Annotated in this window: 101 protein-coding genes and 1 pseudogene (1 of these 102 running past the window's edge); 43 read left to right on the forward strand and 59 right to left on the reverse strand. The window is 67.7% G+C overall.

The genetic code is table 11. The features are described from left to right. Positions 1-65: 65 nt before the first annotated feature. From ABD243_RS18040 to ABD243_RS18065, 6 genes are all read right to left on the reverse strand, one after another. Positions 66-398 (reverse strand): metal-sulfur cluster assembly factor, encoded by a 333-nt coding sequence (locus ABD243_RS18040; RefSeq protein WP_018772973.1) that lies wholly within the window; start codon positions 396-398, stop codon positions 66-68. A gap of 13 nt (positions 399-411) precedes the next feature. After that, positions 412-1,209: a Fe-S cluster assembly ATPase SufC gene (gene sufC / locus ABD243_RS18045; protein WP_091254077.1), complete on the reverse strand. Its 798-nt coding sequence runs from the start codon at positions 1,207-1,209 to the stop codon at positions 412-414. 82 nt (positions 1,210-1,291) lie between these two features. Beyond that, the gene (locus tag ABD243_RS18050) at positions 1,292-1,651 is read right to left on the reverse strand and encodes a non-heme iron oxygenase ferredoxin subunit (protein ID WP_091254076.1); all 360 of its coding nucleotides are present in this window, start codon (positions 1,649-1,651) and stop codon (positions 1,292-1,294) included. Between the two features lie 26 nt (positions 1,652-1,677). Continuing rightward, on the reverse strand, positions 1,678-2,964 hold the full coding sequence (gene sufD / locus ABD243_RS18055) for a Fe-S cluster assembly protein SufD (RefSeq protein ID WP_116765730.1): 1,287 nt from the start codon (positions 2,962-2,964) through the stop codon (positions 1,678-1,680). Further along, positions 2,964-4,427 carry a Fe-S cluster assembly protein SufB gene (gene sufB / locus ABD243_RS18060; protein WP_116765731.1) on the reverse strand — a complete coding sequence of 488 codons (1,464 nt, stop codon included), beginning with the start codon at positions 4,425-4,427 and terminating at the stop codon, positions 2,964-2,966. Before sufB ends, sufD begins: the two co-directional genes overlap by 1 nt. Continuing rightward, a complete protein-coding gene (locus ABD243_RS18065; protein WP_344367741.1) occupies positions 4,427-5,338 on the reverse strand; it encodes a helix-turn-helix transcriptional regulator in 912 nt (303 codons plus the stop codon). Before ABD243_RS18065 ends, sufB begins: the two co-directional genes overlap by 1 nt. 107 nt (positions 5,339-5,445) lie before the next feature. Here ABD243_RS18065 and ABD243_RS18070 point away from each other — a divergent pair, with 107 nt between their 5' ends. The 5 genes from ABD243_RS18070 to ABD243_RS18090 all read left to right on the forward strand — a co-directional run bounded on the left by ABD243_RS18070 (position 5,446) and on the right by ABD243_RS18090 (position 10,322). Then, the gene (locus ABD243_RS18070) at positions 5,446-6,414 is read left to right on the forward strand and encodes an ABC transporter ATP-binding protein (RefSeq protein WP_344367742.1); all 969 of its coding nucleotides are present in this window, start codon (positions 5,446-5,448) and stop codon (positions 6,412-6,414) included. Positions 6,415-6,512: 98 nt separating this feature from the next. Continuing rightward, complete coding sequence (locus ABD243_RS18075) at positions 6,513-7,223, forward strand: ABC transporter permease (protein WP_344368082.1); 711 nt, start codon at positions 6,513-6,515, stop codon at positions 7,221-7,223. A 7-nt stretch (positions 7,224-7,230) separates the two neighbouring features. Then, positions 7,231-8,175, forward strand: coding sequence for a COX15/CtaA family protein (locus ABD243_RS18080; protein ID WP_116765735.1), 945 nt, complete (start codon positions 7,231-7,233; stop codon positions 8,173-8,175). Positions 8,176-8,397: 222 nt separating this feature from the next. Continuing rightward, a complete protein-coding gene (locus ABD243_RS18085; RefSeq protein WP_237563291.1) occupies positions 8,398-8,922 on the forward strand; it encodes a hypothetical protein in 525 nt (174 codons plus the stop codon). Between the two features lie 281 nt (positions 8,923-9,203). Further along, positions 9,204-10,322, forward strand: a complete 1,119-nt coding sequence (locus ABD243_RS18090; protein WP_344367744.1) for an acyltransferase family protein — start codon at positions 9,204-9,206, stop codon at positions 10,320-10,322. A gap of 102 nt (positions 10,323-10,424) precedes the next feature. Here ABD243_RS18090 and ABD243_RS18095 read toward each other — a convergent pair whose 3' ends face one another. Beyond that, positions 10,425-11,387 carry a heme o synthase gene (locus ABD243_RS18095; protein ID WP_091254060.1) on the reverse strand — a complete coding sequence of 321 codons (963 nt, stop codon included), beginning with the start codon at positions 11,385-11,387 and terminating at the stop codon, positions 10,425-10,427. 512 nt (positions 11,388-11,899) lie between these two features. Between ABD243_RS18095 and tkt the strand changes: the two genes are divergently transcribed. From tkt to pgl, 6 genes are all read left to right on the forward strand, one after another. Continuing rightward, the gene (tkt, locus tag ABD243_RS18100; protein WP_344367745.1) at positions 11,900-14,017 is read left to right on the forward strand and encodes a transketolase; all 2,118 of its coding nucleotides are present in this window, start codon (positions 11,900-11,902) and stop codon (positions 14,015-14,017) included. A gap of 63 nt (positions 14,018-14,080) precedes the next feature. Then, the gene (tal, locus tag ABD243_RS18105) at positions 14,081-15,196 is read left to right on the forward strand and encodes a transaldolase (RefSeq protein ID WP_344367746.1); all 1,116 of its coding nucleotides are present in this window, start codon (positions 14,081-14,083) and stop codon (positions 15,194-15,196) included. A 6-nt stretch (positions 15,197-15,202) separates the two neighbouring features. Beyond that, entirely contained in the window at positions 15,203-16,840 is a 1,638-nt protein-coding gene (locus ABD243_RS18110; protein WP_344367747.1) for a glucose-6-phosphate isomerase, read from the forward strand. A gap of 15 nt (positions 16,841-16,855) precedes the next feature. Continuing rightward, on the forward strand, positions 16,856-18,418 hold the full coding sequence (gene zwf / locus ABD243_RS18115) for a glucose-6-phosphate dehydrogenase (protein ID WP_344367748.1): 1,563 nt from the start codon (positions 16,856-16,858) through the stop codon (positions 18,416-18,418). After that, complete coding sequence (locus tag ABD243_RS18120) at positions 18,415-19,356, forward strand: glucose-6-phosphate dehydrogenase assembly protein OpcA (RefSeq protein ID WP_344367749.1); 942 nt, start codon at positions 18,415-18,417, stop codon at positions 19,354-19,356. The genes zwf and ABD243_RS18120 overlap by 4 nt, the downstream gene beginning before the upstream one ends. After that, complete coding sequence (pgl, locus tag ABD243_RS18125; RefSeq protein ID WP_344367750.1) at positions 19,346-20,164, forward strand: 6-phosphogluconolactonase; 819 nt, start codon at positions 19,346-19,348, stop codon at positions 20,162-20,164. Before ABD243_RS18120 ends, pgl begins: the two co-directional genes overlap by 11 nt. Here the strand turns inward: pgl and ABD243_RS18130 are convergent. The 17 genes from ABD243_RS18130 to ABD243_RS18210 all read right to left on the reverse strand — a co-directional run bounded on the left by ABD243_RS18130 (position 20,117) and on the right by ABD243_RS18210 (position 39,951). Continuing rightward, a complete protein-coding gene (locus ABD243_RS18130; protein ID WP_091247868.1) occupies positions 20,117-20,512 on the reverse strand; it encodes an RNA polymerase-binding protein RbpA in 396 nt (131 codons plus the stop codon). The two genes, pgl and ABD243_RS18130, sit on opposite strands and share 48 nt — an antisense overlap. Before the next feature lie 114 nt (positions 20,513-20,626). After that, positions 20,627-20,884 (reverse strand): preprotein translocase subunit SecG, encoded by a 258-nt coding sequence (secG, locus tag ABD243_RS18135; protein ID WP_116765741.1) that lies wholly within the window; start codon positions 20,882-20,884, stop codon positions 20,627-20,629. A gap of 49 nt (positions 20,885-20,933) precedes the next feature. Then, positions 20,934-21,749 (reverse strand): triose-phosphate isomerase, encoded by an 816-nt coding sequence (tpiA, locus tag ABD243_RS18140; RefSeq protein WP_344367752.1) that lies wholly within the window; start codon positions 21,747-21,749, stop codon positions 20,934-20,936. Between the two features lie 130 nt (positions 21,750-21,879). After that, a complete protein-coding gene (locus ABD243_RS18145) occupies positions 21,880-23,106 on the reverse strand; it encodes a phosphoglycerate kinase (protein ID WP_344367754.1) in 1,227 nt (408 codons plus the stop codon). Positions 23,107-23,116: 10 nt separating this feature from the next. Further along, positions 23,117-24,127 (reverse strand): type I glyceraldehyde-3-phosphate dehydrogenase, encoded by a 1,011-nt coding sequence (gap, locus tag ABD243_RS18150; RefSeq protein ID WP_091247878.1) that lies wholly within the window; start codon positions 24,125-24,127, stop codon positions 23,117-23,119. A 265-nt stretch (positions 24,128-24,392) separates the two neighbouring features. Then, positions 24,393-25,016: a superoxide dismutase gene (locus ABD243_RS18155; protein WP_018772998.1), complete on the reverse strand. Its 624-nt coding sequence runs from the start codon at positions 25,014-25,016 to the stop codon at positions 24,393-24,395. Positions 25,017-25,119: 103 nt separating this feature from the next. Next, on the reverse strand, positions 25,120-26,100 hold the full coding sequence (gene whiA, locus ABD243_RS18160; RefSeq protein ID WP_091247880.1) for a DNA-binding protein WhiA: 981 nt from the start codon (positions 26,098-26,100) through the stop codon (positions 25,120-25,122). Between the two features lie 10 nt (positions 26,101-26,110). Continuing rightward, positions 26,111-27,130: a gluconeogenesis factor YvcK family protein gene (locus ABD243_RS18165; RefSeq protein WP_344367755.1), complete on the reverse strand. Its 1,020-nt coding sequence runs from the start codon at positions 27,128-27,130 to the stop codon at positions 26,111-26,113. Then, entirely contained in the window at positions 27,130-28,053 is a 924-nt protein-coding gene (rapZ, locus tag ABD243_RS18170) for an RNase adapter RapZ (protein ID WP_344367757.1), read from the reverse strand. Before rapZ ends, ABD243_RS18165 begins: the two co-directional genes overlap by 1 nt. A gap of 121 nt (positions 28,054-28,174) precedes the next feature. Next, positions 28,175-30,181 carry an excinuclease ABC subunit UvrC gene (gene uvrC, locus ABD243_RS18175; RefSeq protein WP_091247886.1) on the reverse strand — a complete coding sequence of 669 codons (2,007 nt, stop codon included), beginning with the start codon at positions 30,179-30,181 and terminating at the stop codon, positions 28,175-28,177. Positions 30,182-30,249: 68 nt separating this feature from the next. Beyond that, complete coding sequence (locus ABD243_RS18180) at positions 30,250-30,918, reverse strand: lysophospholipid acyltransferase family protein (protein WP_344367758.1); 669 nt, start codon at positions 30,916-30,918, stop codon at positions 30,250-30,252. Beyond that, positions 30,905-31,648, reverse strand: a complete 744-nt coding sequence (locus ABD243_RS18185) for an HAD hydrolase-like protein (protein ID WP_344367759.1) — start codon at positions 31,646-31,648, stop codon at positions 30,905-30,907. Before ABD243_RS18185 ends, ABD243_RS18180 begins: the two co-directional genes overlap by 14 nt. A gap of 170 nt (positions 31,649-31,818) precedes the next feature. Beyond that, a complete protein-coding gene (uvrA, locus tag ABD243_RS18190; RefSeq protein ID WP_116765749.1) occupies positions 31,819-34,767 on the reverse strand; it encodes an excinuclease ABC subunit UvrA in 2,949 nt (982 codons plus the stop codon). Between the two features lie 68 nt (positions 34,768-34,835). Then, a complete protein-coding gene (locus ABD243_RS18195) occupies positions 34,836-35,228 on the reverse strand; it encodes a GntR family transcriptional regulator (protein WP_344367760.1) in 393 nt (130 codons plus the stop codon). Next, positions 35,225-37,102 (reverse strand): ABC transporter ATP-binding protein, encoded by a 1,878-nt coding sequence (locus tag ABD243_RS18200; RefSeq protein ID WP_344368083.1) that lies wholly within the window; start codon positions 37,100-37,102, stop codon positions 35,225-35,227. Before ABD243_RS18200 ends, ABD243_RS18195 begins: the two co-directional genes overlap by 4 nt. Before the next feature lie 113 nt (positions 37,103-37,215). Continuing rightward, positions 37,216-39,036: an ABC transporter ATP-binding protein gene (locus ABD243_RS18205; RefSeq protein ID WP_344367761.1), complete on the reverse strand. Its 1,821-nt coding sequence runs from the start codon at positions 39,034-39,036 to the stop codon at positions 37,216-37,218. A gap of 135 nt (positions 39,037-39,171) precedes the next feature. Beyond that, positions 39,172-39,951 (reverse strand): trans-aconitate 2-methyltransferase, encoded by a 780-nt coding sequence (locus ABD243_RS18210; RefSeq protein ID WP_344367762.1) that lies wholly within the window; start codon positions 39,949-39,951, stop codon positions 39,172-39,174. Between the two features lie 145 nt (positions 39,952-40,096). Here ABD243_RS18210 and ABD243_RS18215 point away from each other — a divergent pair, with 145 nt between their 5' ends. The 3 genes from ABD243_RS18215 to ABD243_RS18225 all read left to right on the forward strand — a co-directional run bounded on the left by ABD243_RS18215 (position 40,097) and on the right by ABD243_RS18225 (position 44,630). Next, complete coding sequence (locus ABD243_RS18215) at positions 40,097-42,643, forward strand: DEAD/DEAH box helicase (protein ID WP_344367763.1); 2,547 nt, start codon at positions 40,097-40,099, stop codon at positions 42,641-42,643. Positions 42,644-42,730: 87 nt separating this feature from the next. After that, positions 42,731-43,264, forward strand: a complete 534-nt coding sequence (locus tag ABD243_RS18220) for a GNAT family N-acetyltransferase (RefSeq protein WP_344367764.1) — start codon at positions 42,731-42,733, stop codon at positions 43,262-43,264. Between the two features lie 19 nt (positions 43,265-43,283). Beyond that, positions 43,284-44,630: an alpha/beta fold hydrolase gene (locus ABD243_RS18225; protein WP_344368085.1), complete on the forward strand. Its 1,347-nt coding sequence runs from the start codon at positions 43,284-43,286 to the stop codon at positions 44,628-44,630. A gap of 95 nt (positions 44,631-44,725) precedes the next feature. Here ABD243_RS18225 and ABD243_RS18230 read toward each other — a convergent pair whose 3' ends face one another. From ABD243_RS18230 to coaE, 4 genes are all read right to left on the reverse strand, one after another. Further along, on the reverse strand, positions 44,726-46,081 hold the full coding sequence (locus ABD243_RS18230; RefSeq protein ID WP_344367765.1) for an MFS transporter: 1,356 nt from the start codon (positions 46,079-46,081) through the stop codon (positions 44,726-44,728). An 87-nt stretch (positions 46,082-46,168) separates the two neighbouring features. Continuing rightward, entirely contained in the window at positions 46,169-47,197 is a 1,029-nt protein-coding gene (locus ABD243_RS18235) for a TerC family protein (RefSeq protein ID WP_116765757.1), read from the reverse strand. A 162-nt stretch (positions 47,198-47,359) separates the two neighbouring features. Next, complete coding sequence (gene uvrB, locus ABD243_RS18240) at positions 47,360-49,441, reverse strand: excinuclease ABC subunit UvrB (protein ID WP_116765758.1); 2,082 nt, start codon at positions 49,439-49,441, stop codon at positions 47,360-47,362. A gap of 40 nt (positions 49,442-49,481) precedes the next feature. Further along, positions 49,482-50,735 (reverse strand): dephospho-CoA kinase, encoded by a 1,254-nt coding sequence (coaE, locus tag ABD243_RS18245; RefSeq protein WP_344367766.1) that lies wholly within the window; start codon positions 50,733-50,735, stop codon positions 49,482-49,484. A gap of 22 nt (positions 50,736-50,757) precedes the next feature. On the opposite strand from coaE, the gene ABD243_RS18250 reads away from it, so the two are divergent. Next, positions 50,758-51,459, forward strand: coding sequence for an IMPACT family protein (locus ABD243_RS18250; protein ID WP_344367768.1), 702 nt, complete (start codon positions 50,758-50,760; stop codon positions 51,457-51,459). Continuing rightward, positions 51,443-52,198 carry a GNAT family N-acetyltransferase gene (locus ABD243_RS18255; RefSeq protein ID WP_344367769.1) on the forward strand — a complete coding sequence of 252 codons (756 nt, stop codon included), beginning with the start codon at positions 51,443-51,445 and terminating at the stop codon, positions 52,196-52,198. Before ABD243_RS18250 ends, ABD243_RS18255 begins: the two co-directional genes overlap by 17 nt. A 470-nt stretch (positions 52,199-52,668) precedes the next feature. Here the strand turns inward: ABD243_RS18255 and ABD243_RS18260 are convergent, their stop codons facing one another. From ABD243_RS18260 to polA, 4 genes are all read right to left on the reverse strand, one after another. Beyond that, the gene (locus tag ABD243_RS18260) at positions 52,669-53,100 is read right to left on the reverse strand and encodes a VOC family protein (protein ID WP_344367770.1); all 432 of its coding nucleotides are present in this window, start codon (positions 53,098-53,100) and stop codon (positions 52,669-52,671) included. Between the two features lie 604 nt (positions 53,101-53,704). Further along, positions 53,705-55,180, reverse strand: coding sequence for a 30S ribosomal protein S1 (gene rpsA / locus ABD243_RS18265; RefSeq protein ID WP_091247946.1), 1,476 nt, complete (start codon positions 55,178-55,180; stop codon positions 53,705-53,707). Positions 55,181-55,439: 259 nt separating this feature from the next. Continuing rightward, the gene (locus ABD243_RS18270; protein ID WP_344367771.1) at positions 55,440-56,726 is read right to left on the reverse strand and encodes a GNAT family N-acetyltransferase; all 1,287 of its coding nucleotides are present in this window, start codon (positions 56,724-56,726) and stop codon (positions 55,440-55,442) included. A 106-nt stretch (positions 56,727-56,832) separates the two neighbouring features. Further along, the gene (gene polA, locus ABD243_RS18275) at positions 56,833-59,739 is read right to left on the reverse strand and encodes a DNA polymerase I (protein ID WP_344367772.1); all 2,907 of its coding nucleotides are present in this window, start codon (positions 59,737-59,739) and stop codon (positions 56,833-56,835) included. Between polA and ABD243_RS18280 the strand changes: the two genes are divergently transcribed. Then, positions 59,738-60,202: a hotdog fold thioesterase gene (locus ABD243_RS18280; protein WP_344367773.1), complete on the forward strand. Its 465-nt coding sequence runs from the start codon at positions 59,738-59,740 to the stop codon at positions 60,200-60,202. The genes polA and ABD243_RS18280 overlap by 2 nt on opposite strands. Before the next feature lie 63 nt (positions 60,203-60,265). Here the strand turns inward: ABD243_RS18280 and ABD243_RS18285 are convergent, their stop codons facing one another. The 7 genes from ABD243_RS18285 to ABD243_RS18315 all read right to left on the reverse strand — a co-directional run bounded on the left by ABD243_RS18285 (position 60,266) and on the right by ABD243_RS18315 (position 67,248). Then, positions 60,266-60,814, reverse strand: a complete 549-nt coding sequence (locus ABD243_RS18285; protein ID WP_344367774.1) for a dihydrofolate reductase family protein — start codon at positions 60,812-60,814, stop codon at positions 60,266-60,268. A 92-nt stretch (positions 60,815-60,906) separates the two neighbouring features. Next, a complete protein-coding gene (locus tag ABD243_RS18290; RefSeq protein ID WP_344367775.1) occupies positions 60,907-61,128 on the reverse strand; it encodes a hypothetical protein in 222 nt (73 codons plus the stop codon). Then, positions 61,125-62,330 carry an inorganic phosphate transporter gene (locus tag ABD243_RS18295; protein WP_344367776.1) on the reverse strand — a complete coding sequence of 402 codons (1,206 nt, stop codon included), beginning with the start codon at positions 62,328-62,330 and terminating at the stop codon, positions 61,125-61,127. Before ABD243_RS18295 ends, ABD243_RS18290 begins: the two co-directional genes overlap by 4 nt. Before the next feature lie 274 nt (positions 62,331-62,604). Then, positions 62,605-63,291 (reverse strand): hypothetical protein, encoded by a 687-nt coding sequence (locus tag ABD243_RS18300; RefSeq protein ID WP_344367777.1) that lies wholly within the window; start codon positions 63,289-63,291, stop codon positions 62,605-62,607. 97 nt (positions 63,292-63,388) lie between these two features. Continuing rightward, complete coding sequence (locus ABD243_RS18305) at positions 63,389-64,258, reverse strand: universal stress protein (RefSeq protein ID WP_344367778.1); 870 nt, start codon at positions 64,256-64,258, stop codon at positions 63,389-63,391. A 294-nt stretch (positions 64,259-64,552) separates the two neighbouring features. Then, positions 64,553-65,869, reverse strand: coding sequence for an erythromycin esterase family protein (locus ABD243_RS18310; RefSeq protein WP_344367780.1), 1,317 nt, complete (start codon positions 65,867-65,869; stop codon positions 64,553-64,555). Then, positions 65,866-67,248 (reverse strand): MBL fold metallo-hydrolase RNA specificity domain-containing protein, encoded by a 1,383-nt coding sequence (locus ABD243_RS18315; protein WP_344367782.1) that lies wholly within the window; start codon positions 67,246-67,248, stop codon positions 65,866-65,868. Before ABD243_RS18315 ends, ABD243_RS18310 begins: the two co-directional genes overlap by 4 nt. A gap of 345 nt (positions 67,249-67,593) precedes the next feature. Between ABD243_RS18315 and ABD243_RS18320 the strand changes: the two are divergent. Next, a pseudogene (locus ABD243_RS18320) lies at positions 67,594-69,337 on the forward strand (long-chain-fatty-acid--CoA ligase). A gap of 9 nt (positions 69,338-69,346) precedes the next feature. Here ABD243_RS18320 and ABD243_RS18325 read toward each other — a convergent pair. Continuing rightward, the gene (locus ABD243_RS18325; protein WP_344368087.1) at positions 69,347-69,853 is read right to left on the reverse strand and encodes a TspO/MBR family protein; all 507 of its coding nucleotides are present in this window, start codon (positions 69,851-69,853) and stop codon (positions 69,347-69,349) included. A gap of 194 nt (positions 69,854-70,047) precedes the next feature. Between ABD243_RS18325 and ABD243_RS18330 the strand changes: the two genes are divergently transcribed. Next, the gene (locus ABD243_RS18330) at positions 70,048-72,396 is read left to right on the forward strand and encodes an FdhF/YdeP family oxidoreductase (RefSeq protein WP_344367783.1); all 2,349 of its coding nucleotides are present in this window, start codon (positions 70,048-70,050) and stop codon (positions 72,394-72,396) included. Between the two features lie 381 nt (positions 72,397-72,777). On the opposite strand, the gene ABD243_RS18335 is transcribed toward ABD243_RS18330, so the two are convergent. Then, positions 72,778-73,095 carry a DUF6457 domain-containing protein gene (locus ABD243_RS18335; protein WP_116765776.1) on the reverse strand — a complete coding sequence of 106 codons (318 nt, stop codon included), beginning with the start codon at positions 73,093-73,095 and terminating at the stop codon, positions 72,778-72,780. 118 nt (positions 73,096-73,213) lie between these two features. Beyond that, positions 73,214-74,218 carry a LysR family transcriptional regulator gene (locus ABD243_RS18340; RefSeq protein WP_344368088.1) on the reverse strand — a complete coding sequence of 335 codons (1,005 nt, stop codon included), beginning with the start codon at positions 74,216-74,218 and terminating at the stop codon, positions 73,214-73,216. A gap of 131 nt (positions 74,219-74,349) precedes the next feature. Between ABD243_RS18340 and ABD243_RS18345 the strand changes: the two genes are divergently transcribed. Genes ABD243_RS18345 through ABD243_RS18390 form a run of 10 tightly spaced genes read left to right on the forward strand, consistent with a single transcriptional unit; the run spans position 74,350 to position 84,796 of the window. After that, positions 74,350-75,228 (forward strand): FAD binding domain-containing protein, encoded by an 879-nt coding sequence (locus ABD243_RS18345; RefSeq protein WP_344367786.1) that lies wholly within the window; start codon positions 74,350-74,352, stop codon positions 75,226-75,228. A 5-nt stretch (positions 75,229-75,233) separates the two neighbouring features. Then, positions 75,234-75,806: a (2Fe-2S)-binding protein gene (locus ABD243_RS18350; RefSeq protein WP_344367787.1), complete on the forward strand. Its 573-nt coding sequence runs from the start codon at positions 75,234-75,236 to the stop codon at positions 75,804-75,806. Beyond that, positions 75,803-78,196, forward strand: coding sequence for an aerobic carbon-monoxide dehydrogenase large subunit (locus tag ABD243_RS18355; protein WP_344367788.1), 2,394 nt, complete (start codon positions 75,803-75,805; stop codon positions 78,194-78,196). Before ABD243_RS18350 ends, ABD243_RS18355 begins: the two co-directional genes overlap by 4 nt. Further along, the gene (locus tag ABD243_RS18360; protein ID WP_344367789.1) at positions 78,196-79,161 is read left to right on the forward strand and encodes an XdhC family protein; all 966 of its coding nucleotides are present in this window, start codon (positions 78,196-78,198) and stop codon (positions 79,159-79,161) included. The genes ABD243_RS18355 and ABD243_RS18360 overlap by 1 nt, the downstream gene beginning before the upstream one ends. Before the next feature lies 1 nt (position 79,162). Continuing rightward, the gene (locus tag ABD243_RS18365; protein WP_344367791.1) at positions 79,163-79,900 is read left to right on the forward strand and encodes a nucleotidyltransferase family protein; all 738 of its coding nucleotides are present in this window, start codon (positions 79,163-79,165) and stop codon (positions 79,898-79,900) included. Further along, entirely contained in the window at positions 79,897-80,820 is a 924-nt protein-coding gene (locus tag ABD243_RS18370; protein WP_202615770.1) for an AAA family ATPase, read from the forward strand. The genes ABD243_RS18365 and ABD243_RS18370 overlap by 4 nt, the downstream gene beginning before the upstream one ends. Before the next feature lie 29 nt (positions 80,821-80,849). Continuing rightward, positions 80,850-82,103 (forward strand): vWA domain-containing protein, encoded by a 1,254-nt coding sequence (locus ABD243_RS18375; RefSeq protein ID WP_344367792.1) that lies wholly within the window; start codon positions 80,850-80,852, stop codon positions 82,101-82,103. Beyond that, entirely contained in the window at positions 82,094-82,882 is a 789-nt protein-coding gene (locus ABD243_RS18380; RefSeq protein WP_344367793.1) for an SRPBCC family protein, read from the forward strand. The genes ABD243_RS18375 and ABD243_RS18380 overlap by 10 nt, the downstream gene beginning before the upstream one ends. A gap of 9 nt (positions 82,883-82,891) precedes the next feature. Continuing rightward, on the forward strand, positions 82,892-84,019 hold the full coding sequence (locus ABD243_RS18385) for an XdhC family protein (protein ID WP_344367794.1): 1,128 nt from the start codon (positions 82,892-82,894) through the stop codon (positions 84,017-84,019). Between the two features lie 24 nt (positions 84,020-84,043). Further along, positions 84,044-84,796, forward strand: a complete 753-nt coding sequence (locus ABD243_RS18390) for a DUF5134 domain-containing protein (protein ID WP_344367795.1) — start codon at positions 84,044-84,046, stop codon at positions 84,794-84,796. A gap of 46 nt (positions 84,797-84,842) precedes the next feature. Here ABD243_RS18390 and ABD243_RS18395 read toward each other — a convergent pair whose 3' ends face one another. Continuing rightward, positions 84,843-85,391: an NAD(P)H-dependent oxidoreductase gene (locus ABD243_RS18395; protein WP_344367796.1), complete on the reverse strand. Its 549-nt coding sequence runs from the start codon at positions 85,389-85,391 to the stop codon at positions 84,843-84,845. Positions 85,392-85,778: 387 nt separating this feature from the next. On the opposite strand from ABD243_RS18395, the gene ABD243_RS18400 reads away from it, so the two are divergent. Continuing rightward, positions 85,779-86,399 carry an L-threonylcarbamoyladenylate synthase gene (locus ABD243_RS18400; RefSeq protein ID WP_116765787.1) on the forward strand — a complete coding sequence of 207 codons (621 nt, stop codon included), beginning with the start codon at positions 85,779-85,781 and terminating at the stop codon, positions 86,397-86,399. A 60-nt stretch (positions 86,400-86,459) separates the two neighbouring features. Here ABD243_RS18400 and ABD243_RS18405 read toward each other — a convergent pair whose 3' ends face one another. The 3 genes from ABD243_RS18405 to ABD243_RS18415 form a co-directional block, all read right to left on the reverse strand. Further along, positions 86,460-86,723 carry a hypothetical protein gene (locus ABD243_RS18405; RefSeq protein ID WP_091248003.1) on the reverse strand — a complete coding sequence of 88 codons (264 nt, stop codon included), beginning with the start codon at positions 86,721-86,723 and terminating at the stop codon, positions 86,460-86,462. A gap of 186 nt (positions 86,724-86,909) precedes the next feature. Then, positions 86,910-87,752 (reverse strand): AfsR/SARP family transcriptional regulator, encoded by an 843-nt coding sequence (locus ABD243_RS18410; protein ID WP_116765917.1) that lies wholly within the window; start codon positions 87,750-87,752, stop codon positions 86,910-86,912. 465 nt (positions 87,753-88,217) lie between these two features. Beyond that, complete coding sequence (locus ABD243_RS18415) at positions 88,218-89,165, reverse strand: S1C family serine protease (RefSeq protein ID WP_344368089.1); 948 nt, start codon at positions 89,163-89,165, stop codon at positions 88,218-88,220. A gap of 253 nt (positions 89,166-89,418) precedes the next feature. Between ABD243_RS18415 and ABD243_RS18420 the strand changes: the two genes are divergently transcribed. Next, positions 89,419-89,922: an HtaA domain-containing protein gene (locus ABD243_RS18420; RefSeq protein ID WP_344367797.1), complete on the forward strand. Its 504-nt coding sequence runs from the start codon at positions 89,419-89,421 to the stop codon at positions 89,920-89,922. Between the two features lie 37 nt (positions 89,923-89,959). On the opposite strand, the gene ABD243_RS18425 is transcribed toward ABD243_RS18420, so the two are convergent. After that, positions 89,960-90,709, reverse strand: a complete 750-nt coding sequence (locus tag ABD243_RS18425; protein WP_344367798.1) for an ABC transporter permease — start codon at positions 90,707-90,709, stop codon at positions 89,960-89,962. 161 nt (positions 90,710-90,870) lie between these two features. Between ABD243_RS18425 and ABD243_RS18430 the strand changes: the two genes are divergently transcribed. Together ABD243_RS18430 and ABD243_RS18435 are read left to right on the forward strand one after the other, a co-directional pair. Then, complete coding sequence (locus ABD243_RS18430; RefSeq protein ID WP_344367799.1) at positions 90,871-92,784, forward strand: amylosucrase; 1,914 nt, start codon at positions 90,871-90,873, stop codon at positions 92,782-92,784. 271 nt (positions 92,785-93,055) lie between these two features. Further along, the gene (locus tag ABD243_RS18435; protein ID WP_344367800.1) at positions 93,056-94,549 is read left to right on the forward strand and encodes a sensor histidine kinase; all 1,494 of its coding nucleotides are present in this window, start codon (positions 93,056-93,058) and stop codon (positions 94,547-94,549) included. Here the strand turns inward: ABD243_RS18435 and ABD243_RS18440 are convergent. Both ABD243_RS18440 and ABD243_RS18445 read right to left on the reverse strand, forming a co-directional pair. Next, entirely contained in the window at positions 94,494-95,207 is a 714-nt protein-coding gene (locus ABD243_RS18440; protein ID WP_116765792.1) for a response regulator transcription factor, read from the reverse strand. The two genes, ABD243_RS18435 and ABD243_RS18440, sit on opposite strands and share 56 nt — an antisense overlap. A 113-nt stretch (positions 95,208-95,320) precedes the next feature. After that, the gene (locus tag ABD243_RS18445; protein ID WP_116765793.1) at positions 95,321-95,566 is read right to left on the reverse strand and encodes a hypothetical protein; all 246 of its coding nucleotides are present in this window, start codon (positions 95,564-95,566) and stop codon (positions 95,321-95,323) included. Between the two features lie 284 nt (positions 95,567-95,850). Between ABD243_RS18445 and ABD243_RS18450 the strand changes: the two genes are divergently transcribed. Both ABD243_RS18450 and ABD243_RS18455 read left to right on the forward strand, forming a co-directional pair. Further along, on the forward strand, positions 95,851-96,153 hold the full coding sequence (locus ABD243_RS18450; RefSeq protein ID WP_091248015.1) for a DUF4193 domain-containing protein: 303 nt from the start codon (positions 95,851-95,853) through the stop codon (positions 96,151-96,153). Positions 96,154-96,322: 169 nt separating this feature from the next. Beyond that, positions 96,323-98,641, forward strand: a complete 2,319-nt coding sequence (locus tag ABD243_RS18455) for a putative bifunctional diguanylate cyclase/phosphodiesterase (RefSeq protein WP_344367802.1) — start codon at positions 96,323-96,325, stop codon at positions 98,639-98,641. 13 nt (positions 98,642-98,654) lie between these two features. On the opposite strand, the gene ABD243_RS18460 is transcribed toward ABD243_RS18455, so the two are convergent. Beyond that, on the reverse strand, positions 98,655-99,602 hold the full coding sequence (locus ABD243_RS18460; RefSeq protein WP_344367803.1) for a cation diffusion facilitator family transporter: 948 nt from the start codon (positions 99,600-99,602) through the stop codon (positions 98,655-98,657). Positions 99,603-99,841: 239 nt separating this feature from the next. On the opposite strand from ABD243_RS18460, the gene ABD243_RS18465 reads away from it, so the two are divergent. From ABD243_RS18465 to ABD243_RS18475, 3 genes are all read left to right on the forward strand, one after another. Next, the gene (locus ABD243_RS18465; protein ID WP_344367804.1) at positions 99,842-100,240 is read left to right on the forward strand and encodes a cupredoxin domain-containing protein; all 399 of its coding nucleotides are present in this window, start codon (positions 99,842-99,844) and stop codon (positions 100,238-100,240) included. A gap of 47 nt (positions 100,241-100,287) precedes the next feature. Next, on the forward strand, positions 100,288-100,698 hold the full coding sequence (locus ABD243_RS18470; RefSeq protein ID WP_344367805.1) for a hypothetical protein: 411 nt from the start codon (positions 100,288-100,290) through the stop codon (positions 100,696-100,698). A gap of 260 nt (positions 100,699-100,958) precedes the next feature. Then, a complete protein-coding gene (locus tag ABD243_RS18475; protein ID WP_344367806.1) occupies positions 100,959-101,738 on the forward strand; it encodes a CDP-alcohol phosphatidyltransferase family protein in 780 nt (259 codons plus the stop codon). Here the strand turns inward: ABD243_RS18475 and ABD243_RS18480 are convergent. Next, positions 101,703-103,250, reverse strand: a complete 1,548-nt coding sequence (locus tag ABD243_RS18480; RefSeq protein WP_344367807.1) for an FAD-dependent oxidoreductase — start codon at positions 103,248-103,250, stop codon at positions 101,703-101,705. The two genes, ABD243_RS18475 and ABD243_RS18480, sit on opposite strands and share 36 nt — an antisense overlap. 61 nt (positions 103,251-103,311) lie before the next feature. Continuing rightward, complete coding sequence (locus ABD243_RS18485; RefSeq protein ID WP_344367808.1) at positions 103,312-104,742, reverse strand: DUF2252 domain-containing protein; 1,431 nt, start codon at positions 104,740-104,742, stop codon at positions 103,312-103,314. A gap of 323 nt (positions 104,743-105,065) precedes the next feature. Between ABD243_RS18485 and ABD243_RS18490 the strand changes: the two genes are divergently transcribed. Then, positions 105,066-105,407, forward strand: coding sequence for a carboxymuconolactone decarboxylase family protein (locus ABD243_RS18490; RefSeq protein WP_091248033.1), 342 nt, complete (start codon positions 105,066-105,068; stop codon positions 105,405-105,407). Positions 105,408-105,596: 189 nt separating this feature from the next. Further along, complete coding sequence (locus tag ABD243_RS18495; protein WP_344367809.1) at positions 105,597-106,175, forward strand: TMEM175 family protein; 579 nt, start codon at positions 105,597-105,599, stop codon at positions 106,173-106,175. A 28-nt stretch (positions 106,176-106,203) separates the two neighbouring features. On the opposite strand, the gene ABD243_RS18500 is transcribed toward ABD243_RS18495, so the two are convergent. The 3 genes from ABD243_RS18500 to ABD243_RS18510 form a co-directional block, all read right to left on the reverse strand. Beyond that, on the reverse strand, positions 106,204-106,551 hold the full coding sequence (locus ABD243_RS18500; RefSeq protein WP_116765801.1) for a GNAT family N-acetyltransferase: 348 nt from the start codon (positions 106,549-106,551) through the stop codon (positions 106,204-106,206). Positions 106,552-106,602: 51 nt separating this feature from the next. Further along, positions 106,603-107,628 carry a pirin family protein gene (locus ABD243_RS18505; RefSeq protein WP_344367810.1) on the reverse strand — a complete coding sequence of 342 codons (1,026 nt, stop codon included), beginning with the start codon at positions 107,626-107,628 and terminating at the stop codon, positions 106,603-106,605. 124 nt (positions 107,629-107,752) lie between these two features. Beyond that, complete coding sequence (locus ABD243_RS18510) at positions 107,753-109,036, reverse strand: class I SAM-dependent methyltransferase (protein WP_344367812.1); 1,284 nt, start codon at positions 109,034-109,036, stop codon at positions 107,753-107,755. A gap of 192 nt (positions 109,037-109,228) precedes the next feature. On the opposite strand from ABD243_RS18510, the gene ABD243_RS18515 reads away from it, so the two are divergent. Then, positions 109,229-109,576, forward strand: coding sequence for a hypothetical protein (locus ABD243_RS18515; RefSeq protein WP_116765804.1), 348 nt, complete (start codon positions 109,229-109,231; stop codon positions 109,574-109,576). Between the two features lie 146 nt (positions 109,577-109,722). After that, on the forward strand, positions 109,723-110,088 hold the full coding sequence (locus tag ABD243_RS18520; RefSeq protein WP_344367814.1) for a hypothetical protein: 366 nt from the start codon (positions 109,723-109,725) through the stop codon (positions 110,086-110,088). On the opposite strand, the gene ABD243_RS18525 is transcribed toward ABD243_RS18520, so the two are convergent. Both ABD243_RS18525 and ligD read right to left on the reverse strand, forming a co-directional pair. Next, the gene (locus ABD243_RS18525; RefSeq protein WP_344367815.1) at positions 110,078-110,215 is read right to left on the reverse strand and encodes a hypothetical protein; all 138 of its coding nucleotides are present in this window, start codon (positions 110,213-110,215) and stop codon (positions 110,078-110,080) included. The two genes, ABD243_RS18520 and ABD243_RS18525, sit on opposite strands and share 11 nt — an antisense overlap. Before the next feature lie 113 nt (positions 110,216-110,328). Beyond that, the gene (gene ligD / locus ABD243_RS18530) at positions 110,329-111,351 is read right to left on the reverse strand and encodes a non-homologous end-joining DNA ligase (RefSeq protein ID WP_344367816.1); all 1,023 of its coding nucleotides are present in this window, start codon (positions 111,349-111,351) and stop codon (positions 110,329-110,331) included. Between the two features lie 59 nt (positions 111,352-111,410). Here ligD and ABD243_RS18535 point away from each other — a divergent pair, with 59 nt between their 5' ends. After that, positions 111,411-112,112 carry an alpha/beta hydrolase family protein gene (locus ABD243_RS18535; RefSeq protein ID WP_344367817.1) on the forward strand — a complete coding sequence of 234 codons (702 nt, stop codon included), beginning with the start codon at positions 111,411-111,413 and terminating at the stop codon, positions 112,110-112,112. On the opposite strand, the gene ABD243_RS18540 is transcribed toward ABD243_RS18535, so the two are convergent. Further along, positions 112,109-113,332, reverse strand: coding sequence for a macrolide family glycosyltransferase (locus ABD243_RS18540; RefSeq protein ID WP_344367819.1), 1,224 nt, complete (start codon positions 113,330-113,332; stop codon positions 112,109-112,111). The genes ABD243_RS18535 and ABD243_RS18540 overlap by 4 nt on opposite strands. Before the next feature lie 200 nt (positions 113,333-113,532). Then, positions 113,533-115,343: the 3' portion of an ATP-dependent helicase HrpB gene (hrpB, locus tag ABD243_RS18545; RefSeq protein ID WP_425547246.1), read on the reverse strand. 865 nt of this gene lie beyond the right edge of the window; 1,811 of the gene's 2,676 nt are visible here — the last part of the coding sequence; its start codon lies beyond the right edge, outside the window; the stop codon is at positions 113,533-113,535.

A 115,343-nucleotide genomic window follows, 5' to 3' on the forward strand; every position in this document is an offset into this window, starting at 1 on the left:
TTAGGGGCCTCCGCCGCCGGGGGTTCCCTGGCCGAGCGAAGCGAGGCTAGGGAAGCGGTGGTGTCCTAGATGTTGAAGCCCAGGGCGCGCATCTGGTCCCGTCCGTCTTCGGTGATCCGTTCCGGGCCCCACGGCGGCATCCAAACCCAGTTGAGGCGCCAGTCGTCGACGATCCCGTCCAGGGCCTTGCCGACCTGCTCTTCGATGACATCGGTGAGAGGGCAGGCGGCCGTGGTGAGAGTCATGTCGATCAGGAGGGCGCCGTCGTCGTCTGAGTACTTCAGGCCGTAGAGCAGGCCCAGATCAACGATGTTGACCCCGAGCTCCGGGTCAATCACATCCTTGAGTGCCTCTTCGACGTCCTCGAGGCCCGTGCGGGCCACATTGAGTTCAGTCATGGTGAAGTCCTAACTAGGCCTGTGCTGCAGCGTCTGCGGCAGCGATCGTGGCTGCTCCGGCGCCCGTGGCGTAGCGGTCGTAGCCTTCTTCTTCAAGGCGGTCGGCGAGCTCCGGGCCGCCCTCTTCGACAACCTGGCCGTCAACGAACACGTGCACGAAGTCCGGCTTGATGTAGCGCAGGATGCGGGTGTAGTGCGTGATGAGCAGGGTGCCCATGTTGCCTTCCGCGTGGGCGCGGTTGACGCCCTCGGAGACAACCTTCAGTGCGTCGACGTCGAGGCCGGAGTCGGTCTCGTCGAGGATCGCGAACTTCGGCTTGAACAGTTCGAGCTGCAGGATCTCGACGCGCTTCTTCTCGCCGCCGGAGAAGCCCTCGTTGACGTTGCGCTGGGTGAAGTCGGCGTCGATGCGCAGCTGCGCCATGGCAGCCTTGACGTCCTTCGTCCAGGTGCGGAGCTTCGGGGCCTCGCCGTCGATGGCGGTCTTGGCAGTGCGCAGGAAGTTCGTCATGCTCACGCCGGGAACCTCGACGGGGTACTGCATGGCCAGGAACAGGCCGGCCCGGGCGCGCTCGTCAACGCTCATCGCGAGGACGTCTTCGCCGTCGAGCGTGATGGTACCCGAGGTGACGTTGTAGCGCGGGTGGCCGGCGATGGTGGACGCCAGGGTGGACTTGCCGGAACCGTTCGGACCCATGATGGCGTGCGTTTCGCCGGTCCGGATGGTCAGGCTGACGCCCTTCAGGATTTCCTTGGTGCCCTGCTCGGTGTCAATGCTGACGTGCAGGTCCTTGATCTCAAGAGTAGACATGTGCCTTGTTCTCCTCTGCACGGTGCCCTCCGGCACCGTGCGTTTTCTTGTCGATAAGTTGTGGTGCGCTAGCTGCCGGAAGCTAGCTGAAGTTCGGGGCCTCGGCACCGTTCAGGACGTTGGTGAAGTCCACATAGACCTCGTCATCCAGGACGGTCACGGCAAAGACGGGGACAGGATCGTAGGCCGGCAGCTGGAGCGGCTCACCGCTGCGCAGGTCGAACTGGGAACCGTGGCCCCAGCACTCGATCTTGCAGCCTTCCACCTCACCTTCGGAAAGGGAGATGTCCGCGTGCGAGCAGGTGTCGCCGATGGCGTGGATCTCGCCCATCGAGTCCTTCACGATGGCAACGGGGTAGTCGTCGATCAGGATCCGCAGTGCCTGCTTGACCTGGATCTCGCTGGCGTTGCAGACAAGCTCGCCCTTTGGCTGTTCAGTCATTGATCTTCCCTGTGCTGCTGTGCTGGCTAATGATTCGTTGCCGCGAGTTCGCGCTCGACAGCGTCCGTGAGGCGCTCTTCGATGGCAGGAACCTTGATCTGCTGGATGATCTCGTTCAGGAAGCCGCGGACCACCAGACGGCGGGCCACCTCTTCCGGAATGCCGCGGGCCATCAGGTAGAACAGGTGCTGGTCGTCGAACCGTCCGGTGGCGCTGGCGTGGCCGGCGCCGGCGATCAGTCCGGTCTCGATCTCAAGGTTGGGCACGGAGTCCGCGCGGGCGCCGTCGGTCAGGACCAGGTTGCGGTTGGCCTCGTAGGTGTCGGTGCCTTCTGCCTCCTTGCGGATCAGAACGTCACCAACCCACACGGTGTGCGCATTGCGGCCCTGCAGGGCACCCTTGTACAGGACGTTGGACTTGCAGTTGGGCACGGAGTGGTCCACGAACAGGCGCTGCTCGAGGTGCTGGCCGGCGTCGGCGAAGTACAGGCCGAACAGTTCCACTTCTGCGCCCGGAGCGGTGAAGCGTGCCGACGGCGTGACGCGCACGAGGTCGCCGCCGAGGCTGACGACGATGTGCTTGAACTTGGCGTCCCGGCCGAGCTTGGCCTGCTGGGAGGAGGCATGCACGGCGTCGTCGTTCCATTCCTGGAGCGAGATGACGGTGAGCTGCGCGCCGTCCCCGACGACGATCTCGATGTTTTCCGAGACGACGGCGGTGCCCTGGTGGTCCAGGACTACGACGGCTTTGGAGAACTTTTCGGCGACGATCACGACGTGCTGCGCGGAGGCCTCGGTGCCCTGGCCGGTCAGCAGGACGCTGACCTCGCCGTCGACCTGGACCTCGGCGGGAACCGTGATGACGGTGGCCTCGGTGAAGTTCTCCCAGGCGTTCGCGGACACACGGTCCTCGGGGATGGCGGCAGAGCCGATCCGGCGGTCGTCGCGGCCGACGGTTTCCACGGTGACGCTGTCCGGGGCGGTCACGCTCACGGACGGGGCGGCGCCGTTGAGGACCTCGGTGTGCAGGCCGCGGAGGCGCTTGAGCGGGGTGAACCGCCAGTCCTCTTCCATGCCGGTCAGCGGCTTGAAGTCAGCCAGCTTGTAGGAGGTCAGCCGGCCGGCGCGTGAGCTGTCCGGAATGCCGACGCCGCCACCGTGGGAGTGGCGCTTGACGGCCTCGCCGGCCAGCGGCGCCTTGGACTCCGCGGCATTCAACGGTGAGAGGCTCTCGCCTTCCTCGGTGAAACCGTTGATGAACGGCTGGGCTGACGGCGCGCCGATGCGGGCCTTTTCAGTAGTGATGTCAGTCATTAACCGACCGATCCTTCCATCTGCAGTTCAATCAGGCGGTTCAGCTCAAGGGCGTATTCCATCGGCAGCTCACGGGCAATCGGCTCGATGAAGCCGCGGACGATCATCGCCATGGCCTCGTCTTCGCGCATGCCGCGGGACATCAGGTAGAACAGCTGCTCTTCGCTGACGCGCGAGACCGTGGCCTCGTGGCCCATGGTGACGTCGTCCTCGCGGATGTCGATGTACGGGTAGGTGTCCGAGCGGCTGATGGTGTCCACCAGCAGGGCGTCACAGCGGACCGTGTTGGCCGAGTGCTTGGCGCCTTCGCGGACCTGGACCAGGCCGCGGTAGGCGGCACGGCCGCCGCCACGGGCCACGGACTTGGAGATGATCGAACTCTTGGTGTTCGGCGCGATGTGGACCATCTTGGAGCCGGTGTCCTGGTGCTGGCCTTCGCCGGCGAACGCGATGGACAGGGTCTCGCCCTTGGCGCCCTCGCCCACGAGGTAGACGGCCGGGTACTTCATGGTGACCTTGGAGCCGATGTTGCCATCGATCCACTCCATGGTGGCGCCCTCTTCGCAGATGGCGCGCTTGGTGACCAGGTTGTACACGTTGGTGGACCAGTTCTGGATGGTCGTGTAGCGGACGCGGGCGCCCTTCTTCACGATGATCTCCACGACGGCGGAGTGCAGCGAGTCCGAGGTGTAGATCGGCGCGGTGCAGCCTTCGATGTAGTGGACGTAGGAGTCCTCGTCGGCGATGATCAGGGTGCGCTCGAACTGGCCCATGTTTTCGGTGTTGATCCGGAAGTAGGCCTGCAGCGGAATGTCCACGTGGACGCCCTTGGGCACGTACACGAAGGACCCGCCGGACCAGACGGCCGTGTTGAGCGAGGCGAACTTGTTGTCGCCCACCGGGATGATCGTGCCGAAGTATTCCTGGAAGATCTCCGGGTGCTCGCGCAGGGCGGTGTCGGTGTCCAGGAAGATGACGCCCTGGGCTTCGAGGTCCTCACGGATCTGGTGGTACACCACCTCGGATTCGTACTGGGCCGCAACACCGGAGACCAGGCGGCTGCGCTCGGCTTCGGGGATGCCGAGCTTCTCGTACGTGTTCCGGATGTCCTCGGGAAGGTCTTCCCAGGTGGCGGCCTGCTTCTCAGTGGACCGCACGAAGTACTTGATGTTGTCGAAGTCGATGCCGGAGAGGTCCGCGCCCCAGGTGGGCATGGGCTTGCGGTCGAAGTACTTCAGGCCCTTGAGGCGCAGGTCCAGCATCCATTCCGGCTCGCTCTTCTTAGCCGAGATGTCGCGGACAACGTCTTCGTCGATGCCGCGGCGGGCGTTGGCTCCGACGTCGTTCTTGTCGGCCCAGCCGTACTCGTAGGTGCCGATTCCGTGGAGCTCGGGATTCTTTTCCAGAATCTCCGAAATCACAGTAGAGTCAGCAACCTTCTTCTCTGATAGTTGGTCCGTCATCACGGCCTTTCTTGCAGATGGTTGGATACTTCATCCGGGGTACCCGGGGCTGCGGGACTGGAAGCCCCGACGGCGGCCGGACGGCCCGTAGGTATGTGGGTGGTGCAGACGTGCCCGCCGCGCGCGAGGGTCGACAGCCGGCGCACATCGACGCCGACCAGCCGGGAGAACACTTCGGTCTCCACATCGCAGAACACGGGGAACTGGGCCGCCAGGTGCTGGATGGGGCAGTGCCCCTGGCAGAGCTGGACGCTGGACAGGGCGGCCGGAAGCGGCGCCTTGGCTTCAATCGACTGCGCCGAGGCGACGAAACCGTCGCGGCTCAGCGCCTCGGAGAGGGCCCGGGCCCGGGCCGTGATGTCCGGTCCGGCCTGCTCGATCCCGGGCGCGTAGCGGCGTTCCATGTCGGCGAACCGTTCGACGGCAAACTGCCGGACCGCCTCGGGGCCGGCGGCCTCGCCCAGGCGGCGCAACGCCACGGTGGCGATGTCGAGGTAGTCGTTGCCAAGCGTCGACTGGCCCTGGGAGCTCAGGACATAGCGCCGGGCGGGACGTCCCGCGCCGGCACCGGCACGGGCAGCCCGCTTGACCTCAATCACGCCGCTGCGCGAGAGGTGGTCGAGGTGGCGGCGGACGGCGGCAGGGGTGAAGCCCAGGAGGTCGCCGAGTTCGGCGGCGCTGATGGGTCCATGCTCCAGCACGGCGTTGAGGACGCGGTCACGCGTGCGCTCTTCGGCGTCGTGGGTCTGGCTGGCGGCGCCCGCGGGAACGGCGTCGGGAACCTCATCCGGGACGACGGCCACGTGCGCCCGGTCGGACCCGAGGCGAGCAGCGCCGCGGCCGGACCGGGCACGGGGCGCAGCGGCTCCCGACACAGCGGCTCCAGACACAGAGGGACTCATGGAATACACAACACAATCATGTCGTAATTTACTCCGGCGATCCAGTAAGGCATGGCTTGCCTGCAGTTGGCGCCCGTTCCGGGGGAACGCCGTACTACATCGCGTAGAATGCTGTGGTGCGATCTCCCGAATCCCCCGTTCTGACCATCAGCGGGCTCGTCAAGGATGTTGGTCCACTGCCCACCCTCGACGGCAAGATGCTGCGCGTGGTCAGCGGCCTTTCCCTCGTTGCCGAACGCGGTCAGGTAACAGCCCTGCTCGGCGCCAACGGCGCCGGCAAGACCACCACCATCGAATGCGCCCAGGGGCTGCAGAAGCGGACCTCCGGCACCATCAGCCTGCTCGGCCAGGATCCGGACACTGCCGGCGCCGGCCTCCGTGCGCGCGTCGGTGTCATGCTGCAGGACGGCGGTCTCCCGCCGTCGGCCCGTCCCATCCCGCTGCTGAAGCACATTGCCGGCATGTACCAGGATCCGTGGCCGGTGGATGAGCTCATTGCCCGCCTGGGGATCGAGTCGTTCAGCCGCACCTCAGTGCGGCGCCTGTCCGGCGGCCAGAAGCAGCGCCTTGCCCTTGCGGCGGCGCTGGTCGGCAACCCGGAGGTTCTCTTCCTCGACGAGCCGAGCGCCGGCCTGGATCCGCAGTCCCGCCAGATGGTCTTCGATCTCATCGCCGAGCTGCGTAACAGCGGGATGGGAATCATCCTCACCACCCACCTGATGGACGACGCCCAGCGCCTGGCCGACTACGTCTACATCATCGACGCCGGACGGAACGTCGCTGAAGGCACCGTCGCTCAGCTCCTGCAGCATCAGCTGCCCGCCGGCGACGACGGGCAGCACATCCGCACCCTGCTGTTTGAGACCGAACCGGGCCTGGACTTCACCGGCGTGCTGACCGACGGCGTCGAGGTCACCGAGGCCCGGGCCGGCAGCTACGCCGTGACCGGCGCACTGACCCCGGCGGACCTCGCGGCGATCACCGCGTGGTGGGCCGCGCGCGGGATCATGCCCAGCTCCCTGAGCCTTGAGGCACGCAGCCTTGAGGACGTCTTCCTGGACATCTCCGGAAGGGAGATCCGATGACCCGCGTTTCCGGCGGCGCGCCTCTGGGCAGTGCCCCCCTGGGCAGTGCGCCGCTCACAGCACACGGCAGCGCACCCGCTCCGCTGCTGCGCAGGATCATGCTGCAGGGGCGGTACGAAACCATCACCATGCTCCGGAACGGCGAGCAGCTGATCCTCGCGATCATCCTGCCGCTGCTGGCCATGGTCGGCCTGACCGTGACGCCGCTGCTGGACGGGCTGGGTTCGAGCCGCATCAACGTTGCCGTCCCCGGCATCCTGGCCCTGTGCGCCATGTCCACCGCCTTCACGGGCCAGGGCATCGCCACCGGCTTCGACCGCCGCTACGGCGTGCTGCGCTTTCTTTCCACCACTCCCCTGGGCCGCACCGGACTGATCGCCGGCAAGATCCTGGCCGTCCTGGCCGTCTTGTTCCTGCAGGTGCTCATCGTCTCGGCCGTGGCCCTGGTGTTGGGCTGGCAGCCCAACCCCGCAGGCTGGCTGCCCGGCATGCTCATCCTGGTCCTCGGGGCCGCATGCTTCACCGCGCTGGGGCTGCTGGTCGCCGGGACGGTCCGGCCGGAGGCGACCCTGGCCATCACCAACCTGCTCTGGATTCTGCTCGGCGCCCTGGGCGGGATCGTGATCCCGTCCGAACGGCTCCCTGCGCTCTCGCAGGCTGTGGTGCACTTCCTCCCCTCCGGCTCGCTGGGCCAGGCGCTGAGGGATGCTTTCCTGTACGGCAGCGTCAACGTTGCTGCCGTCTTTGTCCTGCTGCTCTGGACGGCGATCGCCGGCGGCGCGGCAATCCGTTGGTTCAAGTGGAATTGAGAAAACTGTGAGCACGGCGTCACGCACACCCCGGATCGTTTCCGGGTTCACCTCCCGACTGCCCGTCACGGTCGACAACAGGATCAGGCGGCTGGCCGTGTTGTCCCTCATCGGCCAGATCGTCCTGGTGGTGACAGGCGGCGCCGTCCGGCTTACCGCCTCGGGCCTTGGCTGCCCCACCTGGCCGCGCTGTACGGAAGGATCCCTGGCCACCACGCCGGAAATGGGGTTCCACGGAATCATCGAATTCGGCAACCGGCTCCTGACGTTCGCGCTGGCCGCCGTCGCGGTGATGATGCTCGTGTACCTGTGGAACCTCCGCAAGGAACGCCGCGACCTCTTCCTGCTGGCCCTCGGCCTGCTCGCCAGCATCCCGGCCCAGGCCGTCATCGGCGGCATCACCGTCCTCACCCAGCTGAACCCGTGGGTCGTGGGCCTGCACTTCCTGGTATCCATGGCCCTCGTGGTTCTGGCAACCCTTCTGGTGAACCGCGCCTACGGCCGCACGGGCAAGGCCCGGACCGTGCAGCTTCCGGCCCTGCCGGGCGCCGCGCGCCCGGTGATGACCGCCGTCGCGTTCTTCTCCGCCGTGGCCGTTTGCCTGGGCGTGGTGGTGACCGGGGCCGGCCCGCATGCCGGCGACGCCAACGCCCCGCGCAATGACCTCGACTGGGACCTGTTCGCGCACATCCATGCCATGCCGGCGTACCTGGTGACCGCCGGAGCGCTGTTCGGAGTGTTCCTGGTGCTGCGCGGGCGTATCCCGGGGCCGTTCCGTTCCGCGGTGTTCATGCTCCTGGGCGTCACTGTGCTGCAGGCCATCATCGGCTTCACGCAGTACTACAACGGCATCCCGGCGCTGCTCGTGGGCGCACACATGCTGGCCGCGGCCCTGCTGATGAGCGCGGCCACCAACGCCGCGGACCTCGCCCGCTACAGCCCGGTGAAATAGGCGCACCAACACCTCCCCCAACAAACAACGCGGGGTCACTTACCGCTCGTTCCGCACCTGGCGGATGGGCCGTAGGCAACCCCGCGTTGCTTGTGTTTGTGGGCTCCGGTCTGGCCTCGGCGGGTTCCCCGGGAGCACTATGAGATGGCATGGATTTGGATCGTTGCGGTCGTGGGCATGTGGTCGTTCACTCCTGTGACGCTTACCGGAAGGCCTTCTCACATGGATCCCATCGAACCTCCCGTGACCCTGTCACCCGCGGCCCGCCAACGAGCGGCGAGCCTTAAAGAGCGGGTCTACATCATCTTTACGAGCCTCGCAGTGGTGCTGGCGCTTCGGAGCCACGCGGACGAGACGTCGCCCGCGGCCGCCGCCGCCACCCTCAGCATCGTGGTCATCGGTTCCCTGCTGGGGATTTTCGTCGCCGATCTCCTGAGCCACCTGACGGTTCATTCGACGCTCCCCACCGGTGAAGAACTGCACCATATGATCGCGGTCAGCGCGGGCGGTCTCGGCGTTCTGGTGACTCCGCTGCTCCTGCTCGCAGCGGCCGGCCTCGGGCTGTGGTCGACGGCCGTGGCGCTCGGCTGGGCGGTCGTTGTTCTCGTTGCATCACTCATGGTCGTCGGGTACCTCGCGATCCGGCGCCTTGATATCCCGCTCCATCACAAGGCCGCCATCATGTTCGCCGAAGTCGTCTTAAGCCTTCTGGTGATCGGGCTCGAACTCATCGCCCACAACCTCTGAATCCCGGGCTGTTGCGGTCGAACGCACCACCAGACGGACCGTGGTCAGGTTTCGTCCAGCCGCGTCCGGGATAATAGGTAACGGCGCGGTGGCGCCGGAATCACATTCATCAGAAGAGGAACGGCACGGTTTTGCCTTGATTCAGCTGAAATAGAAACCGGCCGGAAAGAGGCTCCGGAGGTTATATGGCGTTACTAGTCGGCGAAAGGGCCGCCACGGCCGCCCTGCAATCTACAGACCAACACGCTACAACCAAACAAACCGCAAGCAAGCAATTCACAGTGCGTCCGCGGCTTGACGGCCTGGACGTCCTTCGCGGCGCTGCCGTTGGCACAGTCCTGCTCGGACATTCCTGGCCTGGAATATTTCAAGGCGCCGGCATCATCGGTGTCATTGCGTTCTTCGTGCTGAGCGGATACCTGATCACGAACGTGCTGCTCAGGGACGTGGAACGGCATCGAAAGATTCGCTACGGCCGTTTCTATGCACATAGGGCCTTCCGGCTCGTGCCGGCCCTGATCTCCCTCCTGGGCGTGTACGCCGTCGTCGAGCTGGCCACCGACGTGCTCGGGGACCGGTCCAAGGGCATCGTCGGGTACACCGTCCTCGCCGGCCTCGGCTACCTCAAAGACCTGCCGCTGCCCTTCGACGTCAGCATGGCCATCGGACCGCTGTGGACGCTGGCGGTGGAGGAACAGTTCTATCTGATCTGGCCCGCGCTGCTGGTGCTCGCCCTGCGGCGCAACCGGCAGGGCCGGCTGATCATCTGGTCGGCCGCCGTCGCCCTGTCCCTGATGACGGCAAGCGTGCTGGCGATGGAGATCATGGCTCCGCAACTTCATTCACTGGTCTACGCGTTGCCCACGACGTGGGGCCTGGGCTTGATCCTAGGGTCGGCCCTGCGCCTCTACCGGATCCGCGTCTTCGGCTGGTTCGCGGGCCGCCGGCTCAGGCTCTTCGCCCTGCTCGGCTCCTCGGCACTCCTGGTCGCGCTGGCGTTCTTCCCGAAAGCCAACGAAACACCGGCCTTCTTCTTCATCGGAGGCCCGCTGGCTATGGCTGCCGCGGCCGTCCTGGTGGCCCTCGCCGCCTCCCGCACCCGTGCGATGCCGACGTGGACGCGCCCGCTGCAGCTGCTGGGCACCGTGTCCTACGCCGCCTATCTCTGGAATTACCTCGTCATTCTCTGGCTCAACGGCGGGTCGACGGCGGATCTGCCGCCGCTCGTGGCGGTGTCGGCCATCGTGGTAACCCTGGTCATCGCGGTCATCAGCTGGCACACGGTCGAGAGGCTCGGGCGGATCGCGCGCCATCGCTTCGACCAGCGGTACCCGGACCAGCGGCCGGCGGCCGGCGTCGTTCCCCCGCCCGGTCCGCGCCAGGAAGTAAGCCTCGACTAGGAGCAGCGCCCTCATGGCACTGCCGCAAAACAGCAGATGCTCCCTCACCAGTGGTGAGGGAGCATCTGCTGTTTTAAGAACAGGTTTAAGAACAGCTGGGACTCAGCCGCCCATGACCGCCGAGCCGATGAACGGGTCCACCGCCAGGGCAATGAAGAGCAGTGTCAGGTAGCTGATGGAGCCGTGAAAGACCTTCATGGCGCCCTTGTTGGAGACGTCGCCAGACTGGGCGCGGTTGTACAGGGCGTGCGACTCGTACAGGAACCACGCGCCGGCCGCGACGGCGGTCACCGTGTACACCCAGCCCGCGCCGCCGGCCGGGATCAGCAGGAGCGAGCATGCCACCATGGCCCACGCGTAAAGCACCACCTGCACCGAGACCACCTTGGCGCCGGCGATGGCGCCCAGCATCGGCACGTTGGCGTTGCGGTAGTCCTCGCCGTACCGCATCGACAGCGGCCAGTAGTGCGGCGGGGTCCAGAGAAAGATCACCATGAAGAGCACGACGGCGGGCCACTCCACCGTGTTGGTGACGGCGGCCCAGGCGATCAGGACAGGGAAGCAGCCCGCGGCGCCGCCCCAGACGATGTTCTGGGCGGTGCGTCGCTTGAGGATCATGGTGTAGATGACCACGTAGAAGACGATGGCGCCGAGGCCCAGCCATGCGGCGAGCGGGTTGGCCCCGAACCAGAGGATGGCGATCGCCGCGGCGCCCAGCAGCCAGGAGAAGATCAGTGCTTCGCGGGGGGTGACCTCGCCGGTGACCAGCGGCCGGTTTTCGGTGCGGTGCATGAGCTTGTCGATGTCGCGGTCGATGTAGCAGTTGAAGGCACCGGCAGAGCCTGCCGCGAAAGCGCCGCCCACGAGCGTCGCCAGAATCAGGCCGATCGAGGGGAATCCGCGCTCGGCGTAGATCATGGTGGGCAAGGTGCTGACGAGCAGGAGCTCGATGACTCGGGGCTTCGTGAGCGCCAGGTAGGCCTTGGCTTTGCGGCCGAAGCCCATTCTTGCCGAGGCCGGGGAGGCGTTCAGCGGCGTATTTGTTGTGCTCACGGTGGCAGTCACTCTGTTCTGTCTGGGCAGTTCTGTCTGGCTGGCAGCCCCGGGTGGATGTCGCAACGCTTCTTGCTGCAGACGGGCTCTGCGCGCAGCGCACGCCCGTGTCCTTGCCCCAGTCGAAGGCCACCACCCATCATACCGTGACGCTGCGCGCACCCGGCCCGCCGCCGGGCCCCAATGATTCGGGCGCGTTAACGCCGGCTCACGGGCGCAATAACGCGCGGTGATTCATATAAGCGAAATCAGGTCCAATTGGTGAGATATACGCTGACCACCAAGTGGAATGGGACTAGGCTGTTCTTAGATCAGCGCACACGGGCACGCACCAACGCAATTGCCGAGTAATTGCCCGGCAATTGCCGAAACCGGCGGCTCTGGATCTGCGTCTGAATGATAGATCAACGTTTCGATGGTGAACGGCTGGTACGTACTGCAGCGGGCACCGAACTGTGCCCGGGGTGGGACCAAGCGTACCGCCGGCCGTCAGCACAGAGAGGGGCCCGGTTTTCGTGCCACATTTGGAAGAGCAAGAACTGTCATGGACTACCTTGGACCAGCGCGCCGTGGACACTGTCCGGGTGCTGGCCGCGGACGCGGTGGAGAAGGTGGGCAACGGCCACCCCGGGACCGCGATGAGCCTGGCCCCGGCCGCGTACCTTCTCTTCCAGAAGCTGATGCGCCACGACCCGAAGAACCCGGACTGGCTGGGCCGTGACCGGTTCATCCTGTCCCCGGGCCACACTTCCCTGACCCTGTACATCCAGCTGTTCCTTTCCGGCTACGGGCTGGAACTGAAGGACCTGGAAGCCCTGCGCACCTGGGGCTCCCTGACCCCGGGCCACCCGGAATACAAGCACACCGCCGGTGTGGAGATCACCACCGGCCCGCTGGGCCAGGGCTTGGCCTCAGCGGTCGGCTTCGCGTACTCCCAGCGCCGGATGCGCGGCCTGTTCGACGCCGACGCCCCCGCCGGCGAGTCCCCGTTCGACCACACCATCTGGGTCATCGCCTCCGACGGCGACCTCCAGGAAGGCGTCACGTCCGAGGCATCGTCCTTGGCCGGGCACCAGGAACTGGGCAACCTCGTGGTGATCTACGACGAGAACCACATCTCGATCGAGGACGACACCGACATCGCCTTCACCGAAGACGTGCTGGCCCGCTACGAGGCCTACGGCTGGCACACCCAGCGGGTCGACTGGACCCGCACCGGCGAATACGTCGAAGACGTCGCCGAACTCCATGCCGCGCTGCTGGCCGCAAAGGCCGAGACCGGCAAGCCCTCGATCATTTCGCTGCGCACCATCATCGGCTACCCGGCGCCGAAGAAGCAGAACACCGGCAAGATCCACGGCTCGGCCCTGGGCGCCGAGGAAGTCGCGGCCCTGAAGAAGGCCCTGGGCTTCGATCCGGAGCGCGCGTTCCAGGTCGACGATGACGTCCTGGCCCACACCCGCGAGGCGCAGGCCCGCGGCGCCGAGGCCCGCACCGCCTGGCAGAGCAGCTTCGAGGCCTGGCAGTCCGCCAACCCGGAGAACGCCGCCCTGCTTGAGCGCATCGAAGCCAAGAAGCTTCCGGTCGAGCTCGACGCCGCACTGCCGGTCTTCGAAGCCGGCAAGGACGTTTCCACCCGCGCCGCATCCGGCAAGGTCCTGAACGCGATCGGCCCGGTCATGCCCGAACTCTGGGGCGGCTCCGCCGACCTCGCCGAATCGAACAACACCACGATCGAAGGCTCGCCCTCGTTCATCCCGGCCTCACGCTCCACCGGGGCCTGGAAGGGCAACCCGTACGGCCGGGTGCTGCACTTCGGCATCCGCGAGCACGCCGCCGCGTCGATCGTGAACGGGATCAGCCTGCACGGCCGGACCCGGGCGTTCTCGGGAACGTTCCTGATCTTCTCCGACTACCAGCGCCCCGCGATCCGCCTCGGCGCCCTCATGGGCGTGCCGTCCCTGTACGTCTGGACGCACGACTCCATCGGCCTGGGCGAGGACGGCCCCACCCACCAGCCCGTGGAACAGCTGGCCTCCCTCCGGGCGATCCCGGGACTGGACGTCGTCCGCCCCGGCGACGCGAACGAGGTCGCTGCGGCGTGGAAGGTTATGCTGGAGAACCACGAGAACCCGGCCGGCATCGTCCTGACCCGGCAGAACATCCCCACATACGCCCGCGGTAAAGGCGACGCCAGCGGCGACACCTTCGGTTCCACCGCCGGCGTGGCCAGGGGCGGATACGTCCTCGCCGAAGCCTCCAAGGACGGCGCCACGGTCCCGGCCGAGGTCATCCTGATCGGCACCGGCTCCGAAGTCCAGCTCGCCGTGGCCGCCCGTGAGGCCCTGCAGGCCGAGGGCATCGCCGCCCGCGTCGTCTCCATGCCCTGCGTGGAATGGTTCAACAAGCAGGACGCCGCCTACCGCGAAGCCGTCCTGCCGGCCGCCGTCAAGGCGCGCGTCTCCGTCGAAGCAGGACTTGCCCTGGGCTGGAAGGAATTCGTCGGCGACGCCGGCCGCTCCATCAGCCTTGAGCACTTCGGTGCCTCCGCGGACTACAAGCGCCTCTTCCAGGAATTCGGCATTACCGCCGAAGCCGTCACCGCTGCCGCGAAGGACTCGCTCGCCAGCGTCGCAAACTGACCCACCCCCATGGTTCCGGGGGACGCTGTGCCCCCGGAACCCATCATTTCCAGGAGTTATGACATGACTACCCCCACCCAGCAGCTCTCCGACGCCGGCGTCTCGATCTGGCTCGACGACCTCTCCCGCGGCCGCCTGCAGACCGGTACCCTGCGCAAGCTCATCGAAGAGAAGAACGTCGTTGGCGTCACCACCAACCCGTCCATCTTCCATGCCGCCATCACCTCCGGCACGGACTACGACGCCGTCATCGCTGCCCAGGCCGCGGCCGGCTCCACCGTTGAAGAGACCGTCTTCGAAATCACCACCACCGACGTCGCCGACGCCTGCGACCTCTTCGCTCCCGTCGCCGCCGCGACCAAGGGCGTCGACGGCCGCGTGTCCATCGAGGTGGACCCCCGCCTTGCCTGGGACACCGCCGGCACCATCGCCGAAGCGAAGCACCTGTACAAGAAGGTCAACAAGGACAACGTCCTGATCAAGATCCCGGCAACCCTCGAGGGCCTCGAAGCCATCACGGCCACCCTGGCCGAGGGCATCAGCGTCAACGTGACCCTGATCTTCTCGCTGGAACGCTACCGCGCCGTCATCAACGCCTTCCAGTCCGGCCTGGAGCAGGCCAAGGGCAACGGCCACGACCTCTCCACGATCCACTCCGTCGCGTCCTTCTTCGTCTCCCGCGTCGACGCCGAAATCGACAAGCGCCTCGATGTCATCGGCACCGACGAAGCCAAGGCACTCAAGGGCAAGGCCGGCCTGGCCAACGCCCGACTGGCCTACCAGGTCTACGAGGAGCTCTTCTCCACCGAACGCTGGGCCCTCCTCGCCGAAGCCGGCGCCCTGCCGCAGCGCCCGCTGTGGGCCTCCACCGGTGTGAAGGACCCGGCCTACCCGGACACCCTGTACGTCACCGAACTCGTCGCACCGGGCGTGGTCAACACCATGCCGGAGAAGACCCTGGACGCCACGTTCGACCACGGCGTGGTGACGGGCGACACCGTCACCCGCGGCTACGACGACGCCAACGCGACGCTGAACTCCCTCGACAACCTGGGGATCTCCTACAACGACGTCGTGGCACTGCTTGAGTCCGAAGGCCTGGACAAGTTCGTGGCCAGCTGGAAGGAACTCCTGGGCGACGTCGAAGGCGCCCTGGCCTCTGCACGGAAGGCTTCCTAACCCACCATGAGCACACTCAGCTACGACGCCACCGGCGCAGCCCGCCAGGCCCACGAACAGCACCTCCCCGCACTGCTGGAGGACCGCATCGCCACCCGGATCTTCGCGAAGGACCATACCCTGTGGGGTCCCGACGCCGAAGCCGAGTCGGCTGTCCGGCTGGGCTGGGTCGAGGCGGCCACCGTCTCCCAGCCCCTGGTCAGCGGGATCCTGGCACTCCGCGACGCACTGAAGGCCGACGGCGTAACGCGCATTGTCCTATGCGGCATGGGCGGTTCCTCGCTGGCACCTGAAGTCATTGCGGGCACCGCTGGCGTCGAGCTGACCGTGCTGGACAGCACCGACCCCGAACAGGTCAGTGCCGCCCTCGTGGACCGGCTGGCCGAAACCGCCATCGTTGTTTCGTCCAAGTCCGGCTCCACGGTGGAGACCGATTCACAGCGCCGGATCTTCGAACAGGCATTCACCGATGCCGGCATCGACGCGAAGAGCCGCATCATCATCGTCACCGACCCGGGCTCGCCCCTGGACAAGGCCTCCCGTGAGGCCGGCTACCGCGCAGTCTTCAACGCCGACCCCAACGTCGGCGGCCGTTTCTCGGCGCTGACCGCGTTCGGGCTGGTCCCCTGCGGGCTGGCCGGCGTGGACATCCAGGCGTTCCTGGATGAGGCCGAAGAGGCCGCCGAGATCCTCAACGACGACTCGGAAGACAACATCGGCCTCGCCCTCGGCACGGCCCTGGGCGGCACCAGCCCGCTGCGCAACAAGATCGTCATCGCAGAAGACGGGTCCGGGATCGTCGGTTTCGCCGACTGGGCCGAACAACTCATCGCCGAATCCACGGGTAAGCTGGGCACCGGCGTGCTGCCGGTCGTGGCCGGCCCCGCCTCCCCCGAAGCCACCCTGGGCGCACCGGATGTCCTGGTGGTCCGGCTCGTCTCGGCGGATGCCGACGACGTGCAGCTCGGCGAGAACGAGGTTGCCATTGCCGGGGGCCTGGCGACGCAGATGATGGTGTGGGAATTCGCCACCGCCGTAGCCGGCCGGCTGCTGGGCATCAACCCGTTTGACCAGCCCGACGTCGAGGCCGCCAAGGTGGCCGCACGCGGCCTGCTGGACGCACAGCCGAAGCCGACGCCGGCGAACTTCACCGACGGCGCCATCGAGGTCCGCGGCGGCGACTGGCTGGGAGATGCCTCGACGGCGTCTGCCGCCGTGTCCGCGCTGCTGGCCCAGCTCGCAGAGGACAGCTACCTCAGCGTTCAGGCCTATTTCGACCGGCTCGCCTACGCAGGCTTCGAGGGTGTCCGTGACCAGCTGGCGGCCCTGAGCCGGCGCCCGGTCACGTTCGGCTGGGGCCCCCGCTTCCTGCACTCGACGGGCCAGTTCCACAAGGGCGGACCCGCGATCGGCGTCTTCCTGCAGGTCACGGCCGCGTCCGCCATGGACCTGGCCATCCCGGACCGCCCGTTCACGTTCGGCGAGCTGATCTCGGCGCAGGCCGCCGGGGACGCCCAGGTCCTGTCCGAGCACGGCCGTCCGGTCCTCCGGCTGCACCTGACCGACCGCGCCGCGGGTGTGAAGCAGCTCCAGGAGCTCGTCACCTCCCTTGCCGGCCAGGCAGCACCTTCCACCGAAAGCTAAGGCACCCACGCAACCATGCCAGAAACCTACAACGGCGGCAGGACCACGGCCGGCCGGAGGCGCAATCCGCTCCGCGACCCGCGTGATCGCCGTCTGAACCGTATTGCCGGGCCGTCATCGCTGGTCCTCTTCGGGGTGACCGGGGACCTCGCCCGGAAGAAGCTCATGCCGGCCGTGTATGACCTCGCCAACCGCGGGCTGCTGCCGCCGAGTTTCGCCCTGGTGGGCTTTGCCCGCCGGGAGTGGGAGAACGAGGACTTCGCCGCGGAGGTCAGGGAGTCCGTCAAGGCGTATGCCCGGACCCCGTTTGATGAAACGGTCTGGAAGCAGCTCTCGGAGGGCATCCGCTTCGTACAGGGCGAGTTCGACGACGACGAGGCGTTCAAGCGGCTCTCGGACACGATTGATGAGCTCGACGAGCAGCGCGGGACGCGCGGCAACCACGCGTTCTACCTCTCGATCCCGCCGAAGGCCTTCGAGCAGGTCTGCCGCCAGCTCTCCAAGCACGGCCTGGCCCAGGCCGAGGGCGACAAGTGGCGCCGCGTGGTGATCGAGAAGCCCTTCGGGCATGACCTCGAGTCGGCCCGGCAGCTCAACGACATTGTCGAATCGGTGTTCCCGCCGGATTCCGTGTTCCGGATCGACCACTACCTGGGCAAGGAGACGGTGCAGAACATCCTGGCACTGCGCTTCGCCAACCAGCTCTTCGAGCCGCTCTGGAACGCCAACTACGTGGACCACGTCCAGATCACCATGGCCGAGGACATCGGCACCGGCGGCCGGGCCGGGTACTACGACGGCGTGGGCGCGGCCCGCGACGTCATCCAGAACCACCTGCTGCAGCTCCTGGCCCTGACGGCCATGGAGGAGCCAATCTCCTTCAATGCGGACGACCTGCGCGCGGAGAAGGAAAAGGTCCTCTCCGCCGTCCGGCTCCCGCACGACCTCTCCACCCACTCGGCCCGCGGGCAGTTCACCGGCGGCTGGCAGGGCGGCGAGGAGGTCCTGGGCTACCTGGAGGAAGAGGGCATCCCGGCCGATTCGAAGACCGAGACGTTCGCCGCGATCCGGGTGGACATCAACACCCGCCGCTGGTCCGGCGTGCCGTTCTACCTGCGCGCCGGCAAACGCCTGGGCCGCCGGGTGACGGAAATCGCCGTCGTGTTCAAGCGCGCCCCGAACCTGCTCTTCACCGACCACGGCGAAGACGACTTCGGCCAGAACGCCGTGGTGATCCGGGTCCAGCCCGACGAGGGCGCCACGATCCGGTTCGGGTCCAAGGTCCCGGGCACCCAGATGGAGGTCCGCGACGTCACCATGGACTTCGGCTACGGGCACTCCTTCACCGAGTCCAGCCCGGAAGCCTACGAGCGGCTCATCCTGGACGTGCTGCTGGGAGAGCCGCCGCTGTTCCCGCGCCACGCCGAGGTCGAGCTGTCCTGGAAGATCCTTGACCCGTTCGAGGACTACTGGGCGTCCCTGGACGAACAGCCCGAGCCCTACCGGCCCGGCAGCTGGGGTCCCGCCTCAGCCGATGAACTCCTTGCCCGCGACGGACGAACCTGGAGAAGGCCATGATCGTAGACCTCCCCGACACCACCACCTCCAAGATTTCCAAAAAGATCATGTCCCTGCGCGAGCAGGGCGGCGTGATCGCCCTGGGCCGGGTCCTGACCCTTGTGGTCGTCACCCGCTCCGGGCTCGAGGAGGAGGCCATCGAGGCCGCCAACGAGGCCAGCCGGGAACACCCGTGCCGGATCATCGTCCTCGCCGATGCCGGGGCCTCCGCCCCGACCCGGCTGGACGCGCAGATCCGCGTCGGCGGCGACGCCGGGGCCTCCGAGGTCATCCTGCTGCGCGGCTACGGCGAACTCGCCGAGGAAAGCGAATCCCTCGTCGCGGCGCTGCTGCTGCCGGACGCCCCGATCGTGGCCTGGTGGCCACACGGCGCCCCGCGGAACGCGTGCCAGACCTCGATCGGGGGCATCGCGCACCGCCGGATCACCGACTCGGCCAACGAGGCGGACCCGGTCGCGGCGCTGGAGAACATCCGCCGCACCTACAAAGCCGGCGACACCGACCTCGCCTGGACCCGCCTGACCAACTGGCGGATCCAGCTGGCCGCGGTCCTGGACCAAGTGGACGACTCACCCGTCACGGCCGTCGCCGTCGAAGGTGCCTCGGACTCCCCCAGCACCATCCTGCTCGCGGCCTGGCTGACCCTGGCCCTGGACGCTCCCGTCACGATCGTCGCGGACCCGGCCGGCACCGGGATCCGGCGGGTCCGGCTGACCCGCACCGGCGGCGACGTCCAGCTCTTCCGGCCCGGACTGACCATCGCCGAGCTGACCCAGCCCGGCCAGCCGGCGCAGCGGATCTCCCTGCCCCGCCGCAGCCTCAAGGACTGCCTGGCAGAAGAACTTCGCCGCCTCGACCCCGACGAGGTCTTCGGCGAAGTGATTACTATGGGACTGCCACGTACCAATCTAAGGAGTGTCCGTCCCAGTGAGCGCTGACCCCAGAGTAAGCATCCATCCTGACTCGACCGTCCTGATGGCTGCGATCGCAGCCCGCCTGATCACCAAGCTCGTGGACATCCAGGACCGGCACGGCGAAGCCACGGTGGTGCTTACCGGGGGCACAATGGGCATCGGTTCGCTCAGGGCCGTGGCCGAATCCCCGGCCGCGAAGGCCGTCGACTGGTCCAAGGTGAACTTCTGGTGGGGTGACGAGCGCTTTGTGCCGGCGGATAACGCCGAACGCAACGCCCGCCAGGCCCATGAGGCTCTCCTGTCCCGCATCCCGGTTGATCCGGCGCGGGTCCACGTGCCCGGTTCCACCGATGACTTCGGGAGCCCGGAAGAGGCTGCGGCGGATTATGCGCGCCGGCTCGCTGACGCGGCCGCCGCCGAGCACGCCGCGGACATGTCCGATGACCGGCCGGAACACCCGGGCCGGCTTCCGCGCCTGGACATTGTCCTCCTCGGCGTCGGCCCGGACGCGCACGTCGCGTCGCTCTTTCCTGAGCAGGCCGGCATCCGGGAGAAGGAACTGACCGTCGTGGGGGTCCAGAACTCCCCCAAGCCGCCGCCGGGCCGGGTTTCCCTGACCCTGCCGGCCATCAACACGGCGTTAGAGGTGTGGATGGTGGTGGCCGGCGAGGACAAGGCCGGCGCCGTGGGCCTGGCCCTGGCCGGCGCCAATCCCGTGCAGGTTCCCGCGGCCGGGCCGCGGGGCCGCCGGGAGACCTTGTGGCTCATTGACGAGAACGCGGCCTCACGGGTCCCCGAGCAGCTCGTCCGGAAGGGCCCGTCCGGCGCGTAGCCGTTCCAGCGCTCCGGCCAGTACGTCTTCGGCGTCCTGGCTGGAGCGCCGTTCTTTAACGTATTCCAGGTGGGTCTTGAACCCCTCCGTTGGCACGTCGTCCAAGGCGAACTTTGTTTCGTCGCGGGTTGCCGTGCCGCCGCAGCGCCGGCAGTCCCAGACTCCCGGGATCTGCTCCTCGGGGAGTTGGGCGAACACGAGCGCGGTTTCATGGCCTTTGGCGCACCGGTAGGAGACACGAATACGGGGCTGGCGTGCGCCGGCCCCGTTCATTGGCTCGTGGCGGGGTGATGCCCCTTCGGTGGCGCCCACACGGATTCCCTTGAATCCGGAAGCAGAATGCAGCATCGGGAACTCCTGGCTACTCAGCTGGTGGATTGGTGCTTGCCAGCGACAGTGTAGTTCGAAGTTCCCGATGCCGGGAGGGCCTCAAGCCCCTTATGAAGTTCTCGAAAAGACGTGCTAGGAATCGGCGCCTGTGCTGAACCGCATGATCAGGCCGAGGGCGATGATCACGACGCCCCAGGTGACACCGAGGATGACCGTGAACCGGTTGAGGTTCCGCTCCGCGACACCCGAGGAGCTCAGCCCCGAACTCATGCCGCCGCCGAACATGTCCGACAGGCCGCCTCCGCGTCCCTTGTGGAGCAGGATGAGCAACGTCAGCAGGAGGCTGGTGATGCCCAGGAGGACCTGCAGAATGACATGAAGAACGTCCACGACGGCCTTTCAGAAGAATTGGATTGCGGGGGCCAAACCTGTGTCCGGACTAATCCGTCAGCAGGTGACTCTCGAACCTGACAATATTAGCAAACTCCGCAGCGTCCAGGCTGGCACCGCCGACCAGCAAGCCGTCGACGTCGCGCTCCTTCAGGATCGACGCCGCATTGTTCGCCTTGACCGACCCCCCGTAGAGCAGTCGCGTCTTGGCGGCGACGTCGGCACCGAACAGGGTGGCCAACTCGGCACGGATTGCGGCGCACATTTCCTGCGCGTCCTCCGGGCCGGCGACCTCCCCGGTGCCGATGGCCCAGACGGGCTCGTAGGCGACGACGAGTTCGGCGGCCTGTTCCGGGGTGAGGCCCTCGACGCCCGCGCGCAGCTGGGCGAGCGTGTGGTCGACGTGGGTGCCGGCCTGGCGGATCTCGAGTCCTTCACCCACGCACAGGACGGGGGTGATGCCGTGCCGGAAAGCGGCCTTGGTCTTGGCGTTCAGGACGTCATCGGACTCGTTGTGGATGGTGCGGCGTTCGCTGTGGCCGACCAGGACGTAGCTGCAGCCCAGCTTGGCGAGGAACTGTCCGGAGATGTCACCGGTGTAGGCGCCCGAGTCGAACTGGGAGAGGTCCTGGCCGCCGTAGACGACGTCGAGTTCGTCGCCCTGGACGAGGGTCTGGACACCGCGGAGATCTGTGAACGGAGGGAAGACTGCAACCTCCACCCGGCTGTAGTCGTGCTTGGCGTCGGACAGGGTCCACGCGAGCTTCTGCAGGAGGGTGATGCCCTGGACGTGGTCCATGTTCATCTTCCAGTTGCCGGCGATGAAGGGCTTGCGATCGAATTTACCGTTGGTTGACGTGGTCACATGATCTCCAAGAGTGCTGATGGTATGAGCAGCCGGCAGGGTGCCCGGTCCCTTGCGGACGGGCACCCTGCCGGCTGGATTGCCTGGCGGCTGCTGCTTTAGCGGCCAGTGTTTCTAGCGGTCGGTGTTTCTAGCGGTCGAGGACGCTCAGGCCGGGGAGTTCCTTGCCTTCAAGGTACTCCAGGCTTGCGCCGCCGCCGGTGGAAATGTGGCCGAACTGGTCATCGGCGAAGCCGAGGGTCCGGACCGCGGCCGCGGAATCCCCGCCGCCGACCACCGTGAATGCGTCCGTCTCGGTCAGTGCCTGGGCGATGGCGCGGGTACCGCCGGCGAAGGCCGCGAATTCGAACACGCCCATGGGGCCGTTCCAGAACACCGTCTTGGCGCCCTTGATCCGTTCCGCGAAGGCCGCTGCCGAGTCCGGTCCGATGTCCAGGCCGATGCCCTGCACGCCGAAGCTGCTGGACTCGATGGCGTCGGCAGCAACGGTCTCGTGCTCGGCGTCGGCGGCGAACTTGCTGGCCACCACAACATCGGTGGGCACCACGAATTCCGTGCCGGCGTCCGCGGCGCGCTTCAGGTATTCCTGCACGACCGGGATCTGGTCCTCTTCGAGCAGGCTGCCCGCGACCTTGTGGCCCGCGGCGGCAAGGAAGGTGAACAGCATGCCGCCGCCCACCAGGATCGTGTCCGCCTTGCCGATGAGGTTGTCGATCACGGCGAGCTTGTCCGAGACCTTGGAGCCGCCAAGGACGACGACGTAGGGCCGCTGGGTGTCGGTGGTGAGCTTGCGCAGCACCTCGACCTCCGTGCGGACGAGGTCGCCCTGGTAGGACGGCAGCCGGGTGGCGACGTCGTACACGCTGGCGTGCTTGCGGTGCACTGCGCCGAAGGCGTCATCGACGAACGCGCCGTTGTCGCCGGTGAGGGCGACGAGCTCGTCCGCGAAGGCGCCGCGTTCGGCGTCGTCCTTGGAGGTCTCCCGGGCGTCGAAACGCACGTTTTCCAGGACGAGCACTTCGCCGTCCTGGAGGGCGGAGGACAGCTCCTTGGCCGACTCGCCGACCGTGTCGCCGGCAAGGGTGACCTTGAACCCGGCAAGCTCGGCCAGTCGCGTGGCGGCCGGCTTGAGCGAGTACTTGTCTTCGGGGGCGCCCTTGGGGCGGCCCAGGTGTGCTGTGACCAGCACGCGGGCACCGGCGTCCGTGAGCTTCGCCAGCACTGGCAGGGAGGCCTTGATGCGGCCGTCGTCAGTCACTGTAGAGCCGTCGAGCGGCACGTTCAGGTCACTTCTGACCAGAACGTACCGCCCGCGGACACCATCAGCGATCAGTTCGTTGAGGGTGTGGAATGTCATGAGTCTTACCCTAGCCCAGCTTGGACGCAACAAGCTCCGTGAGGTCCACGAGGCGGTTGGAGTAGCCCCACTCGTTGTCATACCAGGACACAACCTTGACCTGGTTGCCGATCACCTTGGTCAGGCCGGAGTCGAAGATGGAGGATGCCGGGTCGCCGACGATGTCCGAGGAGACAATGGGCTCGTCGGTGTAGGTCAGCAGGCCCTTGAGCTCTTCGCTCTCGGAGGCTGCCTTGAGGGCGGCGTTGACTTCCTCGACGGTGGTTTCGCGCGAAACCGTGACGGTCAGGTCCGTGGCCGAGCCGGTGGGGACCGGGACGCGGATGGCGTAACCGTCCAGCTTGCCCTTGAGCTCCGGCAGGACCAGGCCGATTGCCTTGGCCGCACCCGTGGAGGTGGGGACCATGTTGATGGCGGCGGCGCGGGCGCGGCGGAGGTCGTTGTGCGGGCCGTCCTGCAGGTTCTGGTCGGCGGTGTACGCGTGGATGGTCGTCATCAGGCCGCGCTCGATGCCGAAGGCGTCGTTGACAACCTTGGCCAGCGGGCCGAGGCAGTTGGTGGTGCAGGAGGCGTTGGAGATGATGTGGTGCGCAGCGTCGTCGTACAGTCCGTCGTTGACGCCCATCACGATCGTGATGTCCTCGCCGGAGGCGGGGGCGGAGATCAGGACCTTCTTGGCGCCGGCGTCGATGTGCTTCTGCGCGTCGGCGGCCTTCGTGAAGAAGCCGGTGGACTCGATGACGATGTCAACGCCGAGCTCGCCCCAGGGCAGCTTGGCGGGATCGCGCTCGGCGAGGACCTTCACGGTCTTGCCGTCGACGACGATGTTGCCGTCCTTGACCTCGATGGATTCCGCCAGGCGGCCGCCCACGGAGTCGTACTTGAAGAGGTGAGCGAGGGCTTCCGGGCTCGTGAGGTCGTTGACTGCAACGATCTCAAGGTCGGCGCCCTGTGCGAGGGCGGCGCGGAAGTAGTTGCGGCCGATACGGCCAAAGCCGTTGATGCCAATACGGGTCGTCACGTTTTCAGTCTCCTTGGTGCTCTTGCGAGCACGACTAGTTGAGAAGGCGTTCAAGCCAACTAACAGATCCCGCACGCCATTGGGCAGAGATAATTACCAGATCGGAGGACGACCAGCCACGTTGCTGAAGGCTAACCGCCTTCCGTGATCCATCTTACGTTTAACTGGGACTGCCCCCGCAAGTGCGGGGGCAGTCCGTCCACATTTCGGGCCGAACCGGCCGTAATGTGAGCTTTGTTACAAACAGGAGTCGGTCCTGTCACCCTTACAGCGTGATGAGGCCCGTCGCGTTCTTGCGGGCGGCGTCGAAGCGCTTGGCGACGTCGGCCCAGTTCACGATGTTCCAGAACGCCTTGACGTAGTCGGCCTTGACGTTGACGTAGTCCAGGTAGAAGGCGTGCTCCCACATGTCCAGCATCAGCAGCGGAGTGGTGCCGAGCGCGACGTTGCCCTGCTGGTCATAGAGCTGCTCGATGACCAGGTTGCCGCCGATCGGCTCGTAGGCCAGGAAGCCCCAGCCGGAGCCCTGCAGGCCCAGCGCCGCGGCGCTGAACTGGGCACGGAAGGCGTCGAACGAGCCGAAGGCGTCGTCGATGGCTGCCGCGAGCTCGCCTTCGGGCTTGTCGCCGCCGTCCGGGGAGAGGTTCTTCCAGAAGACGGAGTGGTTGATGTGGCCGCCGGTGTGGAACGCGAGGTCCTTGGAGAGGCGGTTGATGTTGGCGAAGTCGCCCTTTTCGCGCGCCTCGGCCAGCTGGGCGAGGGCGTTGTTGGCGCCGGCCACGTAGGCCGCGTGGTGCTTGCTGTGGTGCAGCTCCATGATCTTCGCGGAGATGTGCGGCTCCAGCGCTGCGTAGTCATAGTCGAGCTGAGGCAATACGTACTCGGTCACAAAATCCTCCAATGTCGTGGACGGGTTGTCCGGTTCGGTAACTCTCGGATTGTGCATCCGGATGCCGGGCATCCGGAAATCTGTTCTTGATTCTAAGGTGACGCTAGTCGTCGAGCATTTCCGGCGTCACATTGGCTTCCGTGCCCGGGATGCCGAGGTCCTGGGCCCGCTTGTCCGCCATCGCCAGGAGCCGGCGGATCCGGCCGGCAATGGCGTCCTTGGTCATGACAGGGTCGGCGAGGCGGCCGAGCTCGTCCAGGCTGGCCTGCTTGTGCGCGACCCGCAGCTCCCCGGCGTACTTGAGGTGGTCCGGGACGTCGTCGCCCAGGATTTCCAGGGCACGGTCCACCCGGGCGCCGGCGGCGACGGCGGCCTGGGCGGAGCGGCGCAGGTTCGCGTCATCGAAGTTCGCGAGCCGGTTGGCGGTGGCACGCACTTCCTTGCGCATGCGGCGTTCCTCCCAGACCATGAGCGCGTCGTGGGCGCCCATGCGGGTCAGCAGCGCGGCGATCGTGTCGCCGTCGCGGATCACCACACGGTCCACTCCCCTGACCTCGCGGGCCTTGGCCTGGATGCCGAGCCGGCGGGCGGCGCCGACGAGGGCCAGGGCCGACTCGGGGCCGGGGCACGTGACTTCCATGGAGGAGGAGCGGCCGGGCTCGGTGAGTGAGCCGTGGGCCAGGAAGGCGCCGCGCCAGACGGCCTCGGCGTCCGCGGCCGATCCATTGACCACTACGGAGGGCAGGCCCCGGACGGGCCGCCCGCGGGTGTCCAGGAGACCGGTCTGGCGGGCCAGGGCCTCGCCATCGCGGACCACGCGCACCACGTAGCGGCTGCCGCGGCGCAGGCCGCCGCCAGAGACGACGATGATCTCGCTCTGGTGGCCGTACACTTCGGCGATGGCGGCACGCAGCCGCCGGGCGGTCGATGCGAGGTCGACCTCGGCTTCGATCACAATCCGGCCTGAGATGATGTGCAGCCCGCCGGCGAAGCGGAGCATGGCCGATACCTCGGCTTTGCGGACCGAGGACTTCTTGATATCCAGACGGGAAAGTTCTTCCTTGACTGATGCTGTCAGTGCCATGGCACCTTTCCTAACTATTCCCGAAAATATCGTGGTACGCCGTCGCCAGCCGCAACGGATCGTGGACCGGACGGCGACCAGACGCCCCCACTTTACCCAAGACCACCTCGGCACCGAGCATTCCGGCCGCCTGCTGGAAGTCGGGCAGGTCCTGGACCGACGCCGGATCGGCCAGGACGACATCGACCGTGAACTCCGGCGCGTACTCGCGCAGCACCCGGAGGTGGTCCGCGGCGGTCATGCCGGCGGTCTCCTTGGTGTCGGTGGCGAGGTTCATTGTCAGGCAGCGCCGGGCCGCCGTGTTGCAGAGGGCCTCGCGCATTTCCGGGAGCAGCAGGTGCGGCAGGACGGAGGTGTACCAGGAGCCCGGGCCCAGGATCACCCAGTCGGCCAGTTCGATCGCGGTCAGGGCTTCCATGCAGGCGGGGGCGTCCTCCGGCAACAGCCGGACGCGTTCGAGGGACCCCGCCACGGCACACTTGGCCTGCCCCGTCAGGGTCTGCAACGCCGTGGTGCCGTCCGGGGCCGTGACCCGGACCTGGCCTTCGATGGTCAGCGGGATGCTGGACATCGGCAGGACTTCGCCGCGTGCGCCGAGGAGGGCGCCGGCCCACTTCAGGCCGGCGACCGTGTCGCCCAGGAGTTCCCAGAGGGTGACGATCAGGAGATTGCCCATGGCGTGCTCGTCGAGGGAGCCGCCGCGGCCCTTGCCGGGGGCAAAGCGGTGCTGCATGACGTCGCGCCAGGTGCGGCCCCAGTCCGTGTCGTCGCACAGCGCGGACAGGGCCATGCGGAGGTCCCCGGGCGGCAGGACGCCGTACTCTTCACGGAGCCGGCCGGAGGATCCGCCGTCGTCCGCGACGGTGACGATCGCGGTGAGTTCGGAGGTGAGAAGCCGCAGGGCGGACAGCGACGCGGAGAGGCCGTGGCCGCCGCCGAGCGCCACTACGGAGGGGCCTTTGTCCTGCTGGCTGGCGAATGCCGCGCTGGCGGGCGGGACGAGGGGCAGCGGCCCGGTCAGCAGCGCCATTATTCGCGGCCCAGGTCCCGGTGCGTGGTGGTCACGGTGACGCGCGGATACTGCGCCAGCCTCCGTGAGAGCTCGACGGCCACCGCGACGGAGCGGTGCTTGCCGCCGGTGCAGCCCACGGCGATCGTGGCGTAGTGCTTGTTCTCACGCCGGTACCCGTCCAGGACCGGTTCCAGGGCCAGGACGTAGCGCTCCACGAAGTCGCTGACGCCCTGCGCTTCCAGCACGTAGTCGCTGACGTCCTTGTCCAGCCCGGTGTGCGGCCGCAGCTGCGGCACCCAATGCGGGTTGGGGATGAAGCGGGCATCGGCCACGAAGTTGGCGTCCACGGGCAACCCGTACTTGAAACCGAAGCTCATGACGTTCAGCCGCAGGGCCACCGGACCGGTCTCGCTGAAGAGCTCGGTGATGGCCGTAGCCAGGCCGTGCACGTTGAGGGAGGACGTATCCAGGACGATGTCGGCCGTGTCCCTCAGCTCACGGACAAGCTCCCGCTCGGCGGCGATGCCGTCGAGGATCCGGCCGCCGCCCTGAAGCGGGTGCGGCCGGCGGCCCTGCTCGAAGCGGCGGACCAGGACGTCGTCGTTAGCATCGAGGAACAGCACGCGGAAGGTTACCCCGGAGGCCTCGAGGGCGCGGAGGGCAGCGCGCATGTCCGCGAACAGGTCTTTGCTCCGGACATCCATCACGACGGCGAGCTTGGACATCGAGTGCGGTGTGCGCGACACCAGCTCCGCGAGCGTGCCGAGCATCTGCGGCGGGAGGTTTTCCACGACGTACCAGCCGTGGTCCTCGAGGGCGTCCGAGGCGGTGCTCCGGCCGGCTCCGGACATGCCGGTCACCACGAGCAGTTCCGCCTCGACGGGTTTGACGGGTGTCATGCCGTCCTCATCCGTCCCGGATCCTGCCGTCGAGTCTGCCATCAGTGAAGCCCCATCTCTGCCTGTGCGTTTGCTGTTGCGGTCAGGTAGCGGCGCGGCCGCGGTGATGCCGCGCCCGTGCCGTTTCCCAAGTCTTTACCCTAGCTAAGTTTGTCGGAGCTAGCTAAGTTTCGAGGATTTCGCCGGTGGTCATGTTGATGGCCGGAACGGTGGCGGCTTCCTCGCCGTCGGCCGTGAAGTGCCGGACGATCGCAGCGGCCAGGGACGGGCCGATCCCCTTGGCGCCGGTGAGTTCTTCCTGGGTTGCCGCTTTGATGCCCTTGACGGAACCGAATTCGGCCAGGAGGGCCTTGCGTTTGGACTCGCCCAGTCCGGGCACGCCGTCCAGCGCGGAGACCGTCATGGCCTTGCCTCGTTTTTGTCGGTGGAAGGAGATGGCGAAGCGGTGGGCCTCGTCGCGGATCCGCTGCAGCAGGTACAGGCCGGCGGAGGCGCGCGGCAGAATCACCGGGAAATCGCTGTCCGGCAGCCACACCTCCTCGAGCCGCTTGGCCAGGCCGACAACGTACACGTCCTCGATGCCCAGCTCGGCCAGCGCCCGGGCGGCGGCGTTGACCTGCGGTTTGCCGCCGTCGACGACGACGAGGTTGGGCGGGTAGGCAAATTTACTCCGCGGGGCCGGCGTCGTGGAGTCCGCGACCGCCGCCGCGGTTGCCGCTTCCAGCGCGGCCTGGTGTGCCGGTTTGGCCGCGGCGGCTGCCTGCTCGCGTTTCTCGTCGAGGTAGTGCCGGAACCGTCGGGTCAGGACGTCGTGCATGGCGGCGGTGTCGTCGGTGGCGGCGGCCCCGGTGACGGCGAACTTGCGGTAGTCGGACTTCTTCGGGAGCCCGTCTTCCACCACCACCATGGAGCCGACCACGTTGGTGCCCTGGACGTGGGAAATGTCGAAACATTCGATCCGCAGCAGCGCCACGGGCAGGTCGAGTGCCTCCTGGAGTTCCTGGAGGGCCTGGGAGCGCATGGTGAGGTCGCCGGCGCGCCGGGACTTGTGCAGTTTCAGTGCGTGCTCGGCATTGTCCCGCACGGTGGACATGAGCGCGGCCTTGTCGCCGCGCTGGGGCACCCGGATATCCACGCGGGCCCCGCGCAGGCCGCTGAGCCATTGCGCGAGTTCGGCGGCGTTGCTGGGTTCGGCGGGCACCAGGACCTCCCGGGGCAGCCTGCCCTGGACGCCGGCTTCCTCGCCGTAGACCTGCTGGAGCAGGTGTTCGACCAGCTCCGGGGTGGTGGAGTCCTCGACCTTTTCCACCACCCAGCCGCGTTGGCCGCGGATCCGGCCGCCGCGGACGTGGAAGACCTGGACGGCGGCCTCGAGTTCGTCTTCGTGGAGGGCGAAGACGTCCGCGTCCGTGCCCTCGGCGAGAACGACGGCGTTGCGTTCGAAGACCTTCTTCATCGCCACGATGTCGTCCCGCAGGCGCGCCGCCCGCTCGTAGTCGAGCTCGGCGACCGCGGCGGCCATCTCGCGTTCCAGCCGGTTCACGAAAGGCTTAGCTTCGCCGCCCATGAAGCTGCAGAAGTCCTCGGCCAGGGCACGGTGGTCCTCGGCGGAGATGCGCCCCACGCAGGGCGCGGAGCATTTGTCGATGTAGCCGAGCAGGCAGGGCCGGCCGCTGGCTTCGGCGCGTTTGAGCACGCCGGCGCTGCAGCTGCGCACGGGGAAGACCCGCAGCAGCGTGTCCATGGTGTCCCGGATCGCACCGGCGGTGTAGGGGCCGAAATACCGGGTGCCCTTGCGCCGGTCGCCGCGGAGCACCTGGACGCGCGGGTACTTCTCCCCCATCGTGACGGCCAGGTACGGGTAGCTTTTGTCGTCCCGGAACATCACGTTGAATCGCGGCGTGAATTCCTTGATCCAGGTGTATTCCAACTGCAGCGACTCGAGTTCGCTGCCCACCACGGTCCATTCGACGCTGCTGGCTGTGTGCACCATGGCGTAGGTCTTGGGCATCAGCCCTGCCGGGTTGGCGAAGTAGGAATTCAGCCGGGAACGGAGGTTCTTGGCCTTGCCGACATAGATGACCCGGCCGTGCGGATCACGGAAGCGGTACACGCCCGGATTGGTCGGAATTTCACCTGTCTGGGGTCGGTAACTCGCTGGATCTGCCACAGTTCCAGTCTACTGAGCCTCCGGGGATGCCGCGGCACCGGCCCGGCCGGGAAGCGCGGCTCCTCCCGCTACTCGACCGACTTGCTCTGGTTGTAGCTGGTGGAGCGTTCCTGGCCGCTCAGTTCCGCGATGGCGTCCATGATGCGGTCGGTGACCTGGCGGCGGGCCGGCAGCGAGTGGTCGGGTCCCGTCTTCTCAAAGTACAGCGGCTCGCCCACCTTCATGGTGAAGTGCTGCGGTTTGACCGCTTTGCTGTCCGCCGGCTGCAGGTGTTCCGTGCCGATCAGGCCCACCGGGATCACCGGCGCGCCCGTCGTGAGGGCGAGCCAGCCGACGCCGGTGCGGCCTCGGTACAGGATGCCGTCGCGGGAGCGGGTGCCTTCGGGGTAGATGCCCACGCCGCGGCCGGCGTCGAGGATGTCCAGCAGCGTCTTCAGCGCCTGGACGCTGGCGGCCTGCTCGCCGCGCTCGACGGGGATGGAGCCCACGGCCTCGAAGAAGGACTTCATGGCCTTGCCCTTGACGCCGCCGGTGGTGAAGTACTCGGCCTTCGCGAAGAACGCCACGGGCCGCGGCATGAGGGCCTGGACAATCACGCTGTCCAGGAAGGAGAGGTGGTTGGGGGCCACGATAAACGGGCCTTCCTTGGGCACGTTCTCCAGGCCGATGACCGTCGGACGGCACGTGGACGATATGAGCCCGCGCGTGGTCCAGCGGATTACGTCAAACATTTCCATCGGTGTGCACCTCGTTCAGGGCTGCGGTCCCCGGGCGTTCGGAGAGTCTTGTGATCGTTGCGTGAAGCGCCGTGGTGGTGTGCACGATCTCGACGGCGCCGGCCGCGTGCAGTTCGCCGTCGGGCGCAAAACCCCAGCCTACGCCGATGCAGTCCAGTCCGTTCGCGGCGGCCCCGGCGACGTCCTGCGCACGGTCGCCCACCATCACGGCATGGCCGGCCGTCGCCGGGACGGCGGCAGCCAGGTCCGAGAGCGCGGCGGCGACGATGCCGGCCTTGCCTTCCGGGACGGAGTCCGTTGCCGCGCCTGCCTCGTCGGCGGCCGAGCCGCGAATGCTGTGGAAGAGCCCGGCGATGCCGTGGTGTTCCAGCACGGTGCGGGCCAGACTCTCCGGTTTCTGGGTGGCGACGGCGATGGGCCGCCCGGCGGCGACGAAGCCTTCGAGCAGGTCGCGGATTCCGGGGTACAGCCGACTCTGCGCGATGCCGGTGGACACGTAGTGCCGGCGATAGATCCGGATGACGTCCGCGAGGAGCGCTGCCGGTACGCCGGCGACTTCCGTGAGGGAATGGCTCAGTTTGGGTCCGACCATCTCGTCCATCCGGGCAGGGCCCGGAACCGGCAGTCCGAGTTCGGTGAGGGCCGCGGCGATTCCGCCCGTGATTCCCCCGGCCGGATCGACAAGAGTGCCGTCGAGGTCGAAGATCACGGGCACTGTTGTATGCGTCACCGGCTTAGTTTCTCACGAGTGCACGGATGCCAGAAATTCGCATACTCCTTCAGGAATACATCAGGGGGTTACGGCAGCCGAATACCTCAGGGGAGTACTTGGCCGTGCCGCAGACCGGGAGCGCTCCGCAGTGGTGCTCCCGGCCCGCACCCACGGCACGGGGTCCGATCTCAGGCGAGGAGCTCGGCGAGGAACGCCGCCGTGTGGCTTTCACTCGACTTTGCGACCTGCTCCGGGGTGCCGGAGGCCACAACCCGGCCGCCGCCCGAACCGCCGTCAGGGCCAAGGTCCACGATCCAGTCGGCGCTCTTGATGACGTCGAGGTTGTGCTCGATGGTGATCACGGTGTTGCCCTTTTCCACGAGGCCCTGCAGCACCATGAGGAGCTTGCGGATGTCCTCGAAGTGCAGGCCCGTGGTGGGCTCGTCCAGGACATAGACGCTGCGGCCGTTGGATCGCTTCTGGAGCTCAGCCGCGAGCTTCACGCGCTGGGCCTCGCCGCCGGAGAGCGTGGTGGCGGGTTGGCCGAGCCGGACGTAGCCGAGGCCGACGTCGACAAGAGTGTTGAGGTGCCGCGCGATCGGGGAGAACGCCGCGAAGAACTCGGCGCCTTCCTCGATGGGCATGTTCAGCACGTCCGCGATCGTCTTGCCCTTGTAGTGGACCTCCAGGGTTTCGCGGTTGTACCGGGCCCCGTGGCAGACCTCGCAGGGGACGTAGACGTCAGGCAGGAAGTTCATCTCGATCTTCAGGGTGCCGTCGCCGGAGCAGGCCTCGCAGCGGCCGCCCTTGACGTTGAAGGAGAACCGGCCCGGCTGGTAGCCGCGGACTTTCGCCTCCGTGGTCTCGGCGAAGAGCTTCCGGATGTGGTCGAACACGCCGGTGTAGGTGGCCGGGTTCGAGCGCGGGGTGCGTCCGATGGGGCTCTGGTCGACGTGCACCACCTTGTCCAGGTGTTCGAGGCCCTGGACGGACTTGTGCCGGCCGGCCACTTGCTTGGCACCGTTGAGTTTGTTGGCGAGCACCTTATAGAGGATCTCGTTGACGAGGGTGGACTTGCCGGAGCCGCTGACGCCCGTGACGGCGGTGAAGAGGCCCAGCGGGAAGGCTGCATCCACGTTGAGCAGATTGTTTTCCTTGGCGCCGACGACTTTGAGCTCGCGCTTCTTGTCGTATTTGCGCCGCTTCTTCGGTACCTCGATGGACTTCCGGCCGGAGAGGTAGTCGCCGGTCAGGGACTCCGTGTTCTTCAGCAGGTCCTGGTACGAACCGGAGTGAACCACCATGCCGCCGTGCTCGCCGGCACCGGGTCCGATGTCCACGACCCAGTCGGCTTCGTGGATGGTGTCCTCGTCATGCTCCACCACGATCAGGGTGTTGCCCAGGTCCCGGAGCCGGGTGAGGGTCTCGATCAGGCGGCGGTTGTCCCGCTGGTGCAGGCCGATGGAGGGCTCGTCGAGGACGTAGAGCACGCCCACGAGCCCTGAGCCGATCTGGGTGGCCAGCCGGATGCGCTGGGCTTCACCGCCGGACAGGGTTCCGGAAGGCCGCTCCAGGTTCAGGTATTCGAGTCCGACGTCGAGGAGGAAGGTCAGCCGGGCCTGGATTTCCTTGAGGACCTGGTGGGCGATCTGCGCTTCGCGGCCCGTGAGGACGAGGTTGTCGAGGAAGTGCGCGCATTCGCGCATGGGCAGCGCGGCGACCTCGGCGATGGACTTGCCGTTGATCAGCACCGAAAGGGACGCGGGGTTCAGGCGTGCACCGTTGCAGGCCGGGCACGGGACCTGGCGCATGTACTCCTCGTAGCGGTCGCGCGCCGAGTCGGAATCGGTCTCGCCATGCTTGCGGTGGACGTACTGCACGACCCCCTCAAAGCCGGTGCTGTACTTGCGTTCCCGGCCGAAGCGGTTGCGGTACTGCACCACGACCTTATGGTCCTTGCCGTGCAGCACGGTCTGCCGGACGTCGGCGTCGAGCTTTTCCCACGCCGTCGTCATGGAGAAGCCGAGTTCCTTTGCGAGGCCGCCCAGCAGCCGGTTCCAGTACTCCGTGGTGGCGGTGCCCAGCGACCACGGCGCAATGGCGCCCTCCGACAGCGAGAGCTCCGGGTTGGGGATGATGAGATCCTCATCGACTTCCAGCTTGGTGCCGATGCCGCTGCAGGCGCTACAGGCGCCGAACGGGTTGTTGAACGAGAAGGAGCGCGGCTCGATCTCGTCGATCGCCAGGGGGTGTTCGTTGGGGCAGGCGAGGTGTTCGGAGAACGCCCTGATCCGCTCGGGGTCGTCGGCGTCGAGGTCGACGAATTCGGCCAGGACGCGGCCCTCCGCCAGGCCGAGCGCGGTTTCGACGGAGTCGGTGAGGCGCTGGCTGATGCCCTCCTTGACCACGAGGCGGTCCACGACCACTTCGATGGTGTGCTTGAACTGCTTGCCCAGCTTGGGCGGATCGCTCAGCTGGACGAGCTCGCCGTCGACGCGTGCCCGCGAGTAGCCCTTGGCGGTCAGTTCCTTGAAGAGGTCGACGAATTCGCCCTTGCGACCGCGGACCACGGGTGCCAGCACCTGGAAGCGCGTGCCGTCCGGGAGTTCGAGCAGCTGGTCAACGATCTGCTGAGGGGTCTGCTTGGCCACGGGCTCGCCGCAGATGGGGCAGTGCGGCCGGCCCACGCGGGCCCACAGCAGGCGCATGTAGTCGTAAATTTCGGTGATGGTGCCCACGGTGGAGCGCGGGTTCTTGCTCGTGGACTTCTGGTCGATCGACACGGCCGGGGAGAGGCCCTCGATGAAGTCGACGTCGGGCTTGTCCACCTGGCCCAGGAACTGCCGGGCGTAGGCGGAGAGAGATTCGACGTAGCGGCGCTGACCTTCGGCGAAGATGGTGTCGAACGCGAGGGAGGACTTGCCGGAGCCGGACAAGCCGGTAAACACGATCATGGCATCGCGGGGCAGGTCCAGGTCCACGTTGCGCAGGTTGTGTTCGCGCGCGCCCTTGACGACGAGGCGCGTCATGTCCGGGCGTTTCAGCTCGGGACGGGACAGGACGGCCTCCCGGGCTGCCAGCGGTTCGACGGCGGACTGGACTTCAACGGCTGGATCTTCAGCTACAGCTTTAGGCACGAATCTAATGCTAATCGAAAACTTCTTCGAAAAACTATTCTGCTCGCCGTGGGGTCCGCCCGGATGTGCTAGTGGCGGTCGTAGGCGGCGGCCAGCAATTGCACGGCCTCGGCGAAGCTCGCGCCCTGCGCTTTGGCGGCCGCCGCGAACTCCGCCGCGGCGGCGGACAGCGAACTCCAGGCGGCATCGCGGGCACAGACGACCGTGCCGTTCCGGCCCCGCGTCACGACGACGCCGGCGGCCTCCAGTTCCTTGTAGGCCCGGGCCACAGTGTGGGGTGCTACGCCCAGTTCGGTGGCGAGGCTCCGCACGGCCGGCAGCCGGGTACCCGGTGCGAGCGTGCCGTTATCGGCGCGTTCAATGACGTACAGCCGGAGCTGTTCGAAGAGCGGGACGGAGCTGGCCGGATTGGTCCGCCAGGCACCGGGGAAACGCTCCCCCGCGGTGTCCGCGGGGCTCACTGTTCCGGCTCCCCGACGGCCTGCACCTGTTCGCGACCGGCGAACTGTGCGTCGTACAAATCCTTGTAGAGCCCGCTCCCGGCCATCAGCTGCTGATGGGTGCCGTGTTCAACGATCCGTCCGTGGTCCATGACGAGAATTAGATCAGCGTCCCGGACCGTGGACAAACGGTGCGCGATCACGAAGCTAGTGTGACCCTGGCGAAGCCGCTCCATGGCATGCCGGATCTGCACCTCGGTTCGGCTGTCAACGGAACTCGTCGCCTCATCCAGCACCAGGATGCTGCGGCCGGCGAGCTGCGCCCGCGCGATCGAGACGAGCTGGCACTGCCCCCGGCTCAGGGAGTCGCCGTCGTTGCCGAGCATGGTGGCGTACCCGGCCGGCAGGGCCCTGACGAACTGGTCCACATGGCTCGCCCGGGCCGCCGCGACGATCTCGGCGTCGGTGGCCCCCGGCCGGCCGTACTCGATGTTCTCGCGGATGCTGCCGGTGAACAGCCACGCATCCTGCAGGACCGTGCCGAAGACGGACCGGAGCTCGTCCCGCGGGATGGTGGCGATGTCGGTCGAGTCCACCAGGATCCGGCCCGAGTCGAGTTCGTAGAAGCGCATCAGGAGGTTCACCACGGTGGTCTTGCCGGCGCCGGTGTGTCCCACGATTGCCACGGTTTGTCCCGGCTCCACCGTGAAGGACAGGTCCTTCACCACGGGGGTGCCGGGGCTGTAGCTGAAGCTGACGTGCTCGAACGTGACGCGGCCCGCGGCCGTGCCCGGCGTCAGCGGAGCGTTGGCTTCCCGCAGGTCCCGGGGTTTGCGCCGGCCGTTGAACTTGTGCCGGCCATTGGTCTTGCGCGGGGTATGGACCGTGAGCGGGGTATGGACCGTGAGCGGGGTGCCGGCGCCGTGAAGCCTGCCGCCGCCGTTGGCCGCAGCGGCAGGCAGGGCGCTGTCCGGCGGGATCTCGGGAGCATCAAGCAGCTCAAAGACACGCTCCGCGGAGGCGAGGCAGGACTGCAGGAGGGTCAGCATTCCGCCGATCTGGCCCATCGGCTGGCTGAAAAGGCGGGAGAACTGGATGAAAGCCTGGATGCCGCCGATCGTCATGGCCCCGGTGGTGACCTGGAGCGCCCCCACAACGGCCACGGCAATGTAGTTGAGATTGGCGACGAACACCATGAGCGGCTGCACTATGCCGGACAGATACTGGGCGCGGGCGCTGGACCGCGTGAGTTTGTCGTTGCAGTCCCGGAAGCTCGCCGCCGACTCCTCCTGCCGGCCGAAGGCCTTGACCACTTCATGCCCCGTGAAGAATTCTTCGAGTTGGGCGTGCAGCGCCCCGGTACTGCTCCATTGTTCCGTGAAGTGCGCCTGGGAATGCTTGGCCACGAACACGGTGATGACCGTCGACACCGGCACCGAGAGGACCGCGATCAGCGCCAGCAGCGGCGAGAGCCAGAGCATCATGGCGAGTGCGGCGGAAAGCATCAGGACGGACATGATCAGCTGGTTGAGGAGCTGGTTGAGCGCCTGGGAGATGTTGTCGACGTCGTTCGTGGCCCTGCTGAGCACCTCGCCGCGGCGCTGCTCCTCGAAATGGCTGGACGGCAGCACATGGAGTTTTTGCTCCACGGAACCGCGGAGCCCGTAGCTGAGCCGCTGCACGGCCGTGGCGGTCAGGGCGCCCTGGATCCAGCTGAAGAGGGACGCCCCGACGTACAGGGCGGACACGGTCAGGAGCCGCCCGGCCAGCGCCTGTTCGTCGAGGGCGCCGCCGAGGAATCCTGCGACCACGACGTCGGTGGCGTCACCCAGGACTTTGGGGGCGGCGACGTTGAGCGTCACGAACGCGCAGGTGGCCGCGATGACACCGGCCATCCGCCACTTCAGGGGCCGCAACAGGCCCAGCAGCCGGGCTGCGGCCTGCCACTTGGAGCGCTCCTTGGCCCCGGCCAGCGCGGCGGACTCCGTGCCCGATGCCCGGCCGCGGCTCACAGGGTTTCCTCCAGCACGAGCTGCGACGCGGCGATCTCCCGGTAGCTTGGCGAGGACTCCATGAGTTCGGCGTGTGTGCCCTGCGCGACGAGGCGACCGTCCTCCAGCACGAGGATCAGCCCGGCGTCCACGATCGTTGCCACCCGTTCGGCCACGATCAGCACAGTGGCCCGCTCCAGCAGAGGCTCGATCGCCGCACGGAGCCGGACATCGGTCCCGTAGTCCAAGGCGGAGAAACTGTCATCGAACAGGTAGACCGGCGAATCTTTGAGCAGTGCCCGGGCGATGCACAGGCGCTGGCGTTCGCCGCCGGAGAAGTTGGTGCCGCCCTGGCTGACGGGCGCGTCGAGCCCGAGGGGCAGGGCGCGGACAAAGTCGGCTGCCTGGGCGGACTCGAGTACCTGCCACAAGTCCGGATCGGCGGCGGCCGGTGAACCCAGGCGGAGGTTTTCAGCGACCGTGCCGGAGAAGAGGTAGGAGTGCTGCGGGACGATGGCGATAAGGCCCCGCAGGGCCTCCAGCGGCATGGCCCGCACATTGCGTCCCCCGATGCTGATCTCGCCGCCGGTCGCGTCGAGGAAGCGGGGAATCAGGTTCAGGAGGGTCGTCTTGCCGCTGCCGGTCGCGCCGATGATCGCCGTCGTGGTCCCGGGGGCGGCGGTGAATGTGATGCCGTCGAGCACGGGCTCCTCTGCGCCGGGATAGGCGAAGGACACGTTGCGGAACTCGACGGCGTTTGCGGGGCGGGCAGTATGACGGGCATGCGACGTGCTCACCGGGCGTGCGGCATGTCCGGGCCGGGCCGCATCTTCGGGCTGTGCCTCATTTTCGGGCCGGGCAGGGGCGGCGTGCGCCCCGGCGGGGGCAGCCGGGTCCGCGATGGCCGGTTTCGTGTCCAGCACCTCGCGGATCCGTTCCGCGCACGCCGCGGCCCGCGGGGCGGTCATGAACACGTACATCGCCATCATGATGGCGATCAGGATTTGCAGGATGTAGGCGATGAACGCGGTGAGGGCACCGAGCCGCATTTCGCCGGCGTCGATCCGGTGGCCGCCGAACCACACCACGCATACGGAGGACAGGTTGACCACCAGCATGATCATCGGCATCATCCCGGCCACCAGCAGGGCGGAGCGCAGGTTGTTCCGGGTGAGGTCCTTATTGGCTTCGTCGAAGCGGCGGATTTCGTGGTCCTGCCGGACGAAGCCGCGGATGACGTTGGCGCCGATGATCTGCTCGCGCAGCACCCGGCCGATCCTGTCGAGGAGCCCCTGGCCATCGCGGTACAGCGGAATCAGGCGGCGCACGATCACCGTCATGATCACCGTGAGGATCGGAATCACGGCGACCACGATCCAGGACAGCACGACGTCCTGGTGCACGGCCAGCGCGATGCCGCCGATGAAGATGGCAGGGGCCGCGATCAGCATGGTGAAGACCAGGACTGCGAGGTTCTGGATCTGGGCGACGTCGTTCGTGGCCCGGGTAACGAGGCTGGGCGCACCGAAGACCCCGACCTCCTGGGAGGAAAAGGACTGCACCTTCGCGAAGAGTTCCCCGCGCAGCTGCCCGCCAAGCTCCATGGCGACGACGGCGCCCAGGTAACCGGCCGCGATAGCTGTAGTCACCTGCACGGCGGCGATTCCGGCCATCCAGCCGCCCAGATGGAGGATTTCCCCCGTGTCCCCGCCGATGATGCCGTCGTCGATGATCGCGGCGTTCAGGGTGGGCAGGAGCAGGTTGGCGGTGGTTTGCACGAGCTGGAGCACAACGATGGCCAGCACGCTCCCCTTATGCGCGGACAGTAACCGCGCCATCAGGCTTACTAGCACCGAACCTCCATCACTTGCCCAGGGCTCGGAATAGGAATCAGCCTAACGGCCGCCCCCACGCCGCCACGTCATTGTAAGCCCCATTCCGGAGTGCCTCGTGTCAACCGGCAGACACGCCTCTCACCCGCGCTTTTGCGCCACCGCAAAGGTGCGCCGGAACGGGAAGACGGTCCCGTGCCGGCCCGCCGGATACGCCTCGTCCAGTCGCGCCGAGTACTCGGCCTCAAAGTCCCTGGCCTCGTCCGCCGGGAGGGCGGCCAGGACCGGCCTGAGCCCCGTCCCGCGGACCCACTCCAGGACAGGGTGGGCGCCCGGGAGCAGTTGCAGGTAGGTGGTTTCCCACGCATCGGCGGCGCAACCGGCGTCGAGCATGATGTCGAGGTATTCCGCCGCCTCCCCCACCACGTCGTCGTGGCGCAGGACCCCGGCGAGCCGCCCGGCCCACGCCGGAGACTCGGCCAGTTCCCGCATCAGGGTGTGGGAGGGGGCGTTGAAGTTCCCCGGCACCTGTAGCGCGAACCAGGCCCCGGGTTTGAGGGCATCAAGCCACGCGGGCAACAATTCGCGGTGTCCGGGCACCCACTGCAGGGCGGCGTTGGTGACCACCACATCGGTCTCGCCGGAGGGCAGCCAGTGCCCGATGTCGGCCAGCTCATAGGAGAGGTTGGGGGCCGCGGCCGCATGGTCCCTCGACTTGGCCAACATCTCCGGCGAGGAATCCAGGCCCACCACCTGTGCCCCCGGCCACCGGTCCGCGAGAGTTGCGGTCAGGTTGCCCGGGCCGCAGCCGAGGTCGACGACGTGCCGCGGGGCTTCGGCGTGGATCCGCCCCGTGAGGTCAAAGTACGGTCTGTCCCGGTAATCACCGAACTGCACATACTTTTCGGGATCCCATTTCACGGCTACCTCCAGTCCGCGGCGCTGTTGTCCTACCCGAAGCGTAGCCCCGGCAATGTTGGCCAGCCAAGGAGCCACGCATCCGGCGGGCGCGGCGCACCAGCCCGCCGGTGCCGCCGGCAGCATGCGGGCACTAAGCTGGACAGCAATGAAACTCGTTGATCAGCTCCCCGCCCCGGCCGCCCGAATTTCCGGCAGGACGGCCCTGGACCCGGACGAGCTCTACACCCGGTTTGTCGAGTGGACGGAGACCCGCGGCCTCGCCCTCTACACCGCCCAGGACGAGGCCATCATGGAGCTGGCTGCCGGGTCCAACGTCATCCTGGCCACGCCCACCGGGTCCGGTAAGTCCCTCGTGGCCATTGCCGCGCACTTCCAGGCCATGGCCCGCGGACAGCGCAGCTACTACACCGCCCCGATCAAGGCCCTCGTCTCGGAGAAGTTCTTCGCCCTCTGCGAGATCTTCGGGGCCGAGAACGTCGGCATGATCACCGGTGACTCCGGCGTCAACCAGGACGCGCCCATCATTTGCTGCACCGCCGAAATCCTGGCCAACATTGCCCTGCGCGAGGGTTCGGCGGCTGAACTCGGTGCCGTCATCATGGACGAGTTCCACTTCTATTCCGACCCGCAGCGCGGCTGGGCGTGGCAAGTGCCGCTGCTGGAACTGCCCCAGGCGCAGTTCCTGCTGATGTCGGCGACGCTCGGCGATGTCAGCCGCTTCGAGGAAGGGATCAGCGCCCTGACCGGCCGTCCGACGACGACCGTCAGTTCCGCCGAACGCCCTATTCCGCTGCACTACTACTACGAACAGACTCCGGTCCACGAGACCCTCGAAGAGCTGCTCGCCACCAAGCAGGTCCCGGTCTACGTGGTGCACTTCAGCCAGGTCGAGGCGATCGACCGGGCACAGAACCTGATGAGCATCAACGTCTGTACCCGCGAAGAGAAGGACAAGATTGCCGAGCTCATCGCCGGGTTCCGCTTCGCCGCGGGCTTCGGCAAGACCCTCAACCGGCTGGTCCGGCACGGGATCGGCGTCCACCACGCCGGCATGCTGCCCAAATACCGCCGGCTTGTGGAGCAGCTCGCCCAGGCCGGCCTGCTGAAGGTCATCTGCGGCACCGACACCCTCGGGGTGGGCATCAACGTGCCGATCCGCACCGTGCTGCTCACGGCACTGAGCAAGTACGACGGCGTGCGCACCCGGCTGCTGAACTCCCGCGAGTTCCACCAGATCGCCGGGCGGGCAGGACGCGCCGGCTATGACACCGCCGGGACCGTGGTGGTCCAGGCCCCGGAGCACGTGACCGAAAACGTGAAGGCGATGGCCAAGGCCACCGCCAAGTTCGGCGACGACCAGAAGAAGCTGCGCCAGGTGGTCAAGAAGAAGCCCCCCGAAGGCTTTGTATCCTGGGGCGAACCGACCTACAAGCGGCTCGTGGAGTCGGTGCCGGACCCGCTCACGTCCAGTTTCACCGTGACGCACGCGATGCTGATGAACCTCATGGAACGTCCCGGCGACCCGTTCCAGGCCGCCCGGCGCCTGCTCACCGAGAACCACGAGACCCGGTCCTCGCAGCTGCGGCTCATGAAGAAGGCCCTGGGCATCTACCGCGAACTGCTCGCTGCCGGCGTCGTGGAGCGCATCCCGCTTCAGGAGCAGGGGCCGGACGGCCGCACGGTCCGGCTCACGGTCCACCTGCAGGCCAACTTCGCCCTCAACCAGCCACTGTCCCCCTTCGCCCTCGCAGCGCTGGAACTCCTGGACCCGGAGTCGCCGTCGTACGCCCTGGACGTCGTGTCCGTGATCGAGGCGACCTTGGAGAAGCCGCGCCAGATCCTGTCGGCCCAGCAGAAGAAGGCGCGCGGCGAAGCCATCGCGGCGATGAAGGCCGACGGCATCGAGTACGACCAGCGCATGGCGATGCTCGAGGAAGTCACGTACCCGCAGCCGCTCGCCGAGATCCTCGGCGAGGCCTTTGAGGTCTACCGCAAGGCCGCCCCGTGGGTGGGCGACTTTGAACTTGCCCCCAAGTCCGTGGTCCGGGACATGTACGAGCGCGCCATGAACTTCGGCGAATTCGTGCAGTTCTACGGCCTGGCCCGCTCCGAGGGGATCGTGCTGCGCTACCTCGCCGACGGTTTCAAGGCACTCCGGCAGACCGTCCCGCAGGACGCCCTCCGGGAGGACCTGGAGGATCTCATCGCCTGGCTGGGCGAACTGGTCCGGCAGGTTGATTCCAGCCTGCTCGACGAGTGGGAAGAGCTGACCTCCGGCGCCGCGCCCACTCCGCATGACGCTCCCCCGCCCCCGCCGCCGTCGCTGACCTCCAACGTCCGGGCCTTCCGGGTGATGGTGCGCAACGAGATGTTCCGCCGCGTGGAGCTCTTCGCCGATGAAGCCGCCACGGCCCTGGGCGAGCTCGACGCCGGGTCCGGCTGGGACGCGGAACGCTGGGAGGATGCGCTGGATGATTACTTCGACGAACACAACGACATCGGCACCGGCCCGGACGCCCGCGGCCCGGGGCTCCTGATCATCACCGAGGAACCCGGGGTGTGGAAGGTCCGGCAGATCTTCGATGACCCGGCCCGCCACCACGACTGGGGCATCTCCGCCGAGGTGGACCTGGCGGCCTCGGACGAGTCCGGGACCGCCGTCGTCCGCGTCACGGACGTCAACCGCCTCTAGCGGGACTGCGCCCAGTGTCTGGCATGCGGCACGGGCACCCGCGAAGGCCGTCACCCGCCCGGCAGATGCCCCGAGTAAACTCGAACAATGAGTGTAATCCGGCCTGCCGCCCCGCATGACGTCCCTGCCATCCTGCAGATGATCCACGACCTCGCCATCTACGAGAAGGAACCGGACGCCGTCCGGAACACCCCCGAGATGCTCACCGGGGTCCTGTTCGGCGAGAACCCCCGGGTCTTCGCCACCATGGCGGAAAACGCCGACGGCGAGGTCCGCGGTTTCGCCCTCTGGTTCCTGAACTACTCCACGTGGGAAGGCGTCCACGGGATTTACCTGGAGGATCTCTACGTCCGGCCCGAGGCCCGGGGCGAGGGCCATGGCAAGGCACTGCTCCAGCATCTGGCCGCCACCGCCGTCAGCCGCGGGTACGCGCGGGTCGAATGGAGCGTCCTGGACTGGAACGAGCCCTCGATCAACTTTTACAGGAAGCTCGGCGCGGCCCCGATGGACGAATGGTCCACCTTCCGCCTCACCGGCGCCGCGCTGGAAGCTTTCGGCGGCTCCGGCGCGGGCTCGGACGATTTCCGTGCAGGCGTCCGCGAGGAGGCCACCCGTGGCTGATCTTCCGGTGACGGGGCTCATGGGAGCCGCCCTCCTCGAGTCCGGATCCAGCGTCCGGCGCCACGTCCGGGCGCGCCACACCTACCGCGGCATGCGCACCGCGGAACACTACTTCCAGGTACCCCTGGACCACTTCAGCGAGGACGGACGCCGCGGCGAGACCATCACGGTGTTCGCCCGCGAATACGTGTCCACCGAGCACAGCGAGGAAGCGGCGGCCGAGCTTCCCTGGCTGCTCTACCTGCAGGGCGGCCCCGGCGGGCGCGGTAACCGGTTGCCGTCCCTGGGCGGCTGGAGCAAGGCCGCGGCACGGGACTTCCGGATCCTCATGCTGGACCAGCGCGGCACCGGCCTGTCCTCGGCAATCGACCGCAACACGCTGCCCCTGCGCGGCAGCGACGCGGCGCAGGCCCGCTACCTGACGCACTTCCGCGCCGACTCCATCGTCGCCGACGCCGAGGCCATCAGGTCGGCCCTGGGCGCCGCGCCCTGGACCGTCTACGGCCAGAGCTACGGCGGATTCTGCGCCCTCAGCTACCTCTCCTTCGCGCCCGAGGGGCTGCGCGAGGTGCTCGTGACCGGCGGCCTTGCCCCGCTGGGCGGCTCCGCGGACCGCGTGTACCGGGCAACGTTTCAGCGCGTCGCGGCCCGGAACGCCGAGTACTTCAGCTGGTACCCCGAGGACCGTGCCGCCGTCACCCGGATCGCCCGGCATCTGCGGGAGACGGAGGAATTCCTGCCCGACGGCGGCCGCCTCACCGTGGAGCGCTTCCAGATGGTGGGCTCCTTCCTGGGTGGCAACACCCGGGTGGATGCGCTCCACCACCTGCTCGAGGACGCCTTCGTGGCCACACCCGACGGCGACCGCCTCTCGGACGCGTTCCTGGAACAGGTCCGGGGCCTCGTGTCCCGGGCCTCGAACCCCCTGTACGCGCTGATGCACGAATCCATCTACGGCCAGTCCGCGGCCACCGACTGGGCCGCCTGGCGGGTCCTGGCGGAATTCCCCGAATTCCGCCCCGACGCCGCGGAGCCGCTCCTGACCGGTGAAATGGTCTACCCCTGGTATTTCGAGCAGGACCCGGCCCTGCGCCCGCTGCAGGGCGTGGCACGGCTGCTCGCCGAGAAGGACGACTGGGGCCCGCTCTACGATCCGGAGCGGCTGGCCTTCAACACCGTGCCCGTCGCTGCGGCCGTGTACACGGACGACATCTACGTGGACCGCGAGCTCTCCCTGGAAACCGCGGCCGCCGTCCGCGGCCTGCAGGTGTGGGAGTCCGACGAGTTCCATCATGACGGCATCGCGGACGACGGCGAGGCGATCTTCGGCCGCCTGCTGGGGATGGCCCGCTCCGCCCGCCGCTGAGCGGGCACACGGACCCGGCTTCCGCCGCTGCACGGACATCGGGCGTGCGGACATCCGCCGTGTGATTAGCTGCTGTGCGGGAGGGGGTCGGGCTGCTAGGCCGCTGCGGCGCTTGCCCGGCCCCTCGCCGCAGCCGGGACGGCGACGGCCAGCACCCCCGCGGCGAGGGCGGCTGCAGCCACGTTCAGTCCCTGGTAGCCGACGCCGGCCATCACGAGGCCGGAGAAGCCGGCGCCGAGCGCCCCGGCGGCCCCCATGAGGGTGTCTGAGACGCCCTGGACAAGGACGCGGTCCTCGGCGGAGACGCTTTCGGCGAGGAGCGTGGAGGCCGCGATGGTGGCCGCCGACCAGCCCAGGCCGAGCAGTACCAGTCCCGCCGTGACCAGGACGGGTTGCTGCTGCCCGAATCCGGCGACGCAGACGGCGAGCAGAATCAGCCCGTGCCCCAGAATGATCACGGGGAGGCGGCCGGTCTTATCGGTGAGCCAGCCCATCACCGGCGAAAGCGCGTACATGCCGGCGATGTGCAGTGAGATCGTGAAACCGATGAGGACCAGGAGGTCCGTGCTGGCGGCATGGACATGTCCGGCCGGCAGGTCGGCCATGGGGCCTTCGGCGAGGAGCTGGAGATGCAGCGGGGTCATCGACATCACGGCCACCATGCAGCCGTGCGCGGCCACGATCGCGAACAGGGCCAGGCGTGCCCGCGGTGACTTCCGGACAGCCCGGAGGCCGGCGCGGAGGCCGTGCCGGCGTCGGGCAGCCGTGGTGCCATTCGCCGCCAGAGGCTCGCCGGCCGTCCTGATCCGGGCCGCCAGCAGCAGCGGATCCGGGCGCAGGCCGATGACCAGCAGCACGGCGGCCAGGGCCAGCCCGGCGGCGGAGAACACGAACGGTCCGGCCAGTGCCGGCAGGCCCAGGGCCTCCCCCACAGCTGCTCCCGGACGGATCAGGTTGGGTCCGGCGACGGCGCCGATCGTCACCGCCCAGACAACGATTGCGAGGGACCGTCCGCGGTGTTCGGCGTCGGCGAGATCGACGGCGGCGAAGCGGGCCTGCAGGTTGGCGGCGGTCCCCAGGCCCAGCATCGCGGCTCCCAGCAGCAGCACCGGGAACACCCCGGACACCGTGGACGCGATGATGAGCAGGGAGCCGGCCATGGCCGACAGCTGGCCGGTCACGAGCGCCGCCCGGCGGCCCCGGCGTCCGGCCAGGCCGGCGAGGGGCAGCGCCGCGACGGCGGCGGCCAGTGTCACCGCTGTGGTGACGGAACCGGCCCAGGCATTGGAGCCGGACAGCTGGACGGCCAGCAGGGAGCCGACGGAGAGACTGGCACCGCTGCCCACGCTGCTCAGGAGCTGGGCAACGCTCAGGACGGAAACGGTGCGGCGCTGGACCCGGTGCAGGTCCAGCGCCGCAGAGTCACGTGCCGCAGGGTAGAAGGTCTTCACGGTCCGAGCATAACGCGTCCGGCACCTGCCGGCGCCTGCCGGAAGGCGCCGGCCGAAGGCCCGCGCCGCGGACCGGTCGCGCCGGAGCTATTCGACGTCGCTCAGGCTCTTGCGGGCGTCCTCTTCGAGCCGGGCGTCCAGCTTGGATTTGGACGCCTTGGAGCTGATCAGGCTCGCGATCACCGCGATGATGATGGTGCCGATGATCACGGCGAGGGAGACGTAGGTGGGGATCTCCGGCGCCCATTCGATGTGCTGGCCGCCGTTGATGAAGGGCAGTTCATTGACGTGCATGGCGTGCAGGACCAGCTTGACGCCGATGAACGCCAGGATGACGGACAAGGCGTGCTTGAGGTAGATGAGCCGGTTCATGAGGCCGCCGAGCAGGAAGTACAGCTGGCGCAGGCCCATGAGGGCGAAGATGTTCGCCGTGAAGACGATGAAGGCGCTCTGGGTGAGGCCGAAGATCGCCGGGATGGAGTCGACCGCGAAGAGCAGGTCCGTCATGCCGATGGTGACAAAGACGATCAGCATGGGGGTGAAGACCTTCTTGCCGTCCACCACCGTGCGGAGCTTGCCGCCGTCGAACTTTTCGGACATCGGCAGGACCCTGCGGATCCGCGCGATCAGCGGGTTTTCCTTGTCTTCCTCGTCCTCGCCCTCGTCCTGGGCCTGCTTCCACGCGGTCCAGAGCAGGAAGGCGCCGAAGATGTAGAAGACCCAGCTGAACTGCTCGATCACGATCGCGCCGAGCATGATGAAAATGCCGCGCAGGATCAGGGCGATGATGATGCCCACCATGAGCACTTCCTGCTGGTACTTACGCGGTACCGAGAAGCGGGCCATGATGATGATGAACACGAACAGGTTGTCGATGCTGAGGCTGTATTCCGTCACCCAGCCGGCGATGAACTGGCCTCCGAACTCCGGTCCGGTGAAGGCGAACATGGCGCCGGCGAACACCAGGGCCAGGGCCACGTAGAACGTGACCCACAGTCCGGCTTCTTTCATGGAGGGCTCGTGCGGGCGCTTAAGCACCATCAGCAGGTCAATGGCCAGGATGATGCCGAGAACGACAAACGAGCCGATCTCGAACCACAGGGGAAGGTCGGGCACGGGGAAATACCTTTCGTAGGGTACAGCTCAGCGGTGTAAGTCTCTCCGACCGCCGGCGCGTGATGCCGCCGTGCTGCCCGCTACGCCCGGCACGGCATCGTAGCCGTGCGTGTTGACGATCGTAGCGCTTGGGATACTCCCCTACGTTCGTCCGAGTTTACCCTAGGCGTGCCCCGCCGACTGCATTTGCCGCAGTTCCTTCTTCAGGTCCCCCACCTCGTCGCGGAGCCTCGCCGCGAGCTCGAACTGCAGCTCCCCGGCCGCGGCGTGCATCTGCTCCGTGAGCTGTTCGATCAGCCCGACAAGGTCCTCGGCCGGGGCCGCCGCGAGCCCGTCCGCCCGGATGACCGCGGCGCCCTTGCCCTTGCCGCGGTTCTTGCCTGCCGCCGCCAGCAGTTCGCGGGTGTCCGCGTCTTCCTTGGCCAGCTGGTCGGTGATGTCCGCGATCTTCTTCCGGAGCGGCTGGGGGTCGATCCCCTTCTCCGTGTTGTAGGCGACCTGGATGGCGCGCCGGCGGTTGGTCTCGTCGATCGCGTGGGCCATCGAGTCCGTGATCCGGTCCGCGTACATGTGCACCTGGCCGGACACGTTACGTGCGGCGCGGCCGATGGTCTGGATCAGGGAGGTGGACGAGCGCAGGAAGCCCTCCTTGTCCGCGTCGAGGATGCTGACCAGCGAGACCTCCGGGAGGTCGAGGCCTTCACGGAGCAGGTTGATGCCCACGAGGACGTCGAAAACGCCCATCCGCAGTTCCCGCAGGAGCTCCACGCGGCGCAGGGTGTCGACGTCGGAGTGGAGGTACTCCACCTTCACGCCGTGGCCCAGGAGGTAGTCGGTGAGGTCCTCGGCCATCCGTTTGGTCAGCGTGGTCACCAGGACGCGTTCGTTCTTGGCCGTGCGAGTGCGGATCTCGCCCAGCAGGTCATCGATCTGGCCCTTGGTCGGCTTGACGATCACCTCGGGATCGATCAGGCCGGTGGGCCGGATGATCTGCTGCACAAAGCCGTCGGACTTGCCGAGCTCGTACTTGCCCGGGGTGGCGGAGAGGTAGACGGTCTGACCCACGCGCTCAAGGAACTCATCCCATTTCAGCGGCCGGTTGTCCATCGCCGACGGCAGCCGGAAGCCGTGGTCCACCAGCGTCCGCTTGCGGGACATGTCGCCCTCGTACATGGCGCCGATCTGCGGGACGGTGACGTGCGATTCGTCGATCACCAGCAGGAAGTCGTCCGGGAAGTAGTCGATGAGGCAGTGCGGCGCGGTCCCGCCGTCGCGGCCGTCGATGTGCCGGGAGTAGTTTTCGATGCCGTTGCAGAAGCCCATCTGCTGCATCATTTCGAGGTCGTAGGTGGTGCGCATCCGCAGCCGCTGGGCCTCGACGAGCTTATTCTGGCTTTCCAGGACCTTGAGGCGTTCGGCGAGCTCGTCCTCGATTTTCGTGATGGCCCGGCTCATGCGTTCCGGCCCGGCGACGTAGTGCGAGGCAGGGAAGACGTACATCTCGGTCTCATCCCGGATCACCTCGCCGGTCAGCGGGTGCAGCGTGTAGATGTTCTCGATCTCGTCGCCGAAAAACTCGATCCGGATCGCCAGTTCCTCGTACATGGGGATGATTTCCACGGTGTCGCCGCGGACCCGGAACGTGCCGCGGTGGAAGTCCATGTCATTGCGGGTGTACTGCATGGCGACGAACTTCCGCAGCAGGTCGTCGCGGTTCATCTCCGCACCCTTGCGGAGCGTCACCATGCCGGCGATGTACTCTTCCGGGGTGCCGAGGCCGTAGATGCAGGACACCGTGGCGACCACCACGACGTCGCGCCGGGTCAGCAGGGCGTTCGTGGCGGAGTGGCGCAGACGTTCGACTTCCTCATTGACGGAGGAGTCCTTCTCGATGAAGGTGTCCGTCTGCGGCACGTAGGCCTCAGGCTGGTAGTAGTCGTAGTAGGAGACGAAATACTCGACCGCGTTGTTGGGCAGCAGTTCGCGGAATTCGTTGGCCAGCTGCGCGGCAAGGGTCTTGTTCTGCACCATCACCAGGGTGGGGCGCTGGACCTGCTCGATCAGCCACGCCGTCGTCGCGCTCTTACCGGTACCCGTGGCGCCAAGCAGCACCACGTCCTTCTCGCCGTTGCGGATCCGCTCGGTGAGTTCCGCGATCGCCGCCGGCTGGTCGCCCGCGGGCTGGAAGTCGCTGATGACCTCAAAGGGCGCCACGACACGGTTGATTTCCTGGGCAAGGCTCATGTATCTAATCTACCGCCGGCCCCCGACACGATGTCCTGATTCAGCTTTGGGCAGTACCGGGACCGGCGTCGTCACCAGCGTCGTCACCGTACGACGGCGGCTGCCAGCCGGTGCGCGACACCCACGCTTCCATCCGGGGCGCGGCGTAGTCGGTGAACCAGCCTTCCTTGTCCGCCGCGTAGCCGGCGGTGGACTTGTCGACGTCGTGCAGCCCGGCCACCCGGATCTTCTCGGCGACATAATCCGCACCGGCCCGGGCGTCGGCGCGGAGCCAGTCACGGAAACACAGGGCGTACCGCCAGCCCGGCGATCCGGCGGCCCGGAGGTGCAGGTTCACGGCCCGGCCGGGATCGGCGTTGCCGTGCAGTCGTTTGCCCCAGTCGGCGGGGTCGGAGTGCGAGGGTTTGGGGTTGTCGGAAATGATGCCGGGCCAGCGCGGGAATCCGGCCTCGGCCAGCAGCGGCGCAATCCTGTCTGCGGCCTCGAGGTCGCGGACGCCCAGCTGCAGGTCGATCACGTCCTTGGCGTCCAGGCCCGGGACGGCAGTGGAGCCGATGTGGTCCAGGGACAGCACGTCCTCCGGCACAGCGACGCGGAGCCGGTTGATGAGCCGGCCCGCCTGCGCCGCCCAGGACGGATCCGCCGGTGCAAGGACCGGGCCGCCGGTCCGCGGCGCGATCTTTTGCTCCTTGAGGTTCAGTGCGAAGGGCGCCAGCCGCCCTTCCCACAGCGCATCCACCGCGTGCCTCAGTTCGTCGGGGGTGCCCGAGTTGTCCAGCACGACGTCCGCGGCTCCCAGCCGGTCCTCACGGCTTGCCTGCGCGGCCATCCGCGCGTGCGCCTCGTCGACACCCATATTGCGGTGTTCGGCCATGCGCCGGATGCGGACGTCGTCCGGGGCGTCGACCACCACCACGAGGTGGAAGTTCTTCCCCTGTCCGGTTTCCACCAGCAGGGGGATGTCCTGGACTACGACGGCGCCGGCCGGGGCGGCCGCCACCATCGCCGTGGCGCGCTCCCGGACCAGCGGATGGACGATTCCGTTCAGCACGGCCAGGCGTTCCGGATTGCCGAAGACGAGGGAACCCAGCCGGGCCCGGTCCAGCCGGCCATCGGAGGTCAGGATGGCGGCGCTGAACGCCTCGACCACCCGTGCCAGCCCGGGCGTGCCGGGCTCTACGACGTCGCGGGCCAGCGCATCGGCGTCGACAAGCACCGCGCCGAGCTCCCGCAGGCGCGCGGCAACCAGTGACTTCCCCGACGCGATCCCGCCGGTCAACCCGATCTTCAACACCACACAAGACTAAACTGAACCGGTGGAAGATGAGGCGGATTACCCCCAGAGCAGGACTTCCATTTACACCACCCTCGCCGCAGGGTCCCAGTTCCGGCACGAAATCGAGGTCAAGCGGTCCCGCTTCATCACCGTCCTTGCCCGCACGGCGGACGAAGACGCAGCCCGCTTCGTCCTGGCCGGTCTCCGCAAAGAATTCCACGACGCGCGGCACCACTGCTTCGCCTTCGTGCTCGGCCCCGACCGGGACGTCCAGCGTTCCAACGATGACGGCGAACCGTCCGGAACTGCCGGCATCCCGATGCTGGAGGCGCTGCTCAAGCGCGAGACCGTGCCCGGCGTCGCCGACCTCAGCGACGTCGCCGCCGTCGTCGTACGCTATTTCGGCGGTATCCTCCTCGGCGCCGGCGGCCTGGTGCGCGCGTACTCGGAATCGGTGGCCGCGTCGCTGGAACTCGCGCCCCTCGTGCGGCGCCGCCGGCTGCGGATCTGTTCGGTGCGGGTGGGGCACGCCGGGGCCGGGCGGCTCGAGAACGATCTGCGCGCCGCGGGATTTGTCATGGCAGAAACCCGTTACGAGGCGCAGACTACTGTCCTGAGGCTTGCGCTGCCGGACAATCCGGAAGAGCTCGCCCGCGCCGCGGAGCGGGTGGCCGCCATGTCAGCCGGCAGTGCGGCGTTGCTACCCGGAGAGACGGAGTGGATCGATGTCCCCATCAGCTGAGCCGGTACCCGCGGTCGAGCTGCTTGACGTCAGCGAGGCCGTGCTCGAACAGCTCCTGGAGCTCGCCCTCCGGGACGCCGACGCCGACGAGGTCACCCCGCCGCTGGGCGAGAGCGCCGCCTGGAACACCGACCGGATCAGCTGGTTCCGCGAATTCCACCACGCCGCCGCCGCAGGCCTGGACGGCCCAGCGCAGCAGAAGAGCTGGGCCATCAGCTGCGACGGGCAACTCGCCGGTTCCGTCCGGCTGAAGCGTATAGGGCCGGGACCGGGGTCGGCGGTGGGGGCGATGAAGCCGCTGGAGCCTGGTACTGGCGGGGCTGGTGCTGCAGGGGCTGGTGCTGGCGGGGCGATTGAACCCGGCATTCAGCCCGCCGCTTCGCCGGCCGATGCCCCTCGGACAGGCAGTCCTGCTGGTGGCGGGGCGATTGAACCCGGCATTCAGCCCGCCGCTTCGCCGGCCGATGCCCCTCGGACAGGCAGTCCTGCTGGTGGCGGGGCGCTGGAAACCGGAATCTGGCTTGGCCGGAGCTTCCGCGGCCGAGGTGTCGGCCGCGAGGCGCTGCGGCTCGTGAAGGCCCTGGCCGTGTCTGCCGGAGCGAGTCATCTGGTGGCCGAGACCACGGCCGGCAACGTGGGTGCCATTGCGTTGCTGAAGTCCGCGGGTGCCGAACTCGTCACTGGTGCAGCCTCAGCGACTGCCACCGTGCAGGTCAAGGGCACGATCCCGCTCCGCTGACCGCGCGGCTCGTCGCACGGGGATGCTTCACCGTCCACCCCTGGACATGCCCCACGCTGGCGGCGAGCAATGCGCAGAATCCCCCCATGTCCGCCCCACGCGTCCAGGACTGGACATGCTCTCCCGCGGCCAGCCGGGCCACCACTGGACATGTCCCCCGCTGGCCGCGAGCAATGCGCAGAACCCCCTCATGCCCACCCCACGCGTCCAGGACTGGACATGCCCTCCCGCGGCCAGCCGGGCCACCACTGGACATGTCCCCCGCTGGCCGCGAGCAATGCGCAGAACCCCCTCATGCCCACCCCACGCGTCCAGGACTGGACATGCCCTCCCGCGGCCAGCCGGGCCACCACTGGACATGTCCTCCGCCGGCCGCGAGCAATGCGCGGAATGCCCTCATGCCCGCCCCACGAAGCCAAGAGTGGACTTGCGCCTCGCCGGACAGATGGTTTTCGTTGGCCTGAACCGGGCTAGTGGGCGATTTCCCAGATGTGTCCGGCAGGGTCTCGGAAGCTGGCTGTACGAATACCCCACGGCCGGTCCATGGGACCGTTCAGCAGTTCCACGCCGCGGCGGGACAACTCCGCGCACATGTCGTCGACGTCGTCCACTTCAATGGTGAACTGCAGGCGGACGCCGGCCTCTACGTTGGCGACGGTTGCCGGTTGGATGAGTTCGGGGGCTTCGGAGATAGTGAGCAGATTGATCAAAGTGTTCTCGAACTTGAAGACTGCAGAGACGTCGTCCTCAAAGATGAGCGGCAGACGGAAGACTTCTTCGTAGAAACTCCTCGTCGTGGCCAGGTTTTCGACAAACAAGGTGATGGCATGGATGCCCCGTGGCCACGGACCAACTGTCCCGCCTGTGCCCTGCGCTTCAACTGCCTCCGATGGCTCAGCCATGGAACTCCCCCTTATCGTCGGCTGCGAAAATCTCAACCTGCAAAGTGTGGACTCAGGGAAGATCCGCCGTCAAGGATTCCACGGCCAGCCGCACCTCGGGCACGCGCCGGTCCCTCGCCAGCAGGCCAGAACATGTTGCACCTCCCGACCGCTGGGCATGTCCCTCGTTCTGGGCCAGGACTGGGCACAATGCCAACATGTCCACTGGTGACGCCCAAAAAATGAGCATGTCCCGAGAGCTGAGTTCCAAGAGTGAGCATGTCCCCACGTGCGAGTCCCAAAAAGGAACATGTCCGGTCCTGGGAGCGGGCACGACGTCGCGGCCACTGGACATGTCCAGCGCTCAGGGCCAGGACTGGGCACAATGCCAACATGTCCACTGGTGACGCCCAAGAATGAGCATGTCCCCAAGGGGAGGGCTCTAAGAATGAACATGTCGTGTGGAGCGGGCAGCCGCGGAGCATGTCCGCGCAACGCAAAGGTGGCCGCCCCCAAGAGGGACGACCACCTTTGCTGTGCATTCAAACTACTGCACCGTGACGGTGCAGCTTCAAGCTACAAACTGCCTGGACTCAGGAAGCGGACGCCTGAGAACCGGGGGCAATTAGTTGCCGGTCAGCTTCTCGCGCAGAGCGGCAAGAGCCTCGTCCGAGGCAAGCGTGCCTGCACCGGCTTCGGTTGCAGCCGGCTCAGAGGAGTAGCTGGTGGTGCCGGAGTCGCTCTCGCCGGACGTTGCAGCTGCAGCGTCGTCGGCAGCGTGCTGGGCAACCTGCTTCTTGTGGGCTTCCCAGCGGGTCTGGGCGTCAGCGTACTGCTGCTCCCAGGCGGCGCGCTGCGTCTCGTAGCCTTCAAGCCACTCGTTGGACTCCGGGTCGAAGCCCTCCGGGTACTTGTAGTTGCCCTCTTCGTCGTACTCGGCGGCCATGCCGTAGAGTGCCGGGTCGAATTCGGTGCTGTCGGCGTCGACGCCCTCGTTGGCCTGCTTGAGGGAGAGGGAGATGCGGCGGCGCTCGAGGTCGATGTCGATGACCTTGACGAACAGCTCGTCGCCAACGGAGACAACCTGCTCGGCCAGCTCAACGTGACGCACGGCGAGCTCGGAGATGTGGACCAGGCCTTCGATGCCGTCTTCAACGCGAACGAACGCGCCGAACGGAACCAGCTTGGTGACCTTACCCGGAACAACCTGGCCGAGGGCGTGGGTGCGGGCGAAGGTCTGCCACGGATCTTCCTGCGTAGCCTTGAGCGACAGGGAGACGCGCTCGCGGTCCAGGTCGACCTCGAGAACCTCGACGGTGACTTCCTGGCCAACTTCGACAACCTCGGACGGGTGGTCGATGTGCTTCCAGGACAGCTCGGAAACGTGAACCAGACCGTCTACGCCGCCCAGGTCCACGAAGGCACCGAAGTTGACGATGGAGGAAACGACGCCGGGACGGACCTGGCCCTTTTCCAGCTTGTTGAGGAACGTGGAGCGGACCTCGGACTGGGTCTGCTCGAGCCATGCACGGCGGGACAGGACAACGTTGTTACGGTTCTTGTCCAGCTCGATGATCTTGGCTTCGATCTGCTGACCGATGTACGGAGCGAGGTCGCGCACGCGGCGCATCTCGACGAGGGATGCGGGCAGGAAGCCGCGCAGACCGATGTCGAGGATAAGACCACCCTTGACAACCTCGATGACGGTACCGGTGACAACACCGTCTTCTTCCTTGACCTTCTCGATGTCGCCCCAGGCACGCTCGTACTGAGCACGCTTCTTGGAGAGGATCAGGCGGCCTTCTTTGTCTTCCTTGGTGAGCACCAGGGCTTCGACCTGATCGCCAACGGAGACGACGTCTCCGGGGTCAACGTCGTGCTTGATGGAAAGCTCGCGGGAGGGAATGACACCTTCGGTCTTGTAACCGATGTCGAGCAGAACTTCGTCGCGGTCGACCTTGACGACGGTACCTTCGACGAGGTCTCCGTCGTTGAAGTACTTGATGGTGGCGTCGACAGCTGCGAGGAAGTCCTCAGCGGTACCGATGTCGTTAATCGCGACTACGGGGGTACCGGGCTTCTCGGTGGAGGTGATGGTCATGTAGTAGGGGCTCCGTTGTGGATAGTTAGTCGGTCAGGCAAACCGCTCCCCCCGCATTATGGAATGCAGACGAAGAACACGGCATCTCAGCAGGTGATATGCCGGGTCATCCTGATTTTGTGGATTGTAGATGCGCGCACGTAGTACACGCCCGTTTAGTCTAGTCGTTTACGTCAACGCCGGTCAAAGCGCGCGGGGTCCTCCGCATGAACGACGCCGACGGCGGGAACTGCGCGAAGAAGCGCCCCAGGCAGTGCGGCTAGAAGTGCGTGAGGCAGTGCGGTGAGCGTTCGACGGCGAACATGAGCCTCGCGGTCAGGGCCGCTCCGGGCGCGTGCTCGGTTATCCGGCCGGCGGCCGTCAGCGTCACGGGACAGACGGCCCCCAGATAGATGGACCCGAGGTCCGCGACATCCAGCGACAACTCCGGCTCAGCCTCCGGAGCGGGCGTCACCGTGGCCACCCCGCCGCTGACTGCCAGGGCGAAGGTGCCGGCGGCAAAGCCGAGGCTGTCCCGGACGGCGAGGACCAGGGTCCCGTCGGCAGAGTAGCGCCTGGCGCCCAGGACCCGCAACGGGTCCAGGATGCGCAGCCACAGCATGTCGCGCTGGTCAGAGGACTCGACGCAGCGGGGGTCCTCGAGGGCCCAGGTCAGCGGGTCATCAACCGGCGCGTCCTGCCAGCTGATCCGTTCCACGAGGTCGATGCTGCCCAGGAACTGCCACAGTTCCAGATAGGCGGCGTCGGTCGCCGCCACGAGGTCCACAATCTCCATGGTGTATGGCTTGGCGTCCCACCCGGCGAACTTGTAGGAGACATACCCGTCCACGCTGCCCGCGGCGTCATAGTGCAGGGCACAGCGGATAGCCTCGTCTTCGCTGCCGTCGCGGCCGAGCGTGCCCGAGGACCGCAGCCGGTAGGCCTCCTGCCGCGAGATGGATCCGGGCATGGCGCGTTGAACCCGTGCGAAGACTTCGGGAGCCAGGTCAAGCAGGACCTTCCGGTCGGCGATCTCCACCGACCCCACCGGCTCGTGGCGGAGGCGGAAACGGGGCCCGGTGTCCACCTTGATGCTGCGCTCAAAAGTGGCCACCCCGTAGCCGAACCGACCGTAGATGGACGCCTCCGAGGCGGTGAGCGCCGCCAGCGCGACGCCGTCCGCCTTGGCCGCTGCGAGGTCCTCGGTCATCATCCGCCGGAGCAGCCCCTGCCGGCGATGGGTCCCGCGCACCGTGACGGCGGTGACGAGCTGGGCTTCGAGCTGGCGGCCGTAGCCGATGTTCAGGTCCTTGCGCAGGGTGGCGAACGTCGCCACCGGAACGTCGGCGGACAGCGAGTGGGCCGCGACGCCGTCGGGCTGGTACACGCCGGTCATCTCACGGTTATCCACTCGGTACATGGCCATGATCTTGTCCACAAACTCGTCTTTGCGCGGTTCGTCGTAGAATCCGATCCCGACTCCGCGCAGCCACGCAGTCCCCTGGGCGTAGTCTGCCGAGTCCTTCCCGACCGCCCGGAACCGCCTGAGCTCGTATTTCTCTGCCACGTGCTTCTCCCCCTGAGAATCCTGAATATCCTGAAAATCCGGCAGCCCCCGGCAGAGCCGGAACGAAAACGTGCCGGAACGACACCCTGCCGGAACCGGTGAACCGTTAGTGCCCCGCCTCGTGCCAGCTGGACCCGATGCCAATCTGGACGTCCAACGGAACGCTGAGATCCGCGGCCGAGCCCATTTGCTCGGTCACGAGCTTCTCAACCGCCTCGCGTTCACCCTTGGCGACTTCGAGCACCAGTTCATCATGGACCTGGAGCAGCATCCGCGATTTCAGGCCCTGGTCCGCCAGCGCGCCGGAGACGCCCAGCATGGCACGTTTGATGATGTCCGCCGCGGACCCCTGGATGGGCGAGTTCAAGGCCACCCGCTCGGCGATTTCCCGCAGCTGCCGGTCCGTGCTGGTCAGGTCCGGCAGGTAGCGGCGGCGGCCCTCGATCGTGGCCGTGTAGCCGTCGATCCGGGCCTGGTCCACCACGCCGCGGAGATAATCCCGAACAGCGCCGAAGCGTTCGAAGTATTCCTTCATCAACGTCCGGGCCTCGTCCACGGAGATTTCCAGCTGCTTGGAAAGCCCGAAGGACGTCAGCCCGTAAGCCAGGCCGTAGGACATGGCCTTGACCTTGGAGCGCATGGCGCTGGTGACCTCGGACGGCGGCACGTGGAAGATGTGCGAACCGACGTACCGGTGCAGGTCCTCACCCTCCTTGTACGCCTGGATGAGGCCGGGATCGCCGGAAAGGTGCGCCATGATCCGCATCTCGATCTGCGAGTAGTCCGCGGACAGGAGGCAGTCATAGCCCTCGGTCACCACGAAGATGCTGCGGACGCGCCGGCCCTCCTCGCTCCGGACCGGGATGTTCTGCAGGTTCGGGTTGTTGGAGGAGATACGGCCGGTGGCGGCCACATTCTGCGCATACGTGGTGTGGATCCGGCCGTCGTCGGCCACGGACTTCTTGAGGCTTTCCACCATTTGACGCAGCTTCGAGGACTCGCGGTGGGCCATCAGCTGGACGAGGAATTCATGGCCGGTTTTCTCCAGTAGCGTCTTGAGCGACGCGGCATCGGTGGTGTACCCGGACTTGATCTTCTTCGTCTTGGGCAGGCCGAGCTCCTCGAACAGCACCGTCTGCAGCTGCTTGGGCGAACCGAGGTTGACCTCGTGGCCGATGGCAGCGAAAGCCTGTTCCTGGGCGTTATCGATCACCTTGGCGAGGTCGGCGAGCTGTTCGTCCATGCGCTCCATGGAGACCGCGATCCCGGTGAGCTCCATCTGCGCCAGGACCCGGCTGACGGGCAGTTCAAGGCTCGTCAGAAGCTCCTGGGCCTTGCGGGTCTTCAGTTCCGTTTCGAAGTGGTGGCTCAGGGCGTGCACGACGGCGGCCTGCTGGACCAGCGCGCCGGCCGCGGCGCCGTCGTCCTCGCCGCCGAAGGCGAGTTCCAGTTGGCCAGTCTTGGCAGCCTCGGTGGATACGGTCATCTTGAGATGGTGCTGGGCGAGTTCGGCGAGTTCGTAACTGCGCCGGTCCGGCTGGATGAGGTAGCCGGAGATCGCGGTGTCGTCCACCACGCCGTCCAGGCCGAGCCCTCGGGAGGTGAAGGCCTTGAGCGCCGGCTTGAACCCGTGGATGACTTTCGGGGCGCCGGGATCCCGGAGCCAGCCGGCCAGCACGGCGTCGGCCTCGGCATCCAGACCGGTGAGCTCGATGTACCCGGCCGCGTCCTTGCGGACCACGGCAAGGGCTGAAGCGTCGTCCACGATCCTGCCGGGCGCGAATTCGACGGCGAGGGCGGACCGGAGCCCCGTCCCGGCGTGGAAGAAGGTCCGCAGCTCCGCCGCGGACGTGAGGGTCGAGAACTCGGGAACCTCGATGCTGTCCGGTTCGCCTTCGACGGGCTCGTTGCCGTAGAGGGCGAAAAGCCGGGTGCGGAGCGTCTTGAATTCGAGGCGGTCGAAAATTTCCTCGATCGCGTCATGGTCCGGGCGCGGTTCCTCAAGGTCGTGGAGGGACACGGGGAGCTCGAGGTCGGTCAGGAGCCGGTTGAGCCGGCGGTTCCGTTTGACCGATTCGACGTGCTCGCGGAGGGCGTCGCCGACCTTCCCGCCGATCGAGTCGAGGTTTTCCAGGATGCCCTCGAGGCCGCCGTACTGGTTGATCCACTTCGCGGCGGTCTTGGGCCCGACGCCGGGGACGCCGGGAAGGTTGTCCGCGGTTTCCCCGACGAGCGCGGCGAGGTCCGAATAGCGCGGCGGCGAGACGAAGTACTTGGCCTCGATTGCTTCGGCGTCCATCCGGGGGATGTTGGTGACGCCCTGCTTCGGGTAGAGGACGAAGACGTTCTCGGTGATGAGCTGGAAGGTGTCCCGGTCGCCGGAGACGAGCAGGACCTCGAAGCCGGCCTCATCGCCCTTGGCGGCGAGGGTGGCGAGGATGTCGTCGGCTTCGAAGCCGGGCATCTTGATGGTCTTGATGCCCCAGGCGGTCATCACTTTTTCAATGAGGTCGATCTGGCCGCTGAACTCGCGGGGGGTCTCGTTGCGCCCGGCCTTGTAGCCGTCGTACTCGGCCTTGCGGAACGTGGTGTCGTCGGAGACGTCAAAAGCCACGGCGACGTGCGTAGGGTTCTGTTCCTTGATGAGGTTGATCAGCATGGACGTGAAGCCGTGGACGGCATTGGTGTGCTGGCCGCTGGAAGTGGCGAAGTTTTCGGCCGGCAGGGCATAGAAAGCGCGGAAGGCCATCGAGTGGCCGTCGAGGACCAGAAGCCGGGGCTGATCCGTGAGGGGCACCACCGGTGCCTGGGTCGCGGAGACCTCGGTCCCGACGCGTCGCGCCTTCCTGGCGGGCGTTGCGGCTTCGGCGACGGGCGGCTCGGCCACCAGGACAGAGGCTGTGGCTGCGTCCGTGGCAGCGACAGCATCTGCGCCGGCGTCTGTGGAAGGCTCGGTCGCGGGGGAAGGGGCCGGTTTGGTAGTTTCACTCACAGGTGCCAGCCTAGTTCCCATGATGGACAATTTCACGCCGGCCCCCTACGCGGCCGAGCTTGCGGCGGCCGGAGTTCCCGAGGACATGCACGATTGGCTGGGCCAGTACGGCGTCGGCGCCCTCGTGGTGAAGATGGGGATCCACTTCCTTGAAATGAGTCCGGAGCGGACCGTGGCCACCATGCCGGTGGAGGGGAACACCCAGGTGGCCGGGATCCTGCACGGCGGGGCCCACGTGGTCCTGGCCGAGACCTTGGGGTCTTTCGCGGCCGGCCTGCACGCGGGACCGAACCGGCAGGCGCTCGGGATCGAGGTCGGGGCCACGCATCACCGGGCGATCTCCGCTGGAACCGTCACCGGGACGTGCACGGCCATTCACCTCGGCCGGACCCTCACGACCCACGAGATCGTCATCACGGACGAGCACGGCCGCCGGCTCTCCACGGCCCGGATCACGAACCTCCTCCGCGATATCGCAGGGTAGGAGTTCACCGGGGCGCCGGTGGGATGGGCAGGAGGGCCGGGCCGTCGCGCCGGATGGGGCCTGCTAGCTCCTGCCCGGGAAGCGGTAGCGCAACTCCACGATGCCGCGGCCCATGGTCCGGGACGCGGCGAGCTCCAGCGGCGGCGTCGGGCCGGTCATGGGCAGCAGTTGCTTGCCGCCTCCCAGCACTACGGGAATGACCGAGAGAATCAGTTCGTCGAGCAGCCCGGCGTCCGCGAATTGCGCGGCGAGGACTCCCCCGCCGACCACCCAGATGTTCCGGCCGGCGGCCTCATCCTTGAGGTCGTCCACGAACTCGCGGACGGCCCCGCGGACGAACGTCACGTTGGCGCCCTTCGGGGCGGAGTGCTCGTGGTGGGTGAAGACCCAGCAGGGCGTGTCCGGATAGGGCCAGGTACCCGGTTCGTGCTCCAGGAGCCACGCGTACGTCTCACCGCCCATGACGATGCAGCCGACGTCGGCCAGGAACGCGTCGTAGCTGTCCTGGCCGCCCTCAAAGCCGTCAAACTGAAGCAGCCATGCCAGGTTGTCGTCATCCGTGGCGATAAAGCCGTCGAGTGAGGACGCCACGAAGTACTGGAAGCTCACCATGGCCCCAGCCTAGCCAATGCGGCGCCGGGTTCCCATCCCCGGGTCGCGCCACCGAGAGAGGGTGCTGCAGCGGCCCGCGTGAGGACGGCGGACTACTTGTGGAAGTAGGGAATGATCAGATAAAGCCCGAAGAGGACGGCGGCGCCGCACAGGGCGAAGCACGTGTAAGCGAGGGGGCGGGTCCACGACGCCGGCTCGTTCCGGACATCCCCCGCGATGGCCGTGAGCCGGACGCCGAGGGAATAGAGGACTACGACTGTGACCGCAGCCACAAGCGTGGCCCCGGCCACGCTGAACAGTTCCAACCACTTCATCGCTGGGCATCCCCGTTCTTGATCGCCTTGGCGGCAGACTTCTTCTTGCGGAACTGCACGGCCTGGCCCATTTCTTCGATCTCGACGGCGTTGTGGTGGCCCACCTGGGATTTCCGCGAATGCACGAACATGTACGCCACGGCGGCGGTGCCGGCGGCGGCCGCGATGATGACTCCGACGACGCCGGTCTGCACGAGCAGAGCCGTGAGGGCGCCTACGATACCGGCCGCCGGGAGCGTGAAGAGCCAGCCGAGGGCAATCCGGCCGGCGGTTCCCCACCGGACGGTGGTGCCGCGGCGTCCCATGCCCGAGCCGATGACGGAGCCGGAGGCCACCTGGGTGGTGGACAGGGCAAAGCCCAGGTGCGACGAGGCCAGAATGGCTGAGGCGGTGCTGGCCTCGGCGGAGAAACCTTGGGCCGGCTTCACTTCGGTGAGGCCCGAGCCCATGGTGCGGATGATCCGCCAGCCGCCGGCGTAGGTGCCGATCGCGATGGCGAGGGCGCAGGCGGTGATAACCCACCACTGCGGTCCGGAGCCGGCAGGCTGCGCGCCGGCCGAGATCAGGACGAGGGTGATGATGCCCATGGTCTTCTGGGCGTCATTGGTTCCATGGGCCAGTGCCACGAGGCTGGACGTAAAGATCTGGCCGGTCCGGAATCCGCCGCGCTTCTGGGTCAGCTTGTCGCCGGTTTCCGGGTCATGGCGTGACGTCAAGGCATAAGCCAGCCGCGTGCACAGATAGGCCGCGCCGCCTGCGATGATCGGGGCGAAGACCGCGGGAAGGATGACCTTCTGCAGGATCGATTCGAAGTTGATCGAGTGGATGCCGATGCCGGCGATCGCGGCACCGATCAGGCCGCCGAAGAGCGCGTGCGAGGAACTGGACGGCAGTCCCTTCAGCCAGGTGATCATGTTCCAGAGAATGGCGCCCATCAGCCCGGCGAAGATGATGTCCGGCGTGATCGCGACCCCGTCGGAGCCCTCTTTGATGATGCCGCCGGAAACGGTCTTGGCTACTTCCGTGGAGAGGAACGCCCCCACGAGGTTCAGCACCGCCGCCAGGGCGACTGCAGTCCTGGGTTTGATGGCACCGGTCGCGATGGGGGTAGCCATGGCGTTCGCGGTGTCATGAAATCCGTTGGTGAAGTCGAAGAACAGCGCCAGCGATACTACTAGCGCCACCATTACGGTGATTTCCACCTGTTGCCCAATCTGCAGTGTCCACGGTCAGCAGTTCCACTTCCCCGGTGCCGCATGGCCACAAACAATCATCTCATGCCTATCCGGATGAATGCTCAGTGGCCACGAACGCAGCTTGAAACCTTATCGATGGTACGTGGGAAAGACGGCAGCGCAAAACATGCCGGAAGACCCTAAATTCCGCCCTTCCCTGAGGAATCCGGACTTCAGGGCAGCGAGGCGATCCTCGTCACAGAGAGGTGGACCGGGAGCACTGTCCCGTCAGCGGTGCTGCTTAGACGGACCGGCGCGCCTCAGGCGCCGGACCGGCGTCGAGCATTGAGGCAATCTTGTCCTCGAGCGCGGCGAGCGTGGCCTCCGGCAGCACGATGAGCCCGTCGAGTTCACGGCGTGCGCGCCTGTAGGCCGTCTGCCGTTCGGCAGGAGTCGCCGCGGCGTCCGAGGCGATCCTCAGGAGCTTCCGGGCAGTCTCGAGACGCTGGCGTTCCGGGCCGGTGAATTTGCTGTCCCTGATCCGCTTGGCTTCGCGTTCCGCGACATCGAAGGCGATCTCGAAACTGGTGACGGCGGCCCGGTACTCCGCCAAACGGGCCGCAGTCCTGAGCTCACCGGGGGCGGCGGGCCGCAGACCGTCGGCCTCACGCTTGGCCCGCAGGAAAGCCACCGTGAGCGGCTCCCGGACATCGGTCATGACCGGGTAGTCGATCAGCTTCCCGACGTCGAGTTCGTAGTCGAGCCAGCGCCTGTTCACGGCGTCGTGCGCATTCATGAGGGCCAGGACCTGGGCCTGGCTGGCCTGTTCCGCCTGCGCGGCCTGGTTCTTGATTGTGTAGAGCTCCATCCGGCGCCGGTGCCGGCGTTCAGTGGCTTTGGACCAGGACCGGGCCCACCCGCCCATCAGTCCGCTCATGGGAAAGACGAGCCACCAAAAGTGCGAGACGAAATTGTAGAAGGGGTCCACGGCAACATCCTCCCATCCGTCGGCGGCGGCGGAAAGCCCCCTCCGCAGAGGGGGCTTTCCGGCCGGTACTCATCGGGTTGCAAGGACTTGCCGGGCGTCAGTCCCCGTGCTTGACCTTGTGCACCCGCGTGACGATGGTGGGGCACGGAACGTTCAGCAGGACGGCGTGCGCCGTGGAGCCGAGCACCGTGCGGGAGAGCCCGCCGCGGCCGCGGCTTCCGATCACCAGCACCCTGGCGTCCGCGGCGGTGTCCACGAGGGCCTTCGCCGGCTGGGTGTCCGTCTCGAGTCGCTGATGGACCACAAGGTCGGGGTATTTGTCGCCGAGCCCGGCCACCGACTCGGCGAGCACGATCCGGTTCTCTTCGACCATGCTCTCGGCGAGGCCGCTGGACGGTAGCTGCTTCTCGACCCACCGGGCGGGGGTCTTGAACGCGAGGACCACGGTGAGCTCGTCTCCGCCGAGGTCAGCTTCCGCGGCGGCAACTGCGACGGCCTGCAGCGACTCCTCGGAACCGTCCACGCCGACCACGACGCCCTTGGCCCCGGCGCCAGGCTTTGCGGGGATGACCGCCACCGGACAGTCCGAGGCGGCGACGACCTGCAGGGCGCGGTCCGTCACGGGGCCGCCGTCGAGGTGATGTTTTTCATGGCCGCCCACGACGATCATGGCTGCTTCTTTGGAGATATCCCGCAGCACCGATCCCCCGCTGCCGTGGCGGAGCTGGATGTCCACCTCGACGCCAGGGGACTGCTCGCTGGCGCTCGCCTTCGCCTTCTCAAGCAGTTCCATCCCCGATTCGCGGATGAGCTCGTGGTACTGGAAATCAGGGGACATCCAGCGGTCATCGACCGCGTGGAGGGCGATGACCGGAAGCTTGTCCCGGGCCGCCCGCTGAAGGGCCCACGTCAAGGCGGCGTCGCTGCCCGCAGACCCGTTGATACCGACGACGATTGCTTTGCTCATTCTGAATCCTGCTCTTCTCCATCGCGTGATCTGAACCGGCAGCCACACACCGCATTGTCTATAGAGCACATGATCCCTGCACTGCTTGTTAGCTGCACCGCCAAACATCTGCGTTGGGTGGTGCCTGTAGTGCATGATCGGGCGGCAGTGCCGACAGCCGGCTGGCACCTTCAGTCTCCCGCGCCCGTCATGGGCCGGGTTAGGGCCTTAAGGCCCCGCGCCGCGCTGCGGACCCGCAAGTGGATCTGCAGGTGGACCCGCCAGCGGGCCTGTTGCGCGGCCTAATTGCACGGCCTAGAAACCAGTGGGCTCCGTTTCCAATTCCGGTTCGCGGGGCGGCCCCTCATGGTGCACGGGACGCAGTGCCGCCGTGTGTTCGAGCCAGATGAGAGCGTCGTACCGTTCCCCCATCCGGGTCGGAACGTAGTTCCCCGCCTCCCGCTCCGGGTGGTACACGACGCCGATCGCCCGGTGTCCGAGCCACGTCGAAAGCCACGGCCCGGTCCTGTCGTCACCGAACTCCAGCACGGATGGCACGCCGAGGGCCTGATGCAGGAAGTCCTCGTGGCTGCCCGGACGTGCTTCCGGCACCGTGAGGATGCGCTCCGGGCGGCCCCATGCATCGGCGGCGATCACGGAACCCCGGTGCCCGGCGAAACCGACCAGGAGCACGCCCTCGCCCGCGTGGCGTTCCCGTAGCAGTTGCCCGACGTTGACCAGGCCGTCCTTTGCCATGTCGGTGGCCCGCGCATCCCCGACATGCGTGTTGTGCTCCCAGATCAGGCCCTTCGACGCCGGCCCGAGGTGCCGGCTGACGCGGTCGATGGTGTCCGCCATATGGTGGTCGCGGACGTTCCAGGACTGCCGGTCGCCGCGGACCATGATGCGGTAGTAGTGCTCGGCGTTGGCCGCGACCTCGGCGTTCTGGACGGCGTCGAAGGCGTCCTCGTCGTGGGGGCCGGGGCTGAAGACCCGGTTCCTGACCTCGGTCAGGAGGGCCACGACGTCGGCCTCGCAGGACTGCGGGACCAGCCGCGTGCTCCACGCGTACTGGTGCGGGTCCTCGTGGTGCGGGAGGAAGCATTGCCAGGCGCGCATGGCGGCGGGCACGGCGTCCGGGACGTTTTCCTGCAGCCAACCGATGATTTCGCGCAGCGAATCCCAGAGCGAGTAGACGTCCAGGCCGTAGAAGCCCACGCGCTTGTCCATGGGGCGCCCCGCGTTCCAGGTGCGCAGCCAGTCCAGGAACGCCGCGATTTCTTCGTTGGCCCACATCCAGGTTGGCCAGCGTTCGAAACCGGCCAGCAGGGCGTGCACTCCCTGCTCCTTGCCGTCCTGGCCGCGGACCCACCGGTTGATCCGCCAGCAGTCCGGCCAGTCTCCTTCCACCCCGATCCAGTTGTACCCCTCCTCGGCGATGAGACGCCTGCTGAGGGTGTCGCGCCAGGTGTAGAACTCGTGGGTGCCATGGGACGCCTCGCCGATGGCGACGAAACGGCAGTCGGCGGCCCGCCGCACCAGGCCGTTGAGGTCCCGGTCGTTTTTCAGCGGCCGGGCGAGATCATGGATCTCCTTCAGCACGGAGGTGCGCGTGACGGCAACCGGATTCATCGCGGATCCTCAATGTCGATCGACTCCAGATGCTCGGGTACCCGGGCCCGCCAGCCGAGTTCGCGCTTGATCCTGATGCGCAGGGCATCGGACGCATCGGGGTCGCCGTGCGTGATGTAGGTCATGCGGGGCTCCTTCGCTGCCGCTTTCATCCACGCGATGATGCCGTCGGCGTCGGCGTGCGCGGACAAGCTTTCCATTTGGATCACTTCGGCCCGGATCTTGACGTCCTCCCCGTAGATGCGCAGCTCCCGTTCGCCGGCGGCCAGGGTGGCCCCCCGCGTGCCTCCTGCCTGGTAGCCGCTGAGGATGACGGCGTTTTTCGGGTCCGGGCCGTACGCCGCGACGTGGTGCAGGATCCGGCCGCCGGTCAGCATGCCGCTGGCCGAGATGATGATCATGGGGCCGCCGCGCAGGTTCAGGAGCTTGGACTCGTCCACGGTGCGGGTGACCTTGGCCAGCTTGTACATGTCCACGTATTCCTCGCGCTTGAGCCGGTGTTCCTCGGGGTGGCGCTGGTACATTTCGGAGGCGTCGATGGCCATGGGGCTGTTCAGGTACACCGGGATGCGCGGAATCGCGCCCTTGCGCAGGAGCCGGGACAGGTACAGCATGAGCGTTTCAGCCCGGCCGACGGCGAACGCGGCGAACATGATGACGCCGCCGCGCTTCGCAACGCGGTTGATGATCTCCCCCAGTTGCTTCTCCGGATCCTCCGTGGAGTGTTTCCGGTTGCCGTAGGTTGATTCGGTCACCAGGATCCCCGTTTCGCCGAGCGGGCGCGGCGGGTACATGAAGGGGTCATCGGCGCGGCCCAGGTCTCCGGTGAAGTGCACGGATTGGGAGCCTAGCCGGACGTGGACCTGGGCGGCGCCGAGGATGTGTCCGGCCGGCACGAACGTCAGCTCCATGCCACCGCCGAGGTCAAGGGGATCGTCAAAATCCCGGATTTTGAATCTGTTGAGGGACGCTACGGCGTCGGCGGCCGTGTAGAGCGGGATCGCGGGATCGTGCGCGGTCGATCCCCGCTGTGAGGCATACCTGGCCTCTTCCTCCTGCAGGTGGCCGCTGTCCGGGAGGATGAGTTTGCATAGATCGGTGGTGCCGTCCGTGGCGTAGACCGGGCCGCCGAATCCGTCCCGGACCAGGGCCGGGACGTAGCCGGTGTGGTCCAGGTGCGCATGAGTCAGCACCACGGCGTCGATGGACTGCGGCGGCACCGGGAAGGGCGCCCGGTTGCGCTCGCGGCTGCGCTTGTAGCCCTGGAAGAGCCCGCAGTCCACCAGTACGCGCCGGCCGCCGGCGTCGATCAGGTAGCGGGACCCGGTGACGGTGTCGGTGGCACCAAGGAACTTCAGGCTCGGCTGTTGGTGTTTCATGGTGCTCCCGTGGACCTCTACCCGTGGCTCTGTGGACCGCGCAGACCTGTGCACTGTGCAGACCTGTTCACTGCGCAGACCTACAAAAATGCACGAACCTACAAAGATGCGCGGACCTGCCGCTCGCGGTGTACGCCCCAGCTTCCGCCCGGGCCTGCCGGGTGCCAAGGGCCGAAAGTCACCTCACTGCCCGCGCCGCCGCGGCTGTCGCGCAGTCCGGTACTTCCGGTCCGGTACTCCCGGACCCGTACTCCCGGACCGGTGCTGCCCCGATAGGATTTCCTGACGGGTCCTGCCGGGCCCGACGGCCGGCAACCCGGCGCAGCCCAGTGGCAAGGACACACCATGAGCAGACGATCCGCGGGGCCCGAGCATCCCGACCGCCCCTGGACCCGCCACTACGGCCCCGGTGTTCCTATCGACCTCAAACTCCCCGCGGGGTCCCTGGTCGACCTCATGGACTCCTCCGTTCGGCGTTATGGACGGAAGACAGCGCTGGAATTCTTCGGGGCACGCACCAGCTACCGCGAACTCGGGACCGCCATCAGCAGGGCGGCTGCGGGCCTGAAGAAACTCGGCGTCAGGGCCGGCGACCGGGTGGCGCTGGTCCTGCCGAACTGCCCGCAGCACATCATCGCGTTCCATGCGGCGCTGCGGCTGGGCGCCGTCGTCGTCGAACACAATCCCTTGTATACCGACCGCGAGCTCCGTCATCAGTTCGAGGACCACGGCGCCACCGTCGCCGTGGTCTGGGACAAGGCGGTGGAGAAGGTCCGGCAGCTGCCCGCCGACGTCGGGCTGCAGACCATTGTCTCGGTTGAGCTGATTCCGGCGATGCCACTGCTCCAGCGGATGGCGCTCCGGCTCCCGGTACCCGCTGCCCGCGTGGCCCGGGCCTCACTGGCCGCCGGCAGACACACGCCCTGGCAAGCGGCGGCGCCGGCACACCGGACGGTACTCCCGTGGAAGGAGCTCCTGGCCGCCGGCGAGCTGAAGAAGAAGCATCCGCGTCCGGCCGCCGGCGACCTCGCCGTCATCCAGTACACAAGCGGCACCACGGGCCAGCCCAAGGGCGCCATGCTCACCCATGCCAATCTGCAGGCCAATGCCGCGCAGGGCCGCGCGTGGGTGCCCGGGCTCAAGGACGGCCGGGAGACCGTCTACGCGGTGCTGCCGATGTTCCACGCCTACGGGCTCACGCTGTGCATGACGTTTGCCCTGAGCATCGGCGCGAGGCTGGTGCTGTTCCCCAAGTTCGACGTTGACCTTGTGCTGAAGGCCTACAAGAAATCGCCGGCCACGTTCCTGCCGGCGGTGCCGCCGATCTACGACCGCATCGCCGCCGCCGCGGCCGAGCGCGGCATTGCGCTGGACAGCATCCGGTTTTCCATCTCGGGGGCGATGAACCTGCCCACGGCGACAGTGGAGACGTGGGAGAGGGCAACCGGCGGCTACCTGATTGAGGGCTACGGGTTGACGGAAACCTCGCCCATCGCGCTGGGCAACCCCTTCGGTCCCAGCCGGAAACCGGGAACAGTGGGGGTCCCGTTTCCCCTGACCGACATCCGGGTGGTGGACCCGCGGAACGTCCTGCTGGACCGCGCCCCCGGTGAGGAAGGCGAGCTCCTGGTCCGGGGCCCGCAGGTTTTTGCCGGCTACTGGAACCGCCCGCAGGAGACCGAGGAATCACTCCTGGAAGGCGGCTGGTTCCGCACGGGGGACATTGTCTCGGCGGACAAGGACGGGTTCGTGACGGTCCGGGACCGGATCAAGGAGCTGATCATCACTGGAGGCTTCAATGTCTCCCCCCCCCCCGGAAGTGGAGGACGTCCTCGCCGAATACCCCGGCATCCTGGAAGTGTGCGTGGTGGGCCTGCCGCGCCCCGGCGGCGGCGAAGACGTGGTCGCCGCCGTCGTCCCCGCCGCAGGACCCGGCGTCGATCCGGAGGCGCTCCTGGCTTTCGCACGCGAGAATCTGGCCGCCTACAAGGTGCCGCGCCGGGTTGCCATGGTGGATGAACTGCCGCGCTCGCTGATCGGCAAGGTCCTGCGCCGCGAAATCCGGGACGCGCTCATGGCCGGCCGCTGAGCCGACGGATTACTGCTCCCGGCTGCGCCCGCCGGGATTGAGCCGCGCGATTGCCGTTGACAAGACGGTGGCGAATCCGCACCAGAGGGCGTAGGGGGCCAGGGACACTCCGGCACCGCGGTTCACGTGGTAGGTCCGGCGGACGAGATCGGCGCTGCTTACCGTCAGGACGGCGCACTCCGCCGCCGCGAGCCACGGCCGGCGGGCACGCCAGAAGAGCCAGCTCCACGTCGCATTGAGGACGAGGTTGGCGGCCAAGGCGCCCCGGTAGGCGGCGATCTCCTGCCGCCTGGCCTTAACGCCGGCGGCGTCCGTGGTGTCGTGGCTGTCCAGGGCGACGGCGGAACTCACGGCGAGGTCAGCGTAGAGTGCGGTCCACACCACTGGAAAGGCGACGGCGGGCGGCTGCCAGTCCGGTTTGCGCAGCTGCCGGTACCACGGGCTGGCCGGATCTGTCGCGACGCCGCCGGCCGCCGCTGTCGCGGCTGTCGCTGCCGCCGTCCACACCACCGTCATCAGTTTCACGGCTACTCCTTTGTTCCCGTCGGTGCCGGATGCGCCTACCGCACATGCTACGGAACTGCGGCACCGCCGTCGACGGCGGATCGCTTGCGGCCCTCCGGGCAAGCTGATAGGCCTGACGGTAGGGTGCATAAAGGCACATCGGCTCGCCGTCCCATCCGGGCGGCGGTTGCAGAAGGGAAGTTCACGTGACTCGCAAGACTCCTCAGGTGGAGGAACCGTCCGAGAAAGAGCTCGTTGTCGAGAACGGGCCGAAAAGCTGGGCCGCCGGCGTCCCGGGCGTGTACCACTCCATGAAGCCGGCCATCGAGCAGATGGGGCTCAACCGGACGCGGAAGACCGTTATGGCCATGAACCAGAAGGACGGCTTCGACTGCCCGAGCTGTGCGTGGCCGGACCCGCACCACCGCAAGGCGTTCGAGTTCTGTGAGAACGGGGCCAAGGCCGTCACGTGGGAGGCGACCCCAATCACGATTCCCTCCAGTTTCTGGGCGGAGCACCCGGTCAGCGAGCTGCGCAGCCGGTCCGAGTACTGGCTCGGCATGCAGGGCAGGCTCACTGAGCCGGTCTACAAGCCCGCCGGGGAGGACCATTACAAGCCGGTCAGCTGGGACGAAGCGCTCCGGATTGTCGCCGACAAGCTCAAGGGGCTGGACTCCCCCGACCGCGCGGCGTTCTACACGAGCGGCCGCACGTCGAACGAGGCGGCCTTCCTGTACCAGCTGCTGGTCCGCGGCTACGGCACCAACAACCTGCCGGACTGCTCCAATATGTGCCACGAATCCTCGGGCTGGGCCATGGGCCAGACCATCGGCATCGGCAAGGCGACCGTCAGCTTCGACGACTACGCCAACGCGGACCTGATCATCATCATGGGCCAGAACCCCGGGACCAACCACCCCCGGATGATGACTGAGCTTGAGAACTGCAAGCACAACGGCGGCGAGATCGTGGCCGTCAATCCCCTGCCCGAGGCCGGGCTGCGACGGTACAAGAACCCGCAGCAGGTCAACGGGGTAATCGGCCACGGCGTCCAGATCGCGGACCAGTTCCTGCAGATCCGGATCGGCGGGGACATGGCGCTGCTGCAGGCCGTGTCCAAGCGCGTGCTCGACGCCGAGGCCAGGAAGCCCGGGACTGTCCTGGACCACGCCTTCCTGGCCGAACACTGCGAGGGACTCGAGGAGCTCAAGGAGCACTTGGCCCGGCTGGATGAGAGCGCTGTGCTGGAGGCCACCGGCCTGCGGAGCGAGGACATCGATGAGCTGGCGGCCCGCTACCTCAAGGCCGAGAAAGTCATCATCACCTGGGCCATGGGCATCACGCAGCAGAAAAAGGGCGTGGCCACCATCAAGGAGATCATCAACCTCCTGCTGCTCCGCGGCAATATCGGCAAGCCCGGCGCCGGTGCGTCCCCCATCCGCGGACACAGCAATGTCCAGGGCGACCGCACCATGGGGATCTGGGAGCAGATGCCGCAGTCCTTCATGGAAGCCCTCGGCAAGGAGTTCGACTTCGAGCCGCCGCGCGAACACGGCACGGACGCCGTCGAGACAATCAACCAGATGCGCGACGGCGAGATCAAGGTCTTCGTCGCCTTGGGCGGCAACCTGGTGGCGGCGATCTCGGACACGAATGCGGCCGAAGCTGCGATGGAAAACACGGAGATGACGGTCCAGATCTCGACCAAGCTGAACCGGTCCCACGCAGTGACCGGCCGCGAGGCGCTGATCCTCCCCACGATGGGCCGGACCGAGATTGACATCCAGGAATCCGGGCCCCAGTTCGTGTCCGTGGAGGACACCGTCTGCGCCGTCCACCCGTCCTGGGGCAGCGTCGAGCCGGTGTCCCATCAGCTGCTGTCCGAGCCGGCCATCCTGAGCCGGCTGGGCAAACTCCTCGTCGGCACCAAGATCAAGGCCGACTGGGACGGCTTTGAAAAGAACTACGACCTCATCCGCGATCACATTTCGCGGGTAGTGGGCGGCTGCGAGGACTACAACCAGCGGATCCGGCAGGATGGCGGGTTTGTTCTCGCCAACGGCCCCCGCGACTCGCGCACGTTCCCCACGCCGACCGGCAAAGCCGTGCTGACCGTCAACGACCTTGAGCATGTCCAGCGGCCGGCAGGCACCCTGATCCTGCAGAGCATGCGCTCCCATGACCAGTTCAACACCACCATCTACTCGCACAACGACCGCTACCGGGGCATCAAGAAGGGGCGCCATGTGGTGTTCGTGAACCCGGACGACCTCGCCGAGCTCGGCCTGGCGGACGGGCAGTACGTGGACATCCGCGGCGTGTACGAGGACGGCGAAGAACGCGTGGTCCGCAAGTTCCGCGTCGTGTCCTACCCCACGGCCCGCGGCTGTGCGGCCGCCTACTACCCCGAGGCCAATGTGCTGGTGCCGCTGAACCACACGGCCGAGGGCAGCAACACGCCGATCTCCAAGGCGGTCATCGTCCGGCTCGAACCAAGCCTGGACCAGGCCCCGGACAGCGCGCCACCCGTCTCCGCCGGGGCAGCCCGGCCGTAGGCGCACGCTTCCGCAGGCCGGGGCGCGGGACCGGGACATGCCCAGCCGCGGCCCCGGCCACTGGACATAACACCACCATGCCCACCCCTGCGCCGCAGCACTGAGCATGTCCCACGAAGTACCACGCCGCCGCCGCGGGACATGCCCAGCCGCGGCCCCGGCCACTGGACATAACACCACCATGCCCACCCCTGCGCCCCGGCAATGAGCATGTCCTCCGCAGCAATGAGCATGTCCCACTGACCGGATCCGAACACAGCACAGGCCGCGTCCCCTTGAGGGAACGCGGCCTGTCCGCTGACGCCTGAACCTGTAGCCGGCGAGCTGCCTACTTCCTGCGGCCTGCCCGCTGCCAGCGCCGGCGCGAGCGCCGGACCGCTGCTACTGTGCTCGCTTGACCCAGCCTTCCTCGTCCGGACCGCCGGATTCGCCGTGCTCGCAGAGCTCAATGACTTTGTTCGACGCCGCGTGCACAGCTTCCTGCGTGCCCTTCCGGCCTTTGGTGGACGCGGTGCCGGCCGCATAGCCCACCATGAATGCGCTGATGGCATCCGCGTGCGGCCCGACGGCTTTGACGGATTCTTCCGCGACCTCGACGATCTTCTCGTGGTCGACCTCAAGGTCGAGGATCTGCAGGGCCTGGATGAGCCGGCTGCTCCAATGCCGCAGCGAGCTGTCTTCGTCTCGGGACAACGTCATTGCTACTCCTTCTCGCGGGTGAACGGATCGTCTGACCCTCAAGGGTTAGCACCCGCCCCGGCGTTGCGCAACGCGACACAGCGACCGGCACCACAGCCCGGCGCCCCCGCCAGCTGCCTCAACTCCACAACGCGACGTGGAACTTGGGGCCCCGGCGTTCCAGCCCGCGCGAGCCACCGGGAGCCACCATGGCTGCCGTGGCATCGGCAGTGCCGGCAAACCGCTGCAGGGTCCGTGCCATGGTGGTGGCCCGGCCCCGGTCCAGGGTGCTGGCCCACCAGAGGCCGGAGATCGGCGTTCCGGCGACCGGCACACGGACCAGGGAGCCGCTGCGGATTTCGGCCCGGACAATGTGGCCGAGCGCCAGCATCGTTCCTTCACCCGCCCGCACGGCGGCAAGGGCCTCCGTTTCGCTGCTGAGGCAGACGATCTCCGGCACCACTCCCTGGGCAGCCAGCCAGCGGCCTTCTTCGCTCGTCTCTTGGATGCCGGCGGGGCCGGCAAACCACGGCCGGCCTAGGAATTCACTCAGCCGTACGGGTCCGTGCAGCGACGCGAGGGGATGCCCTGCGGCCACCACGAAGACCCGCTGGTACCGCAGGAACGGCACGGAATCGAGCCCGACGTCGGCGGCGTCCTTGGAGTCAGCGCTGTTGTGGGCAGCCCCGTTGCGGACAGGGGGCCTGATTCCCAGGGCGATGTCGTAGACGCGTTCCAGCATCAGCGATGCCACATCTTCCGCCTGCTCCACGACCACATCGACGGAGGCTCCCGGAACCCGCCGGGTGAACAGGTCCAGGAGGCGGCCGGCAGCGTGCTCCGCGAACGGCGCCGTGGCCACGATCTTCAGGCGTCCGGTCTCGGTCTGAGCATGCGCGACTTCCCATCGGGCCTTGTCAGCCAGCCCGACGATGTCCTGGGCGTATTCAGCGAGCGCCCGGCCGCCGGGTGTCAGCGCAATACCGCCATGGGCGCGAATGAACAGAGGGTCGTCAAGGTCCTGCCTGAGCGCGGCGAGCGCCGCCGACACGGCCGGATCGCTGACCCCGAGGTGGGCCGCGGCCGCGTGCAGAGAGCCCAGCTTGGCCACAAGGGCGAACGTGCGCAACTGTCCCAATGTCATCGCCACGGCTTCATAACCTTTCGCTTATGACGATATTGACATCCCACTTAGGCCGGGGCAAGACTGACCTCAATCCGGCGCAAGGCAATCACTGACCCACGCCGCCGGCGGTTCGGAGTGAGGTAGGGACTATGCAGATTCCGGCTCCATTTGACTACGTGCGCGCCACCACCGTGGACAACGCCCTGGAACTTCTCGCCCGCTACGGTCCCGAATCCCGGGTAGTGGCCGGCGGCCATAGCCTCCTGCCGATGATGAAGCTTCGCCTTTCCCGGCCCGAATGGCTGATCGACATCAATGACCTCTACGAGCTGGACTTCATCCTCCGTGACGGCAACACCCTGAGGGTCGGCGCCATGACCCGCCACACCACCTTGCTGGAATCGGACGAGGTCGCGGCACTGTTCGCCATTGTCCGGGACGCTGAATTGGTCATTGCCGACCCCGTCGTGCGCAACCGTGGCACCATCGGCGGTTCGCTCTGCCAGGCCGACCCTGCCGAGGACCTCTCCACCGTATGTGACGTCCTGGGCGCCGAGGCCGTGATCCGCGGGCCAGGTGGCGAGCGCGTCCTGTCCATGCCGGACTTCCACCGCGGACCGTACCAGACAGCGGTCGGGCAGGATGAGCTGCTCTGCGAACTCAGGTTCCCCATCCGCCCCCGCTCGGGCAGCGCCTACGACAAGGTCGAGCGCCGGGTGGGCGACTGGGCCGTCGGCGCCGCCGGCGCGGCCGTCGTCCTCGCCGCGGACGGGACCGTCGAGGATGCCGCCGTCGGACTCACTGCGCTGGGCCTTGACCACACGGTGGACGAGGCCGCGGCCGTGCTCCGCGGCAAGCGTCCCACCGAGGACTTGTTCGCCGAGGCCGGCCGGCTTGCTGCCGCAGCGTGCGATCCCGTAGCGGACCAGCGCGGCCCGGTCGATTACAAACGGCATCTCGCCGATGAGCTCACCCGGCGGGTACTGCGGCTGGCCTGTGCCCGCGCCGCCCAGATGCAGGAAGGCTGAAGCCGATGCAGATCAGCATGACCGTTAACGGCAGCGACGTCACGAGCGAGATTGAGCCCCGCGTGCTGCTGGTCCACTACATCCGCGAGGTCCTGGGCCTCACCGGTACGCATTGGGGCTGCGACACCAGCAACTGCGGGACCTGCGTGGTCCTGATGGACGGGCAGCCCGTGAAGTCCTGCACCGTCCTGGCCGCCATGGCCGCGGGCCACGACATCCGCACCGTCGAGGGGCTGGCCGCCAGCGGCACCCTGGACCCCGTGCAGCAAGGCTTCATGGAGGAGCACGGGCTGCAGTGCGGCTTCTGCACCCCGGGGATGATGCTGACGGCCCGGGCACTCCTTGATAAGAATCCGCACCCTGACGACACTGAGATCCGGCAGGCCATTTCCGGGCAGATCTGCCGGTGTACGGGCTACGCGACGATCGTGCGCTCGGTCCAATGGGCCGCCGCCCATCCGGCGGGGCCAGGCCCGGAGGATGCACCGACGGCCGAGGAAGTCCTGGACGGCACAGACACCGCCGTCCCGGATGTCGCGGCAGACACAGCAAACACAGCCACAGAGGTGAAGGCATGACCGTCATCCATGACCGGCCGTCAAACCCGGCCGCCGGCGACGAAGACCGTCCGATCGGCTACGGGCGCATCCAACGCAAGGAAGACCCGCGCTTTGTGCGCGGCAAAGGCCACTACGTTGACGACATCGTGCTGCCGGGAATGCTGCACGGCGCCATCCTGCGGGCCCCGGTGGCGCACGCCCGGCTCGTGTCCATCGACACCACCAATGCCCTGGCGCATCCGAAGGTGGTGGCCGTCATCACGGGCAAGGACCTCCTGGGCCTGAACCTCGCGTGGGCGCCGACGCTCTCCGCGGATGTCCAGGCTGTCCTGGTCACCGACAAAGTCCGGTTCCAGGGGCAGGAGGTCGCGTTCGTCGTGGCCGAGGACCGGTACGCCGCCCGGGACGCGCTCGAACTGATCGAGGTCGAGTACGACGTCCTTCCCCCGCTGGTGGACGCCCGCAAGGCGCTGGACCCGGACGCGCCGGTGATCCGCGACGAAATCGAGGGCCGGACGGACAACCGGATCTTCGACTGGGAGATGGGCGACAAAGCCGAAACCGACGCGGTGTTCGCCAGCGCCGACGTCGTGGTGAGCCAGGAGCTGGTGTACCCGCGGGTCCACCCCGCACCGATGGAGACATGCGGCGCCGTCGCCGATTTCGACGCCGTCAGCGGCAAGCTGACGCTCTACGAGACCACCCAGGCCCCGCACGCGCACCGCACCCTGTTCGCGATCGTCGCCGGCATCCCCGAACACAAGATCCGGATCGTCTCCCCCGATATCGGCGGCGGCTTCGGCAACAAGGTCGGGATCTATCCCGGCTACATCCTCGCCGTCGTCGGCTCCATCGTCACCGGCCACCCGGTCAAATGGGTGGAGGACCGCTCCGAGAACCTGATGTCGACCTCGTTCGCGCGGGACTACATCATGCAGGGCGAGATCGCCGCGACCAAGGACGGCAAGATCCTTGGCCTGCGCACCCACGTGCTGGCCGACCACGGCGCGTTCAACGCCACCGCCCAGCCCACCAAGACCCCGGCCGGCTTCTTCTCCATCTTCACCGGCAGCTACGACCTGCAGGCCGCCCACTGCTCCGTCACCGGCGTCTACACCAATAAGGCGCCCGGCGGAGTCGCATACGCCTGTTCGTTCCGCGTCACCGAGGCCGTGTACCTGGTAGAGCGGATGGTGGACATCCTGGCCCGCAAGCTGGAGATGGATCCGGCGGAGCTGCGGCTGAAGAACTTCATCAAGCCGGAGCAGTTCCCCTATGCCAACAAGACCGGCTGGGTGTACGACTCGGGCAACTACGAGGCCGCCATGCGGCTCTCGATGCAGCTCGCCGGGTACGAGGACCTCCGGCGCGAGCAGGCCGCAAAGCGCGAGCGCGGGGAACTCATGGGCATCGGCGTCTCCTTCTTCACCGAAGTCGTGGGAGCCGGCCCCCGCAAGCACTTCGACATCGTGGGCCTCGGCATGGCCGACGGCGCCGAACTCCGCGTCCACCCCACCGGCAAGGCCGTGGTCAGGCTCTCGGTGCAAAGCCAGGGCCAGGGCCACGAGACCACCTTCGCCCAGATCGTGGCCGAGGAACTCGGGATCCCGCCGGAGGACATCGACGTCGTGCACGGGGACACCGACCAGACCCCGTTCGGCCTCGGCACCTACGGCAGCCGTTCGACGCCGGTCAGCGGCGGCGCCGTCGCCCTGGTGGCCCGGAAGGTGCGCGAGAAGGCCAAGCTGATCGCCGGGGCCATGCTGGAGACCCGTCCCGAGGACCTCGAATGGGAGAAGGGCCGCTGGTTCGTCAAGGGCGACCCCAGCGTCGGCAAGACCATCGCCGAGATCGCCATGGGCGCCCACGGCACCGTGGCCCTGCCCGAGGGCGTGGACGGCAACCTCGACGCCGAAGTCACCTACGACCCGCCCAACCTCACCTTCCCGTTCGGGGCCTACATCTGCGTCGTCGACGTCGACTCCGGCACCGGGCACGTCAAGGTGCGGCGCTTCATCGCGGTTGATGACTGCGGCACCCGCATCAACCCGATGATCATCGAAGGCCAGGTCCACGGCGGACTGACCGACGGCGTGGGCATGGCCCTCATGGAGATCATCGAGTTCGACGCCGACGGCAACTGCCTGGGCGGGTCGTTCATGGACTACCTGATCCCCACGGCGATGGAAGTGCCGGACTGGGAGACCGGTTTCACCGTCACCCCCTCACCGCATCACCCGATCGGTGCGAAGGGCATCGGCGAGTCTGCCACCGTCGGCTCGCCGCCGGCGATCGTCAACGCCGTCGTGGACGCGCTCGCGCCCTACGGCGTCACCCACATGGACATGCCCTGCACGCCGGCCCGCGTCTGGGCTGCCATGCAGGGCCGGGCAAGGCCGCCGATCTGATGCCCGCCACCGCAGAGTCCCTGGCCGCCAGGGCGGAAGAACTCGCCGGCCGACGCGAGCCCTTCGTCCACGCCCTGGTGGTCCGCGCCCAGCACCCCACGAGTGCCCATGCCGGGGACACGGCCCTCGTGCTGCCCACGGGCGAAATCCTGGGTTTCGTGGGCGGGAACTGCGTCGAGGCGTCGGTGCGCGAGTACAGCCTGCAGGTTCTGGCCTCCCAGGAACCGCTCCTGTTGCGGGTGCTGCCCGGCGAGCCGTCGCGCACGGCGGAGGAGGGCGCCGTCGAGGTCTCCAATCCGTGCCTCAGCGGCGGCGCGATCGAGATCTTCCTCCAGCCGCGGATTCCGGCGCCCCGGGTCCTGGTGGTGGGCACGGCGCCGGTGGCGCAGGCCCTCGCTTCGCTCGGCTCCGGCGTCGGCCTCGACGTCGAACTCACGGACGGCGAATCGGCGGAACCCCGCGGGGATGACGCGGCATTGATTGTCGCCTCGCACGGAAAGGCGGAGGAGGGTGCCCTGGAGACCGCCCTGCGCGCCGGAGTCCCCTACGTAGCCCTGGTGGCCAGCGGGACCCGCGGCGCCGCGGTGCTGGAATCCCTCGACGTCGACGACGCCCTGCGTGCCCGGGTGTTCACACCCGCCGGGCTGCAGCTCGGCGCCCGGACGCCCGGGGAGATCGCGCTGTCCATTCTTGCCCAGCTGGTCGGGGAGCGGTCCAAGGCCCGGCATGCCGCGGCGCCCATGGCTGACGCCGCGACGCAGCCCGGGGTCCCGGCGGCGCCCACCGAGCCGGCGCCCACCGAGCCGGGGCCTGCGAGCGCCGTTGATCCGGTCTGCGGCATGTCCGTCCCGGCCGTCGAATCGTCCCTTCACCTGGACTACAACGGGGTCACCGTGTACTTCTGCTCCCCCGGCTGCCGGGCGGCCTTCCGCAAAGATCCGGAGCGCTATGCCCTCGCAACCTGACATGCCCCCGCAACCTGAGCCGCTGCAACCTGAGCCGCTGAGGGCGGCGGCAAGCCTCGAGCCCAGGACCGCCGGCATCATCCTGGCCGCGGGAGCCTCCCGGCGGCTCGGCCGGCCCAAGCAGCTCCTTCCCTACGGTACGGGCGTCCTGCTCGATGCCGTCCTGGCGACCGCCCGGGCCTGCACTTTCAGCCAGACGGTCCTGGCGCTGGGTGGCGCGGCGGAAGAGGTGCAGCGCACCGTGGACACGAGCGGCTGCGAGGTGGTGCTCAACCCGGACTTCGGCGAAGGGTGCGCGTCCTCGATCGCCACCGCCCTCGCCGCCGTGGACCCGGAGACCGATGCCGTGGTCCTGCTGCTCGGTGACCAGCCCGGCGTCCGGGCCGCCAGTGTCCGGGCCGTACTCGGCGCCCTCCGGCAGGCGGGTTCCGGCGCCGCTCCGGTTGCCGCCACCGGCGGCCCTGCCGGCCCCGCCGCCTCGGCCATCCCTGCCCGCTCTCCCGTCCCTGCCGGGATCGCGGTCTGCCGCTATGACGACGGCGTGGGCCACCCGATGGCATTTGCCCGTCGCCTCGTTCCGGCCCTGGCCGCACTCCACGGGGACAAAGCGGTCTGGAAGCTCCTCGAACAGCGGGCGGACGACGTCGTCGAGGTCCGCACGCCCGGCCCTATTCCTTTGGATGTGGACACCGAGGAAGACTACAGGCGGCTCCTTGGCCGGATGCGGGAGGCTGTATGACGGCGGCGGCGCGGGCCGGCGCGGAGGAAGACGTGCAACGCCGGGTCCCGGATGTCCCGTCACTGATGGCAGCCCTGGACCGCAACAACTACCTGGCCGACGTCGGGCTGGCGACCGCCCTGTTCCTGGCTGTCCGCCTGCCGCAGCCCATCCTGCTGGAAGGCGAGGCCGGAGTCGGGAAGACGGAGGCGGCAAAAGCGCTCGCCGAGCTCCTCGACACCCCGCTGTACCGGCTGCAGTGCTACGAGGGGATCGACGCCGGTGAGGCCCTCTATGAGTGGAACCACCAGCGCCAGCTGCTTGGCATCCGGCTGGCCGAGGTCCGGGACGCCTCCGTCACCGAAACAGACCTCTTCGCCCCGGAGTACCTGCTGCGGCGCCCGCTCCTGCAGGCGATCGAACACCCCGGTCCGCGCCCGGCCGTACTGTTGCTGGACGAAATCGACCGCGCCGACGCCGAGTTCGAAGCCTTCACGTTCGAACTGCTCGCCGAGGCCGCCGTCACCATCCCGGAGCTGGGCACTATTCGGGCCACCCATCCGCCGATCGTGATCCTCACGTCCAACCGTACGCGGGACCTTCACGACGCCCTGACCCGGCGCTGCCTCTACCACTGGATCGACTACCCCGGACCGGAGCGGATCGCGGAGATCGTCCGCCGCAGGGTGCCGGCCAGCAGCGGCCCCCTGGCCCTCCAGGCAGCCGCCGTCATTACCCGGCTGCGCACCCTGGACCTGGCCAAGCCGCCCGGCATTTCCGAGGCGATTGACTGGGTCTCGGCCCTGGCAGTGCTCGGCATTGATCGCATCGACGCCACGACGGCGGAACAGACCCTCGGCTCCATCGTCAAGAACCGTGATGACCTCGAACTGGTCGGTGCCCGGGGGGCCGACTGGCTCGTGGCCGGCACGGGCGGGTGAGCGCCTTGGCGGCCGGGACCCCGCAGGACATGCGCGCTGCGCCCCCCACGGTAGAAGCGGCGGCCCTGTCGGCGGCCTTCGTCACCGCCCTGCGCCGGGCCGGGCTCGCGTGCTCACCGGACCGGGCAGTCCGGCTGGCCGAGGCACTCCGCCTGATCCCTCCCGGCGACGCAGAAAAGCTGTATTGGGCGTCCCGGGTGGTGCTGGTGTCAGCCCGCGAGCAGCTGCCGGTCTTCGACGCCGTCTTTTCCGCGGTGTTCCGCGGCGGCTTTGACCCCTCCGGGCATCCCGCCCGCGCCGTGGCTCCGGCCGCGGCCCCGGCCGGGGCCCCTGAGGAGACCCGCACCCGCCCGTCTCCGGCCGAGGGCCGTGCGCCCGGCTACGCGCCTGCTCCCCCGCGCCCGGCGCCGGCGATTGCCTCCGCGGGACCGGACGCCGGCCAAGACGGCAACGCCCCGGAGCGGGATGCCGTGCTGGCTATGGCCTCCCCCGAGGAGCGGCTGCACGAAGCGTCCTTCGCTCAGCTGACGGAGGAGGAAGTCGTGGAGATCAGGCGGCTGGCGTCCCGGCTGCTGCTCGCCACCCCGACGCGCCTGAGCCGCCGCGCCCGGAAGTCCGCCCACAGCAGCGCCCGGCTGGACGTCCGCGCCACGGTCCGTGCGGCCCGGCGCTCAGGCACTGACACCACCCGCTTGTTGTATGCCCGGCGCCGCCCGCAGCGCCGCAAGCTGGTGATGCTGTGCGACGTCTCCGGATCCATGGAACCGTATGCGCGGATTTTCGTCTCGCTGCTGCAGGGAGCCGTGGCAGGTGCCGGCGCCGAGGCCTTCGTGTTTTCCACCCGGCTGACACGCCTGACCCGGCAACTGGCGCTCCGCGATCCCGACGAGGCCCTGGCCCGGGCCGCCACGGCCGCCCCGGACTGGGCCGGCGGAACGCGGATCGCCGACAGCATCCGGCACTTCGTCGACGAGCACGGCCGCCGCGGCCTGGCCCGCGGCGCGGTGGTGGTGATCTTCTCGGACGGCTGGGCGCAGGAGGACCCCGAACAGGTCGCGGCCCAGATGGCGCGGCTGCGGCGCCTGGCGTACCGGATCATCTGGGTCAATCCACGCAAGGCAGCGCCGCAGTACCAGCCGCTGGTGGGCGGAATGGCCGCGGCCCTGCCGTACTGCGACGAATTCGTCAGCGGACACAGCTACACGGCGCTGGCAGAAGTGGCGGCCGCAATCCGCGGCGACGGCCAGGCATCACTCAAGGGAAGAGGGAACTCATGCAGATAGACAGCACTTTCTCGGTGGTCGCCCCGATCGACACGGTGTGGGACACGCTGATGGACTTTGAACGGGTGGCCGGGTGCCTTCCCGGGGCCAGAATCCTGAACAAGCTCTCCGACGACGCCTACCAGGTGGGCATGAGCGTGAAGCTCGGCCCCGTCTCAATGCAGTACAAAGGCCTGCTGAACGTCATCGAACGCAACGCGGCCGACCACCGTGCCGTGCTCGGCGGCAAGGCACAGGAGACCCGCGGACAGGGCACCGCCGAGGCGACCGTGACCCTGACGCTCACACAAGAAGGGGACGCCACACGGGGGGCCGTCAGCGCGGACCTGACGCTGTCCGGCAAGGCCGCCGCCATGGGCAAGGGCGTCATCGGCAGCGTCACGGAGCAGATGATGGCCCTCTTCGCGAACAACCTGCAGACGATGCTGGCCGAGGGGGCGCCCCCTGTCCCGGAACAGGGCCCGGAGGCGTCGTCTGCCCCGGCGCCCGCAGCACAGGCCGTGCCCGAGCCGGTCCCGGCGTCGGCTGCGGTTTCTGCTCCCCTTGCAGGCACGACGGCGGGTGCTCCAACTGCGGCGGCGCCGACCATGGCAGGCGCCCCCACCGGTGCCGCGCCGGCCGGCAGCCTGGATGCGTTGAGCCTGGCCAAGGGAATCGCGGCCGATCAGCTTTCCAGCCCGGTGAAAGTCCTCGGCGTCGTCGCCGTGGTGGCGTGCATTGCGTACTGGGCCGGGCGGCGGTCTGCGTTCCGGATGCTCCGCCTGTGCGGCAGGCTCTGAGGAGGGCCGATGCGCGATGTCCTGGCGGCCATGTTGCCCGACTGGCTGAGCGGCGCCACCTCGGGCCTGGCCACCGTCGTGAGCACGTTCAAGTCAGCACCCAGGCTCCCGGGGGCGGCGATGCTGGTAACGGCCGGCGGCGACGCCGTGGGCTCCGTCTCCGGCGGCTGCGTCGAGGGGGCCGTCTACGAGCTGGCCAGCCAGGTGAAGGACGACGGCGAGCCTGCCCTGGTGCGCTACGGGATCAGCGACGACGATGCCTACGCGGTGGGCCTGACCTGCGGCGGGATCATCGACATCTTCGTCGAACCGGTTTCCCGGCTCCGATTCCCCGAACTCGACGAAGTGGCACAGGACATCGCCGCCGGGCGCCGGGTAGGGGTCGCCACGGTCATCGAACACCCCGATGCCACGCGGGTGGGACGGCACCTGATCGTCCGGCCGGGAGGGTGTGAAGGTGATCTGGGTTCGGAGCGGACCAACCACGCCGTGGGCGACGACACCCAAGGCCTCCTCGCCGCCGGGCGCACAGGCATCCTGAACTACGGAGTCGACGGCGAACGGCTGGACACCGGTATGCGTGTCTTCTTCGCCAGCTATGCTCCACCGCCACGCATGATCGTCTTTGGCGCGATCGACTTCGCCGCCGCGCTTGCCCGCCTGGGCGCCTTCCTGGGCTACCGGGTGACGGTGTGCGATGCCCGGCCGGTCTTTGCCACGCCGGCGAGATTCCCCGACGCCGCCGAGGTGGTCAATGCGTGGCCGCACCGCTATCTGAGCGACCAGTTCGCCCAAGGCCTGCTGGATGCCAGGACCGTGCTGTGCGTCCTCACCCACGACCCGAAGTTCGACATCCCCGTCCTTGAGGTGGCCCTGCGCGGCAGCCCCGTGGCGTTTATCGGCGCCATGGGCTCCCGCCGCACTCATGAGGACAGGTTGGCACGGCTGCGGGAGGCGGGGCTGGGCGACGACGAGCTATCCAGGCTCCACAGCCCGGTGGGCCTTGATCTGGGCGCCCGCACGCCCGAGGAAACGGCCGTGTCCATTGCCGCGGAGTTCATCGCCCTGCAGTGGAACGGCAGCGGGGAGCCATTGCGGCATCTTGGCGAACGGATTCATCACGACGAGCAGTCGTGACCGTGCTGCCATGACCGTGCTGCCGTGACTGCGGACGAGGCCGTGCGCTGGACAACGGCGGTACTTCTCCTGGCGGCAACGCTGTACTCGGCCTGCCGGGCCGTGGCCGCTTCCGGAGCGGCAGGCCGGGTCGGGTTGGCGCTGCATTCCCTCATGATGGCGGCGATGGCGCTGATGTTCCTGCCGCGCGGGCAGTGGCCCCTCCTGCCGCAGGTTCTCCTATTTGTTCTGGGCTCCTGGTGGTTCGTAGTGCAGGCCGTCTCGTACCGGACGCGCCCACGGGACGGCCCGCCGGTCCGTGGCCGGGCCGTTGCCGGCAAGCACGTTGGTGACCGGCCAGTTGCTGGCCGGGCGAAGCCCCTCTACGATGCTGCGGCCATGGCCGCGATGGCCTTCATGCTGGCCGCCGGCGACCTCGGGGCCGTCCCTCAGTCCGAAGCGCGCCTGCTTCCCGTGGCCCCGGCACACCACGGAGCTGCGGCGGCCGGGCCGCTGACGGCACGGCTCCCCGGGTGGGGCGATCAGCTATCCCTGGTGCCGGCTGCGGCTTTTGGCTTGGCCGTATTCTTTGGGCTCGCCACCGTGGCGTGGACCCTTCGGCTGCTCCTCCAGCTCTGGCCGCGAACCGGTGGCACGTCCGTGGCCGCAGCCCTGTGCAGCCGCGGCGGCGCGCTGCGGGGTGCTCGTTGGCCCCGGTGCCGGGTCATCGCCGACACGGCCGTGGAAATCGTGGCCGCCGGGGCGCTTGCGCTCATGCTCGCCGCCCTGGCCGCCTGAGGGGCGGCCCGCACCTCGCCGCTGTATGGCTTGGGCCTGTGGCTGGTCAGCGCCCGGTGGCTGCCGCCGCTGGAGCCAGTAGTTCGCGGTACCGGTCAGCGTGCCGCTGAAGCTCACCGGCATCCACGCGGGGCGCTGAGTGCAGGATGAGCGGCTGGGCCATGTCCAGGCCGCAGAGGTGCGCAGTGGCGTCAAGAGGGCGCAGGAGCTCATCCATCGTGAAGCGGTTGTGCCCTGCCGGAGCATAGGACGCTTCCGGGCCGCCGGTCGAAAGCACCAGCTGGAGCCGCTTTCCGCGGAGGGCGTCGCCTCCTGCCCCGTAGGCGAAGCCGTACGTGAGCACCTGATCCATCCACTCCTTCAGAACCCCGGGCACGGAGTACCAGTGCCACGGGAATTGCCAGACGATGGTGTCGTGCCCGCGCAGCAGGTCCTGCTCGCGGACAGCATCGATCCGGCGGTCCGGGTATGTGGCAGAAAGATCATGGACGGTCACGTGGTCCATGTCCATGATGGCTCTGGTGAGGTGCGCGGTGATCCGCGAGCTTTCAAGGTCAGGGTGGGCAACAAGGACGAGCGTGCGCGGGGGCGTCATGGAAATTGTCTTCTACTTTCAGGTCGTGCCGGAGACCAGACATCACTCGCGCCGGGTCCTTCGAAGCTGATTCCGGTCCCGCTGGTAGACAGAACTGTCTAGGGGACGATGAGAACTTATCAGACAGCCCTGTCTACGGACAAACTCCACCCGCCCCGGTAAGCACGACGGCAGACCCACCGAAGCGCTGCCCCGGCCGGCGGAAAGCCTCCCGCAGGCGTAGCACCGGTTTCCGCTACGACAAGGGGCAGCCGCTACGCGGATCCACGCAGCGGGCGCCCGAAATCGGTGCGGAAAACCGAAACTGCACGACGGCGGGGGCGGCCGGACGCGCGTATCGGACCGTTGCGTCAGCACCCGCGCCGCCGTCGGGCGTAAGCTCGACCCATGGCGAGATACTTCGATGTGCACCCCGACAACCCCCAGGCGCGCTCCATCAGCCAGGCGGTGGAAATCCTGCGCTCCGGCGGCCTGATCGCCTATCCCACCGATTCCTGCTATGCCCTGGGCGCCCAACTGGGTAACCGGGAGGCCCTGGACCGGATCAGGAACATCCGCCACCTCGACAACAAACACCACTTCACCTTGGTCTGCAAGGACTTCGCGCAGTTGGGCCAGTTTGTCCAGATCGACAACGACGTCTTCCGCAGTATCAAGGCCGTCACGCCAGGCAGCTACACGTTCATCCTCCCCGCCACCCGGGAGGTCCCCAAACGCCTGTTGCACCCGAAGAAGAAGACGGTCGGCGTGCGCATCCCCGACCACCCCGTGGTCCAGGCACTGCTGGCCGAGCTCGGCGAGCCGCTGCTGTCCAGCACGCTGCTGCTCCCGGATGAGGACGAGCCGCTGACGCAGGGGTGGGAGATTAAGGAGCGGCTGGATCACGTCGTAGACGCCGTGATCGATTCCGGCGACTGCGGGGCCGAGCCGACCACGGTCATCGACTTCTCAAGTGGTGTCGCCGAAGTCGTCCGCCGCGGCATGGGCGACGCTTCCCGCTTCGAGTAGGGAGCGGCCCCGGCCGCGCTACCGCTGTACGGTCGGGGCCGTGTTGCCGGGGAGTGCCGGCTAGGCGGATTCCGCCTCGCGTGCCTGCCGGTTCCGCAGCCAACGGCGGACGAGATCGACGGCGGCGACGAGCCCCGCGAGGGGCGACAGTACCGCTGCGGCGTAGACGAACAGCAGCCAGGTCAGGGTGGTCACCGGAGACTGGCGGGTACTTAGGAGGGACAGTCCGCCGAAAAGGCCAAGGACCCAGAACAGGATGACCCCGGACAGCACTGCCGCAGCGGGGAAGTACTCGTTCGTGACGACGTTCTTCAAGGTTTCCATGGGCCCTCCTCACACCCGGCGGTCGGACTGCCCGCCAGGGACCTTCCCAGTATGACGCCCGGCACGGCCGGATTTCTCGAGAATCACGGCCACGTGACCAAGCTAACGCCCCGCCCCGGTTGCGGCGGCCGCGGGTGCGCAAAATATGGCGCGTCCGGGCGCCCCGGGGCGTCCCTCGTCAAGGAGTTAGACCGCGGCCCGGACGCGCTGGAGAAAGGAATCGAGCACCCGTCCGGCGTTCTCATGCATGCGCCGCGACTCCGCCGGCGGCAGTTGCCGGCCCTTGGGCCCGTTCAGCCGCTCGCCCAGAAAAAGCAGGGCCGCCAGTACCTCCGAGAGCTCGGAGTTGCTTTCGGCGCGCTGCCGCAGGAGCCTCAGATGAGCCTCCTGCAACGCAGGGCCCGGCGCGCAGCCGAGGTCGCGGTCGAAGAGGCGGCGGCAGCGGTCGTACGCCGCGAGTCCTTCGGCGGGCAGGCCGGCCTGCTCATAGGACGTCACCAGCACCGTCCAGGCCCGTTCGTTGAGCGGCTCGGCACGGATGGCCGCCTGGACCAGGTTGACGGCGTCGTCCGGCTTGTCCAGCGAGGCGGCCGTTTCTGCGGCAAAGATTTGCAGCGCGACTTTTTCTGCCGCATGGCGGCTGCGCGCCTCCTCTGCCCAATCGGAGGCAAGTTCGAACCCCAGCAGGGGCTCGGCACAAATGTCGAGGGCCTCGAGCAGCAGCGGATACGCCTCGTCAGGAGGCAGCTCTCCGGCGTCGCGGACCAGTCCACGGAACCGGAACAGGTCCAGATCCACCAGTGTGGGATCCAGGACGTAGCCGCTGTTGGCGGTGCGGAGCGGACCGGTCTTGGTCTGGCCGGGCTGGATGGCACGCCGTATGCCGCTGATGTAGCTCTCCAGTGTGGCCACGGAACCGTCGCTGGCTGCCGCGCCCCAGAGAAGATCGATCAGGCGGGTTTTAGACACGGGCGTTCCGAGGTTCAGGAGGAGGATTTCCAGTATGTGGCGGGGTTTGCAGCCCCCCATGTCGGCGGCCGTGAGGGCTACGCCGTCACGGCGTACTTCGAATGATCCGAACAATCGGACCGAAATGGAGGGTGTTGGTCCCGTTAGGCTTTCCACGATGCTCTCCGATTTCCCCAGGTAAAACGAACTCAATCGTCTGCGAAGAGCCGGATCAACATCGAGACCAGGCCGTACTGAGACTCTGTTCCCTCCGGCTTTCCAATGTCACCGTGACACGCCTGGCTGGGCGCAACAAGGCATGCCGCTACCCGATCTTTCGGCCGAAGAAAGACGCGTACAGGCATCAGTACCGCCAAGTAAGGCCGCGCGATGGCAGGCAGGTGTTTCCGGCGCAAAACAAGTAATTCCGCGGGCCTCCGTCGAACGCAGACAAGTAGTTCGCGGGACGCCTCAGTGGGGCAGAATTTCGGCTCGAGCCGGCTCATTCTGTCGTGAAATGCCACCCGATCAGGGCAGGATTATTCCCTATTGGTTCTCGGTCATCTCGGCGGGTACGGCAACCACACGCAGCTCAGTGCCGTCGCGAAGCACCGCAAGATCCAGCGGCTCGCCGATTGCCTCGGCAAAGAGCAGTTTCTGTAGGCTCTCAGCGTTGGACACAGACACCTGCCCGACCTTCAGGAGGATGTCGCCGGCGCGGAGTCCGGCGCGTTCGGCGGGCGAGCCGGGAAGGACTTCCACCACGAGCAGACCCTGTCTGCGGCCTGTCCGGACGACGGCGCTTGGCTGCAGCTGGACCGGCGTGTTCACCAGGCCAAGATAGGCCCGGCGGACACGGCCGTCCTTGAGCAGCGACGCGATGATCCGACGGGACGTGGCGTTGATGGGAACAGCCAGGCCCAGGCCTACTCCGGCGACGGCCGTGTTGATTCCGACGATCCGCCCGCGGGCGTCGGCCAGCGCCCCTCCGGAGCTGCCGGGGTTGAGGGCTGCATCGGTCTGGATGACGTCCTCGATTACGCGCCGGTTCCGTCCGGACCAGACGGGGATAGACCGGCCAAGCCCGCTGACCACCCCGGCCGTGACCGACCCCGAAAGTCCGAGCGGATTGCCCACGGCGATCACGAGTTGCCCGACCCGGAGCGATTCGGCGTCGCCCATGTCGGCCGGCGCCGCCGTGGGCGCCCGGCCGTGGACCACGGCGAGATCGGATAGCGGGTCGGCACCCACCACCTCGACGGCGGTGCTCGTGCCGTCGGCAAAGACTGCGTGTCCGGATGCGGCGCCGCCCACCACATGGGCGTTGGTGAGAAGGTACCCGTCCGAGGTGAACAGGACGGCGGAACCGGCGCCGCCCGTGCGCCTGCCGGCGCGCCCGGTGCCGGTCATTTCGAGCGCTGCAACAAGGGGCGTGACGGCCGCGGCGACGCGGATGACCGTGGCGGAATAGGAATCCAGCGGGTCCGCGGACATCTCGGATCCGAACGCCCCGGGTCCGGACGCTTCAGGTCCGGGCACCCTGCTCACGGCTGCGGCCATTGTGCACCTCCTGCTCACCGGTACTCATCCAAGTCAACCACCGCGGCCCGGGGAGTAGTCCTGAGGTGGCTACGCCGTCAGAGAAATGCGACGAATCCGGGCCCGTTGGCGGTGCAACAGTTCGGCCGGGCGCGGATCCACGGCTAGGCTCGGACGTAGATCCGCCCGACAGCCCAGGAGAACCTACGTGATACCAGCGTCCGCTTCCCCCGCTTCGCTGCCCTTGCCGGGTCTGACCTGGGGCATCAAGCGCAGCTTTATTGATTACATTTCGGGGCTCCCTGACGGAGCCGTTTCCGCGGCGGACGGCGCCACCGTGACCGCGTCCGGAGAGTTCTGTTTCGCCCCGGACGGCGCCGAGTACGATCCCGCCAGCGGCACGGGTGTGCTGCGGTTCCGCGGCGACGTCCGCGTCGCCGGCCACCACGGGATGATGTTTGTCCGGCTGCTGGATCCCTGGGTCGAATTCGCGGCCGGGCACGGGGTCCTGTCCATCAGCACCGGCGACGGCGGCGGGCAGGAGCGCACCGATGTCGGTACCCTGCGCACCGCTGCGCCCCGCAACATGGAGGGATTTCTGGTCTGGGAGCGCGTCGACGTCGCTATCTCCCAGTCGGGCTCGGAACTGTTCGACGGCCAGTACGCCGACGGCCAGGCCATGGACCCGCTGGTCATCCGGGTGCCGGCCTAACCACAACGCCCCTGCGCGGGCTTCAGCGGGGCATGCTTCAGCGGGGCCGGGCGGGCCGCACCCTCACCGGCGCAAGGACACGGATGAGGGCGACGGCGGTAATGGACCCTGCGGCCATGATCGAGGCGAGCACGACGATCTGGAAGCGGCCCGCTTCCAAGGGTGACAGTCCCCCGAAGATCGCGCCGACGAAAGCCCCCGGGAGGGTGACCAGGCCGGTCGTCTTCGTCTGGTCGGTCGATGGGATGAGTGCCGAATAGACCGCACGCCGGGCCAGTTCCAGCGTCGATTGGCGCCGCGTCGCGCCCAACGCCAGCCAGGCTTCGACTTCATCCCAGCGCTCGTTCACTGCCTCGGCGAAATGCCGGCCCGCCAGTGTGGCAATCGTCATCGCGTTGCCGATCACGATCCCTCCGATGGCCAGGGCATACCGGGGAGTGAAGGCGATCGCGCCCGTGCCGAAATCGATTGCCAGGGTCACCAGGATGCCGGCGGCCATCGCGCCGCCGACGACGCCCAGCCGGCTCCAGGACCAGCCGAGGCGCCGTGCGGCCGTCACCGCTGCCACCGTAAACATCACGAGAAGCGCAGCGCCGACCCACACGGGACTGGTGATGATTCCACCGAGTATCAGGCTGATGACGGCCAGCTGAGCGGCTCCACGGAGGATGGCCAGCGCGGGCGCGGCGCTGTGCGGGATCCGGGCAGCCGCCAGCAGCCCGACAGTGACCACCATCAGGAGCCCGACGCACAGCAACGTCGGCAGGAGGGCGGCGGGCTCGGTCATCTGGCCAGCCTATAGACCCAGCCCGTGGCGGCCACCTCCGGAGGGGTCGCACGAGCGTGCCGAAACACGGCCCTTGTGCTTGGGCACGGGTCCGTCCGTCTGCAAGGATGTGACATGTCGTGGCGCCGCCGAGGGCCGCAGTTCGTCGAAGGAGACCCTCCATGGTTGAACCGGCCGTTTTGGATCACGAGGCGCGCCAGCATGTGCTCAGCGTCCTGGCCTCGGACCCGGGAGTCGCCTGGGAGGACCCGGACCGGGCCGTCTTCGAAGAACGCTTCGACCGCCATTTCCCGGTACTGCTCCGGCTCTTCCAGGATCTTTACGGCGCACGGCCCGATTGGCTGGACCAGCTCACGGAGCTCGTGCTGCAGTCCGCCCGGTCGTGGGCCGGGAGGCCGGCCGATCTCAAGGCCCTCGACGCTGAACGAGAGCACAACAGCGGCTGGTTCCAGGCCAACACCATGCTCGGCGGCGTCTGCTATGTCGACCGGTACGCCGAGGACCTGGAGGGCGTCCGCGCCCGGATCCCCTACTTCAAGGAACTCGGCCTCACCTATCTGCACCTCATGCCGCTGTTCCTGGCACCCGAACCGCATTCCGACGGCGGCTACGCCGTCTCCAGTTACCGGCAGGTCAACCCCAAGCTGGGCACCATGCAGCAGCTGCGCGACCTCGCCGCCGAGCTGCGGGCCAACGGCATCAGCCTGGTGGTCGATTTCATCTTCAACCACACCTCCGACGAACACGAATGGGCCCGGAAAGCGGCCGAAGGTGAGGCGGGGTACAGCGACTTCTACTGGATCTACCCGGACCGGACAATGCCGGACGCGTTTGAGCAGAACGTCCGCGAAATCTTCCCGGACGACCACCCCGGATCTTTCATTGAAATGCCGGACGGGCGCTGGGTCTGGGCCACTTTCCACACGTTCCAATGGGATCTGAACTACGCCAACCCGGCCGTCTTCCGGGCCATGGCCGGTGAGATGCTCTTCCTGGCCAACCAGGGCGTGGATATTCTCCGGATGGACGCCGTCGCCTTCATTTGGAAGCAGCTCGGCACGCCCTGCGAGAACCTGCCGGAAGCCCACACGCTGCTTCAGGCGTTCAATGCCGTGTGCCGGCTGGCCGCGCCGTCATTGCTGTTCAAATCCGAGGCGATCGTCCACCCCGATGAGGTGGCACGGTACATCGACCCCGCCGAGTGCCAACTCTCCTACAATCCCCTCCAGATGGCGCTGATCTGGGAGTCGCTGGCCACCCGCGACGTGTCGCTGCTTTCGCAGGCCCTGGACCGGCGGCACAACCTCCCGGCCGGCACGTCCTGGGTGAACTATGTCCGCAGCCACGACGACATCGGCTGGACGTTCGCGGATGAAGACGCAGCTGAACTCGGCATCAACGGCTTCGACCACCGGCGCTTCCTCAATGCCTTCTACGTCAACCGCTTTCCCGGAAGCTTCGCCCGCGGTGTGCCGTTCCAGGACAACCCCCGCACCGGCGACTGCCGGATTTCCGGCACGACGGCGTCCCTGTGCGGGCTTGAGGACGGAACAGTGGCTGCGGTGGAGCGAATTCTGCTGGCCCATTCGGTAGCTTTCAGCACCGGCGGGATCCCGCTGCTCTATCTCGGCGACGAGGTCGGCCAGCTCAATGACTACCAGTATGACCTCGAGGCAGGGCATGGAGCGGACAGCCGGTGGGTGCACCGGCCGCACTACCCGGCTGCGGACTACGCGCTGCGCGCGGACCCGGAAACTCCGGCCGGGGCGGTCTACGCGGGGCTGCGCCGGATGGTTTCCGCGCGGTCCGCGACGCCGGAACTCGCCGGCACCCGGCTGATCGGGTTCGCCACGAACAATCCGGGCGTCCTGGGGTACCAGCGCCCCGGAGCCGAAACACTGATTCTGGTGCTGGCCAACTTCAGCGACGGGCCGCAGGAGGTGTCATCGGTGACGCTGTCCGGCTTCACGGGGGACGCCGTCGACGTCCTGACCGGCGCCAAGGTGCGCATCGACACCGGAATCGTCCTGGACCCGCGGCAATTTGTCTGGCTCCGCGTGGCTGCCAGGTCGTGAGGTCCGCGCCCGCCACACATCGCTTCGCGGGTGCGACCGGTCCGGCGGGCCGCCGGCGGCGGCGCTGTTCGTAAAAGGAGCCTGGCCGGCCGCACGCTGGTTGAGGAGAGCATGCGGCCGGAATCTATGGAGGCGGCTGGCGCCCCGGGTCCTGTTCTTACTGTCCCCCATGCTGCTGAGAAGAGGCTGAGAGCGGCGCCCTGCCCGGCAATGTGGCCGGATCGCTTGTCCCCTGGTTGTCCGGAGCCGCACGGTGCCGCATTCTTGGACCATGGCACCGAGCAAGCAGGCCGCGCGCGGCACCCCCGGACCGGACGCGAGCCGTTGGGGCGCGACGCGCTGGGGCGTACGAAAGCGATCGACGGCCGCCGCCGTCGGCGTTGTGGCCTTGGCACTTTTGCTCGGGGGCCTCGTCCTACTGGTGTTGCTACACACATCCCTGAGCAGGGCCACCGAAGCCACAGCACGGCAGAAGGCGCTGGACGTGATCGCCGAAATGGCGGATCAAGACATCGAGGACGCCAGGACCTACATCGTGGGTACCTCACATGCGGGCCAGTTCGTCCAGTTGCTTGACGCTGCCGGGATCGTCGTGGCCGCCTCGGATCCCGTGGTCGCCAGTATCCCGCTGTCTGCCCAGCGGCCCGGCCCGGGCCAGATCATGATCCAGGACGTCTCCGGCCTGCCCCGCATTGACGACAACGACAACTACCATATCGTCACCGTCGGCGCTGGTTCCGGTTCCAAGAAGTACGCGGTGGTCGTGGCCCAGGCGTCGCAGATTCAGGCGGACACGATCTCGACGGTGGCGTGGTTCATGCTGGGGGCCACGCCGGTGCTGCTGCTCACCGTGGCAGCATCCGTGTGGCTGCTGGTGGGTCGCTCCCTTCGCCAGGTGGAACGGATCCGGGGCCAGGTGGCGCGTATCAATGCAGGGCGGCTGGACGGGCGCGTCGATGTGCCGCCGACCAACGATGAAGTCCGGGCCCTGGCATTGACCATGAACACGATGCTGGACCGGCTGGAAGCTTCGGACACTGAACAGCGCCGGTTTGTCTCGGACGCCAGCCACGAACTGCGCAGCCCGTTGGCCACGCTCAAAGCGGGAATCGAGATCGCGGCGGCAGACCCCACCGGGGCCATGTGGCTGCACATGAAAGATGTCCTCGCCGAAGAGACGAACCGCATGAGCTTCCTCGTGGAGGACCTGCTGACGTTGGCTAAAGCAAGTGACGGCGGCCTGAAAGTGGAACAAAAGGACGTGGACCTTGACGACGTCGTGGACCAGGAGATCCGCCGGCTGCGGTCGACCAGCCGCCACCAGGTTTCAGTGGACCTCGTCCCGGCACGGATCCGCGGCGACGGCCGCCGGCTGGCCCAGGTGCTGCGGAACGTCTTGGACAACGCCGATCGCCATGCCCTGTCCCGGATCGCCGTGGACCTGCACACCACCGGAGACCGGGCGGTCATCACGGTAGAGAACGACGGCGACCCCATTCCCGAGGCTGACCGGGACCGGATCTTCGAACGCTTTGTCCGGCTCGACGGCAGCCGCTCCCGGGACGGCGGGGGCAGCGGGCTGGGATTGGCCATCGCGGCGGAGATTGTGGCCGCCCATCACGGGACCATCCGTCCCGCCGACGCACCGCCGGGGCTCTGCCGTTTTGAGATTGCCCTTCCCAGCCCGGAACCTGCCGGGGAGTCAGCCCTCAGTCTCCGCGACTCCGGACGGCAGGAGACGACTCAGGGGTCGGGTCGGCTTTGAGCAGATAGCCCATGCCGCGCACGGTGGCCAGTGTGTGGAGATCGAAGGGGGCATCGATCTTGCGCCGGAGGTAGCTGACGTAGACCTCCACAACGTTGTCCGCGCCCTCGAACGCCGGGTCCCAGACGTTTTGCAGGATCTCCACCTTGGAGACGATCTGGCCGTGCCGTCGCATCAGGTACTGGAGGAGCCCGTACTCCCTGGCCGTGAGGCTGATGACGGTTTCCCCTCGGCGGACGCTGCGGTTAACGGGATCAAGCGTCAGCGTGCCCACCGTCATGACGACGGGCCGGGCCGGTGCTCCGCGGCGGATCAGCGCCCTGATCCGGGCCACGAGCACCAGGAAGCTGAATGGCTTCGTGAGATAGTCGTCCGCTCCCAGGTCAAAGGCATCGGTCTGGTCGTATTCGCCATCCTTGGCCGTGAGCATCAGGACGGGAGCCCAGACTTTACGCTGCCGCAGTTCTTTGAGGACGTCATAGCCGTTCATCCGCGGCAGCATGAGGTCCAGGAGGATCGCATCGTACGGATTCTCGAGCGCTGCCAGGAGTCCGGAGACGCCGTCGTGGGCGACGTCGACGACGAACCCTTCGTTCTTCAGCCCGCGGCGGACCGTTTCCGCAAGTGCGCGCTCATCCTCAACCATCAGAATCCGCAATCCAGGACCCCTCTCTTTGAGAGAAGTATGGACCTTCGCGGGCAGGTCTGGGTGGAGAATCCTGCGTGTCCCGGCGCACGCCTGGGCACGCGCGCGATACGAGCCGTCGCCCGCTAGGCCGGCCGGGCCGGCCCGAACAGCCAACCTGACACGTCGCTGCGCAGAATCACGTGCGGGCCTCCGGTGGAACTGACGCTCCCGTTGGGGACGTAGTAGCCGCGCCCGGCCCCGGGACCGCCTGCCGCGCGATCGAGGGCATCGGTAAGGCGTCGGGTCAGGTGCCCGTTGGGACCGAGGGACCGCAATTCGTCGAGTTCGTCCGGCGTGAGCCGTCCCAGCACTGCAGCGATGTCGGCCATGGTAAATCCCTCCCGGCGGATGAAGCGGATGGTGCCCGTGCTGGATGGTCCCTAAGGATTCAGGCTAGGGCACGCAAATGAACGGCACATGACGCCAGTGTGACCAGTAGCGAACGAAGTGGAAGGGCCGCGGGGCAGGCTGCTTCCGCCGGGTGTCACGAGCGTCACTGCCGCGACTCCCCCTGTCCCCAGCATTCACCCGGTGTAATGCTGTACCGTTCAATCCCGGAGATCCGTCAGAGGCTCCCGATCACACACCCAGCAACGGAAATGAGTACCACCAGGTGGCAACCGATTATGACGAAGTACGCTCCGACGTTGCGGAATCTCGTAACGCTTCCCTCGAGGCTCTCCGTTCGGCGAACGCGCCCGATGCGCGGAGCGTCGTCCGCGAGCTCGACGAGGCCGATACCTCCGAGGGCGTAGAGCTCCCGGGTGCGGACTTGTCCGGCGAGGAGCTGACCGTCACGGTCATCCCGCAGAAAGAGGATGAGTTCACCTGCTATTCCTGTTTCCTCGTCCGGCACCGGTCCCAGCTCGCCAAGGAGAAGGACGGGCACGCGTACTGCGCGGACTGCCTCAGCTAACCCCCGGCGAGACAGCGCGTGACCGTGACGGTCGTCCTCCCACTGCACTTCTGTCACACGCTTCACAATAGTGTCAGGAAGCCGCCGGACATGACCCGTCGGGGCGCCTTCGGCTACGCTCCTGATTGACGATGCGGCGAGTGCCGGCACGTGGCCGGAGGCTGACCCCATGAGTGACTCCAACAGCAAGTTGGCGGACCCAACTGTTGCGTCGCCGGCGAACGCCGCTGCCACCACGCCGGGGCCTTCCGGCGGCGCTGCCGTGGCCGCCGCGGGACGCACCGGCCGTCGAAGGCGCCGCCGTCGGCCCGCCCGCACCGGGAGCCTGAAGCGCGAATGGTCCCGGGCGTTCATGCTGATGCTGCTGGCCCTGCTCGCCGGGGCCGCGGCAACCGTGGTGGGCGTGCGTGTTGTCACGGATCAGATCCAGCGGGCCGCCGCCCAGCACCGCGTCGAGTCCGAAGCGATCGCCGAGTTGCGGACCGATCTTGACGCCCACGAACAAGCCGGTCTGCAACTGTTGTCCTCGGCGCCCGTAGATAGCTCGGCCTTCCTGCAGCAGCAAGAGGATATCTCCGCCCGGTTCGATGCGGCCTCGGTGATGCTGCCGGACGAACACGGCATGCGGTCCACACTCCGCGAGGCTCGCGCTTCGTGGCAGGAGGGACTGTCGGCGCACGGTCTCTGGGGCAGCCAGGTGTCCGTCCTGCACGGCAACCACGTGGCTGAGGTCCCGGCATTCGCCGCCTCCGGGACCACGGCGCGCGCGCTGCTGGCCGACATCCGTCGCGCCTCCCTGGACGCGCTCGACGACGGCGTCGCCTATGGCGCCCAGCTCCAGCAGATGGTGGTGGCCGGCCGGACGGCTCTCTTTGCGCTGGCCGCTGTCGGCGTGTTCTACTTCCGACGCCGGATGACCAAATACCTGATGCGCCCCATCGAGGGGTTGTACCAGGGGGTCCTGAAGCTGCAGGGCGGCGACTACAGCCACAGGATCACCGTTGTCCGCAATGACGAGCTGGGCCAGTTGGCGGAGGCCTTCAATTCCATGGCCGCCACGGTGCACGACAGCCACTTGGAACTGACTTTCCGGGCCACGCATGATCCCCTCACGGGGCTGGCCAACCGGGCGGTCGTCACCGAACGCCTCGCTGCCGCGTTTGGCCCGGACATCAACAATGCGGACTCCAAGAATGCGGACGCCCGGAACGTTCACACGGACAATGCACGCACCGGGCATGGGGGCCGGCACGAGGGCCTGTTGATCATCGACGTCGACGACTTCAAGGATGTCAACGACTCACTCGGCCATGAAGGCGGCGACGCGCTGCTCATTCAGCTCGCCCACCGCTTGCGGAGCTGCGTCCGCGGTCATGACCTCGTCGCCCGGCTGGGCGGCGATGAATTCGCGATCGTCGTCCTGGACGACGCCGGCACGGCCACGGACGACGTCGCCGGACGGATCCAGGATGCCCTGCGGGAGCCGTTCTCGATCGACGAGGTCAGGCTCAAGGTAACGGTCAGCATGGGAGCCGCGCAGCGTACCGCCGCAACAGCGGATCCGGCCGAGCTGATGCGGCAGGCAGACTTCGCCATGTACATGGCCAAGCATGGTGGCAAGGGCCGCTACCAGCTCTTCGATGCACGGGGCTACGACGAAATGACCTACCGCGCCGCCCTCCGGGCCGATCTCGCCACTGCCGTGCAGGCCGGGCAGCTGCGCCTCGATTACCAGCCGGTGGTTGATCTCCGGACCGGCGGGATTGTCGGCGTGGAGGCCCTGGTCCGCTGGGAACACCCGACCCTCGGCCGGCTGTCCCCTGCGGACTTTATCCCCCTGGCGGAGGAAACCGGCGAGATCGGCCCCATCGGCTCCTGGGTGCTCGACACGGCCACCCGGCATGTCGCCGGCTGGCGCCGCTCCCCGGGCACTCCCGCAGACATCTGGGTCTCGGTGAACCTCTCCACGCTGCAGTTGTCCAGCGACAGGAACCTCGCGGCCCTCGAGCGGATCCTGTCCCAGCCCGCCGCCCAGGCCGACAAGGTCATCCTCGAGGTCACCGAATCCGCCCTGGCCACGAGCGCCGATGGCGGGGTGGGCGCCCTCAACCGGCTCAAGAGCTTCGGCGTGCGCATCGCCATCGACGACTTCGGAACCGGGTTCTCGTCGCTGAGCACTCTGGCGGTCCTGCCGGCGGACATCCTCAAGATCGACCGTTCATTCCTCTCCGGACTGCCCGGGGACGCTCCGGCGGCGGCGATGCTTGAGGGCATTCTGGAAGTGGCCCGGAAGCTGAACCTGGCCGTCATCGCCGAAGGCATCGAAGACACCGGGCAGCTCGGTCTCCTGCGCTCGCTCGGCTGCGACATGGGACAGGGCTTCCTCTTGGCCAGTCCCAGCCCGTCCCCTGTGCTTGAGGCACTGCTGACCTCGGGGTCGCGTCTGCAGCCACCGGCCGGCGCGGCAGCATCGGCGGCAGATTTCTAGCGCAGCCCTATCCTTAACCGGCGGGAAAGACCAGCGACGGTTCGTCCGCGGTAGCGAGTGTCAGAACCGCTTCCTCGACTGTTTCGTGGTCCTCGAGTTCGCGTTCAACCCGGCGCAGGGCCACGGCAACATCGTGTTCCCGCTGGTCCCCCTGCATGTCCACTGCCGCCACAACGTAGAGCTTGCGCGGGCCAACGAACTCGAGGTGCAGGTAGGTGATGCGCTCGATCTCCGGGTGTGCAAGGAGCCGCCGGGCCATGCTGTCCTCAATATCGCTGGTCACTGCCTGGCCCACGAGGAAGCGCCGGTTGCGGTCGATGAGCACGACGGCGACTGCCGCCAGCAGGATGCCCACCAGAATGGACCCCACGGCATCCGGCACCGCAGACCCGGTGACCTGGTGCAGGAACATCCCGGCGAAGGCGATGAGCAGGCCGACCAGCGCGGCCGAGTCCTCGGCAAAGACGGCACGCAGGGTGGGATCGGAGCTCTTCAGGACCTGTTCCAGGGTATTCCGGTCCAGCTCGCGCGCGGCCTTCCGGCTCTGCCGGAACGCCTGGGTGAAGGACACGCCCTCGAGGACAAAGGCGACCGCCAGGACCGCGTAGGCGATCGCGTAGTCGCCGGCCGGCTCCGGTGTGAAGAGCTGCTGGATGCCGTGCATCACCGATACGACGGCCCCGGCGGTAAACAGGCCGAAAGCGGCGATCATGGACCACACGTAGGCCTCGCGGCCGTAGCCCATGGGGTGAGACCTGTCCCTCTTCCTTGCGGCCTTCCGCTCTGCGATGAGCAGGAAGACCTGGTTGCCGGTGTCGGCCCAGGAGTGGGCTGCCTCGGCGGTCATGGACGCTGAACCGGAGATGAGCGCGGCCGCGGTCTTGGCTGCCGCAACAAGGATGTTCACGGCAAAGGCAATGAGCACCGTCAACGAAACCGGCCCGGACTTCTTACGCTTCACGCGATCGTGCCTCCTGCGGCGGTTGGAATGCATGCAGTCCCTACGCTATCCCGCCGGCCGGACCCCGGGCAGCATGCCGCGGAGCAGCACGCCGCGGGCGGTGGCGGCCCGGGCACTCCGGCGGCGGTGGCCCGGGTCCATTCGGCAACAATTCATCGGGGCAGGTTCCATTCAGGCCCGGCAGGCGCACAATGAATTCCATACGTAGATTCGCTCATTTCCATTCGGGGTGGTGCGCCATGAAGGCTGGCCGGAAGCTGTCGTCGCTGTGGGTGGTTCTGATCCTGGTCGGAACCGGCGGGTGCGCGGGCGGAGGCGGCATGCCGGCAACGACGTCGGCGCCCGCTTCCGGTTCCAGCTCCGGAGCCAGTCCGACGGCGGCCACCGCCACCGGCACCATCACGATCAAGGACTTCGCCTTCGGCGACCCGCTCACCGTGGCGCCCGGCGCGACGGTCGCCATCACCAATATGGATACCGCTGCGCACACTGTCACGGCCGACGAGGGCACAGCGTTCGATACGGAGGTCAAAGGCGGCGGCGGCACCGCCACCTTCACCGCTCCGACGAAGCCCGGGTCCTACCCCTATCACTGCACTTTCCATCCGGGCATGCACGGGGTGTTGATCGTCAAATGAGCGCCCAAAGCCACCCCGGGCAGTCTGTGGGCGTCCACCGAACCGGCATGACGTTGCGTATCCTCACGGCCGGTGCCTTGTTCATCGACGCCGGCGTCCACATCCATCTGGCCCCGGGCTACCAGGCGGGAAACTCCGCGGGGATCGGCCAGGGCAACCTCTTCCTGCTGGAATCGGCCGCGGCCGTCCTGGCCGGGCTGTTCGTCCTGCTGCGCGGCAGCCGGGCCGCCTACGCCGTCGCGTTCGTCGTTTCGCTCAGTGCCTTCATAGCCGTGGTCCTGTACCGCTACGTGGACATTCCTGCCTTTGGTCCCTTCCCGGCTATGTACGATCCCGTCTGGTTTTTTGAGAAAACGGTGAGTGCGGTGGCCGAAGCCGCCGGAGCCGTCCTGGCTGCCGTCGGCTTCGCCCGGGCCGGGCGCCGGACACCCCGGCGGCCTGCCCGGTCCTCCGCCTGAACAGCGCGGGAGTAGGCGGCCGGACGTTCAGGGTTCGACACAGAGGCGCGGAATCGAGGTCGAGCGAGGGGCCGGGAGCGGGCCGACCAATGCCGCCCGCGCGGGGCAACCGGAGAGCCGCCCCCGCAATTGCTAGCATGTGGGCGGGGTGGTTCAGTCTGAAATCATGTGAACAGGACGCGGCACACAAGGGCACGAAGCGCGAGGGAACAACGTCTCACCATGAGCGGCAGCCAGCAGGCACCAGCGCCCGCCGGGCCGTGGCCGATGCCGCAGTTGCAGTCGCAGCCTATCTGGTCGCCGGGATCTGGCTTGGCACCGTGCTCGTGGCTGAGCCTGCTTCCTGGTGGCTGGCGCTGGTGGCCGGTGCCGCGGTGATCGTGCGGGCCGCCGGCTCTGTCCTGCGCCGCGTGCCGCGGTTTTCGACCCCCGCGGACCGGGTCACCCTCGGCCGGGCCGCCGTCGTGGCCTGCTGTGCCGCGGTGACGGCGTGGGACCTGTTCACAGGACCCGGGGCCCACGGACTGATCGTCGTGCTGGGGACGGCAGCGTTCCTGCTTGATGCCGCGGACGGACGCGTGGCCCGCCTGACAGGGTCCGCGACGGCCGAGGGCGCGCGGCTGGATTCGGACACCGACGCCGCGCTGGTTCTGGTGTTGTCGTGCGCGGCGGCGGGATCGTTTGGCCCGTGGCCGTTGGGCGTCGGCCTGATGTACTACGTTTTCCTTGCCGCAGGATGGTTCCGGCCGTCCCTGAAGATCCCGCTGCCGTCCAGCACCCTTCGCAAGGTGATCGGGGCCATCCAACCCGCGGCGCTGCTTTTCGCCCTGCTGCCCGGCGTCCCTGTGTGGCTGGGCAGCGTGGCGCTGGGCGCGGCCCTGGGGCTGCTGCTGTATTCGTTCGGTCGGGACGTCGTGGGGCTTGAACGGCTCCGCCGCGCGGACACTGCCCGCGCGAACCCTGCCGCAGCCGCTGAACGGCGGCCGGCCCGGACGGCCGAGGAATCAGCCGGGAACGGGTCCAGCCGGACGGGATGGTGAAGGCCGCGCCGCGAGGTTCTCGGTCGCCGGTCCCTGGATAACCGTGCCGTCGGTCGCAAACCGGGAGCCGTGGCAGGGACAGTCCCATGTCGTGTCCTCGGCGTTGAACTCCACGGTGCAGCCCAGGTGCGTGCAGATGGCTGAGACGGCATGGAGCTTTCCGGATTCGGCGGCATAGACAGCAATCGCCCCGCCGTCGACGTCGACAACGGTCCCTTCGCCCGGGCGCAGCCCGGCGACGCCGGTCTGTCCCCTGGGTTCCGGATTCCCGGGGTCCGCCAGCAAAACTCCTGCCCCGCCGGCCGGCCCGGCGGTCCCTGGAGGGCTGGCCAGAGCCGTCCGGTTGCTGTCGAACACCGCCGCCCAGGGGTTGTGACGGCCGGAGAGCGTGTCTGCCAGGATCAGTGCTCCGGCAGTGCCGTTGGTCAGGCCCCATTTGCGCAGCCCCGTGATCACATGAAGGTGACCGGCGTCCGGGGACATGCGTCCGACGTAGGGCAACCCGTCGACCGGCATGGAATCCTGCGTGGACCATCGAAAACTGACGTCTCCGGTGCCGAGGCGGTCACGGGAGAACGCTTCCAGGCGGCGGTACCGGGTGGGGGTGTCGCCAGGTTCGGCGGCACGGTGCCCCTCGCCGCCGGTGAGGACAAAAGACGCGCCGCCAACGTCGATCGCCAGGATAGAGCGCATCGGTTCGTCGACGCTGATGAAGGTCCCGTCCAAACGCTCCGGCGCCGCCGGGGCGGCAACGACGTAGGACCGGTGCAGGTAGCAGCGACCGGCAAACAGTCCGGCGTCGCCGATCGGAACATTGGTGGCAACGATGACCTCCCGAGCCCGGACTGTTCCCCGCGCGGTCTCGACGACGCCCGGCGCACCATCGCGCAGCGACGTGACGCGCGAGTCCTCGAAGACGTGGCTCCCGCCTCCCTCGACGGCGCGGGCGAGGCCTTGAAGGTACTTCACCGCGTGAAGCTGCGCCTGGTGATCGAACCGGACCCCGCCCCGGACAGCGAACGGCAGCGGCACCTCGGGGGTGAAGACCGAAGGAAGGCCCAGCCGTGCTGCCAGTTCGGCTTCGTCGCGGACGCGGGTGAGGGCGTCGTCGGATTCCGCGTAGGTGTAGTTGGACACCCTGCGGAAATCGCAGTCGATGCCTTCCTCCGCCACCACCCGCGCGATGTGTTCGATCGCGGCTTGGTTGGCCTGCCCGTAGGCGCGCGCGACATCCGGGCCGTGCCGGTCCGTGATCTCGGTGTAGACCAGGCGGTGCAGCGAGGTGACCTTGCCGGTAGTGTGCCCTCTGACTCCGGTGCCGATGCGCGAGGCCTCGAGGACGGCGACGGTGTGCCCGGCCCCTTTGAGGGCCAGCGCCACAGTAAGGCCGGCGATCCCTGCCCCGACCACCGCCACGTCGGCATCCAGTTCCATGGTCAGGGACGGATAGCTGGTGGCACCGGCCGTGGCGACCCAGAGAGACACCTGTTGGCCTGCGGGTCGTTCACTCACGGCGCCGCCTTCCGGGGAGCATGATCTTGCCGTCCCGTTACTCGGACGACGCCCGCTCGGCCTAAAGGCCCTCGATCGATTCCAAACGGCCGGAATGTACGGCGTCGGCGAAGGCCTGGTAGTCCTGGTCGTTCTGGTCGGCGTATCGCTCGGAGAAGTCGGTGATCGAGACATCGAACTTGTCGCTCTTGCCGAGGTACGCGGCGATCGCGATCGGGTCCCCGGACCGGGCGTGTGCGCGCGCCAGCGTCCAGCCGCATACGTTGGCATAGAGCGTCATGCCCAGCGGTTTCATCGCTTCCACAACGGCCGAGCCCTTCATGTCGCGCAGTTGGCGCCAGTACAGGTACCGGTCTTCCTGTGCGCCCCGGGTCCACCCCAGGAAGATGTCGCTTGCGGCCTGCATCATCCGCTGCCCCTGCACCACACGCTCACCCGGCTGCTTGAACTTGCTCTTCGGCAAGTGGTCCTCGAGCACCGACCGCGTGGCCTCCTTGACTTGCAGGAACAACGGATCCTGCTGATCGCGGCCCTGGAGCAGCGCGATAAACGCCCGGGTGCCGACGCTGCCGACGCCCACGACCTTGCGGGCGACGTCGATGACTTCAAAGCGCTCCAGCAGGTGACGCCGGTCGTCCTGCAGCGAGGCCCGGTAGGACCGCAGCTGCTCACGGATCACGTGCTGAAGTTCATCGGCCGACACGCCGAGCGACTCACCGAGCTCCCGTGCGGGGATGACGATCGGCGGCTGGCTGACGATGCGATACTGCCCGTCCACGAGTTCGCCGAGCTTGGACAGTGCCTGCAGGCTGTCGCGGGTGCGCGCCTTCGCGACATTCGCCCGCGCCGTTTTCTCCATGCCCTGGGCCGCCTTCTTGAGGGCCTTCCCCTTCTGAGTGGCCACGGCCATGTCAATGGTTTCCAACAGTTGTTCCTCGGACAGGCGTGCGTACCAGATATCCAGGGTGCCCATCTGCGCGAATTGGGCCATCGCTTCCCGGTAGGCCCGAACGGCGGTGAGGGTCACGTCGTGCGTCTCCTCCTTGGTGAAGGCGTTGTTCCGCGCCGCGATGGTGAAACTCGCGGCCATGCGCTTGACGTCGTACTCAAACGGCCCGGGCAGCGTCTCATCAAAGTCATTCAGGTCAAACAGCAGTGTCCGCTCCGGGGAGGCGAACACGCCAAAGTTGGACAGGTGGGCGTCCCCGCACAACTGGGAAACCAGGCCCGCGCGCGGGGTGTCCTTCAGGTCGGCGGCCATGATCTTGGCCGCACCGCGGTAGAACGTGAACGGCGAGACGAGCATCCGGCCGTGCCGCACCGGCACGAGGTCCTGTTCGCGGGTGAGGTTCTGTTCCTCCAGGAGCGCGACCGGGTCCGGTCGGTCCGGAGCAGGTGTCCAGCCCGTGTGGCTGGAGACGGGCGTGTCTTTACGGTACCCCTTGCCGTTCGCAGCACGTTCCTCGACGCTCCGGTGCTTGACTTTGGCCATGGTCGGCGACCTCCCTTTGACGTCAGGAACCGCCACCGGCACTGGTTGCCGGGGCAAGTTCCTCCTGAGCGCACAAACGCGCCTCGGCTCAGGTTAATGCGATTCTGGCCCCGAAACGGCCCCTCGTCAACGCGCTGCCGAAGGTTCCGGCAGCGCATCCACAAAGCGCCGTCTGCTCCGGACCGGGTGGCGGACGGTCGCCTCATGCCCTTCGGGTGATGTCCTCCCCCGACGTCGCGCGTTAGGTTGATATCGAGTCGCAGCGGCCCGCACTGGCCGCGCCAATCGGCACTCAACCATTGCAACCAGATGGAGGCATCACCATGGCCGAAGAAGAAACCCCCGTCCTCAGCACCCTCGCCGATATCACCGCCGTATCGCTCGAACGCTCCACACTCGATCCGCGGGAGTTGATGCTGGCCCGGATCGCGGCCCTAGCGGCAGTCGACGCTCCGGCTGCTTCGTATCTGCTCAATGCCGGTACCGCTATGGAAGTCGGCATCACCCTGGAGGACGTCCAAGGCGTCCTGATTGCCGTCGCCCCCATCGTCGGGACGCCCCGCATTGTGGCGGCCTCCGGAAACCTCGCCAGTGCACTGGGCTTCGCCCTCGAAATGGCCGAGGCCGAACTCGAAGCAGAACTCGCGGAAGAACCCGAGGGCTAGGGTCACGTCGCAGGCGCCGTAGGGCTCAGCGCCGGGCGGCTGCTCGCGGAGCGTGGCCGGCGCTGGCCGGTTCCCGGTAGACTCCTCGCAGAAATGCGGACGCGCGGTCCCGGTGCCTGCGAAGCAGGGGTCACGACGTCGGCAGTCCCTCGCTGCATCGGCCACGATGCCCCGATCGAAGGCGGCCCCGTGAACAAGAACCGACTGGAGGCCTTCAGCGACGGCGTGCTTGCCATCGTGATCACCATCATGGTCCTGGAGCTGCACGTCCCGGCTGAACCCACGTGGCCGGCCCTGCTCCACGAGCTTCCTACGTTTCTCAGCTACGTGCTGAGCTTCGTGTATGTCGGAATCTATTGGAACAACCACCACCACATGCTGCATCTGGCCGGCAGGATCAACGGTGGCGTTCTCTGGGCCAACCTGCACCTGCTGTTCTGGCTGTCCCTCTTCCCTTTCACCACGCGCTGGATCAATGACGCGGGCCTGGCCCAGGTGCCCGTCCTGGTTTACGGGCTGAACCTGCTGCTCGCGGCGATTGCGTACTACATCCTGAAGCTGGCCCTGATCCGTCAGCAGGGCCGGGGCGGCGCGCTGGAGGAGGCCATGGGGCGGGACTGGAAGGGCAAGGGTTCTCCGGCCCTGTACATCGCGGGGATGGCCCTGACCTTTGTGAACCCGATCTTGGGGATCGCCACCTACGCGGCGGTTGCCGCACTCTGGCTCATCCCGGACCGGCGGGTGGAGCGGTTCCTCGCGCATGCGTGAGTGCCAGGCACCTTGGCGTTCGCCGGGGTCACTGCCGGACGCGTTGGGCCAGCGCGGCGCTCAGGAATTCCAGATGTGCCGGAGTGGGGGCCACCACGTTGGCCGAATAGCCGGGGTGCTTTCCAAGGTACTTCTTGATGAACGGACACACCGGAACGATCACGAGGCCCGCGGCGATGGTCTCGTCGAGTGCCTGCGCGGCCAGCGTCCCGGCCAGCCCCTGGCCACCGTATTCTTCGCTGATCACCGTGTGATAGAAAATGCGCTGATCCGCCCCGACGTCGTCCACATAGGCCGCCTGGCCGATCACGGCGCCGGCGTCGAGTATTTCGAAGCGGCTGCGCTCGGCGTTGTTCCTCATGGTGATCGCGGCCAATATGGTCTCCTTCGTTTGGGGGCAGCGGTTGGTCTTGCCGGCGAGCACGAGTCAGCCGCGCGGCCGGATGCGGGCATTCGGCAGGGCCGGGGCCGGGAGCGGCGCCGGCTCTCCCGGCGGGAATGAACCGAACCGCAACTCCGTGTCTCCCCCGCCGGACCCGTCTCCGGTGTCGGTATGGGCGCCGTCCTCCGCAGCGGACCCGGCACCGATCTCGGCCTGCCACTGGGTCCTGTAGGCGACAATCTCTTCGTGGCTGCGCCCGACGAAGTTCCACCACATGACAATCTTTTCGCCCAGCGGTGCTCCGCCGATCAGGAGGACGCGGGCTCCGTCGCTGCCCGCTGTCAGCGTCAGGGTCCCGTGACCGACCGGCAGGTATGCGAGGTTGTCTTTCGGGACGGGGTGCCCGTCCAGGCTGAAGCTGCCCGTGTCCAGTAGAAGGCCGTGTTCAAAGGAAGCATCCGTGTCGAGGGTCAGTTCCGCGCTCGCTTCGAGCACCAGCTCCGCACCGAGGAGGGGCGTGTGAGTAGTGACAGGCGAGACGGACCCGCCGAGCGAACCCAAGAAGACACGAAGTGTCCAGCCAGTTCCGCTAACGGGTTCCGGGCGATAGTGCTCGAACGTGGGGGCCATGTGGCGGGCCGAGTCCGGCAGCGCCACCCACAGCTGCGCGCCGTGCAGGACGGTTGTGTCCGGGGTGGAAAATTCAGAGTGGCTGATGCCGCGGCCGGCGGTCATGAGGTTCACTTCACCCGGCCGCACGGCTGCGTGGAAGCCGGCAGAGTCCCGGTGTTCAATCTCCCCGGTGAAAAGCCAGCTGACGGTCTGCAGCCCGGTGTGCGGGTGGCGCGGGACCTTCATGCCGCCGGAGTCACCTACCCGGTCCGGACCGTAGTGGTCCAGGAAGCACCAGGCACCGATGAGGCTCCGCTGGCGCTGCGGGAGAGTGCGCCGGACGTCCATGGCACGCGGGCCGCCCAGCGGGACCTGCCGCGGAACCAGCAGTTCGACGCCGGCGCAGTTCGCGTCCGTTTCGCAGACAATTTCCTGAGGCGCCACTTCGGTATTGCTCATGATGTCAGCCTAGCCTCGCGCGGGCTGCGGGTCAGCCACCGGGACGCCGCCGCGTCCCGGCCGTGGCCGGACTGTGGCCGGGCCTCCTCGCTGCGCCGCCTCGTGAGTTCGCCGCGACGTGGCATCAGATCCATGCCGTGCGGCGCAACGGCGGTTCCTCGCCGCCCGGGCGCTGGACCAGGACCTGGTTCACGCCCGTGATGCCCGCCTCGAAGCCGAGGGCACTCGCTGCCATGTAGAGCCGCCACACCCGCGCACGTCCCACGCCTGCGAGTCGGACTGCCTCGTCCCAGTGCTCCTCAAGGTTCCGCACCCAGGCCCGGAGCGTCAGGGCGTAGTGCCGCCGCAGGGCCTCGACGTCAAGCACCTCCAGGCCCGCGGTTTCAAGTGCCGCGACCATGTCGGTGAGGCTGAGCATCTCGCCGTCCGGGAAGACGTAGCGGGGAATGAAGGAGTCGGGGTCCGGCGCGGTCGCTCCGGCGTTCCAAGAGATCGCGTGGTTAAGCAATCGGCCTCCGGGACGGAGCAGATCCTGCAGCCGGGAAGCGTAATGCCCGATCTGCTCGCGTCCCACGTGCTCCGACATGCCGATGGAGCTGATCGCGTCGTACGGACCGTCGTCGACGTCGCGGTAGTCCTGGACACGAATGTCCACCCGGTCCGTCAGGCCGGCGTCCGCCGCCCGTTTGCGGGCCAGGGCTGCCTGTTCGACCGAAAGCGTCACCCCGACGACGTCGACCCCATAATGTTGCGCCGCGTGCAGCGCGAAGCTGCCCCAGCCGCACCCCACATCGAGCACGCGCATGCCGGGCTTGAGACCCAACTTGCGGCAGACCAGGTCGAGTTTGGCGGCCTGGGCTGCGTCAAGCCCGGTCTCCTTCGATTCCCAGACCGCACAGGAGTAGGCCATGGACGGCCCCAGGACGAGCGCGTAGAAGTCGTTCCCGACGTCGTAATGGTGGGAGATGGCCGCGGCGTCACGGCCCTTGGAATGACGCCGGCCGTACCGGCCCACGCGGGCTTCCTCCGGGGGCGGCGCCGGGTTCGGTCCCAGTGCGCCGAGCCGGACGGCAGTCCTGATCAGCGCGTAGACTTCGGCGGGAGTCGGCGGCCGGAACGGTCCTGGCTCGGCAAATTTCCCGGCCGAGCTGAGGGCCGCGAAGGCCGCGAAAATATCACCGGGTGCGTCGATTTCGCCGGCCACGTAGGCGCGGCTGAGTCCTAGCTGCCCGGGTGACCAGAGCATCCGGCGCAGTGCCCGCCGGGAGCGGAAGACAACAACCGGAGCGTCCTCCGGGCCCGCTTCCGTGCCGTCCCAGGCCCGCAGCCTTAGGGGAATCCCGTCGGTGCCAAGGACGATTGCCAATGCGTCGGCGAGCCGTGATGCCGCAGTGGTGGATTTTTTCATGTCCAGTGCCTCGATTCCGGTGCCTCGATGTCCACGGTTGGGCAGTGCCCCCGCCTGCTCCAATCTAAGGGCAAGCCACGGCCCGGAACCAGAGCTAGGGCCCGATTACTTCCCGCCGCATTGCGTCCCGCCGCAGGTGGCGGGGCCAGGCGGCTATGGCGCTCCACGCGGCCGTTGCCTATCGTGTGTCCTATGTCTGAGTCCTTTTCGTCCCTCGTGGACGCGTTCAAGAATGTGGGAGTGTCCAGGGCGTACGGCCCCGCCGCGACTGTAGCCGGGGAAGAGCTCATCCCCGTAGCACTGGTGTCGTTCGGCTTCGGCGGCGGCAGCGCCCCGGAAGACGGCCAGCCCGGGAGCGGCGGAAGTGGCGGCGGCGGTGGGGGTTTTGTGCTCCCGCTGGGCGTTTATGCCAAGGGTCCCTCCGGCCGCGTGATGTTCCGGCCCAACACCGTGGTGGCGCTTGTAGCGCTGGCTCCGCTCGTGTGCGCCGTCGGCGTTACGATCCGTGGCATTCTTCGGACTGTCCGCCCCCGCGGTTAGCGCCGCGGCCTGACGAGTGCTTCTCCCGGCGGCCGGACCAAGGATTCCCCAAGCAGGGCACGGCATCGTGTGCTTTGTGGCGGCCCGGGTCCCGGGTAGCTCAATGAACGTGCCTCTGTACGTGCGTCGGATGGAAATGGTCGGCGATGAAGCATCTCAGAACTGCGTGTGCGGCATCCATGGGCGGGGTGCTTCTTCTGGCAGGCTGCGCCGCCCCCGCGGCCGCACCGGGACCAACGACCACAGTCACGGCTACTCCCCCGCCGACGGTGGTGATCTTCGATCCGCAGACCAGCGGCAAGATCCTGGCGGAGAGGATCACGGCCCGCGCCAAGCCCAAGGATCCTGCGGTGACGATCTCCGCGGTGGAATGCAAGAACTTTCCGGACATCAAAGTGAACACGCAAACGGACTGCCAGATGGTGGTCAACGGGGTCAAGCGCGGGTACCGGGCCACGTTTACCGAGCGTGACGGTCACTACGAGATCAAGGCGCAGGACCTCACGTGGTAGGCGGCGTGGAGTAGGACATGGCGGGGTCCTGGTCGTCGTCGGACTCGACCCATGCCGCGAAATCCTTCAGCGACATGAAACAGTAATAGTCGCAATACCGCAGGTTCCTCTTCTCCGACTTGCTCATGCCGGTAATTCGCTACAGCGGCCGGACCGGATGGGATGGCCACGGAGGCGCCCACGATTCCGGAGTCAACGCGGTCGCGCTGAGAGAAACCAATCCGTCGAACTGCCGCTGGGTCAGCCCTTGGTGCGCGCCCGGCTGGGCTGCACCCGTGGCGGCTCCCCGGGCATCTTCGGAAAGTCCGGCGGGAACGGCAGTTCGCCCAGCCCTGCCGCGAGGTCACGCTCCCACCACTCCAGGAGGAGGTCGACGGCGCCCGCGTTCGAATGCATGTCGGCCCACGGATCACCGGCAATCTTGAGCCGTTCCGGCACGGTAACGATGGTGAGGGTTTTCGGATCAGCGTCGTCGAGTTCTTCCCAGCGGATCGGACATGACACCGTCGCCTGCGGGAGGGCCCGCGGGCTATAAGCTCCAGCCATGGTGCGGTCGCGGTTGGCCTGGTTGAAGTCCACGAAGATGCGGGCGCCGCGTTCTTCCTTCCACCACGCGGTGGTGACCTGCTCCGGCATGCGCCGCTCAAGTTCGCGCGCTGCCGCGATAACTGCATGGCGCACGTCCAGGAACTCCCGGGTGGGTTCGATCGGGGCAAAGACGTGGATCCCCCGGCTTCCCGAGGTCTTGATAAACGCCTCAAGCCCGGCCTCGGCCAGCACACGCCGCAGCTCCCGTGCGACCGGCACAGCCTCGGCGAACCCGGTACCGGGCTGCGGGTCGAGATCGATCCGGAGCTCGTCCGGCTTGTCCGGATTGTCGGCCCGGGAGGCCCAGGGGTGGAACACGACCGTATTCATCTGCACCGCCCATACAGCGGCGGCGATTTCGTCGATGACCAGTTGGGGATGCGAACGCCCGCTGGGATAGACGACGTCGACCGAACGGACAAATTCCGGGGCGCCCTTGGGCGGGTTCTTGGAGAAGAACTGTTCGCCGTCCACCGTGTCCTTGAACCGTTGGAGCGTCACCGGCCGGCCGCCGTTAGCCGCCAGGAAGGCGTCCCCGACGTCGACCAGGTAGCGGGCCAGGTCCAGTTTGGTGAGTCCCGGCCCGGGCCAGAGGACCCTGCCCGGGCTCGACACCCTCATCTCCCGGTCGCCGTGCGGACCGCTGACAGTAAGGTGGGCTTCTTCCCTGGCCATGGGGACAACGTACCAACGTGACGTGGGCAATTGAAGAGCGAACCCGGCATGATGGACGCATGAGCACCCCAGAGTCCCCGATTACCATCGACGTCGGCGATGCCGCCGTCTCGGGCGTCTTCGCAGACCCCGACGGCGCTTTCGCAACCCTCGTTGTTGCCCACGGTGCCGGGGCGGGAATGGACCACCCTTTCCTGGTGGGCTTCACCCGTGCCCTGAACGCACTGGGCGTCGCCACCCTGCGGTTCAACTTCCCCTACCGCGAGGCCGGCAAGAAGTTCCCGGACCGGCCGCCGACGGCAATCGCGGCCTGGCGGGCGGCCATGGTCGCCGCCGCGTCCCGCTCCGGCGGCAGGCCGCTGTGGGCCGCCGGAAAGTCGTTCGGCGGCCGGATGGCGTCCATGGCGGTGGCGGAAGGCATGCCCGCGGCGGGTCTGGTGTACCTGGGCTATCCGCTGCACCCGCCCGGGAAGCCGGAGAAAATCCGCGACGAACACCTCTACGGGCTGACGCTGCCCATGCTTTTCCTGCAGGGCACCCGCGACACGTTCGCCACCCCGGAACTGCTGGAGGCCGTGGCAGCGAGGATCGGCCCGTCCGCCACCGTGGAGTGGTACGAGGGTGGCGATCACTCGTTTGCCGTCGCCGGGGCGAAGCGCAGCGCCGACGAGGCGGGGGCGTCGCTGGCGTCCGCGGTGGCTGGGTTCCTCAAGACGCACGGCACGGTGCACGGCGGTATTCCCGTGCTCCCGCTCCCCTAACCGACGGTCCCGAACCGGCCCGCCCCATGCCGCACGTGCGCTTCGATGGCTTCGGCGGCGGCCGCGGCACCTCCCGCGCTGCGGACGATTTCGCTCATGGCGGCCACATTCCGCCGGATCTGCGCATCGGCACGGAGCGCGTCGACCCCGTCGCGGAGCGCCTCCGGCGTGACGTCCTCCGCCGCCAGTCGCCGGCCCAGACCCAGTTCTTCAAGCCGGCGGGCGGTGGCTGCCTGTTCCGGTTGCTGCGGTACGGCCAGCATGGGGACGGCAAAGTACAGCGCCTCCATAGTCGAATTCATGCCGGCGTGGGTGATGAAGACCTCAGCCTCGCGGAGCACCTGCACTTGCGGGAAGAACGGCCGGATCCGGACGTTGGGCGGAGCGGTCCCGAGCTCGGCCGGGCTGGTCTGTTCCCCGATGGCCATGGCGACGTCCCAGTCGGTGCCGGCGAAGGCGTCCACGCACATCCGGAAGAAGTCGGGCCGGCGGTTCAGCGGGGTGGTCCCCAGCGAAATGAACAGCAACGGGCCGGTTCCCCCGCGGACCCAGTCGCCGTCATTGTCCCGGCCGCCGATGCTCGGTCCGACAAACCGGAATCGGTCATCGAAGGTCTCGCCCATGGGCTGGAACTCGCGGGGTAGGAACACGATGTTGAACGGCGCCGGCGGACCGTCGAACATCCGCGGCGTCCGCACGCCCTGTTCGGCCGCGAACTCCGCCACCAGCCGGCCCATGGCCATCCCCACTTTCGCCATCTCATCGGCGCCTCCCGGAGGCGGCGCCGGCATCAGCGATCGCAGCGAGAAGTGCTCGTTCGTGGCGTAGGTGGGCATCAGGGCAATGGCCGGGGCCCCGATCTTTTCTGCCGCCATGCTGCCGCTGAGCGTCATCGCGTCGAAGCAGACGGCGTCGGGCGGGTCCTGCCTGAGGCGGTCCACCAGGGCGGGGAAGCTGGACCGGAGGTCCTCGAACACACGGTTCATGATGGGCAGCATCAGGTGTGCCTGCGCGCGCTGCCCGGGCCCCAGTGCAGGAAAGGATGCCAGCCAGCTGCCGCCGGAAGCGTGGAAGTCCGCGCCGGCGTTGCGGATTCGCTGTTCGAAGTCGGGCGACGTGAAGTACGTGACCCGGTGCCCGCGGCGGACAAGCTCCGCCACCAGCGGCAGGGTCGGGTTCACGTGTCCGTGGGCGGGAATGGAGACGAACGCAAAATGCATGGCCATCACTCTTCATCGCTTGCCGGGATCACTTTATTGACCACTTGAGCGGCGTCCCGCGTGCCTGGCAGTCCGCCGGCGTCGTCCTCCTTCATCATGCCCCTGTTGCCCCTGCCGCGCGAGTGCCGGGCGGCGCCAGTGGCCGCGGGGCGAGGGCCGCGGCCCGGCAAGAGGTCCCGGCTCCTGTGTCAGCCCAGGCGTCAGTTTCGGGGCTTGGTCCGGGCTGTCGCGGGCGCCGTCCACGGGTCTTCGGGCCAGGGATGCTTGGGATAGCGGCCGCGCATTTCCGCCCGGACCTGGGCGTAGGGTCCGGACCAGAACGATGCGAGGTCGTCCGTCACGGCCAAGGGTCGCCGTGCCGGGGAGAGCAAATGGAACAGCACCGGCACGCGCCCGTCTGCCAACCGTGGCGTCTCGGCCCAGCCAAAGCACTCCTGCAGCTTGACGGCGACGACAGGCCGGCCCGTGGTGTCGTCCTCGTCCGGGTAGTCGATCCGGATCCGGGATCCGCTGGGGACCGCCAGGGACTCCGGCACCAATTCACCCAGCCGGGCCGCCTCGGGCCACGGCAGAAGCCTGCTCAGCGGTCCGGCGAGGTCGATGCCGCCGGTGGACGCCCCGCCGGCCAAAGCCTCGAGTTCCGGGGCCAGCCACTCGTCAAGCCGGGCCAGCAGCGCCGGTTCGGAAACGTCCGGCCAGGGCCCGCCCAACTCCCGGTGAAGGAGGGCAAGACGGCGGCGCAGCGCCTCTGCCGCCGTCGACCATCCGATGGTCGCCAGCCCCTCGCTCGCCAGGGCACGGGCCACGGCCGCGCGGCCTTCCGCCGCAGAAGCCCGGACCGGGGTGGATGCAAGCACGATCGCGCCCAGGCGGCGTTCCCGGCGGGCCGAGACCCTGCCCTGGCTAAAGGTCGCCTCCACCGTTTCGCTCAGGAGGTGGCGGGCGGCGGCCTCCGCGGTGTCCGCCGTCAGCGGCGCAGCAGAGCGGATGACGGCGCCGGTGCCGGCGGCATCCCGCCCTTGTGCGCGCGATACTTCGGCCACACCGAGCCACTCATGCCCGGACAGCGGGCTGCCGGCCGGCAACCCGGCCCGGGTTCCGGACGTGAGCAGGTAGCGCTCCGGCCCGTCGCCCGGAACGCGGCGCGCCACACGGTCCGGGAAAGCCAGCGCGACGACGAAGCCGATCGCCTCCGCGGCGCCCACCGTCACGGCAGGCACGACGCCGGATGACTCCTGGTGCGCGATCCCCTCCATCCGCCGGACGTCCTCCGCCCAGCGCCGGGAGCCGGGGTCCCGTCCGGACCGCAGCGCGGCCACAAGGCGCGTGAGGTCTGCGCCCGGGGCGCGCTGGTCCCCCGAGACCAGGGCCACGGCCTCGGCCGCGGTGCGGTGGCCCACCGTCGGGGCGCCGTCCAGCAGCGCACGGGCCAGCCGGGGGTCCGTGGGGACCCGGGCCAGGAGCTTGCCCAGCTCGGTTGCGTGGCCGTCCGGCGTCACGGCGCCGAGTTCGCGCAGCACTTCAACGGCCTCGTCCATCGCGGCCCGGGGCGGCGCGTCAGGCAGGGCCAGTCCAAGGCCGCCTGGGGCTCCCCAACATGCCAGGAGCAGTGCGGCACCGGTCAGGTCTGCTGCCGCAATCTCCGGAGTCTGGTGGGCCGGTGCGGCGCCAAAGGCTTTCTGGTCGTAACAACGGATCACGGTGCCCGGGCCCTGGCGTGCGGCACGGCCGGCGCGCTGTTCCGCGGACGCCCGGGAGCAGGACACCGTCACGAGGCCGGACATCCCGCGGCTGGAATCACGCCGGGGCTCGCGCGACAGCCCGGAGTCGACGACCAGCCGGACACCCGGGACCGTGAGGGAGGACTCGGCGAGTGCCGTGGAAACGATGATCCGGGCGGTCCCGCCGGGCTCGCGGCCGGAGACGGCCCGGTCCTGCTCTGCCGGGGCGGCCTGGCCGTGGAGTTCCAGGACCTCCGCGCGGCTCCGGCCCCTCAGCCGGGCAGCAATGT

Origin of the sequence: Arthrobacter humicola (genome assembly GCF_039531445.1) — a bacterium.
Classification (GTDB): Bacteria; Actinomycetota; Actinomycetes; order Actinomycetales; family Micrococcaceae; genus Arthrobacter; species Arthrobacter humicola.

Excerpts from the sequence above, each read along its gene's own strand:
- ABD243_RS18040 (WP_018772973.1), bottom strand. The coding sequence starts at position 398 with ATGACTGAACTCAATGTGGCCCGCACGGGCCTCGAGGACGTCGAAGAG.
- sufC (WP_091254077.1), bottom strand. The coding sequence starts at position 1,209 with ATGTCTACTCTTGAGATCAAGGACCTGCACGTCAGCATTGACACCGAG.
- ABD243_RS18050 (WP_091254076.1), bottom strand. The coding sequence starts at position 1,651 with ATGACTGAACAGCCAAAGGGCGAGCTTGTCTGCAACGCCAGCGAGATC.
- sufD (WP_116765730.1), bottom strand. The coding sequence starts at position 2,964 with ATGACTGACATCACTACTGAAAAGGCCCGCATCGGCGCGCCGTCAGCC.
- sufB (WP_116765731.1), bottom strand. The coding sequence starts at position 4,427 with ATGACGGACCAACTATCAGAGAAGAAGGTTGCTGACTCTACTGTGATT.
- ABD243_RS18075 (WP_344368082.1), top strand. The coding sequence starts at position 6,513 with ATGCTGCAGGGGCGGTACGAAACCATCACCATGCTCCGGAACGGCGAG.
- ABD243_RS18085 (WP_237563291.1), top strand. The coding sequence starts at position 8,398 with ATGGATCCCATCGAACCTCCCGTGACCCTGTCACCCGCGGCCCGCCAA.
- tal (WP_344367746.1), top strand. The coding sequence starts at position 14,081 with ATGACTACCCCCACCCAGCAGCTCTCCGACGCCGGCGTCTCGATCTGG.
- ABD243_RS18110 (WP_344367747.1), top strand. The coding sequence starts at position 15,203 with ATGAGCACACTCAGCTACGACGCCACCGGCGCAGCCCGCCAGGCCCAC.
- zwf (WP_344367748.1), top strand. The coding sequence starts at position 16,856 with ATGCCAGAAACCTACAACGGCGGCAGGACCACGGCCGGCCGGAGGCGC.
- ABD243_RS18120 (WP_344367749.1), top strand. The coding sequence starts at position 18,415 with ATGATCGTAGACCTCCCCGACACCACCACCTCCAAGATTTCCAAAAAG.
- ABD243_RS18130 (WP_091247868.1), bottom strand. The coding sequence starts at position 20,512 with ATGCTGCATTCTGCTTCCGGATTCAAGGGAATCCGTGTGGGCGCCACC.
- ABD243_RS18145 (WP_344367754.1), bottom strand. The coding sequence starts at position 23,106 with ATGACATTCCACACCCTCAACGAACTGATCGCTGATGGTGTCCGCGGG.
- whiA (WP_091247880.1), bottom strand. The coding sequence starts at position 26,100 with ATGGCACTGACAGCATCAGTCAAGGAAGAACTTTCCCGTCTGGATATC.
- ABD243_RS18165 (WP_344367755.1), bottom strand. The coding sequence starts at position 27,130 with ATGGCGCTGCTGACCGGGCCGCTGCCCCTCGTCCCGCCCGCCAGCGCG.
- rapZ (WP_344367757.1), bottom strand. The coding sequence starts at position 28,053 with ATGGCAGACTCGACGGCAGGATCCGGGACGGATGAGGACGGCATGACA.
- ABD243_RS18180 (WP_344367758.1), bottom strand. The coding sequence starts at position 30,918 with ATGGAAATGTTTGACGTAATCCGCTGGACCACGCGCGGGCTCATATCG.
- ABD243_RS18200 (WP_344368083.1), bottom strand. The coding sequence starts at position 37,102 with ATGGCCGGTGTCATCGCGGCCACCTGCGCGTTCGTGACGCTCAACGTC.
- ABD243_RS18205 (WP_344367761.1), bottom strand. The coding sequence starts at position 39,036 with ATGGCGCGGTTACTGTCCGCGCATAAGGGGAGCGTGCTGGCCATCGTT.
- ABD243_RS18215 (WP_344367763.1), top strand. The coding sequence starts at position 40,097 with ATGAAACTCGTTGATCAGCTCCCCGCCCCGGCCGCCCGAATTTCCGGC.
- ABD243_RS18220 (WP_344367764.1), top strand. The coding sequence starts at position 42,731 with ATGAGTGTAATCCGGCCTGCCGCCCCGCATGACGTCCCTGCCATCCTG.
- ABD243_RS18225 (WP_344368085.1), top strand. The coding sequence starts at position 43,284 with ATGGGAGCCGCCCTCCTCGAGTCCGGATCCAGCGTCCGGCGCCACGTC.
- uvrB (WP_116765758.1), bottom strand. The coding sequence starts at position 49,441 with ATGAGCCTTGCCCAGGAAATCAACCGTGTCGTGGCGCCCTTTGAGGTC.
- ABD243_RS18255 (WP_344367769.1), top strand. The coding sequence starts at position 51,443 with ATGTCCCCATCAGCTGAGCCGGTACCCGCGGTCGAGCTGCTTGACGTC.
- ABD243_RS18260 (WP_344367770.1), bottom strand. The coding sequence starts at position 53,100 with ATGGCTGAGCCATCGGAGGCAGTTGAAGCGCAGGGCACAGGCGGGACA.
- rpsA (WP_091247946.1), bottom strand. The coding sequence starts at position 55,180 with ATGACCATCACCTCCACCGAGAAGCCCGGTACCCCCGTAGTCGCGATT.
- ABD243_RS18280 (WP_344367773.1), top strand. The coding sequence starts at position 59,738 with ATGATGGACAATTTCACGCCGGCCCCCTACGCGGCCGAGCTTGCGGCG.
- polA (WP_344367772.1), bottom strand. The coding sequence starts at position 59,739 with ATGGGAACTAGGCTGGCACCTGTGAGTGAAACTACCAAACCGGCCCCT.
- ABD243_RS18285 (WP_344367774.1), bottom strand. The coding sequence starts at position 60,814 with ATGGTGAGCTTCCAGTACTTCGTGGCGTCCTCACTCGACGGCTTTATC.
- ABD243_RS18290 (WP_344367775.1), bottom strand. The coding sequence starts at position 61,128 with ATGAAGTGGTTGGAACTGTTCAGCGTGGCCGGGGCCACGCTTGTGGCT.
- ABD243_RS18305 (WP_344367778.1), bottom strand. The coding sequence starts at position 64,258 with ATGAGCAAAGCAATCGTCGTCGGTATCAACGGGTCTGCGGGCAGCGAC.
- ABD243_RS18310 (WP_344367780.1), bottom strand. The coding sequence starts at position 65,869 with ATGAATCCGGTTGCCGTCACGCGCACCTCCGTGCTGAAGGAGATCCAT.
- ABD243_RS18315 (WP_344367782.1), bottom strand. The coding sequence starts at position 67,248 with ATGAAACACCAACAGCCGAGCCTGAAGTTCCTTGGTGCCACCGACACC.
- ABD243_RS18325 (WP_344368087.1), bottom strand. The coding sequence starts at position 69,853 with ATGACGGTGGTGTGGACGGCGGCAGCGACAGCCGCGACAGCGGCGGCC.
- ABD243_RS18335 (WP_116765776.1), bottom strand. The coding sequence starts at position 73,095 with ATGACGTTGTCCCGAGACGAAGACAGCTCGCTGCGGCATTGGAGCAGC.
- ABD243_RS18340 (WP_344368088.1), bottom strand. The coding sequence starts at position 74,218 with ATGACATTGGGACAGTTGCGCACGTTCGCCCTTGTGGCCAAGCTGGGC.
- ABD243_RS18345 (WP_344367786.1), top strand. The coding sequence starts at position 74,350 with ATGCAGATTCCGGCTCCATTTGACTACGTGCGCGCCACCACCGTGGAC.
- ABD243_RS18350 (WP_344367787.1), top strand. The coding sequence starts at position 75,234 with ATGCAGATCAGCATGACCGTTAACGGCAGCGACGTCACGAGCGAGATT.
- ABD243_RS18355 (WP_344367788.1), top strand. The coding sequence starts at position 75,803 with ATGACCGTCATCCATGACCGGCCGTCAAACCCGGCCGCCGGCGACGAA.
- ABD243_RS18360 (WP_344367789.1), top strand. The coding sequence starts at position 78,196 with ATGCCCGCCACCGCAGAGTCCCTGGCCGCCAGGGCGGAAGAACTCGCC.
- ABD243_RS18365 (WP_344367791.1), top strand. The coding sequence starts at position 79,163 with ATGCCCCCGCAACCTGAGCCGCTGCAACCTGAGCCGCTGAGGGCGGCG.
- ABD243_RS18370 (WP_202615770.1), top strand. The coding sequence starts at position 79,897 with ATGACGGCGGCGGCGCGGGCCGGCGCGGAGGAAGACGTGCAACGCCGG.
- ABD243_RS18375 (WP_344367792.1), top strand. The coding sequence starts at position 80,850 with ATGCGCGCTGCGCCCCCCACGGTAGAAGCGGCGGCCCTGTCGGCGGCC.
- ABD243_RS18380 (WP_344367793.1), top strand. The coding sequence starts at position 82,094 with ATGCAGATAGACAGCACTTTCTCGGTGGTCGCCCCGATCGACACGGTG.
- ABD243_RS18385 (WP_344367794.1), top strand. The coding sequence starts at position 82,892 with ATGCGCGATGTCCTGGCGGCCATGTTGCCCGACTGGCTGAGCGGCGCC.
- ABD243_RS18395 (WP_344367796.1), bottom strand. The coding sequence starts at position 85,391 with ATGACGCCCCCGCGCACGCTCGTCCTTGTTGCCCACCCTGACCTTGAA.
- ABD243_RS18400 (WP_116765787.1), top strand. The coding sequence starts at position 85,779 with ATGGCGAGATACTTCGATGTGCACCCCGACAACCCCCAGGCGCGCTCC.
- ABD243_RS18405 (WP_091248003.1), bottom strand. The coding sequence starts at position 86,723 with ATGGAAACCTTGAAGAACGTCGTCACGAACGAGTACTTCCCCGCTGCG.
- ABD243_RS18410 (WP_116765917.1), bottom strand. The coding sequence starts at position 87,752 with ATGGGGGGCTGCAAACCCCGCCACATACTGGAAATCCTCCTCCTGAAC.
- ABD243_RS18415 (WP_344368089.1), bottom strand. The coding sequence starts at position 89,165 with ATGTCCGCGGACCCGCTGGATTCCTATTCCGCCACGGTCATCCGCGTC.
- ABD243_RS18425 (WP_344367798.1), bottom strand. The coding sequence starts at position 90,709 with ATGACCGAGCCCGCCGCCCTCCTGCCGACGTTGCTGTGCGTCGGGCTC.
- ABD243_RS18430 (WP_344367799.1), top strand. The coding sequence starts at position 90,871 with ATGGTTGAACCGGCCGTTTTGGATCACGAGGCGCGCCAGCATGTGCTC.
- ABD243_RS18435 (WP_344367800.1), top strand. The coding sequence starts at position 93,056 with ATGGCACCGAGCAAGCAGGCCGCGCGCGGCACCCCCGGACCGGACGCG.
- ABD243_RS18445 (WP_116765793.1), bottom strand. The coding sequence starts at position 95,566 with ATGGCCGACATCGCTGCAGTGCTGGGACGGCTCACGCCGGACGAACTC.
- ABD243_RS18455 (WP_344367802.1), top strand. The coding sequence starts at position 96,323 with ATGAGTGACTCCAACAGCAAGTTGGCGGACCCAACTGTTGCGTCGCCG.
- ABD243_RS18465 (WP_344367804.1), top strand. The coding sequence starts at position 99,842 with ATGAAGGCTGGCCGGAAGCTGTCGTCGCTGTGGGTGGTTCTGATCCTG.
- ABD243_RS18470 (WP_344367805.1), top strand. The coding sequence starts at position 100,288 with ATGACGTTGCGTATCCTCACGGCCGGTGCCTTGTTCATCGACGCCGGC.
- ABD243_RS18485 (WP_344367808.1), bottom strand. The coding sequence starts at position 104,742 with ATGGCCAAAGTCAAGCACCGGAGCGTCGAGGAACGTGCTGCGAACGGC.
- ABD243_RS18490 (WP_091248033.1), top strand. The coding sequence starts at position 105,066 with ATGGCCGAAGAAGAAACCCCCGTCCTCAGCACCCTCGCCGATATCACC.
- ABD243_RS18505 (WP_344367810.1), bottom strand. The coding sequence starts at position 107,628 with ATGAGCAATACCGAAGTGGCGCCTCAGGAAATTGTCTGCGAAACGGAC.
- ABD243_RS18510 (WP_344367812.1), bottom strand. The coding sequence starts at position 109,036 with ATGAAAAAATCCACCACTGCGGCATCACGGCTCGCCGACGCATTGGCA.
- ABD243_RS18515 (WP_116765804.1), top strand. The coding sequence starts at position 109,229 with ATGTCTGAGTCCTTTTCGTCCCTCGTGGACGCGTTCAAGAATGTGGGA.
- ABD243_RS18520 (WP_344367814.1), top strand. The coding sequence starts at position 109,723 with ATGAAGCATCTCAGAACTGCGTGTGCGGCATCCATGGGCGGGGTGCTT.
- ABD243_RS18525 (WP_344367815.1), bottom strand. The coding sequence starts at position 110,215 with ATGAGCAAGTCGGAGAAGAGGAACCTGCGGTATTGCGACTATTACTGT.
- ligD (WP_344367816.1), bottom strand. The coding sequence starts at position 111,351 with ATGGCCAGGGAAGAAGCCCACCTTACTGTCAGCGGTCCGCACGGCGAC.
- ABD243_RS18535 (WP_344367817.1), top strand. The coding sequence starts at position 111,411 with ATGAGCACCCCAGAGTCCCCGATTACCATCGACGTCGGCGATGCCGCC.
- ABD243_RS18540 (WP_344367819.1), bottom strand. The coding sequence starts at position 113,332 with ATGCATTTTGCGTTCGTCTCCATTCCCGCCCACGGACACGTGAACCCG.